The sequence below is a fragment of the Synechococcus sp. PROS-U-1 genome (assembly GCF_014279755.1).
In the GTDB taxonomy this organism is placed as follows: Bacteria; Cyanobacteriota; Cyanobacteriia; order PCC-6307; family Cyanobiaceae; genus Parasynechococcus.
In genome coordinates, this window is record NZ_CP047951.1 from 443,770 (window position 1) to 549,392 (window position 105,623).

127 protein-coding genes, 7 tRNA genes and 3 rRNA genes (2 of these 137 only partly in view) are annotated in these 105,623 nt (G+C 57.1%); 42 read left to right on the top strand and 95 right to left on the bottom strand.

What is annotated here, in order from left to right; genetic code table 11:
- The 19 genes from secY to rplC all read right to left on the bottom strand — a co-directional run.
- On the bottom strand, positions 1–441 hold the 5' end (the start) of the coding sequence (gene secY, locus SynPROSU1_RS02180) for a preprotein translocase subunit SecY (RefSeq protein WP_186571341.1). It extends 879 nt beyond the left edge of the window; 441 of the gene's 1,320 nt are visible here — the first part of the coding sequence; its start codon is at positions 439–441; its stop codon lies beyond the left edge, outside the window.
- Positions 442–545: 104 nt separating this feature from the next.
- Entirely contained in the window at positions 546–1,001 is a 456-nt protein-coding gene (gene rplO / locus SynPROSU1_RS02185; RefSeq protein ID WP_186571342.1) for a 50S ribosomal protein L15, read from the bottom strand.
- A gap of 6 nt (positions 1,002–1,007) precedes the next feature.
- On the bottom strand, positions 1,008–1,652 hold the full coding sequence (gene rpsE / locus SynPROSU1_RS02190; protein WP_011363379.1) for a 30S ribosomal protein S5: 645 nt from the start codon (positions 1,650–1,652) through the stop codon (positions 1,008–1,010).
- 14 nt (positions 1,653–1,666) lie between these two features.
- Positions 1,667–2,035: a 50S ribosomal protein L18 gene (gene rplR / locus SynPROSU1_RS02195; RefSeq protein WP_115022787.1), complete on the bottom strand. Its 369-nt coding sequence runs from the start codon at positions 2,033–2,035 to the stop codon at positions 1,667–1,669.
- Positions 2,036–2,068: 33 nt separating this feature from the next.
- The gene (gene rplF, locus SynPROSU1_RS02200; protein ID WP_166017533.1) at positions 2,069–2,608 is read right to left on the bottom strand and encodes a 50S ribosomal protein L6; all 540 of its coding nucleotides are present in this window, start codon (positions 2,606–2,608) and stop codon (positions 2,069–2,071) included.
- A 14-nt stretch (positions 2,609–2,622) separates the two neighbouring features.
- Positions 2,623–3,024: a 30S ribosomal protein S8 gene (rpsH, locus tag SynPROSU1_RS02205; RefSeq protein WP_186571343.1), complete on the bottom strand. Its 402-nt coding sequence runs from the start codon at positions 3,022–3,024 to the stop codon at positions 2,623–2,625.
- 19 nt (positions 3,025–3,043) lie between these two features.
- Positions 3,044–3,583, bottom strand: coding sequence for a 50S ribosomal protein L5 (gene rplE / locus SynPROSU1_RS02210; protein ID WP_186571344.1), 540 nt, complete (start codon positions 3,581–3,583; stop codon positions 3,044–3,046).
- A 40-nt stretch (positions 3,584–3,623) separates the two neighbouring features.
- Entirely contained in the window at positions 3,624–3,980 is a 357-nt protein-coding gene (gene rplX, locus SynPROSU1_RS02215) for a 50S ribosomal protein L24 (protein ID WP_186571345.1), read from the bottom strand.
- 2 nt (positions 3,981–3,982) lie between these two features.
- Positions 3,983–4,348 (bottom strand): 50S ribosomal protein L14, encoded by a 366-nt coding sequence (rplN, locus tag SynPROSU1_RS02220; RefSeq protein ID WP_006851211.1) that lies wholly within the window; start codon positions 4,346–4,348, stop codon positions 3,983–3,985.
- Complete coding sequence (gene rpsQ / locus SynPROSU1_RS02225; protein ID WP_186571346.1) at positions 4,345–4,641, bottom strand: 30S ribosomal protein S17; 297 nt, start codon at positions 4,639–4,641, stop codon at positions 4,345–4,347. The genes rplN and rpsQ overlap by 4 nt, the downstream gene beginning before the upstream one ends.
- A gap of 17 nt (positions 4,642–4,658) precedes the next feature.
- A complete protein-coding gene (gene rpmC / locus SynPROSU1_RS02230) occupies positions 4,659–4,868 on the bottom strand; it encodes a 50S ribosomal protein L29 (protein ID WP_038551201.1) in 210 nt (69 codons plus the stop codon).
- Between the two features lie 2 nt (positions 4,869–4,870).
- On the bottom strand, positions 4,871–5,347 hold the full coding sequence (gene rplP / locus SynPROSU1_RS02235) for a 50S ribosomal protein L16 (protein ID WP_115022799.1): 477 nt from the start codon (positions 5,345–5,347) through the stop codon (positions 4,871–4,873).
- Positions 5,348–5,363: 16 nt separating this feature from the next.
- Positions 5,364–6,092, bottom strand: a complete 729-nt coding sequence (rpsC, locus tag SynPROSU1_RS02240; RefSeq protein ID WP_186571347.1) for a 30S ribosomal protein S3 — start codon at positions 6,090–6,092, stop codon at positions 5,364–5,366.
- A gap of 20 nt (positions 6,093–6,112) precedes the next feature.
- On the bottom strand, positions 6,113–6,478 hold the full coding sequence (gene rplV / locus SynPROSU1_RS02245; protein WP_186571348.1) for a 50S ribosomal protein L22: 366 nt from the start codon (positions 6,476–6,478) through the stop codon (positions 6,113–6,115).
- Positions 6,479–6,481: 3 nt separating this feature from the next.
- The gene (rpsS, locus tag SynPROSU1_RS02250) at positions 6,482–6,757 is read right to left on the bottom strand and encodes a 30S ribosomal protein S19 (protein ID WP_006849645.1); all 276 of its coding nucleotides are present in this window, start codon (positions 6,755–6,757) and stop codon (positions 6,482–6,484) included.
- A gap of 35 nt (positions 6,758–6,792) precedes the next feature.
- A complete protein-coding gene (gene rplB, locus SynPROSU1_RS02255; protein WP_186571349.1) occupies positions 6,793–7,656 on the bottom strand; it encodes a 50S ribosomal protein L2 in 864 nt (287 codons plus the stop codon).
- A gap of 15 nt (positions 7,657–7,671) precedes the next feature.
- Positions 7,672–7,974 carry a 50S ribosomal protein L23 gene (locus tag SynPROSU1_RS02260; RefSeq protein WP_006850625.1) on the bottom strand — a complete coding sequence of 101 codons (303 nt, stop codon included), beginning with the start codon at positions 7,972–7,974 and terminating at the stop codon, positions 7,672–7,674.
- Positions 7,967–8,602, bottom strand: coding sequence for a 50S ribosomal protein L4 (gene rplD, locus SynPROSU1_RS02265; protein WP_186571350.1), 636 nt, complete (start codon positions 8,600–8,602; stop codon positions 7,967–7,969). The genes SynPROSU1_RS02260 and rplD overlap by 8 nt, the downstream gene beginning before the upstream one ends.
- Entirely contained in the window at positions 8,602–9,258 is a 657-nt protein-coding gene (gene rplC, locus SynPROSU1_RS02270) for a 50S ribosomal protein L3 (RefSeq protein ID WP_186541806.1), read from the bottom strand. Before rplC ends, rplD begins: the two co-directional genes overlap by 1 nt.
- A gap of 381 nt (positions 9,259–9,639) precedes the next feature.
- Between rplC and SynPROSU1_RS02275 the strand changes: the two genes are divergently transcribed.
- The 6 genes from SynPROSU1_RS02275 (at position 9,640) to recA (ending at position 14,883) form a co-directional block, all read left to right on the top strand.
- The gene (locus SynPROSU1_RS02275) at positions 9,640–10,101 is read left to right on the top strand and encodes an NAD(P)H-quinone oxidoreductase subunit N (RefSeq protein ID WP_006850745.1); all 462 of its coding nucleotides are present in this window, start codon (positions 9,640–9,642) and stop codon (positions 10,099–10,101) included.
- A complete protein-coding gene (locus tag SynPROSU1_RS02280; RefSeq protein ID WP_186571351.1) occupies positions 10,068–11,099 on the top strand; it encodes an LdpA C-terminal domain-containing domain in 1,032 nt (343 codons plus the stop codon). Before SynPROSU1_RS02275 ends, SynPROSU1_RS02280 begins: the two co-directional genes overlap by 34 nt.
- Before the next feature lie 22 nt (positions 11,100–11,121).
- Positions 11,122–12,741 (top strand): AAA family ATPase, encoded by a 1,620-nt coding sequence (locus SynPROSU1_RS02285; protein ID WP_186571352.1) that lies wholly within the window; start codon positions 11,122–11,124, stop codon positions 12,739–12,741.
- A gap of 103 nt (positions 12,742–12,844) precedes the next feature.
- Positions 12,845–12,916, top strand: a tRNA-Gln gene (locus SynPROSU1_RS02290).
- A gap of 9 nt (positions 12,917–12,925) precedes the next feature.
- Positions 12,926–13,675 carry an HAD family hydrolase gene (locus tag SynPROSU1_RS02295; protein WP_186571353.1) on the top strand — a complete coding sequence of 250 codons (750 nt, stop codon included), beginning with the start codon at positions 12,926–12,928 and terminating at the stop codon, positions 13,673–13,675.
- Positions 13,676–13,761: 86 nt separating this feature from the next.
- On the top strand, positions 13,762–14,883 hold the full coding sequence (gene recA / locus SynPROSU1_RS02300; protein ID WP_186571354.1) for a recombinase RecA: 1,122 nt from the start codon (positions 13,762–13,764) through the stop codon (positions 14,881–14,883).
- 2 nt (positions 14,884–14,885) lie between these two features.
- Here the strand turns inward: recA and SynPROSU1_RS02305 are convergent, their stop codons facing one another.
- From SynPROSU1_RS02305 to SynPROSU1_RS02315, 3 genes are all read right to left on the bottom strand, one after another.
- Positions 14,886–15,230 carry a DUF1815 family protein gene (locus SynPROSU1_RS02305; protein ID WP_186571355.1) on the bottom strand — a complete coding sequence of 115 codons (345 nt, stop codon included), beginning with the start codon at positions 15,228–15,230 and terminating at the stop codon, positions 14,886–14,888.
- Between the two features lie 70 nt (positions 15,231–15,300).
- Positions 15,301–15,552 (bottom strand): DUF2839 domain-containing protein, encoded by a 252-nt coding sequence (locus tag SynPROSU1_RS02310; RefSeq protein ID WP_186571356.1) that lies wholly within the window; start codon positions 15,550–15,552, stop codon positions 15,301–15,303.
- Positions 15,553–15,587: 35 nt separating this feature from the next.
- Positions 15,588–17,033, bottom strand: coding sequence for a helicase (locus SynPROSU1_RS02315; protein ID WP_186572183.1), 1,446 nt, complete (start codon positions 17,031–17,033; stop codon positions 15,588–15,590).
- 83 nt (positions 17,034–17,116) lie between these two features.
- Here SynPROSU1_RS02315 and SynPROSU1_RS02320 point away from each other — a divergent pair, with 83 nt between their 5' ends.
- Positions 17,117–17,998: a prephenate/arogenate dehydrogenase gene (locus SynPROSU1_RS02320; RefSeq protein WP_186572182.1), complete on the top strand. Its 882-nt coding sequence runs from the start codon at positions 17,117–17,119 to the stop codon at positions 17,996–17,998.
- Here the strand turns inward: SynPROSU1_RS02320 and crtD are convergent.
- Positions 17,982–19,484: a C-3',4' desaturase CrtD gene (gene crtD / locus SynPROSU1_RS02325; protein ID WP_186571357.1), complete on the bottom strand. Its 1,503-nt coding sequence runs from the start codon at positions 19,482–19,484 to the stop codon at positions 17,982–17,984. The two genes, SynPROSU1_RS02320 and crtD, sit on opposite strands and share 17 nt — an antisense overlap.
- A 50-nt stretch (positions 19,485–19,534) precedes the next feature.
- On the opposite strand from crtD, the gene SynPROSU1_RS02330 reads away from it, so the two are divergent.
- Positions 19,535–20,422: a fructosamine kinase family protein gene (locus SynPROSU1_RS02330; protein WP_186571358.1), complete on the top strand. Its 888-nt coding sequence runs from the start codon at positions 19,535–19,537 to the stop codon at positions 20,420–20,422.
- Between the two features lie 3 nt (positions 20,423–20,425).
- Here SynPROSU1_RS02330 and SynPROSU1_RS02335 read toward each other — a convergent pair whose 3' ends face one another.
- Positions 20,426–20,812, bottom strand: a complete 387-nt coding sequence (locus tag SynPROSU1_RS02335; RefSeq protein ID WP_186571359.1) for a CAAD domain-containing protein — start codon at positions 20,810–20,812, stop codon at positions 20,426–20,428.
- A gap of 10 nt (positions 20,813–20,822) precedes the next feature.
- Here SynPROSU1_RS02335 and SynPROSU1_RS02340 point away from each other — a divergent pair, with 10 nt between their 5' ends.
- Positions 20,823–21,350, top strand: coding sequence for a M67 family metallopeptidase (locus SynPROSU1_RS02340; RefSeq protein ID WP_186571360.1), 528 nt, complete (start codon positions 20,823–20,825; stop codon positions 21,348–21,350).
- Complete coding sequence (gene moeB / locus SynPROSU1_RS02345; RefSeq protein WP_186571361.1) at positions 21,322–22,458, top strand: molybdopterin-synthase adenylyltransferase MoeB; 1,137 nt, start codon at positions 21,322–21,324, stop codon at positions 22,456–22,458. Before SynPROSU1_RS02340 ends, moeB begins: the two co-directional genes overlap by 29 nt.
- A gap of 15 nt (positions 22,459–22,473) precedes the next feature.
- Here moeB and SynPROSU1_RS02350 read toward each other — a convergent pair whose 3' ends face one another.
- A complete protein-coding gene (locus SynPROSU1_RS02350) occupies positions 22,474–23,622 on the bottom strand; it encodes a cob(I)yrinic acid a,c-diamide adenosyltransferase (protein WP_186571362.1) in 1,149 nt (382 codons plus the stop codon).
- Between the two features lie 53 nt (positions 23,623–23,675).
- Between SynPROSU1_RS02350 and larE the strand changes: the two genes are divergently transcribed.
- Positions 23,676–24,503 carry an ATP-dependent sacrificial sulfur transferase LarE gene (gene larE, locus SynPROSU1_RS02355; protein WP_186571363.1) on the top strand — a complete coding sequence of 276 codons (828 nt, stop codon included), beginning with the start codon at positions 23,676–23,678 and terminating at the stop codon, positions 24,501–24,503.
- A gap of 16 nt (positions 24,504–24,519) precedes the next feature.
- On the opposite strand, the gene speD is transcribed toward larE, so the two are convergent.
- Together speD and recF are read right to left on the bottom strand one after the other, a co-directional pair.
- Complete coding sequence (gene speD / locus SynPROSU1_RS02360) at positions 24,520–24,987, bottom strand: adenosylmethionine decarboxylase (protein WP_186571364.1); 468 nt, start codon at positions 24,985–24,987, stop codon at positions 24,520–24,522.
- 22 nt (positions 24,988–25,009) lie between these two features.
- Positions 25,010–26,134 carry a DNA replication/repair protein RecF gene (gene recF, locus SynPROSU1_RS02365; RefSeq protein ID WP_186572184.1) on the bottom strand — a complete coding sequence of 375 codons (1,125 nt, stop codon included), beginning with the start codon at positions 26,132–26,134 and terminating at the stop codon, positions 25,010–25,012.
- A gap of 82 nt (positions 26,135–26,216) precedes the next feature.
- Between recF and SynPROSU1_RS02370 the strand changes: the two genes are divergently transcribed.
- Positions 26,217–26,290 (top strand) — tRNA-Arg (locus SynPROSU1_RS02370).
- Positions 26,291–26,307: 17 nt separating this feature from the next.
- Here the strand turns inward: SynPROSU1_RS02370 and SynPROSU1_RS02375 are convergent.
- From SynPROSU1_RS02375 to SynPROSU1_RS02410, 8 genes are all read right to left on the bottom strand, one after another.
- Complete coding sequence (locus tag SynPROSU1_RS02375; protein WP_186571365.1) at positions 26,308–26,763, bottom strand: N-acetyltransferase; 456 nt, start codon at positions 26,761–26,763, stop codon at positions 26,308–26,310.
- 6 nt (positions 26,764–26,769) lie between these two features.
- The gene (gene ppc, locus SynPROSU1_RS02380; RefSeq protein ID WP_186571366.1) at positions 26,770–29,763 is read right to left on the bottom strand and encodes a phosphoenolpyruvate carboxylase; all 2,994 of its coding nucleotides are present in this window, start codon (positions 29,761–29,763) and stop codon (positions 26,770–26,772) included.
- Between the two features lie 32 nt (positions 29,764–29,795).
- Positions 29,796–30,959: a glutamate--cysteine ligase gene (gshA, locus tag SynPROSU1_RS02385; protein ID WP_370586239.1), complete on the bottom strand. Its 1,164-nt coding sequence runs from the start codon at positions 30,957–30,959 to the stop codon at positions 29,796–29,798.
- Positions 30,938–32,455, bottom strand: coding sequence for an anthranilate synthase component I family protein (locus tag SynPROSU1_RS02390; protein ID WP_186571367.1), 1,518 nt, complete (start codon positions 32,453–32,455; stop codon positions 30,938–30,940). Before SynPROSU1_RS02390 ends, gshA begins: the two co-directional genes overlap by 22 nt.
- A 60-nt stretch (positions 32,456–32,515) precedes the next feature.
- The gene (locus tag SynPROSU1_RS02395) at positions 32,516–32,947 is read right to left on the bottom strand and encodes a photosystem I reaction center subunit II PsaD (RefSeq protein WP_186571368.1); all 432 of its coding nucleotides are present in this window, start codon (positions 32,945–32,947) and stop codon (positions 32,516–32,518) included.
- Positions 32,948–33,049: 102 nt separating this feature from the next.
- Positions 33,050–34,399 carry a sensor histidine kinase KdpD gene (locus SynPROSU1_RS02400; protein WP_186571369.1) on the bottom strand — a complete coding sequence of 450 codons (1,350 nt, stop codon included), beginning with the start codon at positions 34,397–34,399 and terminating at the stop codon, positions 33,050–33,052.
- On the bottom strand, positions 34,396–35,634 hold the full coding sequence (gene rodA, locus SynPROSU1_RS02405) for a rod shape-determining protein RodA (protein WP_186571370.1): 1,239 nt from the start codon (positions 35,632–35,634) through the stop codon (positions 34,396–34,398). Before rodA ends, SynPROSU1_RS02400 begins: the two co-directional genes overlap by 4 nt.
- A 2-nt stretch (positions 35,635–35,636) precedes the next feature.
- A complete protein-coding gene (locus tag SynPROSU1_RS02410) occupies positions 35,637–36,713 on the bottom strand; it encodes an Mrp/NBP35 family ATP-binding protein (RefSeq protein WP_186571371.1) in 1,077 nt (358 codons plus the stop codon).
- Between the two features lie 115 nt (positions 36,714–36,828).
- On the opposite strand from SynPROSU1_RS02410, the gene hemF reads away from it, so the two are divergent.
- The gene (hemF, locus tag SynPROSU1_RS02415; RefSeq protein ID WP_186571372.1) at positions 36,829–37,917 is read left to right on the top strand and encodes an oxygen-dependent coproporphyrinogen oxidase; all 1,089 of its coding nucleotides are present in this window, start codon (positions 36,829–36,831) and stop codon (positions 37,915–37,917) included.
- Here hemF and SynPROSU1_RS02420 read toward each other — a convergent pair.
- The 3 genes from SynPROSU1_RS02420 to SynPROSU1_RS02430 are packed head-to-tail and all read right to left on the bottom strand — an operon-like array spanning position 37,914 to position 39,757.
- A complete protein-coding gene (locus SynPROSU1_RS02420) occupies positions 37,914–38,765 on the bottom strand; it encodes an N-acetylmuramoyl-L-alanine amidase (RefSeq protein ID WP_186571373.1) in 852 nt (283 codons plus the stop codon). The two genes, hemF and SynPROSU1_RS02420, sit on opposite strands and share 4 nt — an antisense overlap.
- A 3-nt stretch (positions 38,766–38,768) precedes the next feature.
- Positions 38,769–39,323, bottom strand: coding sequence for a cofactor assembly of complex C subunit B (locus SynPROSU1_RS02425; protein ID WP_166017557.1), 555 nt, complete (start codon positions 39,321–39,323; stop codon positions 38,769–38,771).
- Positions 39,324–39,373: 50 nt separating this feature from the next.
- Positions 39,374–39,757, bottom strand: a complete 384-nt coding sequence (locus SynPROSU1_RS02430; protein WP_186571374.1) for a helix-turn-helix transcriptional regulator — start codon at positions 39,755–39,757, stop codon at positions 39,374–39,376.
- 115 nt (positions 39,758–39,872) lie between these two features.
- Here SynPROSU1_RS02430 and SynPROSU1_RS02435 point away from each other — a divergent pair, with 115 nt between their 5' ends.
- Complete coding sequence (locus tag SynPROSU1_RS02435; RefSeq protein WP_186571375.1) at positions 39,873–40,517, top strand: ribonuclease D; 645 nt, start codon at positions 39,873–39,875, stop codon at positions 40,515–40,517.
- A 3-nt stretch (positions 40,518–40,520) separates the two neighbouring features.
- Here the strand turns inward: SynPROSU1_RS02435 and SynPROSU1_RS02440 are convergent, their stop codons facing one another.
- Complete coding sequence (locus SynPROSU1_RS02440; RefSeq protein ID WP_186572186.1) at positions 40,521–40,778, bottom strand: hypothetical protein; 258 nt, start codon at positions 40,776–40,778, stop codon at positions 40,521–40,523.
- A 19-nt stretch (positions 40,779–40,797) separates the two neighbouring features.
- Complete coding sequence (locus SynPROSU1_RS02445) at positions 40,798–42,018, bottom strand: lipid-A-disaccharide synthase-related protein (RefSeq protein ID WP_186572187.1); 1,221 nt, start codon at positions 42,016–42,018, stop codon at positions 40,798–40,800.
- 54 nt (positions 42,019–42,072) lie between these two features.
- On the opposite strand from SynPROSU1_RS02445, the gene SynPROSU1_RS02450 reads away from it, so the two are divergent.
- Positions 42,073–42,143: transfer RNA gene (locus SynPROSU1_RS02450), tRNA-Cys, on the top strand.
- Positions 42,144–42,154: 11 nt separating this feature from the next.
- On the opposite strand, the gene SynPROSU1_RS02455 is transcribed toward SynPROSU1_RS02450, so the two are convergent.
- Together SynPROSU1_RS02455 and SynPROSU1_RS02460 are read right to left on the bottom strand one after the other, a co-directional pair.
- On the bottom strand, positions 42,155–42,628 hold the full coding sequence (locus SynPROSU1_RS02455) for a hypothetical protein (protein WP_255444749.1): 474 nt from the start codon (positions 42,626–42,628) through the stop codon (positions 42,155–42,157).
- Positions 42,628–42,786 (bottom strand): hypothetical protein, encoded by a 159-nt coding sequence (locus tag SynPROSU1_RS02460; RefSeq protein WP_186571376.1) that lies wholly within the window; start codon positions 42,784–42,786, stop codon positions 42,628–42,630. The genes SynPROSU1_RS02455 and SynPROSU1_RS02460 overlap by 1 nt, the downstream gene beginning before the upstream one ends.
- On the opposite strand from SynPROSU1_RS02460, the gene SynPROSU1_RS02465 reads away from it, so the two are divergent.
- On the top strand, positions 42,785–43,801 hold the full coding sequence (locus SynPROSU1_RS02465; RefSeq protein WP_186571377.1) for an aldo/keto reductase: 1,017 nt from the start codon (positions 42,785–42,787) through the stop codon (positions 43,799–43,801). The genes SynPROSU1_RS02460 and SynPROSU1_RS02465 overlap by 2 nt on opposite strands.
- Positions 43,802–43,810: 9 nt before the next feature.
- Here SynPROSU1_RS02465 and SynPROSU1_RS02470 read toward each other — a convergent pair whose 3' ends face one another.
- From SynPROSU1_RS02470 to SynPROSU1_RS13820, 3 genes are all read right to left on the bottom strand, one after another.
- Positions 43,811–44,443 (bottom strand): histidine phosphotransferase, encoded by a 633-nt coding sequence (locus SynPROSU1_RS02470; RefSeq protein ID WP_186571378.1) that lies wholly within the window; start codon positions 44,441–44,443, stop codon positions 43,811–43,813.
- Positions 44,444–44,561: 118 nt separating this feature from the next.
- Complete coding sequence (gene purM / locus SynPROSU1_RS02475; RefSeq protein ID WP_186571379.1) at positions 44,562–45,599, bottom strand: phosphoribosylformylglycinamidine cyclo-ligase; 1,038 nt, start codon at positions 45,597–45,599, stop codon at positions 44,562–44,564.
- Between the two features lie 144 nt (positions 45,600–45,743).
- Positions 45,744–45,920 (bottom strand): hypothetical protein, encoded by a 177-nt coding sequence (locus tag SynPROSU1_RS13820; protein ID WP_222929897.1) that lies wholly within the window; start codon positions 45,918–45,920, stop codon positions 45,744–45,746.
- Between SynPROSU1_RS13820 and SynPROSU1_RS02480 the strand changes: the two genes are divergently transcribed.
- Positions 45,919–46,458, top strand: a complete 540-nt coding sequence (locus SynPROSU1_RS02480; RefSeq protein ID WP_186571380.1) for a septal ring lytic transglycosylase RlpA family protein — start codon at positions 45,919–45,921, stop codon at positions 46,456–46,458. The two genes, SynPROSU1_RS13820 and SynPROSU1_RS02480, sit on opposite strands and share 2 nt — an antisense overlap.
- On the top strand, positions 46,455–47,972 hold the full coding sequence (locus SynPROSU1_RS02485) for a bifunctional pantoate--beta-alanine ligase/(d)CMP kinase (RefSeq protein WP_186572189.1): 1,518 nt from the start codon (positions 46,455–46,457) through the stop codon (positions 47,970–47,972). The genes SynPROSU1_RS02480 and SynPROSU1_RS02485 overlap by 4 nt, the downstream gene beginning before the upstream one ends.
- On the opposite strand, the gene SynPROSU1_RS02490 is transcribed toward SynPROSU1_RS02485, so the two are convergent.
- From SynPROSU1_RS02490 to SynPROSU1_RS02535, 10 genes are all read right to left on the bottom strand, one after another.
- Positions 47,956–48,435: a low molecular weight protein-tyrosine-phosphatase gene (locus SynPROSU1_RS02490; RefSeq protein ID WP_186571381.1), complete on the bottom strand. Its 480-nt coding sequence runs from the start codon at positions 48,433–48,435 to the stop codon at positions 47,956–47,958. The two genes, SynPROSU1_RS02485 and SynPROSU1_RS02490, sit on opposite strands and share 17 nt — an antisense overlap.
- Positions 48,432–49,064 (bottom strand): HEAT repeat domain-containing protein, encoded by a 633-nt coding sequence (locus SynPROSU1_RS02495; RefSeq protein ID WP_115022891.1) that lies wholly within the window; start codon positions 49,062–49,064, stop codon positions 48,432–48,434. Before SynPROSU1_RS02495 ends, SynPROSU1_RS02490 begins: the two co-directional genes overlap by 4 nt.
- Positions 49,064–49,837 carry a HEAT repeat domain-containing protein gene (locus SynPROSU1_RS02500; RefSeq protein WP_186572190.1) on the bottom strand — a complete coding sequence of 258 codons (774 nt, stop codon included), beginning with the start codon at positions 49,835–49,837 and terminating at the stop codon, positions 49,064–49,066. Before SynPROSU1_RS02500 ends, SynPROSU1_RS02495 begins: the two co-directional genes overlap by 1 nt.
- A complete protein-coding gene (locus tag SynPROSU1_RS02505; protein WP_115022893.1) occupies positions 49,837–50,430 on the bottom strand; it encodes a chromophore lyase CpcT/CpeT in 594 nt (197 codons plus the stop codon). The genes SynPROSU1_RS02500 and SynPROSU1_RS02505 overlap by 1 nt, the downstream gene beginning before the upstream one ends.
- Before the next feature lie 74 nt (positions 50,431–50,504).
- Positions 50,505–50,993, bottom strand: coding sequence for a phycocyanin subunit alpha (gene cpcA / locus SynPROSU1_RS02510; RefSeq protein WP_115022894.1), 489 nt, complete (start codon positions 50,991–50,993; stop codon positions 50,505–50,507).
- 42 nt (positions 50,994–51,035) lie between these two features.
- Positions 51,036–51,554 carry a phycocyanin subunit beta gene (locus SynPROSU1_RS02515; RefSeq protein ID WP_115022897.1) on the bottom strand — a complete coding sequence of 173 codons (519 nt, stop codon included), beginning with the start codon at positions 51,552–51,554 and terminating at the stop codon, positions 51,036–51,038.
- Positions 51,555–51,730: 176 nt separating this feature from the next.
- Entirely contained in the window at positions 51,731–52,504 is a 774-nt protein-coding gene (locus SynPROSU1_RS02520; protein ID WP_186571382.1) for a phycoerythrobilin:ferredoxin oxidoreductase, read from the bottom strand.
- Entirely contained in the window at positions 52,501–53,208 is a 708-nt protein-coding gene (locus tag SynPROSU1_RS02525) for a 15,16-dihydrobiliverdin:ferredoxin oxidoreductase (protein WP_186571383.1), read from the bottom strand. The genes SynPROSU1_RS02520 and SynPROSU1_RS02525 overlap by 4 nt, the downstream gene beginning before the upstream one ends.
- Positions 53,209–53,213: 5 nt before the next feature.
- Entirely contained in the window at positions 53,214–53,825 is a 612-nt protein-coding gene (locus SynPROSU1_RS02530; RefSeq protein WP_186571384.1) for a phycobiliprotein lyase, read from the bottom strand.
- Positions 53,826–53,885: 60 nt separating this feature from the next.
- Complete coding sequence (locus SynPROSU1_RS02535; protein WP_115093401.1) at positions 53,886–54,119, bottom strand: hypothetical protein; 234 nt, start codon at positions 54,117–54,119, stop codon at positions 53,886–53,888.
- Between the two features lie 310 nt (positions 54,120–54,429).
- Here SynPROSU1_RS02535 and cpeB point away from each other — a divergent pair, with 310 nt between their 5' ends.
- The 5 genes from cpeB (at position 54,430) to SynPROSU1_RS02560 (ending at position 58,641) form a co-directional block, all read left to right on the top strand.
- Complete coding sequence (cpeB, locus tag SynPROSU1_RS02540; RefSeq protein WP_166017569.1) at positions 54,430–54,984, top strand: class 1 C-phycoerythrin subunit beta; 555 nt, start codon at positions 54,430–54,432, stop codon at positions 54,982–54,984.
- A gap of 61 nt (positions 54,985–55,045) precedes the next feature.
- Complete coding sequence (gene cpeA / locus SynPROSU1_RS02545; RefSeq protein ID WP_115022908.1) at positions 55,046–55,540, top strand: class 1 C-phycoerythrin subunit alpha; 495 nt, start codon at positions 55,046–55,048, stop codon at positions 55,538–55,540.
- 134 nt (positions 55,541–55,674) lie between these two features.
- Positions 55,675–56,109, top strand: a complete 435-nt coding sequence (locus tag SynPROSU1_RS02550; protein ID WP_186571385.1) for a DUF2656 family protein — start codon at positions 55,675–55,677, stop codon at positions 56,107–56,109.
- 496 nt (positions 56,110–56,605) lie between these two features.
- Entirely contained in the window at positions 56,606–57,925 is a 1,320-nt protein-coding gene (locus SynPROSU1_RS02555) for a HEAT repeat domain-containing protein (protein ID WP_186571386.1), read from the top strand.
- Positions 57,926–58,002: 77 nt separating this feature from the next.
- Positions 58,003–58,641 (top strand): HEAT repeat domain-containing protein, encoded by a 639-nt coding sequence (locus tag SynPROSU1_RS02560; protein WP_186571387.1) that lies wholly within the window; start codon positions 58,003–58,005, stop codon positions 58,639–58,641.
- Positions 58,642–58,652: 11 nt separating this feature from the next.
- On the opposite strand, the gene SynPROSU1_RS02565 is transcribed toward SynPROSU1_RS02560, so the two are convergent.
- On the bottom strand, positions 58,653–58,997 hold the full coding sequence (locus SynPROSU1_RS02565; protein ID WP_115093405.1) for a Nif11-like leader peptide family natural product precursor: 345 nt from the start codon (positions 58,995–58,997) through the stop codon (positions 58,653–58,655).
- A gap of 360 nt (positions 58,998–59,357) precedes the next feature.
- Here SynPROSU1_RS02565 and SynPROSU1_RS02570 point away from each other — a divergent pair, with 360 nt between their 5' ends.
- On the top strand, positions 59,358–60,551 hold the full coding sequence (locus SynPROSU1_RS02570; protein ID WP_186571388.1) for a HEAT repeat domain-containing protein: 1,194 nt from the start codon (positions 59,358–59,360) through the stop codon (positions 60,549–60,551).
- Between the two features lie 32 nt (positions 60,552–60,583).
- Here the strand turns inward: SynPROSU1_RS02570 and SynPROSU1_RS02575 are convergent, their stop codons facing one another.
- From SynPROSU1_RS02575 to SynPROSU1_RS02605, 7 genes are all read right to left on the bottom strand, one after another.
- Positions 60,584–61,549 carry a helix-turn-helix transcriptional regulator gene (locus tag SynPROSU1_RS02575; protein WP_186571389.1) on the bottom strand — a complete coding sequence of 322 codons (966 nt, stop codon included), beginning with the start codon at positions 61,547–61,549 and terminating at the stop codon, positions 60,584–60,586.
- Between the two features lie 3 nt (positions 61,550–61,552).
- Positions 61,553–62,536: a helix-turn-helix domain-containing protein gene (locus tag SynPROSU1_RS02580; RefSeq protein WP_255444752.1), complete on the bottom strand. Its 984-nt coding sequence runs from the start codon at positions 62,534–62,536 to the stop codon at positions 61,553–61,555.
- Positions 62,537–62,775: 239 nt separating this feature from the next.
- The gene (locus SynPROSU1_RS02585) at positions 62,776–63,696 is read right to left on the bottom strand and encodes a HEAT repeat domain-containing protein (RefSeq protein WP_186571391.1); all 921 of its coding nucleotides are present in this window, start codon (positions 63,694–63,696) and stop codon (positions 62,776–62,778) included.
- A 156-nt stretch (positions 63,697–63,852) separates the two neighbouring features.
- The gene (locus SynPROSU1_RS02590; protein ID WP_186571392.1) at positions 63,853–64,722 is read right to left on the bottom strand and encodes a phycobilisome rod-core linker polypeptide; all 870 of its coding nucleotides are present in this window, start codon (positions 64,720–64,722) and stop codon (positions 63,853–63,855) included.
- A gap of 350 nt (positions 64,723–65,072) precedes the next feature.
- Positions 65,073–65,570, bottom strand: coding sequence for a class 2 C-phycoerythrin subunit alpha (gene mpeA / locus SynPROSU1_RS02595; protein ID WP_115022927.1), 498 nt, complete (start codon positions 65,568–65,570; stop codon positions 65,073–65,075).
- 46 nt (positions 65,571–65,616) lie between these two features.
- Positions 65,617–66,153, bottom strand: coding sequence for a bleomycin hydrolase (locus SynPROSU1_RS02600; protein ID WP_006850273.1), 537 nt, complete (start codon positions 66,151–66,153; stop codon positions 65,617–65,619).
- A gap of 177 nt (positions 66,154–66,330) precedes the next feature.
- Positions 66,331–67,527, bottom strand: coding sequence for a HEAT repeat domain-containing protein (locus SynPROSU1_RS02605; protein ID WP_186571393.1), 1,197 nt, complete (start codon positions 67,525–67,527; stop codon positions 66,331–66,333).
- 242 nt (positions 67,528–67,769) lie between these two features.
- On the opposite strand from SynPROSU1_RS02605, the gene SynPROSU1_RS02610 reads away from it, so the two are divergent.
- The 3 genes from SynPROSU1_RS02610 to SynPROSU1_RS02620 all read left to right on the top strand — a co-directional run bounded on the left by SynPROSU1_RS02610 (position 67,770) and on the right by SynPROSU1_RS02620 (position 68,669).
- Positions 67,770–68,090, top strand: coding sequence for a hypothetical protein (locus SynPROSU1_RS02610; protein ID WP_186571394.1), 321 nt, complete (start codon positions 67,770–67,772; stop codon positions 68,088–68,090).
- Between the two features lie 2 nt (positions 68,091–68,092).
- The gene (locus tag SynPROSU1_RS02615) at positions 68,093–68,374 is read left to right on the top strand and encodes a Nif11-like leader peptide family natural product precursor (RefSeq protein ID WP_186571395.1); all 282 of its coding nucleotides are present in this window, start codon (positions 68,093–68,095) and stop codon (positions 68,372–68,374) included.
- 61 nt (positions 68,375–68,435) lie between these two features.
- On the top strand, positions 68,436–68,669 hold the full coding sequence (locus SynPROSU1_RS02620) for a Nif11-like leader peptide family natural product precursor (RefSeq protein WP_186571396.1): 234 nt from the start codon (positions 68,436–68,438) through the stop codon (positions 68,667–68,669).
- An 8-nt stretch (positions 68,670–68,677) separates the two neighbouring features.
- Here the strand turns inward: SynPROSU1_RS02620 and SynPROSU1_RS02625 are convergent, their stop codons facing one another.
- From SynPROSU1_RS02625 to SynPROSU1_RS02675, 11 genes are all read right to left on the bottom strand, one after another.
- Positions 68,678–68,983, bottom strand: a complete 306-nt coding sequence (locus SynPROSU1_RS02625; protein WP_166017581.1) for a CpeR family transcriptional regulator — start codon at positions 68,981–68,983, stop codon at positions 68,678–68,680.
- Position 68,984: 1 nt separating this feature from the next.
- Positions 68,985–69,599: a chromophore lyase CpcT/CpeT gene (locus SynPROSU1_RS02630; RefSeq protein WP_186571397.1), complete on the bottom strand. Its 615-nt coding sequence runs from the start codon at positions 69,597–69,599 to the stop codon at positions 68,985–68,987.
- Between the two features lie 9 nt (positions 69,600–69,608).
- Positions 69,609–70,151 (bottom strand): phycobiliprotein lyase, encoded by a 543-nt coding sequence (locus SynPROSU1_RS02635; RefSeq protein WP_186571398.1) that lies wholly within the window; start codon positions 70,149–70,151, stop codon positions 69,609–69,611.
- Between the two features lie 282 nt (positions 70,152–70,433).
- The gene (locus SynPROSU1_RS02640; protein ID WP_186571399.1) at positions 70,434–71,177 is read right to left on the bottom strand and encodes a phycobilisome rod-core linker polypeptide; all 744 of its coding nucleotides are present in this window, start codon (positions 71,175–71,177) and stop codon (positions 70,434–70,436) included.
- Positions 71,178–71,251: 74 nt separating this feature from the next.
- Entirely contained in the window at positions 71,252–72,898 is a 1,647-nt protein-coding gene (locus SynPROSU1_RS02645; RefSeq protein WP_186571400.1) for a phycobilisome rod-core linker polypeptide, read from the bottom strand.
- A 55-nt stretch (positions 72,899–72,953) separates the two neighbouring features.
- Entirely contained in the window at positions 72,954–73,838 is an 885-nt protein-coding gene (locus SynPROSU1_RS02650) for a phycobilisome linker polypeptide (RefSeq protein WP_166017584.1), read from the bottom strand.
- Positions 73,839–74,010: 172 nt separating this feature from the next.
- Entirely contained in the window at positions 74,011–74,724 is a 714-nt protein-coding gene (locus SynPROSU1_RS02655; RefSeq protein WP_166017585.1) for a pentapeptide repeat-containing protein, read from the bottom strand.
- Position 74,725: 1 nt separating this feature from the next.
- Positions 74,726–75,484, bottom strand: a complete 759-nt coding sequence (locus SynPROSU1_RS02660; RefSeq protein WP_186571401.1) for a phycobilisome rod-core linker polypeptide — start codon at positions 75,482–75,484, stop codon at positions 74,726–74,728.
- A 72-nt stretch (positions 75,485–75,556) separates the two neighbouring features.
- On the bottom strand, positions 75,557–76,132 hold the full coding sequence (locus tag SynPROSU1_RS02665; protein ID WP_186571402.1) for a phycobilisome polypeptide: 576 nt from the start codon (positions 76,130–76,132) through the stop codon (positions 75,557–75,559).
- Complete coding sequence (locus tag SynPROSU1_RS02670; RefSeq protein ID WP_186571403.1) at positions 76,129–76,554, bottom strand: hypothetical protein; 426 nt, start codon at positions 76,552–76,554, stop codon at positions 76,129–76,131. Before SynPROSU1_RS02670 ends, SynPROSU1_RS02665 begins: the two co-directional genes overlap by 4 nt.
- 109 nt (positions 76,555–76,663) lie before the next feature.
- Positions 76,664–77,320, bottom strand: a complete 657-nt coding sequence (locus SynPROSU1_RS02675; RefSeq protein WP_115022950.1) for a TVP38/TMEM64 family protein — start codon at positions 77,318–77,320, stop codon at positions 76,664–76,666.
- A 41-nt stretch (positions 77,321–77,361) separates the two neighbouring features.
- On the opposite strand from SynPROSU1_RS02675, the gene SynPROSU1_RS02680 reads away from it, so the two are divergent.
- Entirely contained in the window at positions 77,362–77,871 is a 510-nt protein-coding gene (locus tag SynPROSU1_RS02680) for a hypothetical protein (protein WP_186571404.1), read from the top strand.
- On the opposite strand, the gene SynPROSU1_RS02685 is transcribed toward SynPROSU1_RS02680, so the two are convergent.
- The 11 genes from SynPROSU1_RS02685 to psbB all read right to left on the bottom strand — a co-directional run bounded on the left by SynPROSU1_RS02685 (position 77,872) and on the right by psbB (position 86,348).
- Complete coding sequence (locus tag SynPROSU1_RS02685; protein ID WP_186571405.1) at positions 77,872–78,111, bottom strand: hypothetical protein; 240 nt, start codon at positions 78,109–78,111, stop codon at positions 77,872–77,874.
- Between the two features lie 22 nt (positions 78,112–78,133).
- Positions 78,134–78,206 (bottom strand) — tRNA-Phe (locus tag SynPROSU1_RS02690).
- A 30-nt stretch (positions 78,207–78,236) separates the two neighbouring features.
- Positions 78,237–78,881, bottom strand: a complete 645-nt coding sequence (locus tag SynPROSU1_RS02695) for a ComF family protein (RefSeq protein WP_255444753.1) — start codon at positions 78,879–78,881, stop codon at positions 78,237–78,239.
- Positions 78,882–78,935: 54 nt separating this feature from the next.
- On the bottom strand, positions 78,936–79,211 hold the full coding sequence (locus SynPROSU1_RS02700; protein WP_115022958.1) for a DUF2470 domain-containing protein: 276 nt from the start codon (positions 79,209–79,211) through the stop codon (positions 78,936–78,938).
- A 180-nt stretch (positions 79,212–79,391) separates the two neighbouring features.
- Positions 79,392–80,630, bottom strand: a complete 1,239-nt coding sequence (locus SynPROSU1_RS02705) for an FGGY-family carbohydrate kinase (RefSeq protein WP_186571406.1) — start codon at positions 80,628–80,630, stop codon at positions 79,392–79,394.
- Positions 80,631–80,633: 3 nt separating this feature from the next.
- On the bottom strand, positions 80,634–81,884 hold the full coding sequence (metK, locus tag SynPROSU1_RS02710) for a methionine adenosyltransferase (RefSeq protein ID WP_186571407.1): 1,251 nt from the start codon (positions 81,882–81,884) through the stop codon (positions 80,634–80,636).
- Positions 81,885–81,907: 23 nt separating this feature from the next.
- On the bottom strand, positions 81,908–82,681 hold the full coding sequence (locus SynPROSU1_RS02715) for an HAD family hydrolase (protein ID WP_186571408.1): 774 nt from the start codon (positions 82,679–82,681) through the stop codon (positions 81,908–81,910).
- A 6-nt stretch (positions 82,682–82,687) separates the two neighbouring features.
- Positions 82,688–83,779, bottom strand: a complete 1,092-nt coding sequence (locus SynPROSU1_RS02720; RefSeq protein WP_186571409.1) for a 30S ribosomal protein S1 — start codon at positions 83,777–83,779, stop codon at positions 82,688–82,690.
- Between the two features lie 196 nt (positions 83,780–83,975).
- Complete coding sequence (gene nrdR / locus SynPROSU1_RS02725) at positions 83,976–84,458, bottom strand: transcriptional regulator NrdR (protein ID WP_186571410.1); 483 nt, start codon at positions 84,456–84,458, stop codon at positions 83,976–83,978.
- Between the two features lie 213 nt (positions 84,459–84,671).
- Positions 84,672–84,767: a photosystem II reaction center protein T gene (locus SynPROSU1_RS02730; RefSeq protein WP_011128841.1), complete on the bottom strand. Its 96-nt coding sequence runs from the start codon at positions 84,765–84,767 to the stop codon at positions 84,672–84,674.
- A gap of 21 nt (positions 84,768–84,788) precedes the next feature.
- Positions 84,789–86,348: a photosystem II chlorophyll-binding protein CP47 gene (gene psbB, locus SynPROSU1_RS02735; RefSeq protein ID WP_186571411.1), complete on the bottom strand. Its 1,560-nt coding sequence runs from the start codon at positions 86,346–86,348 to the stop codon at positions 84,789–84,791.
- A gap of 182 nt (positions 86,349–86,530) precedes the next feature.
- On the opposite strand from psbB, the gene SynPROSU1_RS02740 reads away from it, so the two are divergent.
- Both SynPROSU1_RS02740 and psbM read left to right on the top strand, forming a co-directional pair.
- Positions 86,531–87,007 carry a 2Fe-2S iron-sulfur cluster-binding protein gene (locus SynPROSU1_RS02740; RefSeq protein WP_186571412.1) on the top strand — a complete coding sequence of 159 codons (477 nt, stop codon included), beginning with the start codon at positions 86,531–86,533 and terminating at the stop codon, positions 87,005–87,007.
- Between the two features lie 59 nt (positions 87,008–87,066).
- Positions 87,067–87,171 (top strand): photosystem II reaction center protein PsbM, encoded by a 105-nt coding sequence (psbM, locus tag SynPROSU1_RS02745; RefSeq protein ID WP_025362091.1) that lies wholly within the window; start codon positions 87,067–87,069, stop codon positions 87,169–87,171.
- A gap of 2 nt (positions 87,172–87,173) precedes the next feature.
- Here the strand turns inward: psbM and SynPROSU1_RS02750 are convergent, their stop codons facing one another.
- The gene (locus tag SynPROSU1_RS02750) at positions 87,174–88,022 is read right to left on the bottom strand and encodes a universal stress protein (protein ID WP_186571413.1); all 849 of its coding nucleotides are present in this window, start codon (positions 88,020–88,022) and stop codon (positions 87,174–87,176) included.
- 83 nt (positions 88,023–88,105) lie between these two features.
- On the opposite strand from SynPROSU1_RS02750, the gene SynPROSU1_RS02755 reads away from it, so the two are divergent.
- Genes SynPROSU1_RS02755 through SynPROSU1_RS02775 form a run of 5 tightly spaced genes read left to right on the top strand, consistent with a single transcriptional unit; the run spans position 88,106 to position 91,303 of the window.
- On the top strand, positions 88,106–88,510 hold the full coding sequence (locus tag SynPROSU1_RS02755) for a thioesterase family protein (RefSeq protein WP_186571414.1): 405 nt from the start codon (positions 88,106–88,108) through the stop codon (positions 88,508–88,510).
- Between the two features lie 56 nt (positions 88,511–88,566).
- Positions 88,567–89,637 (top strand): DNA-processing protein DprA, encoded by a 1,071-nt coding sequence (locus tag SynPROSU1_RS02760; RefSeq protein ID WP_255444754.1) that lies wholly within the window; start codon positions 88,567–88,569, stop codon positions 89,635–89,637.
- Positions 89,634–90,524, top strand: a complete 891-nt coding sequence (gene prmC, locus SynPROSU1_RS02765) for a peptide chain release factor N(5)-glutamine methyltransferase (protein ID WP_255444755.1) — start codon at positions 89,634–89,636, stop codon at positions 90,522–90,524. The genes SynPROSU1_RS02760 and prmC overlap by 4 nt, the downstream gene beginning before the upstream one ends.
- Before the next feature lie 9 nt (positions 90,525–90,533).
- Positions 90,534–91,133: a Sua5/YciO/YrdC/YwlC family protein gene (locus SynPROSU1_RS02770; protein WP_186571415.1), complete on the top strand. Its 600-nt coding sequence runs from the start codon at positions 90,534–90,536 to the stop codon at positions 91,131–91,133.
- Entirely contained in the window at positions 91,130–91,303 is a 174-nt protein-coding gene (locus tag SynPROSU1_RS02775; RefSeq protein ID WP_186571416.1) for a hypothetical protein, read from the top strand. Before SynPROSU1_RS02770 ends, SynPROSU1_RS02775 begins: the two co-directional genes overlap by 4 nt.
- 9 nt (positions 91,304–91,312) lie before the next feature.
- Here the strand turns inward: SynPROSU1_RS02775 and SynPROSU1_RS02780 are convergent.
- The 7 genes from SynPROSU1_RS02780 to ctpZ all read right to left on the bottom strand — a co-directional run bounded on the left by SynPROSU1_RS02780 (position 91,313) and on the right by ctpZ (position 96,012).
- A tRNA-Thr gene (locus SynPROSU1_RS02780) sits at positions 91,313–91,384 on the bottom strand.
- Positions 91,375–91,632: a response regulator transcription factor gene (locus SynPROSU1_RS02785; RefSeq protein ID WP_186571417.1), complete on the bottom strand. Its 258-nt coding sequence runs from the start codon at positions 91,630–91,632 to the stop codon at positions 91,375–91,377. The genes SynPROSU1_RS02780 and SynPROSU1_RS02785 overlap by 10 nt, the downstream gene beginning before the upstream one ends.
- Before the next feature lie 18 nt (positions 91,633–91,650).
- The gene (gene minE / locus SynPROSU1_RS02790) at positions 91,651–91,938 is read right to left on the bottom strand and encodes a cell division topological specificity factor MinE (protein WP_115022992.1); all 288 of its coding nucleotides are present in this window, start codon (positions 91,936–91,938) and stop codon (positions 91,651–91,653) included.
- A gap of 4 nt (positions 91,939–91,942) precedes the next feature.
- Positions 91,943–92,755: a septum site-determining protein MinD gene (gene minD / locus SynPROSU1_RS02795; protein WP_186571418.1), complete on the bottom strand. Its 813-nt coding sequence runs from the start codon at positions 92,753–92,755 to the stop codon at positions 91,943–91,945.
- Positions 92,756–92,811: 56 nt separating this feature from the next.
- Positions 92,812–93,450 (bottom strand): septum site-determining protein MinC, encoded by a 639-nt coding sequence (gene minC / locus SynPROSU1_RS02800; RefSeq protein ID WP_186571419.1) that lies wholly within the window; start codon positions 93,448–93,450, stop codon positions 92,812–92,814.
- A gap of 7 nt (positions 93,451–93,457) precedes the next feature.
- Positions 93,458–94,723, bottom strand: a complete 1,266-nt coding sequence (locus SynPROSU1_RS02805) for an HD domain-containing protein (RefSeq protein WP_186571420.1) — start codon at positions 94,721–94,723, stop codon at positions 93,458–93,460.
- Entirely contained in the window at positions 94,720–96,012 is a 1,293-nt protein-coding gene (ctpZ, locus tag SynPROSU1_RS02810; RefSeq protein ID WP_186571421.1) for a carboxyl-terminal processing protease CtpZ, read from the bottom strand. Before ctpZ ends, SynPROSU1_RS02805 begins: the two co-directional genes overlap by 4 nt.
- Before the next feature lie 67 nt (positions 96,013–96,079).
- On the opposite strand from ctpZ, the gene petB reads away from it, so the two are divergent.
- Positions 96,080–96,736: a cytochrome b6 gene (petB, locus tag SynPROSU1_RS02815; protein WP_011363493.1), complete on the top strand. Its 657-nt coding sequence runs from the start codon at positions 96,080–96,082 to the stop codon at positions 96,734–96,736.
- 39 nt (positions 96,737–96,775) lie between these two features.
- Positions 96,776–97,258, top strand: a complete 483-nt coding sequence (gene petD, locus SynPROSU1_RS02820; RefSeq protein WP_186571422.1) for a cytochrome b6-f complex subunit IV — start codon at positions 96,776–96,778, stop codon at positions 97,256–97,258.
- Between the two features lie 74 nt (positions 97,259–97,332).
- On the opposite strand, the gene SynPROSU1_RS02825 is transcribed toward petD, so the two are convergent.
- Positions 97,333–98,790, bottom strand: a complete 1,458-nt coding sequence (locus SynPROSU1_RS02825; protein WP_186572194.1) for a glycoside hydrolase 100 family protein — start codon at positions 98,788–98,790, stop codon at positions 97,333–97,335.
- A gap of 683 nt (positions 98,791–99,473) precedes the next feature.
- Here SynPROSU1_RS02825 and SynPROSU1_RS02830 point away from each other — a divergent pair.
- From SynPROSU1_RS02830 to rrf, 5 genes are all read left to right on the top strand, one after another.
- A 16S ribosomal RNA gene (locus SynPROSU1_RS02830) occupies positions 99,474–100,959 on the top strand.
- Positions 100,960–101,143: 184 nt separating this feature from the next.
- Positions 101,144–101,217, top strand: a tRNA-Ile gene (locus SynPROSU1_RS02835).
- Between the two features lie 9 nt (positions 101,218–101,226).
- Positions 101,227–101,299, top strand: a tRNA-Ala gene (locus SynPROSU1_RS02840).
- A gap of 451 nt (positions 101,300–101,750) precedes the next feature.
- Positions 101,751–104,618, top strand: a 23S ribosomal RNA gene (locus tag SynPROSU1_RS02845).
- A 111-nt stretch (positions 104,619–104,729) separates the two neighbouring features.
- Positions 104,730–104,846, top strand: a 5S ribosomal RNA gene (gene rrf, locus SynPROSU1_RS02850).
- Together the 16S, 23S and 5S rRNA genes with 2 tRNA genes alongside form the textbook arrangement of a ribosomal RNA operon.
- A 100-nt stretch (positions 104,847–104,946) precedes the next feature.
- Here rrf and mtnC read toward each other — a convergent pair.
- Positions 104,947–105,623: the 3' portion of an acireductone synthase gene (mtnC, locus tag SynPROSU1_RS02855; RefSeq protein ID WP_186571423.1), read on the bottom strand. 73 nt of this gene lie beyond the right edge of the window; the window shows 677 of its 750 coding nt (coding positions 74–750); its start codon lies off the right edge, out of view; its stop codon occupies positions 104,947–104,949.

The window sequence follows — 105,623 nt, forward strand, 5'->3', positions numbered from 1 at the left end:
GTACTGGCGCAGGATCATCGCGAAGACCACGCTCTGGACCAGACCCCAGCCCAGCGCCACATAGCGGGTGATCTGGGCGATCTTTCTTCGGCCCGCCTCGCCTTCATTCTTCTGCAGATCCTCCAACTGAGGCAAAGCTGCGGTTAGCAGTTGGAGGATGATCGAAGCATTGATGAATGGCAGGATCCCAAGGGCAAAGATGCCCAAGGTGGAAATGCCACCACCAGTGAAGATGTCCAGGAAGCCGATCAGTTGTCCGCCCTGATCGATGAACTGTTTGAACGCTTCTCGATCGATGCCCGGCATCGGGATGTAGATCCCAAGACGCACCAACAGCAGCAGCCCGAGCGTGGTGAGCACGCGACTACGTAGCCCAGGGTTGGTGATCAGCTGGCTGATCACTTCGGAGGCGTTGGGGTTGCGACCCCGACTGACGAGCATGTCTGGAGGAAAGTGAAGTTGGGCGAAAAGCCAAGAAGCCGCCCGTGGATCGAAATCCAGCGGACGGCTCAGACCCTAGGGCTGACTTGGGGACGAGCCCCCGTTTAGTCGAGGGTTTCGCAGGTGCCGCCTGCAGCTTCGATCTTGGTGCGGGCGGAGGCGGTGAACGCCGTGGCTTGCACGGTCAGCTTTTTGGCTGTCAGTTCGCCATTACCGAGCATCTTCAGCGGATGCTTGGGGCTGGTCACAATGCCGTCCTTGACCAGGGAATCCAGGTTGACGGTGCTGCCCTCCTGCACGTTGTTCAATGCCGAGACATTGAGCACAGTGAAGTGCTTGGGATTCACCAGGGGGAAGTGCTTCAGCTTCGGCACCCGGCGGTACAGAGGCATCTGGCCACCTTCGAAGCCTGGGCGAGTGGGGCGGCCAGAGCGGGACTTTTGACCGCGCATACCGAAGCCGCAGCTGGCACCCTGACCTGCAGCGATGCCGCGACCTTTGCGCAGTTTGCGGCGCCGAGCGCCCTTGTTGGATTTGAGGGAATCGAGTCGGAGAGTCATCGCGAATCAGGAGTAGATCTGCTCGAGGGAGATTCCCCGTTCCTTGGCCGTCTCCTTGTGGGTGCGGAGAAGCGACAGGGCCACCATGGCAGCCCGGGCATTGTTCAGGGGTGTCTTGCTGCCCAGGCGCTTGGCCAAGACATTTTTGATGCCGGCGAGTTCGAGCACCGTGCGGATGGATCCGCCGGCGATCACACCAGTACCAGGGGCAGCAGGGCGAATGAGCACGCTTGCTGCACCATCACGACCATTGGAGAGCGTCGGGATGGAGTTGTGACGGGTCAATGGCACTTTGACGAGGTGCTTTTTGCCGTCGGCAACACCCTTGCGGACGGCGCCGATCACATCACCAGCTTTGCCGACACCAACGCCGACTTGGCCTTTCTCGTTGCCGACGACGACGATGGCGCGGAAGCTCATCTTCTTGCCGCCTTTTACGGTTTTGGAGACGCGGCGGATTTGCACCACACGCTCCTGCCATTCGGAGTCGCGCTCTTGGCCGCGGCGACCGCCGCGACGGTCTCCACGACGACCATCACGGTCGCCACGACCACGGCGTTGCTCCTGTTGCTGCTGCCCTTCGGCTGCTGCTGGAACGTCGGCCGCACCCGGTACGGCGTTGGGATTGGATTGGGGGGAGGAATCTGTCATGGGTTAAGCAGGAATCAGAACTGAAGGCCCGCTTCCCGGGCGGCGTCGGCAAGGGCTTTAATCCGGCCGTGGTACAGATTGCCGCCACGGTCGAACACCACCTGCTGGATGCCTTTGGCAATGGCTCGCTTGGCCACCAGTTCGCCAACGGCGACTGAGGCGTCGCAGCTTCCAGCAGGAGCCTTGAGACCGGTACGCAGCTCTTTGTCAACGGTGGACGCAGAGCAGAGAGTGCTCTGGGCCGCGTCGTCGATGACTTGGGCGTAGATGTGATTGTTCGAACGGAACACGGCCAGCCGTGGACGGTCTGGGGTGCCAGTGATGTGGCGGCGCAGTCGCCGGTGGCGTTTCTGCGTCTGTTGTTTGCGGGAAAGTTTGGACATGGTGGATGAAAGGAAGGAACGTCAGGACAAGGCTTATTTCTTGCCGGACTTGCCCGCCTTGCGCAGGATGTGCTCGCCCTCGTACTTGATGCCCTTGCCCTTGTAGGGCTCGGGGGGACGGACGGCGCGGACCTTTGCGGCTTCGTTGCCCACCAGCTCCTTGTCGATGCCGGAGACGATCACCCTCGTGTTGTTTTCCACCTTGAAGGTGATGCCTTCAGGGGCCTCCAGCTCCACGGGGTGGCTGTAGCCAGCACTTACAACGAGAGTTTTGCCTTTGACCTGGGCACGGGAGCCCACGCCGACGATCTCCAAAGCTTTGCTGTAGCCGTTGCTGACCCCTTCGATCATGTTGGCGACAAGGGTTCGGCTCAGGCCGTGGCGCTCTCGGGAGATGCGCTTGGTGCTCGTGGGGGAGACCACGATGGAGTTGTTGTCCTGACTGACGCTGACGCCTTCAGGAAGGGTGCGTTCTAGTTCGCCTTTGGGGCCTTTCACCTTGACGGTCAGTCCGTCGAGGGAAACTGTGACCTTCTCAGGGACGGGAACGGGGTTTTTGCCGATTCGTGACATGGTTCAGCTCCGGATCAGTAGACGTAACAGAGCACTTCGCCACCGACGCCCTCACGGCGGGCGTCGCGGTCGCTCATCACACCCTTGGAGGTGGAGATGATCGCCACGCCCAGTCCTCCGAGGACTTTGGGCAGGCCGCGAGTGTTTTTGTAGATGCGGAGACCGGGCTTGCTGACCCGCTGCATGGAGCGGATGGTGGGCAGCCTGTGCTTGCCGCTGTACTTGAGGGCGAGCACCAGTTCGGTGCGAACGCCTTCACCCTGCTCGCTGATCTCGGAGATGAAGCCCTCCCGCTGCAGCACTTTGGCGATGCTGCGGGTCATCCGCGAAGCGGGGATCTTGGTGGTTTCGTGACGTTTCTCACTCGCATTGCGAATGCGGGTGAGCATGTCGGAAATGGGGTCGTGGTTGGCCATAAGTGTCGACGGGGAGGGCTCAGTTGCTCTGGAACGGCATTCCCATCTCGCGGAGGAGGGCCCGGCCCTCTTCGTCCGAACGGGCGGTGGTCACGATGGTGATGTCCATGCCCCGGATTGCATCGATCTTGTCGAAGGAGATCTCAGGGAAAATGATCTGTTCGCGCACCCCAAGGGTGTAGTTGCCGCGCCCATCGAAACTCTTGGGGCTGACCCCGCGGAAGTCGCGGATGCGAGGCAGCGCCAGGTTGATCAGGCGCTCGAGGAAGGCGTACATCCGATCACCACGGAGGGTGACGGCACAGCCGATCGGCATGCCCTGCCGAATCTTGAAGCCGGCGATGGCCTTCTTTGCACGGGTCACAAGGACCTTCTGGCCAGTGATCTGCGCCAGCTCATTCACCGAAGCCTCGAGAGACTTGGCGTTGGCGGCGGCTTCGCCGAGACCCCGGTTCACGGTGACTTTCACCACCTTGGGGACTTCATGGATGTTCTTGAGGGAGAGATCCTTTTTCAGCTTGGGCTGAATGGTCTCCCTGTAGCGCTTCTTGAGTGACATAAGGGGTTGGGGTGCTTCTGGACGTGGTCAGAAGTCGGGATCAGTCGAGGACTTCACCGGTTTTCTTCAGCCGGCGTTTTTTGGTGCCGTCTTTCTCGACGACGATTTCAACGCGGCTTGCCACCTTTTTGTTGGTGGAGTACAGCATCACGTTGGAGGCATGCAGGGATGCTTCCTCCGTGACAATGCGGCCGGTCTCGCCCTCCTGGGTGGGCTTTTCGTGGCGGGTGCGCATGTTCACGCCCTCCACGACGACACGGTTCTCGTTGGGCAAGGTGCGCAGAACAGCACCTGTCTTGCCTTTGTCCTTGCCGGCAATCACCTGAACGGTGTCGCCTTTGCGGATGCGCATCTTCATGCGCTCGGTGGCCTTGGCCTTAGTGGTTGCAGTCGCCATGGTCAGATCACCTCCGGAGCGAGGGACACGATTTTGGTGAAGCTGCGCTCGCGCAGCTCACGGGCAACCGGTCCGAAGACGCGGGTGCCTTTCGGGTTCTTGTCGTCGTTGATAATCACGGCGGCGTTGTCGTCAAACCGGATCGAGTTGCCGGTTTCACGGCGCATGGTGGCTTTGGTGCGCACCACGACAGCTTTGACGACGTCGGATTTTTTGACGCCCATGTTGGGGGCGGCATCCTTGACCGCAGCAACAATCACGTCGCCCACGTGGGCATAGCGACGGTTGGTACCGAGGACGCGAATGCACTGGATGCGCTTCGCGCCACTGTTGTCGGCAACGGTGAGATAAGACTCCTGCTGGATCACTGCTTCGCCTCCTGAGCTTCAGCCTTGGTGGCTTCCTCTGCTGCAGCCTTGGGGCTGTGGCTGAGAACCTCCGCGATGGACCACCGCTTCTGGCGGCTCATCGGACGGGTTTCAGTGATGCGAACGCGGTCTCCGACGCGACAGGTGTTGTCTTCGTCGTGAGCCTTGTAACGAGTGGTACGGCTGACCGTCTTTTGATAGATGGGGTGAGGGAAGCGGCTTTCCACCGCGACCACCACCGTTTTCTCCATCTTGTCGCTGACGACGGTGCCGACCCTTTCCTTGACTGCCATGGTTACGGAGGGGGGGATCAGGAGGCGGTGGAGCGCTGGCGCTCCGACTGCACCGTCAGCAGCTGGGCCAGCTTGATGCGGACCTCTTTGAAACGGTGCGTGTTGGCGAGCTGGCGCGTGGCCTGCTGGAAACGGAGTTGGAACAGTTCGCGGCGAAGGCCATCGATCTGCTCGGTGATGTCCGAATCGGACAGGCTGCGCACATCGGCGGCGTTGGGACGGGCCATGGTCAGGACTCCACGGTGACGGCTTCAGAAGCTGCCGGGGCCTTGGCACCAGCTGGCTTCTCCTGCTCATCCAGCTGGATGAACTTGGTCTTCACGGGAAGCTTGTATTGCGCGAGGCGCATGGCTTCCTTGGCGATTTCGGGGGTGATTTCATCACCGCCCATCTCAAACAGGATCCGGCCAGGCTTGATCACCGCCACCCAGAATTCTGGGTTGCCCTTACCGGAACCCATCCGGGTTTCGGCAGCGCGCATGGTGACTGGCTTGTCGGGGAAGATCCGGATCCAGATTTTTCCGCCACGCTTGACGTAGCGGGTCATGGCACGACGGCTGGCCTCGATCTGGCGCGAGGTGATCCAGCCACATTCCTGTGCCTGCAGAGCGAACTGTCCGAAGGCAATGGTGTTGCCCCGGGTGGCGACGCCGCGCATGCGGCCTCGCTGTTGCTTACGGAATTTGACGCGTTTTGGACTCAGCATGGTTCAGGCCTCCTGTTCAACCCTCGTTGGAGCGGTCTTCGAACTGTTGGGGCCGACGGCTGGCCCGGCGCCGGGGGGCAGCACCCACCGGCATTGGCTGAGCCTGTTCGCTCAGCACCTCGCCCTTGAACACCCACACCTTGATGCCAAGCACGCCGTAGGTCGTGCTAGCCACTTTGGTGGCGTAGTCGATGTCGGCACGCAGGGTGTGCAGGGGCACTCGACCCTCACGGGTCCACTCCGTCCGAGCAATCTCAGCACCGTTCAGGCGACCGGAGACCTGGATCTTGAGACCCAGGACACCGGCACGCTGGGCGCGCTGCACAGCCATGCGGATGGTGCGGCGGAATGCCACACGCTTTTCCAGCTGCTGGGCGATGTACTCGGCCAGAAGAAAGGCATCGCCGTCGACGCGTTCGACCTCGACAACATTGATCCGCACCTGACGACTGGAGTCGCCGACAGTCTTCTGAATGCCGGAGCGAAGTTCTTCGATACCGCTGCCTTGACGGCCGACCAGCACACCGGGGCGTGCGGTCTTGAGTTCAACTTCCAATTGATCGGCCTTGCGGGCAATCAGCACATCGCTGATGCCTGCCGAGCCGTATTTCTTGTGGATGAACTTGCGAATCCGGTCATCCTCTTGAAGGAGGGCCGGATAACTCTTGCTGGAGGCGTACCAGCGTGACCGGTGTTCCTGGGTGATCCCCAGGCGCAGACCGGTTGGGTTGATTTTGTGTCCCATTGGGTCGGAGTCCTCGGGGGTCAGGAATCGGTCTGAGCCGCCACAGCAATGCTGATGTGGCAGGTCTGTTTCTTGATCTGGAAGGCCCGGCCTTGGGCGCGGGGGCGATAGCGCTTCATGGAGGGGCCCATGTCAGCGCTCGCGCTCGCGATCACCAGAGATGAGGGATCGAGACCGAGATTGTGCTCAGCGTTGGCCACCGCAGACCGGAGCACCTTGGTGATGGGTCCGGTGGAGCGGTAAGGCATGAACTCGAGCATGATCAGTGCGTCGCGGTAGGTGCGGCCACGGATCTGGTCAAGCACACGGCGCACCTTCGAAGCGGAGCCTCGGATGAAGCGTCCGTGAGCCTGGGCAGTGGGTGCCGTTGGGGTTGACGATGTCATGGATTAGCGGCCTCCTTTCTTGTCTCTGATGTGGCCCTTGAAGGTGCGGGTGGGAGCGAACTCCCCCAGCTTGTGACCGACCATTTGCTCGGTGATAAACACCGGCACATGGGTGCGGCCGTTGTGTACCGCGATCGTGTGGCCGATCATCATCGGCAGGATCGTGGAGGCCCGTGACCAGGTCTTGATCACAGACTTGTCGTCGTTGTCGTTCTGCTTTTCAACCTTGCGAAGCAGGCTGTCGGCAATGAACGGACCTTTTTTGAGTGAACGTCCCATAACGGTTTAAGCAAGCGGCAGAGAGATGGTTTGCATCAGGAATCGCGTCCGCCACGGCTCCGCTTGGAGGTCTTGCGACGCTTCCGGAGCACGTATTGGTTGCTGGGTTTGTTCCGCTTGCGGGTCTTGAGACCGAGGGCGGGTTTGCCCCAAGGGGTCACCGGGCCGGAGCGGCCGATCGGTGCACGACCCTCACCACCACCGTGGGGGTGATCGCAGGGGTTCATCACACTGCCTCGAACTTGAGGACGACGACCCAGCCAGCGGCGACGACCGGCCTTACCCAGGCTGGTGTTGCGCATCTCGGAGTTGCCGACTTCGCCGAGGGTGGCGTAGCACTCGCGTCGAACCAGGCGGACCTCGGTGGAGGGCAGCTTCAGGGCGACGTATTCACCTTCTTTGGCCATCACCTGGGCACTGGCACCGGCGGTACGGACCATCTGGCCGCCACGACCGGCGTAGAGCTCAACACAGTGAACAGCCGAACCGAGAGGCACCGAGGACAACGGCATGGCGTTGCCGTTTTCGATCGGGGCATCAGGGCCGGAGACCACGGTCTGGCCCACCTGAACTCCTGCGGGAGCCAGGATGTAGCGCTTCTCGCCATCGGCGTAGAAGAGCAGTGCCAGACGCGCGTTGCGGTGCGGGTCGTAGTGAATTGCGGCCACCTTGGCGGTGACACCGTGCTTGTTGCGACGGAAATCCACCACGCGGTAGAGGCGCTTGTGGCCGCCACCACGGTGGCGGCAGGTGATCACACCGCGGTTGTTGCGGCCCTTGCGGCGGTGTTTAGCCACCACCAGGGTCCGCTCCGGCTTGCGGCTGGTGATCTCACTGAAATCAGTGACCACCCGGGTGCGGGTACCGGGGGTGTAGGGGCGGAAATTACGGATTGCCATGACGATTCAGACCCCTCAGGACTCAGGGAAGAGTTGGATCGAGTTGCCCTCCGCCAGGCGCACCACGGCTTTCTTCACTTGGGCACGTTTGCCGGCGAAGCGCCCCATGCGACGGGAACGTCGCGGGGGGTTCATGGTGCTGATGCCGGTGACCTTTACATCGAAGAGCTGCTCAATAGCGGCCTTGATGTCGGGCTTCGCGGCGCGGTGGTCTACCTCGAAGGTGTACTGGTTGATCTCGAGGGCACGGGTGGCCTTCTCGGTGATCAGGGGACGACGGATCACATCCGCCAGGCGTCCTTGGAAACGTTCAGTCATCGCCGTAGACCTCCTGGATGGTTGCGAGAGCTTCCTCGCCCAGCACCAGAGCATTGGCGTGGAGCAGGTCGAAGACGTTCAGCTGATCTGCGGAGATCAACTTGACTTTCTCCAGGTTGCGCACGGAACGGCGAACAACATCGGAGGGGTTCGTCAGAACGATGAGCACCTTGGAGCCGGTAGCAACACCGAGGCGTCCCAGAGCATCCGTGATCTCACGGGTCTTGGGGGCCTCAAGTGCAGCACCGAAATCCTTCACGACGGTGACATCGTCAATACGGGCCATCAGCGCAGTGCGCAGGGCCAGACGACGCTCCTTGCGGTTCATCGCAAGGTTGTAGGTGCGGGGCTTGGGTCCAAAGATGATGCCGCCGCCGGGTTTCAGGGGAGTCCGGATGGATCCCTGACGGGCCCGACCAGTTCCTTTCTGCTTGTAGGGCTTGCGACCACCACCGCGCACTTCTGAACGGGTGAGGGTGCTGGCAGTTCCTTGGCGTGCATGGGCCTGCTGACGCAGAACAGCCCGATGCATGAGATCAACGGCGGTGGTCTCTTTGGCCACCTTCAGGTCCAGGGTTGCCTTGCCGGCTTCCTTGCCCTGCCAATCACGAACGACACAACTGGCCATCACTTACCTCCTTTGGCGGGCTTGGCGCCCACGCGCAAGGCCGGGCGGATGTTGAGCAGCGCACCAGGCTTGCCGGGCACGGATCCCTTCACCACCAGCAGGTTGTGCTCGCTGTCCACCTTGAGGATGGTCAGACCGCGGGTGGTGATTTTCTTGCCGCCGTAGCGACCGGCCATCCGCTTGCCGGGATAGATGCGGCCCGGGGTCGTACCGGCACCGGTCGAACCGGGCTCGCGGTGGTTCTTCGAACCGTGGGTCATCGGACCCCGGCTGAAACCGTGGCGCTTCTGGTAACCAGCGAAGCCGCGGCCGACGGTGTCACCGCTGACGTCCACCTTCTGGCCGGCTTCGAAATCGCCGACGGTGATGGCTCCACCAAGTTCGAGCCCTTCAACGCTTTCGACGCGGTATTCGCGCAGATGACGCAGAAGGCCCTCACCGGATTTGTTCAGGTGACCCTGGGCGGGCTTGTTGATCAGCTTCTCGCGGGTTTCGCCAAAGCCGATCTGCACTGCGGAATAACCGTCAGTGTCGTCGTTTTTGAGTTGGGTGATGCGGCAGGGGCCTGCTTCGATCAAGGTGACCGGAACAGCTCTGCCCTGCTCGTCGAAGAACTGGGACATACCCAGCTTCTTCCCGAGGATGCCGATGGACATGGATGGGGAGGAAGCGCCAGCGTGGACAACCACCAGGCGGAGAACCGCATGGGGTCAGGTGCTGATCGATTGGACGCAGACGTGGTTCGAAAAGGGACTCCCGAAGGAGTGGATTCGAATGGGCTAGCGAACGATGCAGCGAGGCTGGGACTTGCATCTGCACGATGTGCTGTTGCAGTTTCCCGACGGAGATCTCCGAAGAAAGCTTCCGTACTGGCCTGGGGATTCGACGCAATCGCCGAATCTGTTCTGCCGACTGGAGGCCCGGCTAGCGGACGGGCACAGAAACACAGAACAAACAACGAACTTACAACACCGACCTCTCCACTCCCCCGATCCCTCTGCCTGCTGCCAGAATCCCCTCCAATCCCTGTAGCTGCCATGCCTCTGCTTCTCACCGGTCAGGCATTTCGCCGTGATCTCGAAGCCAATGGCTGCCTGGCGGTACAGGCTCCGCTCGAAGGCGGTGCAGAAACCCGCCTATTAAGACGTCTGCGCGGTGCCGGCTACAGCACCCGTATGACATCAGCGCGGGGGCTCGGTGATCCGGAGGTGTTCCTCACCCAGAAGCACGGCATCCGTCCTCCCCATCTCGGCCATCAAAGCGTTGGTCGTGGCGCTGCTGTGGGAGAAGTGCAGGAGGTGGCTCCCCAGCTGGGTGATCTGTTTGAGGGGGATGCTCCTGTGGCTCTCTGGCTCCTGGAAGGCCAGGTGCTGTCGCGTTCAGAACTACTTTCGCTCTGCGATCTGTGCAAGCGCGAACCCCGTTTACGCATCATCGTGGAGATGGGTGGTGCTCGCAGCCTGAAGTGGGAACCGATGACCACATATCTGAAGGCCTGACCCCTGACGAAGCCCTCGATCAGGGCCGCTGGGTCAAGCTGATCTGTGGAGCAAGCAACCAGGACTTGCCCGCAATCGCTGATCTGGCAGCTGTTTTTGCGGCTGTTGGTGTTCATTGCGTGGATGTGGCTGCCGATCCAGCGGTCGCGCGCGCAGCCCGTCGGGGCCTGGACTGGGCTGAGGCTCACACGGGCCACCGTCCTTGGCTGATGGTCAGCCTCAGTGACGGAATGGATGCTCACTTCCGCAAGGCCTGGTTCGATCCACACCGCTGTCCCACGGACTGTCCGCGTCCCTGCGAAAGGATTTGTCCGGCTGCAGCGATTCCGCCTGGTACGGGGGTCGACCAGCAGCGTTGCTACGGCTGTGGTCGTTGTGTACCGGCCTGCCCCCATGGCTTGATCGAGGAGCGCGACCACCGACTGGCACCTGAGCAGGTGATCTCCCTGCTGAGATCCATTCAGCCCGATGCTGTGGAGATTCACACAGCATCGGGGCATGACGAGGGCTTCTCGACGCTGATCCAAAGCCTTCAGCAGCACAAGGTTCCCTTGCGGCGCTTGGCCGTGAGCTCCGGTCTGGAGGGCCATGGCTTGAAGGCCGATCAGTTGGCTGGTTTGCTTTGGCGTCGCTATTCCTGCCTGCGGCAAGCCGGTTATCGACCCCTCTGGCAGTTGGATGGGCGTCCGATGAGCGGCGATGTGGGTGCTGGCACCGCGCGGGCTGCGGTTCGGCTTTGGCGTGCCATGCGTGGTTTGGCACCGCCGGGTCCGCTGCAGCTTGCCGGTGGAACCAACGCCGCAACGCTGGATTTCTTGCATCCGACGGAGCGGCCGGCTGGCATCGCCTTTGGTGGTGTGGCCCGTCGCTTGTTGATGCCTGTGCTGGATGAGGCGCAAACCCGTGGATCTGCCCTGTGGCAATGGCCCGAGGGTTGGGATCGCGCCCTCTCTCTCGCGCGTCCTTTGGTCTCGCCATGGCTGCAGCGCTCTTGCTAGAAGGCTGAAACGCGCAGATCCCATGGGCACGCAACGGGTCACCGACGATCTGGATCGCCTTCTCGAGCTTCTGCCGGATGGCGTGCAGAAGCAGTTGCAGCCTGAGGAGGCCCGCCAGCAGTTGCTCGAGGTGGTGCTCGATCTCGGTCGGGTTCCGGAAGCGCGCTATCCAGGCCGTGCCCTGGCGCTGGGTTCCACGCCCTTGTCTCGGGAGGATCTGGCGGCCGTGGTGGCCAGAATTGGTCAGTTCGGTGGCGATAACCGGGCGGGAATCGAACGAACGCTTCACCGGATCAGCGCGATCCGCAACCGTCAGGGCGAGGTGGTCGGTCTGACCTGCCGGGTGGGTCGAGCCGTGTTCGGCACCGTTGCCATGGTGCGGGACCTCCTGGATGGAGGGCAGTCCCTGCTGTTGATGGGGCGCCCGGGTGTGGGCAAGACAACGGCGTTGCGCGAGATCGCTCGGGTTCTTGCGGATGAGCTGGAGCGGCGCGTTGTTGTGATCGACACGAGCAATGAGATCGCCGGTGATGGCGACATCCCGCACCCCGCAATCGGTCGGGCTCGCCGCATGCAGGTCGCCAGGCCTGAGCTGCAGCACCAAACCATGATCGAGGCGGTGGAAAACCACATGCCCGAAGTCATCGTGATCGATGAGATCGGCACGGAGCTGGAGGCGCAGGCCGCGCGCACCATTGCTGAACGTGGCGTGGTGCTTGTCGCCACAGCCCACGGCAATGCTCTGGCAAACCTGATCAAGAACCCCACCCTCAGCGATCTGGTGGGAGGGATTCAGGCGGTCACCCTTGGGGATGAGGAGGCCCGGCGGCGGCGCAGTCAGAAGACGGTGCTGGAGCGCGCGGCGGATCCAACCTTTCCGGTTGCAATTGAAATGCACAGTCGACACCGCTGGGCCGTGCACACAGATGTTGCTGCCACGGTGGACCAGTTGCTCAGGGGCCTGCAGCCCCGAGTTCAGGAGCGCGAGCTGACGCCTGAGGGGGGCGTTCAGCTTGTCGATCCCCCGCAGTCGTCGGGTTTGCTAACCCCTCCCTCTCCTCGACCGGCAGCTGAACGGCTTGCGTCAGTTCCTGTCCCTCAGGCCAGTGCTGCCGAGGTGCTTTCTCCACCGGAGGCCACCGCCGAGCTTCTGCAGGTTCTCTGTTGTGGCATTACCCCCCGACTTGTTGACGAAACCATTCGTTCTCACGGTTGGACTGCGCGGGTGGTGGATGATTTGAGTGAGGCGGATGTTGTTTTGAGCATTCGGCTGGGACTCAGCCGTCAACCATCGCTGCGACGTCAGGCCCAGGATCTCGGCATTCCCATCCTGGTGATCAAATCCGACACCTTGCCCCAGGTGACCCGTGCCATGGCTCGCCTCTTGAGTCGTCGTGCAAGTGAAACGGCTACGGATGCCATTTCCCCTGATCGGTCGTCAAAGGACGATGAATTTGCCGCTCTTGAGGAATGCCGGCTTGCGGTGGAACAAGTGGTGATGCCGCAAGGCAGGCCCGTGGAGTTGTTGCCGCGAACGGAACGCGTGCTGCGCATGCAGGCGGATCTTGTCAGTCGTTACCAACTGCGTAGTGATGTCTTTGGACAAGCCGAGCAGTCGCGTTTGCGGGTTTTTCCTCGCTGATCGCCCTTCGCTTGATTCGCCCGGTGGATTGACGAAGGGTTGGCTGCTATGAGTAACTGTTAGTGCTCCGGTGAGCCGCAGGTTGCGGTCTTTTCCGGTTCAGTGGGCCGTCGCCAAGCGGTAAGGCAGCGGGTTTTGGTCTCGCCATTCCTAGGTTCGAATCCTAGCGGCCCAGTTTTTGTCCATGAACCATCGCCCACTGCTGGTCTTCGATTTCGACGGGGTCATCGTCGATGGAATGGCCGAGTACTGGTGGAGTGCATGGCAGGCCTGCCGTCGTCTTGATGCTGCTCCAGAGGACCTCTCTCCTGATGAGGTGCCTGATGCTTTCCGCCTGCTGCGTCCATGGGTGCATCACGGTTGGGAGATGGTGTTGCTGGCGGCTGAGCTGCCTGTTTTGGACCCTCAGGTTTGGCTGCAGTCCTACGGCGAAGCGCAGGCGTCAGCACTCCATCGGCGCGGATGGCAACCGGAGCAGCTTCAGGCCGCACTCGATGCCTCTAGAGATGGAGCGGTTCGGCAGAACCGTTCTGCTTGGTTGGCGCTGCATCGGCCCTTCCCAGGCTTGGTGGAGCGGCTGCGGCAGTTTGAGGCTGAAGGGGTCGACTGGGCTGTCCTCACGACCAAAACCCAGGTCTTCACCGCTGAGCTGCTGAACAGCCTTGGCCTGCATCCCTGGCGTCTGGATGGTCGCGAGGCTGGCGCGAAGCCACAGGTTCTGCTCCAGCTCCAGAAGCAACGAACCTTGTGTGGTTTCGTTGAAGACCGTCGGGCGACGCTTGAAGCTGTGCGGTCAACACCAGGCTTGGAGCGGCTGCCCTGCTTCCTGGTGAGCTGGGGCTATCTTCGCCCCCAGGATCAGAGCAATCTCCCTCCTGGGATTGCGTTGCTCCATCCGGATCGTTTCCGGGCCCCCCTGGCGCAATGGCCCTGATTCGTTAGGGTACGCTTGTACTACCTGAGACGATTCGGCGCTTCTGTGGCATTGGATCTCTCGTTCCTTAGTTTCAGGTCTCTTCCATGCCTGCAGATATGAAATCCAGTGCTTCCGACCCCCGCTCCTCTGGCGAGAAAGACAAGGCGCTGAATCTGGTCCTTGGTCAGATCGAGCGCAACTTCGGCAAGGGGTCGATCATGCGGCTCGGCGATGCCTCTCGCATGAGGGTGGAGACGATCTCCACCGGTGCTCTGACCCTTGATCTAGCCCTGGGTGGTGGTTACCCGAAGGGTCGGGTGGTGGAGATTTACGGCCCGGAAAGTTCTGGTAAGACCACCCTCACTCTGCACGCGATTGCTGAAGTGCAGAAGCGTGGTGGTGTGGCGGCTTTCGTGGATGCGGAGCATGCTCTGGACCCCGTCTATGCCGCGTCGTTGGGTGTTGATGTGGAGAACCTTCTGGTCTCTCAGCCCGACACCGGCGAGATGGCTCTCGAGATCGTCGACCAACTGGTGCGATCAGGGGCGGTGGATCTTGTCGTGATCGACTCGGTGGCCGCTCTCACTCCCCGCGCCGAGATCGAGGGAGAAATGGGAGACCTGGCGGTTGGCAGTCAGGCGCGTCTGATGAGTCAGGCCATGCGCAAGATCACCGGCAACATCGGCAAGTCGGGTTGCACCGTCATTTTCCTCAACCAGCTGCGTCTCAAAATTGGTGTGACCTACGGGAATCCGGAGACGACCACTGGAGGCAATGCGCTCAAGTTCTATGCCTCGGTTCGCCTCGACATCCGTCGGATTCAGACGCTCAAGAAGGGGACGGAGGAATTCGGGATCAGGGCCAAAGTGAAAGTGGCGAAAAACAAGGTGGCGCCACCCTTCCGCATTGCTGAATTCGATATCCTTTTCGGCCGTGGCATCAGCACCCTGGGCTGTCTGCTCGATCTCGCCGAAGAGACAGGAGTGGTTGTGCGCAAGGGCGCTTGGTACAGCTACGAGGGAGACAACATCGGGCAGGGTCGCGACAACACCATCACCTGGATGGAGGAGAACCCGGAATCGACGGCCACGATTGAGACGCTCGTGCGTCAAAAGCTGACGGAAGGTTCGGAAGTGAAGTCGAATTCCATGCGGCCCCTGGCGGCTGCTGCGAAGGCGACTGTCGATAAGTCGACTCCGGGTAAGGCCCCGGAAGCGGCTGCTTGAGCTCAGCCGGCTTGGGCCAGGGACTGCTCGCCGCAGACCTGGCCCTGCTGCGCTAATTCAGCCATTCGCTGAAGTTCCTGGATGGCTTCTGCTCCCTCCAGTTTCACCAGTTCTCGGCCATTGCGGGATTCCACCCAGTTGATGCCGAAATCGGAGACAAGAAAGCGCACGATGTGGCCATCTCCGATGTCAGCCACAAAAGAAGCGCCATGGCCATCGCCGCCGTCGCCGCAGGAGTAACAGGTGGCTGTGACACCGGCACTTTGAAGGCTGCTGGCGAGGGCCTGAAGGCTCATCACCAAGTCTTCGACGACAGACCTGTAGTGCTCGGCTAAACGCGGAAACATGACTGAGTCTCCAGTGAGATCAATCCTAAAAGTTTTCTTTCGTTTCCGCGTGTTTGGTCCGGCTGGTTGATCAGGGGGTATCCGAGAGAGTCCACCAACCTGCGGCGGGTCCGATGAACCGCACCGTGATCCACAGAACCACCATGGCTCCGATGCCAATCCAGGCGCCGCGTGTGGTCACCGCCATGAACTGCTGTGTCTGATTGCGCGTCAGAGGAAGCCAGGACACCACTCGCGGCGATGTGTCAAGTGCTTTTGTGTTGGCCTTCTTGGGCTGACGAGGGGGCATGCCCTGTGCAGCTCGGCGGCGTGCTTCTCCCATGCACTTCTGAATGTTGAACGGAGGGTAGGCGTTGTTCAGTTCGGCAGCAGTCGCTGCAGTGGAATCCAGGGCTCAAGCCGATGCAGCACCTGATCACCCCAACTGCGCCCCCGGAGACGACCATCAAGGATGGCCAGGCGTCCACCGCTGCGTCGCAGTGGTGCAATGGCTGCTGGGATCAAGCTCAACGCTTCCGGTAGAAGCAGGGTGCGAAACCAGTCCTCGCCCTGTTGTTTCAAGCGTTCCACCCGCGCGGAAGTCAGTGGATTGTCCAGGCTTGCGAGCGGAAGCATCCCGACAATTAGCTGAGCCGGGGAGGGGAGATGCTCCTGGTGCTCAAGCCACCAGTCCCAGCTGCACGTCACCACACCATTGCTTTCGGGCGCGGTCGACTCATGGACCACACGGCGTCCGAATTCGGCTGCCAGGGAGCTGGTGAGCTGGCGACGCAGTTGGTCGTCATTGATCAGGAGGATGGTCAGCCCCGGCTGACCAAGGATGAGTCGTCTGCTCTCCTCCAAGAGATGTTGGGCATAGATCCGTGTGTTTGGGAGAGGCTGGCGACGGGGTGCATAGAGGGGCAGGGGTTCATTGAGCTCCTGTTCCCTCAGCGTTGCTCGAACGTCGGGGACCACTCCGGCCTGCTCAAACTCCAGATTGAGCCGCGCGTTGTCTCCATTGTTGCTGAACATCAGGCAGGGGTGTTCAAGCAGGACATCCCGCAGCAGCTGGAGTGGTTCCAGGGGTGCCAGCTGCCAACGCCACTGGAGCAATCGATGATCGAGGTCAGCCCACTCGGCCCAGTCCGCCAGGTTGATCGTCCGGAGCTTGTTCCAGGGCTCAGGGCTCGTTGGTATCAGCTGGAGGAGGTCACGCAGGGCTTGACTTGCTGAGCCTTCTAGCCGCACCGCGCCGCCTGGTCGCGTGGCGCCAGCGAACAGCTGGCGGGTCATCCGGTCATGCAGCTCAACCAATCCTGCTTCAGCCTGTGGACAGGCCTGGCGGAGCTCGTCCCAGTTCTGATGGTTGATCTCAAACGTCAATGCATTGCGCATCCGACGGCTCAACTGATCCATCTCCGGAATCAGCAGTTGTCGCGTGCCCAGGTGTCCGTCGCGATGGGCCTGAATGAGCTCTGCAACATCCATCAGCCAGAGCTGTGGTCCCTCAGGAGGGGTCGGCCCCTGCCAGCACGGAAGCCGGAGCCCCTGGTTCCGTAAGCGGGGCAGTTCCAACTGGAGCAGCCGCCGACGCTGTTGGGCCGTCAACACAACCGCCCCTGCTTCGGGAGCCAGACAAAGCGGCACAAGAAGTCCCAGCCACCATCGTTCGCTGCTGCTGGGGGGGAGCTGGACGAGCGTCGTGTCGCGACGCCTCAAGCTTCTCGCCACCAGCCGGCTCAGGGTCAGGTGGTGGGGCCAGTCCGATTCCTCCTGGCGGAGCAGGGTTTTGATCTGATGGTGGGCCTGGGCTTCCAACATCGCCAAACCCTAAGCAGAGCCCCCCCACCGATTGGTTCATGGCAATCCATCCATCAACATGGCTTCACGACCCTGCAGGAGTGATGGCGGTGCAACCGGGACGGGTGGGGATCGTTGGTCTTGGATTGATTGGGGGATCCCTCGGTCTGGATCTCCAGGCTCGTGGTTGGACGGTGCAGGGCCTCGTGCACCGTCAGGCCACCGCTGATCGCGCCATGGCCCGTGGACTGGTGGGGGCGGTGTCGACGGATCCGCGCTGTCTCGCGGATTGTGATGTGGTGATCCTGGCGTTGCCGATCCCCTTGCTGCTGAACCCACCTGAGGCGCTAGTGGCCGCTCTACCTCAATCAGCGGTGGTGACCGATGTTGGTTCGGTCAAACAGCCCGTGCTGGAGGCTTGGCGCCAGCGGCATCCTCGCTTTGTTGCCAGTCATCCCATGGCTGGTACAGCTCAGGCGGGCGTTGATGCCGGTGTGGTGGATCTGTTCCGAGGCCGCCCCTGGATCGCAACTCCGGATGCAGCAACAGACCCCATTGCGCTCGACCAGGTTCGTGATCTCGCCATCAGCGTCGGAGGACATTGGCTGACATCCACCGCCTCTCAACACGACCAGGCCGTTGCTCTGATTTCCCACATGCCGGTGCTGGTCAGTGCCGCACTGCTGCGGGCGGTGGGCGATGAAAGGGATCCAGAGATCCGGCAGCTGGCGATGCTGCTGGCTTCCAGCGGCTTTGCTGACACCACTCGCGTGGGTGGAGGGAATCCGCAGCTGGGCGTGGCGATGGCCTCCACCAATCGAGATGCGGTGTTGCGCGGATTGGCCGCGTATCGCTGGAGTCTGGAGCAGCTCGAAGATGCCGTTCTCAAGCAAAACTGGTCTCAGCTGGAGTTGGAACTGATCCGAACGCAGACCATGCGTCCTGATTTTTTGAAAGCGCCCGGTGAGGTCAGCTCCGAAAGCTAAGGGGTTGTCCCCGTTCAGCCCGGAGCTGACGGCAGGCATTGAGGGCCGACAAGCTGACCCCTGCAGTGCCTTCTCCCGGGTGGAGGCTGTCACCGCAGAGCCACAGACCGGGCATGGGCGTTCGTCCAGCCAGGCCGAAGGGGCCGAAACGGCGTGGATGCTGTCCGAGTCCCCCCACCATTCCATTGGGACGACCTGTCCAGCCGGCGAAGCCTCGTGGTGTCGCCAGTTCAGCGTGCAACCAGGCATCCTCCGGAAGCTTGAGCCAGCTGTTCAGTTCTGCTTGGATCAGGCTCATCATCTCGTTCTTTCGCCGCTGGTACTCAGGCTCTGGCAAGCGGCACCAGTCGGCCGTTGGTGTGAACACGCTGGCGATCAAGGTGGCCTGTCCCCGGGGTGCCCGCCCATCGCCGTCGCGGCTGATGGACACGAACAAGGATCCCGGGGACGCACTGCTGCGCTGGAGATGGCCTGGGCAGGGATCCGGCAGTGCATCACGCCGCACCGCTCCGTAGAGCACCAGCGCACCACTTGGTTCATGCAGGTTTTCTAGTCGCCTTCGATATCCCTTGGGCAGCTGATCAGATTCGATCAGCTCCTGCAGGCACTGCGGGGGAAGGCTGCAGACCACATCGCGACTGTTGAGTTGTTTGTGCTCGTCTCCCGCCGTGGTGACATGCACTTGCCAACCGGATGAGCAGGGCTGCAGTTTGGTAACCCGATGCTTCAGAAGCACGTTTCCGCCGTCGCGCTTAATGGCGGCCACCAGCTGGTCGCTCAGCACCTGCATCGAACCCTCCAGATGCCAGAGTCCCAGCGGCGCTTGCGCCATCTGCAGGACTGTGGCGCCATAGAGCGCGGCCGTGCGATCAGCCGGTTCCTGGGAGTACAGCTTCAGCTGGAGGTCAAGAAAGTGCCGCAGCCGTTGATCTTGACCGCACCCACAAAGTTGCAACAGATCGGCGATGGTGAGACCTGTGAACAGCCCCGATACCAGCGTCGCGGGACGCAGTGCCCGCAGCATGGTGCCGAGATCCCAGAGGGAGCGAGGCGTCACTACGGGATCCTGGTTGGCGAACTGCCAGTTGCTGGAATGCAACTGATGACAGAGGCTCCAGAAACGTTTGCTACCAGGGAACTGACGCTCACGCTCAGCGGCCCACGCTTCCGGGTCATGCCAGAGCGAAATGGGAGGGGAGCCATCGCTCAGGTCCACCACACACCCTGGATCCAGAATCTCCGCTGAGGGGAGAGGCATGCCCAGATGCTTCAGCAGTCGCGCATGACTGCCCCCTGGTTCCAGACCGGCGACCTGGGTCGCACCCACATCGAAGACCCATCGACCGCGCCGGAATGTTCCGGCACATCCCCCCGTTTGGCGGTGCGCTTCCAACAGCGTGACCTTGACGCCATCGTGTGCCAGCAGTGCCGCTGCGGTTAAGCCTGCGATGCCACCGCCCACCACGATCACGCTGGAATCGCTCACGACGCACTGGAGAATCGGATCATGCTGGCAAGACGGGCGGCTTGGTGAAGATGAACAGCGAACTGCGCCGCGAACTCACAGCAGTGGATGGCCCCTTGGCGGGGGCTGTCATCTCTGAAGTTTCCCCCGTTGGTGGCGGCTGCATTCATCAGGCCTGGAAACTGCGCCTCAGTGATGGCCAGCTGTTGTTCGCCAAAAGCGGCGGCTTAAGCGCACTGCCCCTCTTTGAGGTGGAGGTTGAGGCTCTTGAGGCCTTGCATGCCCATGCAGACAACACGTTTTTGGTGGTGCCGCAGCCCATGGCTCTGGCAGCACTGCCCCACGGTGCGGTTCTGTTGCTGCCTTGGTTGGATTGTCGTGGCAATGACCAAGCAGCCCTCGGCAGGGGCTTGGCACTGCTGCACCAGTCGTCGATGGCATCCAGCCCCGCTCGTTTTGGCTGGCACCGTGACGGCTTCATCGGCGCTGGTCCCCAGCCCGGTGGTTGGCGTGACGGTTGGGGATCAGCATTTGTAGAGCTGAGACTGCGTCCCCAACTCGAGACCCTGCAAGGGTTGAGTCAAGATTCAACCGGCCTTGACCAGTTGTTACTGCGCCTTGCAGAGCACCTGAATGAGTATCAACCGCGTCCTGCGTTGGTGCATGGCGATCTATGGGGTGGGAATGCCGCCAGCCTTATTGATGGACGGGGAAGCATTTTTGATCCCGCCAGTTGGTGGGCTGATCGGGAAGTCGATCTGGCCATGACCCAACTGTTCGGTGGCTTCGGGGAAGAGTTCCGATCTGCCTATCGGAAAGTTCTTCCTGAGGTTCCAGGCGCTGACGGTCGGGTGGAGATCTACAACCTGTACCACCTGCTCAACCACGCCAATTTGTTTGGGGGCGGTTACATCAACCAATGTCGAGCCAGTCTTAGAGATCTGGCTCGACGGCTTTGAGGATCAGCCCAGGTACTCCTGTCGGAGTGTTTGAACACGCTGAACGAGGGCGTTGCGCTTGTCGCTGGTGGTCAGGTTCTGCCAGCTCCATTGGCCGACCACAACCACGCCGAGCAGTTCAAGTAGCCCCGGAACGATCGGTAGGAGATTGATCGTGTCCAGGATGCCCTTGATCAGAATCTGGGCAATGATGACGGCGGCAAAGATGCCAACGATCTTGCCGATGCGTCCCATCTGACTCCAGTCGACCTGGTCAAGGGTGTCGTTCACCTTGCCCAGAACGTCGCTATAGCGCTCAGCAAAGGAGGTCGTGTCTTCCTGAGCAGGAGCGTCGATGGGTGTCGTCACAGTTGTGTCGGCATCCTTGACTTCAGTGGGGGCGTCACTCATGGAAACGACCATGTCATTCGCTATTTCAGCTGAGGGTATCGGTGAGACGCGATATACGCCATCCGTGCTGCAAATTGATTACCGATGCCACACGGATCTGTGCTCCACGCTCCTGGCACCTCACCCCGAGGAGGGTTGTGCATTGCTGCTTGGCGAACGGGTCTCGCCAGGGCTCTTGAGACTTCAAACGGCCTGGCCCTGTTGCAATGTCTGGGGGCGAGGAGGATCAGAGCCGCAGCCCGTCATCGGCCGCCGCCGCAGATTTCTGGTGGACCCCAGAGAACAGCTTGCAGCGCAGCGTTGGGCTCGTGCACGTCATCAACGTTGTCTTGGCGTGGCCCACTCCCATCCGGCTTCCCCCGCAGTGCCATCGCATCACGATCGGCTTTGGGGAGAGACTGAAGGTCTGATGCTGATTCTTTCGGCTTCTGTTGGGTTGCGGGCCTGGTGGCTGCATGGCGACCGCACCGTGGATGAAATTCCCATCCAGCTTTGGGACACTCACAACCATGCAGGACCAATCGATGCTGAGTGCTGATGAGCGGGGTCGCTATGCCCGCCATCTGATCCTTCCCGAGGTTGGCTCGGCAGGCCAGCTCCGGCTGAAATCTTCGTCTGTGCTGTGTGTTGGCAGCGGGGGGTTGGGATCTCCTCTGCTGCTTTATCTGGCTGCGGCAGGCGTTGGCCACATCGGAATCGTGGATGGTGATGTGGTGGAGCTCTCCAATCTTCAGCGTCAGGTGATCCACAGCACAAGTGGGGTTGGTCGTTCCAAGGCTCGTTCGGCAGCAACTCGAATCCATGAGCTCAACCCCCACTGCCAGGTCGATGTGCACGAACACATGCTTGATGTGGACAACGCCTTGGATCTCATCGGTGATTACGACCTGGTGTGTGACGGCACCGATAACTTCCCCAGCCGGTATCTGATCAACGACGCCTGTGTGTTGCTCGGCAAGCCCCTCGTCTATGGCTCCGTGCAGCGCTTTGACGGCCAGGTCAGCGTGTTCAACCGCACGATGACCAGCCCCAACTACCGCGATCTGCTCCCGACACCTCCTCCTCCGGACGCAGTTCCGTCTTGCTCGGAGGCTGGCGTGATGGGTGTGATGCCGGGGCTGATCGGTCTGCTTCAGGCCACGGAAGCGATCAAGTTGATCACCGGCATTGGCGAGTGCCTTGATGGTCGGCTGCTGGTGGTGGATGCCCTGGCCATGCGATTTCGCGAACTCACCCTCCGCGTTGATCCAGACCGACCGAAGGTTGAGAGCCTGATTGACTACCGCCAGTTCTGCCGTCCGGCGTCATCGAAGATGGAAGCCATCACTGTCACGGAGCTGAAGGCCCTGCTCGACTCCGCTCCAGACGAGATTGCGCTTGTTGATGTGCGCAATCCCGCTGAAGTCGAGGTGGCTTCGATTGAAGGAAGCCATTTGGTTCCGTTGGCCTCGCTGGAGAGTGGAGAGGCGATCGATCGCGTTCGTGGTTTGGCGGAGGGACGGCGCCTTTTGGTGCACTGCAAGCTTGGGGGGCGCTCTGCGCGTGCCGTTGAGCTGTTGGGTCAGCAGGGCATCGCGGCCACGAATGTGACCGGTGGAATTGATGCCTGGTCGCAGCAGGTGGATCCTGCAATTCCCCGCTACTGAACCCCCGGTCCTGGTTTAGTAATCCACCCCTCTCTTCAGGTCGACGCCCTGTTCGGCGTAGTGCTTGTGGCACACCATCTCTGAATGGATGCTGGCCAGATCGAAATAGGCCGGAGGGTTTTTGCAGCGACCGGTGATGATCACTTCGGTTTCCGCCGGTTTGCGCAGCAGGGTCTGCAGGATCGGTTCGACGGGCAGCAGCTCCAGGTCCACCGTGGGGTTCAACTCATCGAGGATCACGGTCTTGTAGAGGCCGCTGGAGATGGCGGCCCGTGCGATCTCCCAGGCCCGTTCGGCCTCCACGTAGTCAATCGGCTCCTGCTGGCCCCGCCAGACGATGGCATCGCGGCCGGAGCGGAGGTGGTCCACCAGGTGGGGATAACTCTCGCGAAGCGCGGCGATCGCCGCGTCTTCGGTGTAGCCGCTGCCGCCTTTCAGCCACTGCAGGATCAGAACACGATGGCTCTTGTCCTGGCTGATCCCTCGACCGATGGCCTGGAGACCCTTCCCGAGTGCACTGGTCGATTTGCCTTTGCCTTCCCCGGTATAAATCTCGATGCCGCTGCTCGCATTGAGAGGCACCACCCGGTTGTCGTTCATGCCCGGACGACGATGGGCCCGCATCTCGGAGTGGAGGTCGGCTTCACGCACCAATGGGGCAGGTGCGGCCCGACCGGTGACGATGATTTCCATCCCCTCCGGACGGTTGCTGAGGGTGCGGACCACATCCTCAAGATCCAGCAGGCCGAGGTCCAGCACTGGATTGAGTTCGTCCAGCACCACCACTGAGTAGAGGGCACTGGCGATCGCGCCTTTGGCGATCACCCACCCGCGCTGTGCTTCCTCTCGGTCAAAGCGGGTGGCTTCCTCCGCCGTGAAGTGGTCTGCCCTTCCGGTGCGAAGGTGGTCGATCAGATGTGGAAAGCCCTGCTGCAAAGCCTCGATGGCTGCATCCTCGTCGTAGGCACGGCCTGGGCCCTTGAGGAAGCGCAGCAGCAGCACACGGGTCTGCCTCTGCTCGCAGATGCCCAGTCCGATGGTGCGAAGCACAACCCCAAGGGCGGCTTGGCTTTTGCCCTTGCCCTCGCCGTCATAGATGTGCAGCTGGCCATGGCTGCGCTCGCGACTGTCGGCGGCGGTGACGATGCCGATGCTTTGAGGCATGGGGGCGGCTCTTACCGTTGGAGCCTACAGAGATCAACTGGTTTTCCCCGCTGATGTTTCGGTTGCAGGAGCCTTTGGCCGATCGTGAGCAGCAGCAGCTGGCTGAATTGCGGCAATGGATGGATGCGCAGTCCGCACTGTGTGTGGCCTATTCCGGTGGGGTCGACAGCACTCTGGTGGCTGCAATCGCCTATGAATCCAAGGGCAGTGCAGCCCTGGCGGTGACTGGCGTATCTCCGGCTCTAGCTCCCCATCTGTTGCGGGAGGCGCGTGACCAGGCCGCCTGGATCGGCATTCCGCATCGGGAGTGTCCAACGGGAGAGTTGAGCGACCCCGATTACAGCAGTAACCCCGTCGATCGATGCTTTGCCTGCAAGCGCGAATTGCATCACCATCTCCAGCCCATTGCCGCGGCGGCGGGCGATGCGTTGGTGATTGATGGGGTCAATCTCGATGACCTGGGTGATCATCGCCCCGGCATCGAGGCGGCCCGACAGGCTGGGGTTCGTTCCCCTCTGGCTGAATTGTCGATCGACAAAGCAGCGATCCGTCTGCTGTCGCGGGCCCTTGGTTTCCCCTGGTGGGACAAACCAGCTCAGCCCTGCTTGGCCTCTCGCTTCCCCTACGGCGAAAGCATCAGCGCCGAGCGGTTGCAGCGGGTGGGCCAGGCGGAAGCCTGGTTGATCGCCAGGGGCTTCAGCACAGTTCGTGTGCGATCCCATGGTCTTGCGGCGCGCATTGAGGTGCCCAGTGAACAGATCCGTGATGTGCTCACGCTTGCGGAAACCGATGCGCTGGTGGAGGCCTTTCGCAAGCTTGGATTCACCTCCGTCAACCTGGATCTTGAAGGTCTCGTCAGCGGCAAGTTGAACCGCCGCTGAACTCTTGCCGGCCTGTTCAGGTGGGGAGCTGGGTCGGTGTTTCCACTGGTTCTCTCACCCCACTGGCAATAGCTGCAGGCGTTTCCCGTAGAAAGCTTTTCAGCGCGTGGCGTTTCGCTTGAAGTTCACTGCAGAGAATCGCGCAGGCCTGTTCCGGCATGGTGTGGTCACCACAGGTGAAAACATCAACGGCTGCGTAGCCGGATTCCGGCCAGGTGTGGATGGAAATGTGGGATTCCGCCAGCAAGGCCAGGCCCGTGACGCCCTGGGGATGAAATTGATGGGTGATCAGGTTCAGCAGCGTTGCACCAGCGCCTTTGGCTGCTGAGGTGATCGTTGTGCGGATGAATGCTTCGTCGTCGAGCCGGCTCGGATCGCAGTCGTAGAGCTCGAGAATGCAGTGTTTGCCGACCATGTCGGTGGCATGAATCTCAGTTGCCCCCCATCCCGGGTTGGGATGCAGTTCAGAGAGGGTCTGCTCCATCAGGCAGTGAGAGAAAAACAAGTCAGCCACCATATCCGATCTGTAGGTCGGGTCTCAGTTCTCTTGCTCCGAGAATTTGGGCCTGCTGCTGCCACCCGCCGCCAAATCCTTCGAGGTGGGTGGCGCTCACCAGGCATTGATGCGATTCGCCTACCGCTTCGAGCAGGAGCTGCTGCCGGGTTGGATCCAATTCGGCGAGCACATCATCGAGAAGCAGCAGTGGTGGCTCTCCGCACAGCTGGGTCACCAGCTCCAGTTCCGCAAGCTTCAGGCCCAGCACCAACGACCGCTGCTGGCCCGCTGAACCAAACCGTCGTGCCGGGCTGCCCCCCAGCAGCAGTGCGATCTCATCCCGGTGCGGGCCTACGCGGCAGCTGCCGAGCCGTTCTTCCTCCTCCCGTTGCTCGCGCAGTTGCTCTTCGATCGCGAGTCGCCATGGTTCTTCGGCATCTTCTCCGTCGAGTCGACTGCCCGGTTTGTATTGCAATTCCAGAGTTTCGGTTCCCCCGCTCAGGTGGGTCTGCCAACGCATAGCGATCGGTTCCAGCCGTTGCAGGGCCCGTTGGCGCCGACGGTGAATTCTGGTGCTCACCAGCGCCATCTGGACGTCAAAAGCGTCGAGGAGGGCATGGCGTTCTGCTCTGGATTGCTGTCTCTGGCGCCAGAGCTGGCTGCGCTGTCGCAACAACCGGTTCAGTCGTGCCATCAGATCGGCATACACCGGTTCGAGCTGCAGCACGACACGGTCAAGCCACTGGCGGCGCAGCGCGGGCTCGCCGCGCACCAAATCAAGATCCAGGGCACTGAATCCGATGCAACGCAGCGGACCGATCAGGTCCAGCTGGCGATCCAGCAGCTTTCCGTTCCGCCTGGCTTGACGCCCTCCCTGGCGGCGTAGTTCCAGTTCGAGGCGATCACCATCTCCCACCTCGGCCCGGATCAGCGCCTGGGGTGCCTCCCACTGGATCAGATCCCGATCATTGCTGCAGCGATGGGATCGGAGACTCCCCAGCAATTCAACCGCCTCCAGCAGGTTGGACTTGCCAATGCCATTGGGTCCGATCACCAGCAAGCGCGGCTGCGTCAGGTCCAACTGCAGAACGGTGTGGTTCCGGAAGCCCTGCAGTTGGAGCCTGTGGAGCCGGATGGGTGCTGGGGCGACCAGTGAGTAAGGTACTTGTATCGGGGCGGTTGCCGCTCGATATCACTGCGGCTTAACGCTGATCAGTGGGCATGTAGCTCAGTTGGATAGAGCATCAGATTCCGGTTCTGAGGGTCGGGGGTTCGAGTCCCTCCATGCTCGTGTTTGATCTCAATGTCTCAGCTCAGGCGGAGCCCCATGGCTCGGATGCCATTGGGATCAATCAGAAAACCTTGCTCTTTGAGGGCCTGCAGTGCCTCCGCGGGTGCCGAAATGGAAAGGCTGCAGCCCGGTAGATCCCTCCGCAGGATTTGCAGAGCACGATGCACCAGAACAGCGAAGAGGGCTGCTTGGTTCGGCCCCGGTTTCGCTGCCAAATTCCAAAGATTGGCGTTGAGGGCTAGGTCACTGGTGGCGCGCACAAACCCGATCAGTTCCCCATTCGCCTCATCCAGGATGCTGATCTGCCACAAACTTCGCTGAAGGGCGAGCTCCCAGCGTTCTTCCGGGTGGGTTGACTCCCCGCAGGACATCAGCAGGGTGTTGAGCTGCTTGGACGTTGGAGGAATCGATGTCTCCAGTCGTGTGCCCTGGGGCAAGGGTGGAATCGAGGGTTGTTGAAGAAACGACAGCACAGTGGGTCAACCGGTGTTTCGCATTCCGGCTGCGATGCCGTTGAGGGTGAGTAGCGCACCCCGAAGCAGTTCACTACGGCTATAGGTGCGTGTGTCTTCGGGTGCACCCGGTGTTTCGCTCATGGGCGGTTGCCGGTTCTGATCACGCAGTCGCTTCAGCAGCGCAACCTGGAGAAAGCCCAAGGGGACGATGGTGCGATTGCGTAGGTCAACGGACAACTGGAGACCTTGATCAGCTCCAAGCAGTCGGTTTTGTCCTGTGATTTCCAGAACCAGCTTGCGGGTGAGTTCGTATTCCTTGGCGATCACCTGGAAGATCGCTTCAAAGGCCTCCCGCTGTTCGGGGTGCCCCAGGCTGTTCATGTAGTGATGAGCCAGGTCGAGATCCACCTTGGAGAGAGTCATTTCTACTTTTGAAATGAGCATCCGGAAGAATGGCCAGCGTTGATGGAGGCGGCGCAGCAGATCGAGTTGTTCGGAGTCGCTGCCCACTTCTTCGGAAAGAGCTGTGCCGAAGCCAAACCAGCTCGGTAGAAGAAATCGGCTCTGGGTCCAACCGAAGACCCAGGGAATCGCCCGCAGACTGGACAGGTCCTTGGCGCCTGTTTTGCGTCGGGCCGGTCTGCTGGAGATCTGCAGTTTGCTGATTTCCTCGATCGGAGTGACTTGCTGGAAGAACGCCACCAGATCGGGATTGTCGTGAACCAACGCTCGGTAATGCTCCCTTGAACGGGTGGCGAGGCGACTCATCAGCTGATTCCAGCTTGGCGTCGCATCCAGCTGGTTGGTGACCAGGCTGTTCTGAACCACGGCCGTGGTGACGGTTTCCAGGTTGTACAGCGCCAACTCGGGCAGGCTGTACTTGGAGTTCAGTACTTCACCCTGTTCGGTGATTTTGATCCGGCCCTGCAGCGTGCCGCTGGGTTGGGCCAGGATCGCCTGGTAAGCCGGCCCTCCGCCTCGACTGACCGACCCACCGCGGCCGTGGAAGAGGCGAAGCGCCACATCCTGGCGGCTGGCGAGTTCCTGAAGTGCGATCTGAGCCTGGTGAATCTCCCAGTTGCTGGAGAGAAAGCCGGAATCCTTGTTGCTGTCTGAGTAGCCCAGCATGAGCTCCTGCAGCGGCTGTTTCTGTTGGCCTGCAACCGGTAGGAGTTCGCGGTAGAGCGGCGTTTTAAACAACCCCTCCATCACCGCAGGGGCCCGTTGGAGATCCTCCACGGTTTCGAACAGTGGCACCACCAGTAGGGAGGCCCGTTTGTTCGGCGGGTCCACCAGGCCCGCCTCTTTCGCCAGCAGCAGAACCTCCAAGAGATCCGATGCCGTGTGGCTCATCGAAATCACATAGGAGTTGCAGATCCGCTGGCCGAATTCTTCCTGGAGGCGCTGCAGCATTCGGAACACCGCCAACGTCTCTGCTGTCGGCTCCGACCAACTGGCGGCTGGCGGAATCAGGGGCCTGCGGGTCTGCAGTTCCTGGAGGAGCCATTCCATCCGCTGCGTTTCGTCCATGTCCCCGTAGGGCTGGGGCAGTTCCAGGTTGCGGGTGAGTTCATCGATCGCATCGCTGTGGCGGGTGCTCTCCTGACGGATATCAAGGCTGGCCAGAGAGAACCCAAAGATGTGCACCTGGTGCAGCAGCGTGTCGAGCTGTTCGCAGCTCAATTCGGTGCTGACGAGGCTGTTGCGGACCAACTCCAGGTCACTGCGGAACTGATCCACCGAGGTGTAGTGGAGAACATCGGCTCCGCCGAGTCCGTCCTGGGGATCGGCCAGGGCTTCACAGGGCATCTGCCAGCCCGCCTCCGACAGCTGATTGTTGCGGGCGAGCGTCCGCTCAAGCTTTTCGAGCACGTAGCAGAGCTTCAGCCGGTAGGGCTCCAGTCGGTATCGAGCTGCTCTGCGCTCGTAGATCTCTGGGAACCGGAGCCGATCCATCTCCAGCGACTCCAGCAGTGATGGTGCCACCTGGCTCCACTGCATGGAAATGCTCAGCTGCTGCCGGAGCGACTGGACGGAGTGGATGTACAGCTCCAGCATCAGCTGACGCTGGTAACAGGCTGTTCGCCAGGTGATGTCGGGTGTCACCGAGGGATTGCCGTCCCGATCGGAACCCACCCAGGAGCCAAACGTGCAGAAGGATGCCTGTGGAACCTGGACATCGGGATAGTGCCGATGCAAAGCAGTGATCAGCCTCTTACGCAGTTTCGGCATCGCGTCAAACAACACCTGCTGGAAGTAGTGCAGGGTCGAATCCACCTCATCGATCACGGTGGGTTTGAACTGGTGGAGTTCATCGGTCCGCCACCACAGTCGGATTTCCTCTTCCAGTTGGTCGCGACAGTCCTCGCGCAGCTGATGTGCGAGAGGGGTGTCTGATTGAAGTTGCTGGAGCAAATTGGCCACACGTCGCTGCTTGTGACGCACTGTGTGCCGAACGATCTCCGTGGGATGGGCGGTGAACACCAGACGGATATCCAGCTCCCGCAGCAGGTGCTCCACCTGTGCGGGGGGGACGTTCATCCGACGCAGCCGCTCGAAGACTTCTCCAAAGGTGGCTGGATCAGTCTGATTGGCGAGAGGGGGCGCAAAGGGATCAAAGGCGTCCCGTTGAGCCGATTCAGCACTGAGATTGGGCCGCAGGCTATCGAGATAGCTGTCTTCCTCGATCCGTTGCTCAAGGATGTTGATGAGCTGGAAATAGAGCGAAAAGGCGCGCGCCGCCGAGATGGCTTCTGAAAGATCCATGGCTCGGATCAGCTCGACGATCGCCTCGCTTGTGCTGTCGCCATCTCGTCCTTCTAAGGAGACAGGGTCACTGAGTTGTTTGAGTCGCAGCAGACGTTCGCTCTGCTCGGGCGGGCACTCACTGCGCAGCACCGTCTTCCAGAGGTCTTCAATCAGATCCAGACGGTGCTGAAGAAGCTGCCCGGCCCCGGATGCACCACCGTTCAAGCGTGTTGTCTCGTTGTCGGAGACATGGGTGGTGGACTCGGGCATGAAGTCTCCACGCTGCGACGGACTCAACATGATCATCCCAAACAGGGCTCCCCGTTGCTGATCTGTTGTTCTTCCTCCTGCATCCGCTGGATTCCCTCCTGAAGCAAGTCATCGATGGATTGGCCCTGGGCATGAGCTGCTTCCCAGCGCATGGCTTGATTGCCGTGGGTCAGCAGTGCATCCAACGGCTTCAGATAAGCGCTGAGCTGGAGGGATTCGGCGAGGGGAGCGAGCTCATCAAGCAGCTCCTGAAGCCAGTCCCTGCATGTGATTGCATGGCCATCCCGCCAATGCCTGAGTTCAGCGTTCAGGCTCGATTGAGCGACGGCTGCATCATTGCTATCAGCCAGCTGGGCCAGGTCATTTGCGGATAGTGCGCTGCTGCAAAGGGGATCGAGGCGATCCATGCTCTCTCTGAGGGCCAGCAACCGCAGCTCTAACAGGCAGGTGATCGCCAGCAGCTCATGGGGATTGGTGATGAGATCGCAGATGCGTAATTCCAGCCGGTTGAGGTCGTACGGGCGTCGCGGACCATTGGGACGAACGGATGTCCATAGATGACGTTCGTTGCGCATGGCCCCCGTGGCCAATTGCTCCTCCACCCACTGGATGTAGTGGTCGTGATCCTGAAATAAGGGAACCGTTTGCGGCGTCAGGGGGAATTGATGCCATCTCTGGGAGTGGTGGCTCGTGCTGCGCCCATCCAGGAAGGGGGAACTGGCGCTCATGGCGAGCAGGAGAGCCGCTTCGCAGCGCACGAGCCGTACTGCGGCAAACAACCAGTTCAGATCTGTGATGCCGAGGTTGATGTGAATGCTTGCCGTCACGACCCTGGTGCCGTAAAGCCGCTCGATGAGAGCGTGATAGGCATTGCCGGGATCCGAGCGTTCGAACCGGCTGCTGTCTCCCAAACTCAGGGTGCTGCCTGGCAGAAGCGTGAGCTGCCGGTCGTGCAGCCACCGCCGTAACGTCCGCCGGGGAGCGAGCAGTGCCTCGGGGAGTGCGGCGTAATCCCTGATCGGGTCGGTGACGTATTCGAGATTGCGACAGTCCGGTTCTGTCACGAAGCCAGGCAGTTCCCTGGCCACGTCGGGGGCAACGCCGACGTTGGCTCCGTTGGGCTGACCGGTGAACAGTTCGACCTCGAAGCCTTTCAGTAGAAGGTGTTGTGCTGTCATCCCCGCGGATTCAGGCATGCCAGTGCTGTCAGCATTCCCCGTGCTTTGTTCAGGGTTTCCTCGAATTCAGCCGTCGGTTGCGAATCGGCAACGATGCCAGCCCCGGCCTGCACTTTGACTTTGCATCCTCCACCATCTCGTGGTTGCACCACCATGGTTCGGATCGTGATGGCCGTGTTCAGGGCCCCGGCCAGATCGACGGATCCATAGACCCCGGAATAGGGACCGCGCGCATCGGGCTCAAGCGCATGGATGAGTTGCATGGCACGGATCTTCGGTGCGCCGCTCACGGTGCCGGCTGGGAAGGCCGCCATCAGCAAATCCCACACATCGTGCGTCGGGGCCAGGCGCCCTTCAACTTGGCTGACGATGTGCATGACGTGGGAGTAGCGCTCGATCACCATGAGGTCTTGCACTGCCACGCTTCCGGGTTGGCAGACCCTGCCGAGGTCATTGCGTCCCAGATCAACCAGCATGACGTGCTCAGCACGTTCTTTGGGGTCGGCGAGCAGATCAGCTTCCAGCTCTCGATCCTCTAGCGGCGTGGCTCCCCGTGGCCGGGTTCCCGCGATGGGCCGCAGGCTGGCATGGATGCCATCGGCGGCTGGCTCGGCTTGAACCATCACCTCTGGGCTTGAGCCGATCAGTTGCCAGTCTCCAAAGTCGAAGAACGCCATGTAGGGGGATGGATTCACCATCCGCAAACTGCGATACAGCTCCAGGGGCGACTGAGGAACGTCGGTTTCAAGGCGCTGACTGATCACCAGTTGAAAGACATCGCCTGCCGCGATGTGTTCTTTGGCAGTGTCGACAGCGGCTTCGAACTCATCGCGGCTGCGATTGGAGCGCACAGAAGGAAGTTCTTTGCTTCTGGCGTCCCAGGTCAGTGGTTTGACAGCCGGGAGAGGTGCATCCATCCGCTGGCGCAGGGCATCGATCCGTCCGATGGCGGTCTGCCAGGCCTGCTCTTCATCCGCTCCATCGGATAAATCACCAAAGGCGACGGCGGTGATCTGTCGTTTCACCTGATCAAAGATCAGGATCGCGTCCATCAACATCCAGATCCCATCCGGGGGATCCGCAGCAGCTCGAGGGTGAACAGCGACGGTGGGCTCGATCCACTGGATCAGTTCGTAGCCCCAAACCCCATACAGCTGTCCAAGCGGAGGGAGGCCCGGCAGGTTGACGCAGGAGTAAGGAGCGAGGCAGTCGCGAAGGGATTCGAATGGATTGCCGTTAAAGGTCTCTTCACGACCGTCGCGCCAAGTGCGCGTTAGGCAATCATTGCGGGTTGACGCTGTCCACAGAGGATCGCAGGCGATCACACTCCAGCGCCCAAGGGTTTCACCACCTTCGACGGACTCCAGTAACACGCCTGGAGGCCTTCCATCTCCCACCTTGATCCAGGTGGTGAGGGGTGTTTCAAGATCTGCGGGCCAACTCTGAGCCAGAGGAATCAGGTTGGCCCCACTGCAAACCGCCTGATGAAAGGCGTCGCGATCGGGACTGAACATGACCTGATCATCGCAGCCGAGAGCCGGAGCTCACAGGCTGCGGAGTTCGTCCTTGATGGATCAGGCGTCGAAAGTGTTGCGACCGCTGAACTTGATGTTGGCAGGGTTGACGTTTTCGCCGATGCGACGGGGGTTGTGCCCGACCATCGGACGACCTTCGTTCACCTTTTCGGGGAAAACACCATCCTTCGGATGCAGGAACTCGGTGTCACCACCGGGATAGATCCGGTAGATCTTGTAGTCCTCGATCCGGGGCTTGAATTTTGTGCGCAGTTGGGTGCCGAGGGCGAGGCACTGTTCTTTGCGGGCGAAATACATCAGGTTTTCGCCTGAGTTCATCAGGGCAGCTCCACCGGTGGGGAGCTCGAAAGCCTGTTCTGTCTTGCTGGTCCAGGTGATCGCGTATTTCTCTTCAGTCTCTGCTGAGTTCAGAAGGCCGCCAGTGCTGGCGATGTGCTGAGGAAGTTGACCATTCAACGCCGTTGCTGCCATGGCTGAAGGAATCCACAAGAGCCGTTACGACTGGAAAGTAGCACCGTCATCGGGTGGACTTTTGCTCTCCGAAAGCAAGCTTCACACCCGTCAACAAACAAATCAGTCGCCTGGGGTGTGCACAGGGAAGAAAACGGTGATGTCGCGATCGCGTCTGGGCTGATAGCGGCCCCCCAGGCTGGCCATCATCTGGCGGGTTGCATCCTGACTCAACTGCAAACTCCCGGTGCTCGGATCCCAGCTCAGGACCGTCCCCACTTCCTCTTGCTGGGGGGCTGGGCCGGGCTCCGTGGCTCCGGTTCTGTCGGGGTGCTCGACCTGGAGTTGAAGCTTCACCCGCGCTCCCGCTGCTTGGAGATGAAGTGTCAGCTGACTGCCGGAGGGTAATCCCCTGGTGCTGCGGTCGATCAGGCCTCCCAACATCGGTTCCAGCCGTCGGGAATCGCTGAGGATGGCGGGTAGGTCAACGGCGAGATCCAGTTCCAGCGCGATCCCACGACGATCCAGTTGCTCCATCCAGCTGGGGGCAAGGGCGGTGAGCATGGCCTGTAGATCCGTGCGGGCCAAATTGGCTTCGTTGGGTTCTCGTTGAAGCTCAGCTGCATGGAAGATCAGGCCAAATCGGTCGATCTGTTCGCTGCATTCGACATCGATCTGTCGCAAGCGATTCACGACGACCTCCGGCAAATCCTTTCGCCGCAGCAGAGACCGGATCAGTGTTCTGATCGTTGCCAGAGGGGTTCTCACCTCATGGGTGATGGCTTCCAGCAAATTCAGATCTCCATGGCTGGGGGCTTCTGGTGGGCGTTCGGCCTGAATGGGTTGCAGCATCAGCCCCGGGGCTGTCCCGGTGAGTCGTTCTGTGAGGTGGGGCCAGAACTGTTCTGACCAGGCCCCATCGCTTTGTAGCGAGCCGATGGATTCGAGTGCAGTGCGCAGCCGATCGGCCTGCGCCGGTGACTGGTGCTCCAGCCGTCGCCCCAGCTGCAGCAGAACATCGCTGAGTGTTGCTGGGTCACAACGCATCAACAACTGGCGCTTCTGGGCGGGGCCGTGCAGTGCTAGGGCGACCTGGACCTCGGGCGTGATCACCAGCAGCAGAGGATCATCCCCGTCGTCGCGGCGCAGGGACAAGCGTTGGAATCCCCGCAGCGTGCCTGGCTCATCGATGCTGGATCGCTCAGGCAGTGCCGTTGGATGTGTACTGAGTTGATCCAGTTGATCTGGAGCCCAGACCCATCCCTGCAGATGTTTCAGTAACTCCGGTTCGTAGAGAGCCGGCAGGGGCGCAGCCAGCCAGATTCCGCGTTCAATGCTGCGCTCCAGAAGGTCCTGTTGCAGGGTCTCCAGAGCCGCCCACCAAAGCCGTCGGACACCGATCTCGTCGCAGCGACCCTGAGGCACGTCCTGCGCCAGTAGTTGCCGCAGGTCGGTGAAGGATGGCCCGGTCAACGGAGTTGTGCCAAGGAGCGACGGCTCTGCCGAACCACGGACAGGCAGAGGCCGAGCGCGATGAAATTAACCACCATTGCTGAGCGCCCATAACTGAGGAAGGGCAAGGGGATCCCCGTGACGGGGCCAAGGCCGATGGTCATAAAGATGTTGACCACCACCTGGAACATCAGCATCGTGCCGATCCCGATGACCACGAGGGATTCGAAGTCGGTGCGGGCATTGCGCGCGATTTGAAGCAACCGCGCCATCAAGGCAGCAAAGCCAAGAACCACCAGGAGACATCCAACAAACCCCGTCTCCTCGCCTAGAGCGCTGAAGATGAAATCGGTGTGCTGTTCGGGAATGAACCGCAGTTTGGTCAGTTGCCCTTGAAGCAGGCCTGTCCCCAAGACGCCGCCTGAACCGATGCCCACGGTGCTCTGAAGGAGGTGATAACCCCCACCGAGGGGATCCTTGCTGGGGTCAAGGAACAGCACCAAACGATCCCGTTGGTAGTCCTTCAGGCCATGCATCCAAAGCCATGGCGTCACGGCAGCCATGGCGCTGTGGATGGCCAAGGTTGCTGTTGCCGCCAGGCGCTTCCAGGGCAGGGAGCGGTAGGCGACAACGACCATCAGTGGGAGCCAGATTCCCATGGCCCAGGGGAGAAGCCCTGAGAGAAGGGCAGTCACCAGCGGTGACAGCAAAAGAATTACCCACTCAATCGGCATTCCCGACCAATAGAGCATCGTGAGCATCAGAGCGCCGAACACAAGGGATGTGCCCAGATCAGGCTGCATGAACACAAGGAGCCAAGGCACGGCGATTACCCCCAGTGGGCGCATGAGATCGATCGGTCGTTCTACGGGATGCCGCGATAAAACTGCTGCTACAAGCAGGATCGCGGCGATCTTGGCAAATTCCGACGGCTGAACATGAACCCCGCCGATGCTGATCCAGCGTTGGGCCCCCAGCGCCGTGGTTCCAATGACCCGTACCGCCACCAGACTGATTACGGTTAGGGCATAGACGGGAACCAGCAGCGGTCGTAGCCGCTGTAGTGGCAAGCGTTCTAGTCCCAGCGCCAGCAGCACCCCAAAGGCCGCGGTGATCCAGTGGTGATACCAGTCGGCGTAGTCCGCCTGGCGTTGTGTGCTGGCGATCAGCACGCCGGCGATGGCGATCATCCCGATCGGAACACCCCAGAGCACCCACTCCCGGTGCGATCTGCGGCGGTCACGTCGGCTGAACATCGTCAGGCGGGCTGGCTGACGGCCTTCAGCACTGCATCTGCGAGCCCGTTGAACTCTGCAGCGCTGGCTGATTCGCTGCGATTGATCACGATCGGCCGTCCTGTGTCTCCACCTTCCTGCACAGGCATTTCCATCGGAATTTGGGCCAGAAGAGGAACGTCATAGTCGGAGGCGAGTTGGGCTCCGCCGCCACTGCCGAAGAGGGCATAACGGCAGTCGGGACGATCCGGAGGAATGAAAGCGCTCATGTTCTCCACCACGCCGAGGACGGGAATGCCCATCTGCCGGAACATGGCCAGCCCCCTTCGCGCATCTTGCAGCGATACCTGCTGCGGTGTGGTCACGATCACAACTCCTGCCATCGGAACTGCCTGGGCCAGGGACAACTGCGCATCACCGGTGCCCGGCGGCAGGTCGACGACAAGAACGTCGCGCTCGCCCCACTCGGCCTGGTAAAGAAACTGACGAATAATGCCGTTCAGCATCGGGCCACGCCAGATCACGGGCTGGTGATCATCGATCAGCAGACCCATGGACACCATGGCGATTCCGCAAGTTTCGATCGGGACAATCCGCTGCTGATCTCCGCTTCCCTGCACCTCAGGCGTTTGATCAGCCACACCCAGCATGGTGGGTGCGTTGGGTCCGTAGATATCGGCGTCCAGGAGCCCAACCCGCAGGCCGGTTTGGGCGAGTGCGCAGGCCAGATTGACGGCCACGGTGCTCTTGCCGACGCCTCCCTTGCCGCTGCTCACAGCAATCACCTGGCGAACTCCTGGGATCGACTGCCGTTCAGCCGGCTGTCCGTGGCCTGCTTGGCCAATCCCCCCCTGGCTTGGTGGTTGGCCGATCTCGATCTGGACGTCGTCGATGCCGTCGATGCTCAGCAGAGTTTCTCGTGCTTCGGTCACGATTCGGTCTCTCTGACCTTGGGCGAAGCCGGGAAGGCTGAGGCGAAATACGGCCCGCGGCGGGCTGATGCGGATTTGTTCGATCCAGCCGAGCTCAAGTGCCGATTTGCCACTGCCGGCATCTTTGACTTGCTGGAGGGCGTGGGTGGCCTGCTCGACCGGGTTCATCAGTTTCATGAGGGCAAGCCGGATCCTAGGGGCGTCGCCCGTGACAGTCCCTCACGGATGCTTGTCCAGGCCTGGGGTGACTTGGTTAGGTTTCGATGTCTTCAGTCTCTGACACATGGTCCGCTCCCTGATTCGCCGCGTCCTCGGACGCCAGGACGTGGGTGTCAGCAACTCCACCCTCGAGCTTCCTCCCAGCGACTCCAGAGATCGGGCTCGGGCAATGGTGATGGGGCTTCAAGACGAGATCTGCGCTGGTCTGGAAGCTCTCGATGGTGAAGGCCGCTTTGCAGAGGAAAGTTGGGTGCGGCCTGAAGGGGGTGGTGGCCGCTCCCGGGTGATGCGTGAGGGCCGCGTCTTTGAACAAGGCGGCGTGAATTTCTCAGAGGTTCAAGGGGAAGAACTGCCCCCATCCATCCTCAAGCAGCGTCCGGAGGCGAAGGGTCATCCCTGGTTCGCCACGGGAACGTCGATGGTGCTGCATCCGCGCAACCCCTACATCCCAACGGTTCACCTCAATTACCGCTACTTCGAAGCTGGCCCGGTGTGGTGGTTTGGAGGGGGCGCCGACCTGACCCCCTATTACCCCTTCCTTGAAGATGCACGCCATTTTCATCGCACCCATCAGGCGGCCTGTGATTCGGTTCATCCGGATCTGCACGAGGTCTTCAAGCCCTGGTGCGATGAGTACTTCTTTTTGAAGCACCGTGATGAGACCCGCGGCGTCGGCGGCATTTTTTACGACTATCAAGACGCCAACGGCACGCTTTACAAGGGACAGGACCCGGCGGGCCCAGCCGCCCAGGTGTCTGCACGTTTGGGGGCCAGGCCATTGAGCTGGGAGCAGCTTTTCTCGCTCGGCCAGGCCAACGGCAGAGCCTTCCTTCCCTCCTATGCACCCATCGTTGAGAAGCGTCACCCGATGGCTTATGGCGACCGCGAGAGAGAGTTCCAGCTCTATCGCCGTGGCAGGTACGTGGAATTCAACCTGGTCTGGGATCGCGGCACGATTTTCGGATTGCAGACCAATGGGCGTACGGAGTCGATCCTGATGTCTCTGCCCCCGCTCGTGCGCTGGGAGTATGGCTACACCGCAGAGGCCGGATCAAGGGAGGCCCTGCTGACCGAGCTGTTCACCAAGCCTCAGGATTGGCTTGGGGATTCCACCCTCGAAGACCGTTGCCGCCCCCATGGAGCGATCAACTAACTGACGCCCTGAACGAGTGCGTTAACCACGCGCTCGGCCAGGCAGTTCACGGTTTGCTCCCTTGTGCTCGGATCTCTGAGCTTCGTTTCGAGGGGGGGTTCAAGCATGGCGATTTCAAGAATCCCGATGCCACGCCTTGGACCTCCAAGGCCTCCTCGAAAATTCCGTGGGAATCGTCCAAAGGCCTTGGCCAAGCTTTCATCGACGACATTGAGTGCACGCACGTTCGTGAGCACGGGAATCAGGCCTGAGCCGAAGCCATGGGGCCGGTAGGCATCGAAATGGATCTCCAGCACGTATTCCCCGCGTTCCGAAAACACTTTGGCTTTCGACCAGTTGGTGGAAGGGTCGTTGTCGTTCGCGATGGTGATTGAGGGAGGGGTGTAAGACCGGATGTTCAAGCCACGGGCTTTGCCTTGGCTGACAACAGCGGCCTGAACCTCGCGGTTCCAGAACAGCTCATCCCGAATGCCCGGCTGCATCGGCGGACGGTTTTGCTGATCCACGGCATAACCCGGTGTTCCGGGACTGGCGGTGCCCTGGGAGTCGGCGTGTCCTGCCATGACGACGATCGGCAAGTTGGTTTGAACAGGGCTGCTACCGACCCAGCTCCCGGATTCCTTCGTGCGCGGGCCCAGCAGCGGGTCTGGCGTGGCGGGCGCGGGACAGGGTTTTGGCTCTGGCGGTGCCGGCGCTAGTTGCTCTGGTGGTTGCTCTTTCGACCCTGGTGCGCTCAGCCAATTGCGCTGTTCAGCAGCCTTGGTCATGGCGAGCGTCACCAGGGATAGCCCTGTGATGGCAAGACCTGTGGCAAAGCGACGCCGTTGAATCCAGGCCGGCAGACGCATGGTTCAGATGGGGGAGGAGAGCAGGGATCCATCACTGGCGAGTTCAAGGGTCTCGGCCAGTTCCAGTTCGATCGCGATCAATTCGTCGCGATGGGCCCGCAAGCGAATGGCGCTGCCTTCTCCCTCTGGAGGAGGTAGCAACTGCAGTTCTAAGGCTTCTGTGCGTGAGGCTCGCCGTGTGTAAAGAGCTCCGGCCATAGGTCCGAAACCAATCAACAGCAACGGCCACCAGTGCAGTTGTGGTGACAGCTGACGCAGAACCAAGGCGAAGCAAGCGGAGCCGATGGCAGCCAGTAGAGACAGCAGGACGGCCAGGGGTTGGCTGGATGCCACCTTCCCCTTAAAGCGGAGCACCTGCCGCTCTGCATCTCCGCCATCTCGGCTCCAACCGCGAGCCTCCAGCCAAGCGCTGAGCCCGTCGAGAACGGTCAAGGGCGGTTGGGGAGACATCACATCCACAACAGTGGTTCGGTCTTTGCTTGCTGCCCGCAGGAAGAACACCAGACCAATCGCCAGCAGAACGGTCAGCAGGAGAGTGGATTGGAATCCTGCAGGCATGGGGTCCCGATCGTGATGAACCTTTTTAAGCCTTTCGCAGGCTGAATCGCTTAGTTCAACGCGAATCGGTGTGCGTCCAGCCAGCTGCGCCAGGGGGTCATGAGTCGCTCGGCTTCATTGCGGGCATCCGATTGAAGATGCAGCATGCGCCTTGGTCGTCCACGACTAGGGCAGCGTTGGGTGTAGCTGCTAATTGAGCCCTGTTGCTCGAGAAAATCCAGAGCCTGCTGCAGCACGGTTTCAGAGAGCCGCAGTTGTGGCTCTTCCTGGATCAATTTCTGCAGGAGCGCGGAGGGATAGTTGTCGTCTTTGAGCAGGCACTCAAGGATCCAGCAGACAGCCAGTTCCAGGTCGAGAAATTGTGGCGGTGGCTGGTGGAAGTACTGCTCGATGTCTGCCAGGCAGGTGCGCGATGGCTTTCTGCGGGAGAACACAGGCGAGGGATAACTCCCCCAATCAAATGCGATCTCATTTCGAGATTCAAGAGGAGAGTCTTGAGACTTGCTGTAGAGGCGGTTGGCCACACTGGCCCTATCCATCCTTGAAGCCATGGCTGAGCAGTCCTCGTCCCCTGCGGAATTCGCCGTCTTTGATCGCGATCTCGATGCAGCTTGGACGGAGCGCTATTTGCAGTGCCCGCGGCTTGCGGTCGATACCGAAGCGATGGGACTGATCCATGGCCGTGACCGGCTTTGTCTGGTTCAAATTGCGGACGCAGAAGACCGTGTCGCCTGCGTCCGCATTGGCTTGGGCCAGACCGAGGCGCCCAATCTGAAGCGCCTGTTTGAGGCCTCCACGGTGGAGAAGGTGTTTCACTTTGCCCGGTTTGATGTGGCAGCTCTCGCCGCTGGCCTGGGCATTGCGGTGGATCCTGTGTTCTGCACCAAGGTCGGCAGTCGCCTCGGCCGGACTTACACCCCTCGCCATGGCCTCAAGGATCTGGTGATGGAATTGGTCGGAGTTGAGCTCGACAAGGGTGCCCAGAGCAGCGATTGGGGCCGTGTGGAGGAACTCACGGATGCTCAGCTGGCTTATGCCGCCAACGACGTTCGCTATCTCTTGCCTGCTCGGGAGCGCCTGGAACAAATGCTCCGACGGGAAGGACGCTGGGATCTGGCTCAGCGCTGCTTTCAATGCGTTCCAGTGGTTGCTGAGCTGGATCGGCAGCGTTTTCACCAGATTTTTGAGCACTGAGGTTCAGTCTTCAAGCATGAAATTGCCGTCTCCCTCGCTCTGCTCCAGCAACGTGTCCAGCTGACGGGCGTGATCACCCTTGTCGTTGTCGAGGGCGGCCAGCATGGATTCAGCCATCGCCCGTCGCCCCGCCACATCGCGATGACCTTCACGGGCCGCGGCTTGCTCAACTTGGCGACGGGCACTGGCAAGGCTGATGCTCAGTCGACTCGCCAGCTGAGCGCAAAGTTTGACGAGGGTGGGGTCCTGAATCGCGGCCATCGCATCCAACCGGGGATCTTCAGTATCCGTTGAAGCGATCCAAGATGAGGCGTGCAAGCTGATCGCTTCCTCCTGCAGGTCCCATCCGCTGTACACCGATGCGTCCCAACCTTGTTCGTTTTTCAGGGTCATCCAGCAGTTGTTCCAGCCGTGCGGTGAGCTCGGCTTCGCCAGAACATGGACGGACAGCTCCCCCCAGGAGACGACTTTGGCGGCGGGCGAAGCCCTGCTTGAACTGCGGCCCTGAACCAGGTAGGGAGAGGGCTGGGATGCCCAGACCCACCAGTTGTTCTGTGGCTGTTCCGGCAGTTGCGATTCCGGCTTCTGCCCAGCCGGCCCATTGGTCAAAACAACCACGCCCGATCAGCACGAGGCAGGCTCCTTTCACCCAGCACGCTTCGGCACGGAGTTGATCCGAAGGAGGAAGGCTCCTTCGAAACCCCAGTTGTTCAAGACTGTTGCTCAGCGCTGATGCATCGGGTTGGGCACCTACCGCGACGAGCAGTGCCATCGGAACAAGGCCGGGCAGGCTCATGGCGCTGCGAACCAACCGCTGGAGGTTGCGCTGGGCTTCCGGCATGCGACTGCCGCACAGCAGGAGCACCCGTCGGCAGCGTTCTAGGGCCGACGGCAACGGATGAATCCGTAGGCCATCCATCATCGGATTGCCCGGCGCCAGAGCATCAACTCCTTTGCGGCGCAGGCCACGGGCCGTGAGGCAATCACGCATGGCTACAACTCGACAGCGCCGCGAGCGCATCAAGCTCCATTCCCAGGGATCCCACTCACTGCCTTTGAGCAGGTGGTAGCAGTCGCTTCTTGCCCGTCCGGGCCCGCTGCGCCAGGTGTAGTCGCTCTTGGGAGTGCCAATGAAACCAAAAGGGGAACCACTGCTCCAGGCCATCAGCAGCGGCAGCAGATCGCCAACGGCAACGATGGGTTGGTGGTTATGACCCAGGCGGCGCACCAGACGCCACTGGGTCCAGCTCAAGGTTGGAAGACCAGCGCTGAGGTCCGACACCAGTCCCCGCAGGCTTTGGTTGCTGAATCCACCGCTTGGTAGAGCCGCTTTTGGCCCCATGCGCGTTAACCATCCCTGCTGAACCGCAGCATCAAAAACACGGCCCGTTCCCACCAGAGGAAGCACGGATAGGGAAAGTCGGGGAGCACGTCGATGGACGGCCTGGATGATCCGCAGGGTGATCAGGTCTTCTCCGTGGCCGTTGCAGAGAAACAGCAGAGAGCCAGGGGCATGGCTGATACGATCCCCTGATGGGAGCGGCTGTTCCCCAGCGGCGGCATGGCCAAGTGGTAAGGCAGAGGATTGCAAATCCTTTATCCCCAGTTCGAATCTGGGTGCCGCCTTTGAATCCTCGTCACAGTTGAGCCTCCGCGCTCACGTCGTGAATGTTGCGAGAGTGACTCTCGCAGCTGATTGTTCTGGCATCAATCCAACAGCGTCCGGTTGCGGTGCGTGCATTCGGCAGTCCCATGGGGAGTCCTTGGGCATCGAAGCGGACCCAAGCGGTGCTGATCAGGCTCGCGTTCCAGCTGCGCCGATTCAAGCGGCAGCCTGAGCTGTTGCAGTTGAGGGGACTTCCCGGATCTCCATCAAGGCTGACGAAGTTCAACTGATAACTAACGCCGGAATTCTCATCGTCTCCGATGAAGCGAAGCCGCACTCCGCTGCTTCCGCTCGCGCTGATTTGGAGGCGGTTGCACTCCAAGGGGCGACCGTCGACAACGATGCGGCAGTTCGAAGGTGTGTGCTCCAAGCGCCCAAAGACCAGAGTTGGATTGGCCATTGCCGGAACGGCCATGAGCAGTGTTGCCATCCAAAGGCGGTTCATCAGTAATCGCTGTCGGCGACGCACATGCCCAGGCAGCGAATGCCGTTGCTGGCGGTTCTTCGACAGTGGTTGCAGAGGATGCGTTCCTCGTCTGGATTCGCGCCCTCTACGGCCTGATTCGACGATGTCGCCGGTTCCTGTGCAGGGGATGCGGTCATGACGCAGCGGGACGGGATGAAGGCGATCATGGCTGGCAGCAGCATCGCCCCGTTGAACGGCATCGGTTTCGGCACCTGGGCCTGGGGCAACAAGGCGGTTTGGGGGTACGACGCCCAACGGGACGACGTTCGCCTTCACGCCACGTTTCGACAGGCTCTCAGTTCTGGGCTCAACTTGATCGATACAGCGGATTCCTATGGAACGGGGAGGCTGAATGGACGCAGTGAAGAGCTCCTCGGCGACTTCCTTGCTGAGCTGCCAGCCCTGCGGCGATCCCAGTTGACGGTCGCGACAAAGTTGGCACCGTTCCCCTGGAGATGGGGCCGTCGAGGATTCGATGCCGCCTTCGAGGCCAGCCGAAAGCGTCTCAAAGGGCAGCTCCAGCGGGTGCAGTTGCACTGGAGTACAGCGCGCTATGCGCCGTGGCAGGAGATGGGCCTTCTCCATGGCTTGGCGGAGCTCGTGCTGTCTGGTCGGGTCGACGAGCTGGGGCTATCCAACCTGGGCCCACAGCGATTGGCTTTGCTCCACAGCCGTCTGCTGGAACGTGGTGTCCCCCTGCGCAGTGTTCAGGTGCAGTGTTCGCTTCTGGCTCCTGAGGATGATCAGCTGCTCGAGTTGATTGCCGTCAGCAGGGACCGGGATGTGGAAGTGTTGGCCTATAGCCCTCTGGCCTTTGGAGTCCTTGGGTGTCCGCCCGGGGCTGAGGACATGCTCCCTGCCACCTGGTTGAGACGCCGCCTGTTCCGGCGACTTCTTCCCGCGAGTCGTGAGCTTCGCGGTGTGATGCATTCGATCGCGATCGAGCACGAGGCGTCGATGGTGCAAGTCGCCTTGAATTGGTGCAGAGCTCTTGGCACAACACCGATTCCGGGTCTTCGAACACCCGATCAAGCTAGGGATGTCGCCGCTGCGCTGGAGTGGTCCCTGTCGATGCAGGAGCGCCAGCGACTGGATGCTGCCCGTCGTATTTGCTGTGAGCGGATGCCCGCCAATCCCTTCCAGAGTCGCTGAGCGACGCGTTCAGGCCTCCGAGACGGATTCAGGCGCTGGGCTTACCACGACCGGGAGGCTGTCACCGTCGTTGCGAATCGGAATGACCTTGTCCTGGGCGGGCTCAAGGGGGGTGGGGGCAGGGGCGGCATCCTGTTGTTTTGCGCAGGCTGTGAGTGCTTCTTGCAGCAGGGAATCAAAGGTGGCCCCGGGCAATCGATGCCGGGCGACCTCCAGAAAGGTGCGAGGCAGGGATTCGCTTGCAGCGCTCCTCAGCGCAGGATTGTTCTGACGGTGTTCTTGCTCGTCCTGAATGGCGCGGATGAAGCGACGGGTGACTTCTCGTTTGGTAGATGCCTTGATCAAGGTGTCGCGTTCCTGAGGACCGTGACTGAGCTCCTGCTCCATGTCTTGAATCCGCCGTTCGAGGCTCTCAAGAACCTCCTCGGCTTCTTTACTGATGTGGGCTAATTGCCCATCCGAGAGATAGGGCATGTCGGCCACGAAGACCTTGCCGTGATCACGGAGCGTGAGAAACGTTGGCCTTGGCCCCTGCCTGTAGCCCTGCTGTCTGTCCTGGCCTTGAGTGAAAGGACGCCTTGGTGGAACGGGGCCTGCAGACGATCGACGGCGCGTGATGCGCTGGGGCTTATCAAAAGGCATTGAAAAAAGATGTATTGACGTCGCTATCGGAAAAGAATCCGATGTGCTTAGAAGCAGCCTATTCGATTCACCCTGAGGCATGCAGCATCTGCATTGAACCCGTCTGAAACTGACGCAATCAGGCGGGCACCCCCTCGAGGCCCGGGGAGCTGCCCAGTGCATTTGACCGCACATCGCCAATCACCCAGGCTTGATGTTGCTTGACGCGGCAGTGATCGATGACATCGCCTTCGCTCCCCGCTGGCACCACCAGGCAGAACCCGATTCCGACGTTGAACGTGTGCCAAAGGTCTCGTTCGGGGATGTCTCCGGCTTCCTGAAGCCAGCGGAACAGGGGCGGCCTCGTCCAGTTGGTGGCGTCGATGCGAGCGGAACAGCCTTCTGGGAGGCACCTCGGCAGGTTTTCCGGCAGTCCCCCCCCTGTGATGTGGGCCATGCCGTGGAGGTCGCATCCGCTCTGCAAAAGATGTTGTACGAGCTCGGCATACAGCGTTGTAGGCGCCAGCAGATCGCTGATCAGAGGGCGTTTGTTGTCTCCATACAGGGTGTTCGCATCAGCCTTGGCTCGTTCCAGCACCTTGCGCACCAGGCTGAAGCCGTTGCTATGCACTCCGCTGCTGGCGACACCGATCACGCTGTCGCCAGGCTGGATGCGATGACCGTCAATGAGGTCGTCCTCTTCGACGACGGCCACGCAAAAGCCGGCGAGGTCGTAGCGCCCCTTGGGATAGAACCCCGGCATCTCGGCGGTTTCTCCGCCGAGCAAGGCACAGCCGCTTTGCCTGCATCCATCGGCGATTCCCTCCACGACCTCAGCCATCGCCGACGGCGCTAGTGCGCCAGTGGCCATGTAATCCAGAAAAAAGAGAGGCGCTGCTCCTGAGGTGATCACATCGTTGACGCACATCGCCACCAGGTCGATGCCAACGCCGTGATGGCTGCCATGCTCCTGGGCCAGTTCCAGTTTGGTTCCGACGCCATCGGTGCCCGACACCAGCAGGGGATTTCGCAGGCCGCTGGGGAGGCGCATCAGCCCCCCAAAACCCCCAAGGCCTCCGATGACCTCCGGTCGGTGGGTGGCTTCCACAGACGCCTTGATGCGCTGCACGAACGCACGTCCGGCTTCAACGTCAACTCCAGCGCTCTTGTAATCCATGGAATGAATCCGTTGCAATAATCCTGCAATGCCGGGGCGCCTGTGCGGCTTGAGCTGCCGGCACAGCTTTTGATTCGATCTGCTTATCGGCTCTTTGTTTCCGGCTTATGAGTAGGGGCTTGCTTTCGGGCGTTGATCTGCCAGTCAGTGCGGGGATTGCCGGTGCAGTCGGGCTTGGGTTGTTGTGACGGTCATGGCGATGGGCCCCCATTTTCTTTCGGGAGCAGTTTTTTTAAGTTCGCGGGCAATTGTTTGATTAGGCCAGTCAACGCTTGGGAACTGCGACATCAGTTCCGTTTCGTTGGTCACGCCGCTCTGCATGCGAGTCCTTCTGACGGTGGCCACGCTCTCCGGAGCGATTTCAGGGAGTGCTGCACTCTTGCCCGTGGTGGCAAGCGATTTTCTGGCTGTTGATGGTGCAGAACCATTGGATCCCCTCGATCTGGTCGTCGAGCCCCAGGTGTCTGAGTTGCAGGCCACGCTCTCTCCTGCAGAGGTCAAGCAAGTCGATGCACCCCCTGCAGCGGAGCTCCCCAAGCCCAAGCTGAGGGTCGTCCCTGACGTCGTCAAAGTCATCACCGGAGAAGCCAGTTGGTATGGCCCCGGTTTTTATGGCAACCGAACAGCGAATGGCGAGGTTTATCAGCCCGGCACGATGACGGCTGCCCATCGCACGCTCCCCTTCGGCACCAAGGTTCGTGTGACCAATCTTTGGAACGGGCGAAGCGCTGTTATTCGCATCAATGATCGTGGGCCCTTCGTTTATCACCGTGTGATCGACCTCGGCCACGGCGCCGCCTCTGATCTTGGGCTGACCGCCTCTGGAATCGCCCAGGTCAAGCTTGAGGTGCTGCGCTGAGCCTTGTTGTTCTCTCCACGCAAGCCGAGCTGGAGATCTTCCGGACTGGCCTCCGTGGACAGCTTCAATTCGTGCCCACCATGGGTGGTTTGCATGAAGGCCACGGCCAGCTGATTCGCCGAGCTGCCCAACAAGGTCCTGTTCTTGTGAGTGTGTTCGTCAACCCACTCCAATTCGGTCCCGCCGAAGATTTTGACCGCTACCCCCGCGCGCTCGATGCGGATCGGGTTTTAGCCCAAAGCAGTGGCGCCAACGCCCTCTGGGCTCCGACTGTCGACACGGTCTACCCCGGTGGACTTAATTCAGTTGTGTCCCGGTCAGCGCCGGCCGCCCTCCAGTCCCATCTCTGCGGCGCATCCCGTCCAGGTCACTTTGATGGTGTGGTCACAGTCGTGGCCCGTCTCCTGCAGCTGGTGAAGCCCTCATGTCTTTGGCTGGGTGAAAAGGATTGGCAGCAGCTCGTGATCCTGCGCCGGCTGGTCGCTGATCTGGATTTGAACCTGGCGGTGCAGGGGGTTCCCACGCTTCGTGAAGCGGATGGCCTGGCATTGAGTTCCCGCAACCAGTACCTCTCTGCTGCGGATCGTGAGCGTGCTGCTGCTCTGCCAGCAGCTTTGCGCCGTGCTGATCAGAACAATCCCAAGGATTCAGTCCGCAGGAGCCTGAGTGATGCAGGGCTTGAGGTGGAGTATGTAGAGAGGGTCGATCCCCTCAGTCTTCAGACCTGTGGGTCTGAAACCGCCATCTCGCTGCTGGCCGCGGCGGTGCGCTGCGGGACGACCCGTTTGATAGATCATGTCTTCCTGATGACTCGCCAGCCTCTCGTTGCCATTGATGGCCCGGCCGGTGCCGGGAAAAGCACCGTTACCCGTGCTTTTGCTGAGCGGTTGGGGCTGGTCTACCTCGATACCGGCGCGATGTACCGGTCGGTGACCTGGTTGGTGCAACAAAACGGTGTGGATCCCCAGGATGCGACGTCCATTGAGGCTCTCTTGCATGCCTTGGATCTTCAGCTGCGGTCGCTGCCCGGTGGCGGCCAGCAGGTGTTGGTGAACGGGCAGGACGTGAGCGACGCGATTCGCTCCCCTGAAGTCACAGCATCGGTCTCGGCTGTGGCGGCTCACCGCTGCGTGAGGCAAGCACTGACGGCACAGCAGAAGGCGATGGGTGCCAAGGGTGGCTTGGTGGCGGAAGGTCGCGACATCGGCACGGCTGTTTTCCCGGATGCTGATCTAAAGGTGTTTCTGACGGCCACGGTGGGCGAGCGCGCCCGGCGTCGAGCTCTTGATCTTGAGCAGCGGGGTTTCCCGGTGCCAGAGCGATCTGAGCTCGAGGCACAGATCGCCGAACGGGACCATCTCGATAGCACCCGCGAGGAAGCCCCCTTGGTGCAGGCAGAGGATGCTGTGGAGCTCGTCACCGATGGCATGAGCATTGCGGCTGTGATCGACGCCCTGGTGAAGGAGTTCCGGTCTCGAGTGGCCGAAGAAGCCTGGCCTACGCCGGCGGGCTGAGCTCGTCGAGCAGGTTGGAACAGGCATCCTCGAGCAGGTCGAGCACATGCTCGAAGCCCGCTTCGCCTCCGTAATAGGGATCTGGAACCTCTGTTTCAGAGAAGCTGCGGGCGTAGCTGAGCATCGGTTTGATGGTGGCTGTTGCCCTTTGGCCAGCTTCCCTGGCCAGTCCTTGCACGGCGGTGAGATTGTCGTCGTCCATGGTCAGCACCAGATCGAAACTCGAGAAATCGTCGAGGCTGATCTGTCGTGCGCGGCTGGGCAGCTGAATGCCACGGCGATTGGCCGCTCCCTGCATGCGTCGGTCCGCCGGATTGCCCACATGCCATCCGCCTGTTCCTGCGGAATCCACCACGAACTGATCGCTGAGACCACGTTCCTGCAGCAGATGCAGAAACACGCCTTCGGCTGCTGGAGAGCGGCAGATATTGCCAAGGCAGACGAACAACAGTTTTTGGGTCATCCGGCGTTGATGCGTTGGAGGGCTCGTTGGGCCCGCAGCTGCACCACCCTGACACCCTCAGCATCGGAAGCGAGCTGCTTCAGCGAGGCATGGCCCTGTTCTGCCAGTTGCTGCGACACAGTCGTGCCGCGCAAACGCTGCTCGAGTCCATAGGCAGCTGCGTAACGCACGACCCACTCGTCGTCTCGTCCCGCTTTGAGCAGTCCCTGGAAGCAACGTTCAAGCTGATCTTCCCCCGCGTCTTTGGGCAGCTCCAAGTCCGCCAGGCCGCGGGTTGCTGAGCGCCGCACGCTTGGTGCAATGTCGGCCTGGAGAGCATGTTCGAGAAGATCAAGACCCCGTGGATCCCTAAGCGCTGCAAGCACTTTCACCACCCATGCTCGTGCTCCGTAATTGCGGGAATCCAGGCTTACCAGAAGGGTGGGAACGATGTCTCGTCCCAGCTGAATCAGCCCCTGCGTCGCGACGGCTGCTACCGCAGGATTGTTGAATCCAAGTACCTTCACGAGCGGCTTGGCGGCCTCAAGGTCGTTCAGTGCACAGAGGGCTTGCGTTGCTCGGACCAGTTCAGGGGTGCTGGTGGCGCGGTCGAGCATCTGAATGGCCTGGGCTAGTCCTGTCGTGGTCATCAGAGCAGGCCATCCATCGCATCGAGGACCTCGTCTGGGTCGTCGTTGTGTTCCGCCAGTTCACGGAGTGCGACCAGCTTGAGGCTGGGCTCTACTGCAGCCGAGCGGATTGAGGGGATAGCGCCGATCCAGCCGGTGGCTCCGAGGTCGAGCAGCGCTCCACGGCGAACCAATGGTTCGGGATGGTTCAGCAGCTTTTTGAGTTCAACTCCCCAGTGATCAAGCGCTGTGAGCTGCAGCAGAGCTCGGCAGGCTGCTGAACGGATCAACGGCCGAGGATGTTTCGTGAACGGCTGAACCACTGCGAGGTTGCTGCTGCTGGCATCACCAATGTCACCAAGGGCCTCCAGCAGGGCTTCACAGGGTTCGTTGAGTAAGGGGGAAGAGGTCTGCTCTTGTCCGGCCCCCTCCAATCCACTGGCCAGCAAAGCGCGGATGCCCTCAACAGCCCCACGGCTGCCCATCGCTCCAAGAGTGCGAACGACCTCTTCGCGCACGGCGTAGTCGTTCGATCTCAGCAGCAGCAGCAGGCGTTCTTCTGCCCTCGCATCCCTAAGCAGAGCAAGAGCACGGATCGCGTTGAGAGCTATACCGCGTCGTTCGGGATCGATCGGCGTGTCATTCAGTGCCTCAAGGGCTTTCAGCAGCAGAGGGATGGCATCTGGATGCTGGCTGCGCATCTTTCCCAGCCACCAGGCGGCGTAGTACTGCGCTGAAGGATCCTCCGTTTGGCGAAGGTTCTGGATCACCTGCGCTTCACTTAGCGGTTCCATCACACCCAGGCCGACGCCATGTCGGCTGTCCAACTTTGGGTTTTCTTGAACTGGAACGGTCCAGCGATCGAGCCCCAGCAGCGCTCATTTGTGGTTGGGTCATGACCGCGGTCCAGGGTCGATAGTGCTTCCCCCTCCAGGTGAAAGCTGCTCACCAGCACGGTGTCTTTGCCATCCCGCCGCACGATGCATTGGCAGCCGGGCTCCATGGCCCCGTGGTAGCCGTCTTGTTGTTCGACCACCTGGTAGTGGCATTGATCCAGGCTGATGAGATCACTGTCCTGAATGGCAAGCCGCAGTTGCGGGTCAAACGTTGCCCCAGCGAAGCGTTCCGGATCGCGGAAGATGTGATTCCAAAGCTTGATGGCACCGGAGGGCTGTGCTTCAGCGCGGATCATTCGCAACCGATAGGGATGCTTGGGGTCGACTGCGTAGGTCTGCTCGAGCAGGATCGATCCTGGACGCAGCTGTGCCAGGGGGCGATACCTCAGGAAGATGTGGGCATAGAGAGGCGGGTTGTCGAAGGCTTGTTGCTGGTTGCTGTACTCGCCGCAGAGCAGGTTGAGAAAACGCCGAACATTGGGGGTGATCACAGCGCTCTGATAAGGCCAGAAAAGAACAATAAAAAAAGCCCCCCGAAGGGGGCTTTGCAGACAACATCACCTGATCAGATCAGGGCGTTGATGGCGTAGTCGATGTAGCTGTTGGCTTCGGTAGCAGCATCGCCGCTAAGGCCGTGGTTGGACTTGATGTGCTTCAGAGCTTCCACGTACCAGGAAGGGGAGAGCTCAAAAGTACGGTTGATTTCGGCCAGGCCGGCAATCAGGTAGTCGTCCATGGGGCCAGTACCACCAGCGACCAGGCAGTAAGTGATCATGCGCAGGTAGTAGCCCACGTCACGGGAACACTTGGCCTTGCCTTCAGGGGTTGCTGAGTAATTGGGCCCCGCCATCTGAGTGGTGTAGGGGAACTTGGTGTACACAGCTTGTGCTGCGCCGTTCACCAAGGAATCGGCCTTGCTCGTAAGGGCTTTGGCTGCTTCGAGACTGGCTTTGGCGCGATTGAAACGGCCGGAGGCAGCCTGAACTTCGGTGTTGCTCAGGAAACGACCCTGGGAATCAGCTGCTGCAACAGCTTCGGTAAGAGGGGTTTTCATTGGTTGATAGGAGAAGTGAAAGACGTCGGATTAACGCGTCGATCAGGCGACGGATGCTGCGGCCTTATCGAAGTAGGTGCCGATCTCGCTACTCAACGAGGCGCAGTCGCCAGTGGAAATACCTGTTTTGTCGTTAACGATGGAAAGGGCTGCCTCCTTCATCAGGTTGACGCCTGCTGCAACCGAGGCACCAGGAGTACCAAGGGCCAGATAGGTCTCACGCAGGCCATTCAGGCAGCGGTCTTCCATCACGGAAGCGTCGCCGGTGAAAGCGGAGTAGGTGACGTAACGCAGGATGATCTCCATGTCACGCAGGCAAGCTGCCATGCGACGGGAGGTGTAAGCGTTACCGCCTGGTGAAATCAAAGAGGGCTGCTGAGCAAACAGCTGGCGTGCAGCCGAAGCAACAATGCTGGAAGCGTTGCTGGAAATGCGGTTAACGGCATCCAGACGCTTGTTGCTGTCGGAAACCATGGAAGCGAGGGCGTCGATCTCGCTGGTGCTGATGAATTGTCCCCGGGCATCGGCCTGGGCGACAACCTTGGTGAAGGCGTCGAACATGGTTGTTGTTCCTGTGAACTACGTCTGGAAGGGGAATCTCAGACATGAAAGGGATAGCTGAAGGCTATTGCCTCCATCCCGTCGCCTGCGATTCTGACCAACAGCTCCGGAGCCTCCCGAAAGCTGTTCATAATGCTTAACTCCCTTGCTACAACAAGGAAGTGGTGAGGCTTTTCTCAAAGATCGAAAAGAACCTCGTGGATGTATGCCTCTGTCCACTCACTGCCGTGAAAGCGGGTCAACATTCCTCGGGCCGGGTCTTTCTCGGCGCGATAGTCGGTGTAACGACGTTGACCTGCGAAGAGAACCTCAGAGCGCTGGTCAGAGACAGGTTCAGCCGTGGCCGCAAGCCGCAGATAAAGAGACAAGTACTCATTGAAGGCAGGTCGCACCACGGTTTCGATCAAGTGCTCCCCTTCTTCCCCGAGAGGAAGACGGGTCCAGAGAAAGCCAGGAGAAAAGAAGGGCTGGGCTTCTTCGGGAATCGGCCCACCGTCGGGTAATTTTTCCCGCCACCGCTCAAAAATAGGCATCAACTGATCCCAAACCGGTCGCGTGTGTTGCTCATCGCTTTTGTCGGCGGGCTGAAGGTCGAGTGCAAGAAGATGACCGCCAGGCAGGGTGACGAGATCACCTCCAAAAAAGGGCAAGTCGTACTTGGAGGATGGATTGATGACAAAATTAAGTACTGATGCTGCGTCCCCCCCGTTGACACAAGCGGCACGAACTTGCCGAAATTTTTCAGTGCGGCAAGCCCATGTGGCTGTGGTCACGGTGACTGGCTTCGCCCGTGAGCCAATTTGTCCCTGCTTGAATAAAAAATCTTGTTCAATTGGGTAGGGCTGCGGCTCAAATGTCTGGAGTGCCGCAACCGCATCATCAAGAAATGGCTGCCATGCCCAGCCCGGTATTGCGAGCGGATCAGAGCTGTTAGCGCGCTGGAGCGTCATGGTTGAGCAGATTCAGGGAAAAGAAATTCGTGCAGGAAACGATCAGACCAATCACTGCCAAAATGACTGCTGAAAAGGCCGTGCGCAGGATCTCTCTCGGCGCTGTAGATATCGTAGTTTTTTTGAAGCTGCTCTACTTTTTCGGGATTGATGAACGATGAGTTTTTAACTGCTTCGTCGTGCAAGTTCCAATAAGCTTTTAGGAAAGCGCTAAAGGCAGGAGGCAGTGATGTTGTGGCCTGTTCCGAGCCGCCACGGCAGAAAAGCAACCAGGAGGAAAAATACTGATTTGGGTCGAAAGACCGCATTGTCTCTTCTCCGTTGAGATCAGGGAATTGAGCATTGAGAGACTTCAGACCATCGAAGTACCGTTCTAAGTAATCCTTGTCTTGAACGAGGGGCTGGAAATCTAGAACTGCCACTAACTTCTGCTTGGCTCCGAACCAGAGAAGATCAACTCCCATCAGAGGATGGTCGTAGGCGTAATCCGGATAGGCAACTGAATTCAGCACCTGGAGGCTGTCGCCAGCATCCAATCTTGTAACGCGCCAACGACGAAATCCAGGAACGTCCCAAAGCCAGCTTTGGATCGTGCTGGAGCGCTTGGATGATTGATTGTGCTCCAGACCAGGGGGAACCTCAATTGGCACTGCGCCCCGGGCTTTGATCCCTGAATGCAATTCATCAAGAAATGGATCAAACATGATGTTCAGCCTTTGCTTGTAGAGGTCGCCATGGCCAGGTTCTGTGAACGCTCGGAAATGCCGGCGATTTCAGCATCGGTAGGGCATCGAAACTCAGTGCAATATGTGGTCATTGCAACGCCGTCTAAACACTGGACAGAACTTACTCTCATCCTGATCTGATCTGTCACAAACCAACACCGTTCAATGCCAACATTGGTGTCGTATCGCGTCGTGATTGTTACTACTCCGTCGTCCGCAAAGGTGTATGTGCTCAGTACGGATTGTTTCTCGACATAGCCTACATCTCTCAGAAGAAAACCCTTGCGGGAATCATCGTGGGAGGGGACGTCGATCACGACTGCCGCATAGTCATCGTTGCGGACGCCCTTCTTGATGTTGCTTTCCCACCAAAACCGAGCTCCACCAGAACTGTCTTCGGTCTTAATGTTCAAAGAATCGCAGATTTTGGATACGACTGGGTCATCTGAGTTGAAAGGTTCAATGATTAGATTCGAGTCTGCCGCTTCATCATCTTGGTGGTCGAGATGATGAACAGCGCGCCTGTTCAACCAAGTTCCGCGGCTGGCTTGAAAAAAATCCGCCATCGTCATCGGCGGGGAAAGTGTTTTGACCATTGGCTTGAACCTGTTGAATAGATGAATTCAAGTCGACAAATGAATTATTGCCTAAGCGGATCAAGATTGTGCTTGCTGCGCATTCTTCTGGGCGACGAGTTGTGACATGACTTCGTCGAGCCGTTGTAGCTCTGGATGCGCCGCTACCGTGGCGTCGATTTTTTTCTGTGAAAGGCGCAGTTTTTTGCCTAGACCAATTACATCTTGAAAAAGTCTTTCTCGGTAGGCAGCTAATTCCTCAATAGACTCTTGCAATTCTTTGAGGCTGGGTAAATCGGACGCTGCGTTGTCCATGCATTTCACATGTTGACCCTGGCGATACTAAGCCTCCAACTCGCCTGCTTAAGGCTTTTGTGAACCTTCGCTCAGCATTGCTCAAACAAAGGAAAGAGTGCTGTTGAAGGTGCCCTGTTCAGCTGGAGGAACTCCTTGCTATTCCCGCAAGGTGACAAACTTTTGCGTAAAGGGGTCTGTTTGCAAAGCCAGCTGACAACTGAGTTTAGCCTTGGTCAGCGCTTCCACCACCCTTGGGCTACCAGGTCTTTAAGGCCTGCTCACCCATCGGTCCCCGAAGCACTGCATCCCCCAAACTGTCTGGCCCCCAATGCTCGACGCATTCTCCCGCACAGTCGTCAGCGCTGACGCCAAAACTGCACCTGTTGGTGGTAGCGACCTCGCTAGCCTCCGCTCCTATGTGCAAGAAGGCAACAAGCGTCTGGACGCTGTCAATGCCATTACCTCCAACGCTTATTGCATCGTCTCCGATGCGGTAACCGGAATGATCTGCGAAAACACAGGTCTCATCCAGGCCGGAGGCAACTGCTACCCCACGCGTCGCATGGCTGCTTGCCTTCGCGATGGTGAGATCGTGCTTCGCTACATCAGCTATGCCTTGCTGGCTGGTGACGCTTCCGTGCTGGACGACCGTTGCCTTAACGGTCTCAAGGAAACCTACATCGCTTTAGGTGTTCCTACTCAGTCTGCCGCCCGCGCAGTTGCGATCATGAAATCCGCTGCTACGGCTCTGATTGGTCAGACCAATACCCCTGCAAGCGGTGGTGCTAAGTACCGCAAGATGGAAACCACTCAGGGCGACTGCTCTGCACTGGTGTCTGAAGCAGGTTCCTACTTCGATCGTGTGATTGGCGCTATCAGCTGATCTGCGGACGAACAAGTCTTCTCTTTTTACCTTCTCAGCACCTTTTACCTAAGGATCTCAAATGAAATCCGTCGTCACCACTGTTGTGACCGCTGCTGATGCAGCCGGTCGCTTCCCTTCTCAGAACGACCTTGAGGCTGTTCAGGGCAATATTCAGCGAGCTGCTGCTCGTCTGGAGGCTGCTGAAAAGCTGGCCGCCGGTCTGGACAACGTCACCCGCGAAGCTGGTGATGCTTGCTTCAACAAGTACGCCTACCTGCGGCAACCCGGTGAAGCCGGTGATAGCCAGGTGAAGGTCGACAAGTGTTACCGCGATCTCGGCCACTACCTGCGCTTGATCAACTACTGCCTCATCGTTGGTGGTACCGGCCCTCTCGATGAGTGGGGCATTGCTGGAGCACGTGAGGTGTATCGCACCTTGGGTCTTCCCACCAATGCATACATTGAAGCTCTCACCTACACCCGTAACCGCGGTTGTGCACCTCGTGATATGAGCCCCCAGGCACTGAACGAGTTCAAGAGCTACCTTGATTACGCGATCAACGCTCTTTCTTGATCCGCTCAAGGTTCTAGCTGGAGGGGGGGGCACTTTGCTCCCCCCTTTTTTGTGTCCGTCAGATGGAAGACCTTGAATCACCCATCACAGACAAGCTTCAATTCCATTAGATTTTTCAAAGAAACTGTTTTTTGATGACAACGTTTGTTCTATCTCACAACTTACAAATTCAATCAGACCACGTGCCTGCATTGAATTTTGAGGAGCTTGCACAAGCACTTAAATCTCTTTCAGAAAATATTTCATCAACTGCAGTTCTCGATCATCCTCATTGGAAACTCTCAATATCATCTGATTTGTCGCCGCAAGAACTGGCTGCTGACCTAGTTCAGACTTGGTCTCAATACCGTCGACAACTTGGGCATGAGATGAACCACGTTGTCTTGGCACTCGGTGGAAGGAAGGATTCCCAAGCTTCTCCTGGAGCTCCACTCCAGGAGGGATATTGGGGTGTTGACTTAGTTGAAACAACCGATGAAGTTGCTTTTCTTCAGGTGATCAATTGGGATGGTCTTAAATCTGGGCGTCCAGAAGATTCCATTTTTCAGATTTCCTCAGCATCCCTATAAGCAGTCCTTAAGACTGCTTTCGGCGATTTTTGCGACGACCAGAGCTTTTTTTGGTCTCTTTACTTTCTTCTATCTTGTCTGAAGTTTTCTTGCTAGAAGAAGACTCTGACGTCGATGTCAATTTCTCAACTAGTTGCCGTACCTTTGAAGTCGATTCTTTCGTTTTAGGTGTTGCTATCAACGGACGATGTTCGGCTTTGCTCCACCCGACACATGTGATCGATGTTTTGCAACTTCTAAAAGCTTGCATCCATTGCGCCATGAATCGGGTATCAACACCAACTGTGTGTGGCGTTGAGGGCCTACAGCCGTCCATCACTCCTGTCGAAACCTGAATCAATCGTCCTGGGAACGGTCCCATAATTTTTTATAGTGGATAAAAAGAATTTTGCCCCTTGTATCGTCTGTTGGCAAGCTTGCTAATACTTTCTTATCTTGACGTGAAGCATTCAATCATCTACAGCATGTAGAATCATTGAGAAGTTGGTCATTTCTGATGCCCGGTGTTTTTGATAATATTCATGCTGGCCTTGATCAAAGCGAGGCCGTTAATATCTTGTCTAAAAAAGTTGATGATTTAGAGAGTGAAAGTGATTATTATATGGCCGTTTCCCACCTGATCAATTTTCCTGACCCAATAACAAGCCAAGCCTTATTAATTTTTCTCGATAGGCCGTCTACAGTTACACCTATAGGTCTTGCACAACGAAAAGCTGTAGAAGTTCTTGCGCGATTAGGGGTGACAGAGGCCAAACCTAAAATTGCGAATTTTTTAGATAGCTCTGATATTTATATGGTTGAGAATGCTGCTTGGGCTTTGGCTCGTCTGAATTGTCAAGACCCTGAAGTGCATCAACGCATGATTCATTTGGTGGATGACACTTGTCAAAATCAAAGAGTCTTAATTCAAAGTTTATCGAAGCTTTCTGTTAAATCAGCAATTTCAACGATTTCGGCTCTTACAGCTCATGAAAAGCCTTCGGTGCGCGGTGCTGCCATCGCTGCCATGATTCAGCTATCTGGAGATCATTCAGATCTGGCTGATCTTTCAGATCATTTGTACAGTCCCAATCAAATGGATCGACAGTCAGCTGTACAAGATGTGATCGACGCGAATGCTGTTGAGCTTTTATCTGATTTAGTCCAGGCACCAATTTCCCCTGCATTTCGGATGCGAGCTGTTCGAGCTTTATTTGATAACCCTGTAAAAAAACTCTCAAACGATCACGCAATAACAGCAGTTGATCAACTTTTTATTGATGATCCTCGATCGATAACTGTTCTTCATCATTACGCTGAATCTATGCCTACACAGCTTTTGGTAGAGGGCTTGTTTCACCCAGATTTCAGTCGTTGTTATCTTGCGATGCAGGCGCTCTTGAATTGTGATGCTGAAGAAACTTGGATTGCTGTTGACAATTGCTGGCGAGAAAAAGCCCATAATGACTACGGTGCGCACTATTTTTTGATGCGTTTGTTTGGACTGAAGGCAGGTTGGAGTGATGAAGCCCTTGTTCGAATATATAAAATCCTCTCGGATGCGATTATAGATAAGCGCCCACAATTTAGAAAATCACCACCAGCGGCTTTGTTATCATTCGCTAAATTATTTCCTGATCAATACGATTGTATTCTCGACAATTGTTTTTCTCTAGAAAATAAGCCTGGTTGGGATATGTGTTATGCAGGCCTCCTCTTAATCCAAGCTGATCAGACAGATCGTCTGCAAATTCGATATCAACGTCAGCTACAACAGCTTGTCGAATCTGATGTCGACAGTTTGCTGCGTCTGAAAGCACAGGCAGTTATTGGTTAGTTGAGAACCAAATTCCAATTTCTTATGACCCGAGACATCCAATGCTAATATGGAAAACTCAATGATTAGTCTATTAAGTGAGCGACGATTCGATTATTCCTTCAATTGAGGCATTATTTGAGGATCTAATGCATCCTAATCCTAGGATTCAGGAAGAAGCCTGTTTGATTCTCTCTGAGCACTATCAGAAAGAGGCGATGCCAAAATTATTAGAACTTTTCTGTCATCATGATCCCAAAGTATATAGAGCGGCTGTTAAAGGAATTGGTTTCTTTGGGAGTTCTGCATTCGATCCTTTGATCGAACTTTATGCAACAACTGAGAATCAAACTGCAAGGCGTTGTTGTCCGAAGGCATTCGTACAATTGTTCAAGAACTTTCCTGACCAGCCTTTTCCTGATTCAGTGATGGAGATGCTGGAACAAGGGATTGATGATACAGATATGGTGGTCGTACAAGGTGCTTTGATGTGTCTCGGTCAGATTGGTAAGCAACAATTTAAGTCTCAAGAGGCAATAAGACTTCTGGCAAGGTCTCTCAGCAGTGAAAATGTGGCTTTGATCTTTAGTGCATCTCAGGCTCTTGCCGATATCCCGAATCCTATGGCTGAAGATGCTTTACATAAACTTCAAGAAAACAATGATGATCCATTGATTCAGGAAGCAGCTCAGTCTGCATTGGCACGACTTCAGAACCTATTAAATTCTAGAAATTAATATCTTTTCCTTTATCCAGTTACTGTTTTTACTCCTTCATAATAGCCTCCAGCACGAAAATCGAAACGTTCTACTTTATCCTCTTTGGCACATGTTGTCTGTGAATAATGTAGGAGTGTGCTAAATCCTTCCGGCACCATTTTTGGGCATAATCTTCCCACATCATTAGCAAATGGGCAGAAATAGACACCTGCCCATCGATTCAGGAAACGACCCTTTATTTCATCCGAAAAGATAAATCCATGTTCATCTGCGAGCTTGAGGATTTCCTCGGGCTCAGCTTCCTGGAAAAGAGCTCTGAATGGCAAATCTTCTTCTAGAACTTCAAGAAAGCGTATGAATTCAGCACGCGACATAGAGAATCTAGTTGCTTATCCATATTTTACCAGCATGTATCCGCTTCTTATCAGGGTTGTTTTGCCTATGGAGAGTCTAGAGGGCTTTTCATGCTCCTTGGATGTCAGGCCCCGTCTGCTTTGTCAGGCTTCTGTGTAAAAAGTAAAGTATTAACCAAGCATGATTTTGAGATTGGCTTGTTTCTGCTTGGTGCCTATGCAATGGATGAAATTCTCATCGTGCTCTGATCACTTGCTTCGCTTTATTCTTCTTAAGCTAGATAGCCATTAATTATCAATCTTGCCGGTGCACGGGTCAATTCTTACCAATTTATCGTTATAGATAAATTCCGCTGTTAGAAATAAATATCCGCGTTTTGCATGGTGCCTAACTCGCAGAGATTTGATACTTTATTTTCGTGGATGGATGAACACCAGGCCATTGATTTGCTTTCACAAAATATTAGTACTCTCGATAATCCTGGCATTAAGTATATTGCAGCGACAAGGCTGGGAGCTTGTTCTTCGCGAGACTCTCTTGACGCGTTAGTTTTAGCTGCCACTGGGGACAGAGAAAATATTTTTGACTCTATTACACGCCGCAAATCTATTGAAGCACTAGGACGTCGACGTGATCTCACTACATTACCTACCATTTATGACGCTATGTCTAGTAGCGATGAGCAGACAATTGTTAATGCGGTTGATACGTTGATTAATTTTGGCGTTCCACTTGATTCTCAGTTTAAATCATCTCTTTTAAAGATCATTCAAGATGGCTCTGATGTACTGAAGCGTGTTGCAATTCAGTGCTTTAGTCGTTTGGAGATGCATGATAGTAATGGGATAATCTCTAAGCAACAGAGCAATCCAAATATATTGGTTAATGGCGCATCTATCGCTTATTCAATAAGAGTTGAAGGTGATAAGAGCAAGTTGCAGATTCTTGCAGATCACCTCGAAAATACCAATGTTATTTATCGGAGATCGTCGGTTATTGATATTGGTGATGCTGGTGAGCCGTCTCTTTTGTCGAATATTGCAAAAGTAGCCGTTTCAATGCCCTTAAGAGCTAAAAGTGCGTTCAAGATAACTCCGAAGATTAAAACTGAATCCCAAAGAAGCCTGATCAATCAAATGTTGCAGGATGATTCTCGTCATCTAAGTTTCACGCAAAGTGTTGATGTACCTGTTGATTTAAAAGAAGTCTGCGACTTACTAAGGCATAGAGACGAAGAACGCCAGTATTCGGGTGCAAAAACCTTGTTTACTTGGCCGGTTGCTGGTCTAACGGAGGCAATCAACTCTATTTGGGAGAATCATGGCTCCGACTATGGCGTTCACTATCAAGTCAACTGTTTGATCTCTCAACTTGGATTAACAGAATTATCTTTCATTACCAAGGAATCATTATCAGAGCCAGCTCCACAGTATGCAAAATCAAAAATTGCAGCCACTTGGGGATGTTTAAACTTAGGTTTATCCGAATGTCGTAGTGAGATTGAAAATCTATTTATGATGTCTAGTTGGGAACCTCTTCGATGGACATGTGCAGAGGTTTTACGCAAGTTGTAGAGGGTTGATCCTTTATTGTTTTGATTAGTTGTTTAGAAAGGTAACTTGTACCGCCTCGACTTTTCTATGGTTTGACTTGGAAGTTCGCCAAAGGCAGTGTAGTAACGTCGCGCATATCTTCCTTGATGTTTAAACCCATATTTAATCGCAATATCGCGAATTGAGTATAGTTTTAATTTCTGACGAGCTTCCTTGTTGAGCATCATTCTCCTCGACTCTTCCAGCCTAATATGTGTCATCAGCTCAATAATTCCCATGCCAAAGAATTCCTGACAGACGCGATATAATGATGCCTGGCTCGTGTTGATATGTTTGCACACTTCAAGCAACGATAGAGGAGATTCCATAGACTTTTGGCTATGGGCAAGGTTGATGATTTCTCTTAATTGGCCTATGTTCTTTTCTCCGTGACTATTTTGTTCACTCATTGGTTCTTCGAGGCATGCTATTACTAGGTCAAAGTATTTTTCTGGTGTCTGAATTCCTGACGATACCTCTTTTTTCGCTAATCTTTTGAGTTGGACTAGGGCATTATTATTGGAATAAACTCCCTGATCACTCGTGAGTCTTTCGAGTCCATCGTATGCTTTGCAGTTTTGAAGCAATTCAAGGAGTATTTTTTTATCAATCATGCAACCAGTACTAGAGCATTCACTGGAATATTTTCCCCATGCATTCCCTGGTATTGAGTTAATGGTTCCAAATCCAGCTAGACTATTTTTCGCCATTTTAAATCCATCACAATATCCAAAGGCATCTTGAATGTCTATTTTTGGAGTAATCCAATTGAAGTCGATGGTAACACCATTGCCCCATCCCTCGTACAGCAAGGTTTTGTTGGCAGATATTTCTGCAAGTGATACTTTATTGGCAGTTGCGGCTTGCATCGTATAGATACCATTGCCACCATCTAGCTGCGTTATTTTTGTCAGTTGACCAAGTTTTGCCAGCTCTTCAGAAATCTCTAGTGGATCACGAAATTCAAAAGTTGTTTTCATCTTTTATTCTCCCTTCCAAGAACTGAATGAATATATATTCCTGTTTGATCGATCTATTGTTTGACTGGGAGTTTCTCCATAATACAAAGAGTAGGAGTGCTCAAATTTTTTCCAGTTTTTGAAACCATAGTAAAGTGCTGTTCTTTTCTTTGTAAATTCTTTGAGTCCGGTTGAGGAATGGGGAGTTAAAAATGCCTTGCGGGTTTGCTCCAAACGTATTCTTCTGACAAGCTCAATTACATCCATGTTGAAAATTCTTCGACATGTTGTATTTAGAGAGTCTCTATTTGAATTGAGGTATTCGGTGATTTCTTCGAGTGTGATTGGCGGCATTCCTGCACGATCTTCGTGAATCAGTTTGACCATGTCTTCTATGAGGTCTGTTGACTCACACCGATGTGCATCAAATGTTGATTCATTATCTTCGTTGTCAAGAAATATGATTGCTAGATCGTAAAAGGAATTCGGTTTCTTTGATGGCTGGCCGTTGAAATGATCATGGAATAATTTTTTGAGTTGAGTGCTGGCATGATCATCCGAGTCAATTCCAATGCATTCTTCGAGCCTTGCATAGGCATTAAAAGCATTCAATTTATTTATTCTTTCCTGTAATTTATTCCATTTTAAACTCATGCAGCAAAGCTCTTCATTCGCTCCCACAATGTCCCAGATATTTCCTCCTGTTTTGTTGATCCGATTGAATCCAGCAATACTATTTCTCGTCAACTGGTGGCCGCTTATTGTTGTAAGTACCTCTTTATTAGTTGTCGCTAAACTATCTAGCCAGCAGAATGATACTGATTTTGTATTGGCTTCTTCCTCATAGAGCAGTGTTTGGTTGGATTTGAAAATTTCAAGATGGACATCTTGAATTGGTGAGCAAGTGGTCTGCGTTTCTAGAATTCCAGTGCTTAACTGAGTTACATTGCAGCCGAAGTTGGAGGTTGAATGATATTCTTCAAAATGTGCCTTGCAAAACTCTTCCATTTCGAGCGTATCGCAAAAAACATAATTTCGCGATCGTTTTCTTCGCAAGACCTTTCAGCTTATTTCATCTACTCTATGGTTTTGGGGCTCATGCGTACGAAGCTTGAAGTTTTTCTTGAAGATTAAATTTTCACTTGCTGCTATCCGCTTCTTATCAGATTTGCTTGAATTCCTTTTGTTTATGTTACGTGGAGTAGAAGTTGGGCTGCTTAGGGCATCCTTTTGATGCTTTGGCACTCTTATTCGTATTTGCTCCTGTGTTCTTGTAAATCTCTACTTAGTATGTTGATTGCAACATTGAATACTGCTTGTACTGACTTATCTGTTTCTGCTGACTTTGCCCTTTCTATGCTTTCGACTGAATTATATGCTTCTAATTTCATCAGTGCCATCGCAGTGTTCTTGCGCACCTGATTGTCTTCGTCAATCAGCTTTTTGCACAGCATATGTTCAACATCTTCTGCATCGCATGATTTTCCAATCAGTGTAACTGCTTCTGCTCTCACCTCCGAGGAGATGTCGTCTAGTGCTTTGAATACTCTGATTTGTGCCCGAGGATCATCACTCTTTTGTATTTGATCTCCTAAAGCTGAAATTGCAGCAACTCGAACTTCAGCAACGTCTGAATCTGCAGCCTCTAGCAATGTCTCGGGTGCTTTGGCACCGATAAAACTTAGCGCTAGGTTGATTAAGCCAACCTGAAATGGTGTGCAGTCTGGATTTTTCAGGATTCCTAGTAAGGAATCCATGGCGTCGGGGCCAATTGTTGCCATTGCTCCAGCAGAAGATCCGAGTACAACTGGATCACTGTCTTCTAAAAAGGCTTCAAGCAGATAAGGTAATGCTTCCTTGTTGCCAATTAAATTGAGCGTTTTTGCTGATGCTCTCCTGACGATGACATTCTGGTGACTTCGAAGTGCTTTACAGAGAATGGGTAGAGCTTTGTCTCCTACTGCTCCAAGACTTTTTGCAAAGGTGAGTCGCAGAACTCCTCTCGCATCTCCGAGACCGGCGACCATTCGCTCGAGTGACTCTGCATCTGATTGAGGGATTTCACCTTCACCTAACTGTGCGTTGAGCTCATCAGCAAGCTGCTGTGCTTCTTCTTCCGTGAGTTGGCTTTCGCTGATTGATGAGATATCGGTGAAATCCTGGAGCACGGGGGATGTCCAACTTCGTTGAGTCGCAATCTAAGCGACTCTGATCAGGCACCTACCGGTTTGTGGGGCTTTGCAGTGTCGCCGCCGGACACAAAAATGCCCCCTTCCTGGAAAGGGGGCAGAAGTGATGGCATTTCGGTGCCTAATTCATCTTCATCAATATGGCAATGGCTTAACGCCGAAGGGACGGAAGGGAGCAGCGCCGGTTCTCCTGGGAGGCTGATGTCCGCCGTACTTTTGTTGGGGCAGCGTTGGTGCGCCCTTAAAGATCGGCTTCATCATGCTGATCGCTGCCGCAGCCAGTTGCGTCGTGGTGCGACTCCGACGTCCTTGTGCGTTGTCACTAACGGCAACCTTTGTGCCGGCAAGCTCGCGCATCATGTTGAAGGAGCTGGTCATCATTCCTGCGTAGGAATCGCCTGCTCGCATGTAAGGAACGATGTCTGATCCAAACACTTCGGCATATTCTGCGCAATCTGTGAGGCTGTCGATCAGAGCATCAAATCCCTCTTCTGCTTGAAGTTTGATGCTGTTTTGAACTTCCTCTTGAGTGAGGGGTGCCCGTCCTAGCAGGTGTTTGAAGTTCAGTTCAATCCCACGTTGGGGGGCGACATTATGGAAATAATTTTCCTTGTAGAAAGGAGATTTTGCCAGGCCGTTAACAAAGTCGCGGACTGTAATTTCTCCGTTCATCAAGCGCACCTCAAGGGACGTGCAGCGCTCGTTTTCCGTTGGAGGCAGATTTCCATACACCTGCCTGTATGCAGCAACGATTGTGCGCTCTAGAGCTTCACTGCTGCTTGGGTGATACTCGTCGAATGTCACTGCAAAAGGACATTCACTGTGAAGCCTTGGGCCAATGCCAAGGCCCATCTGGGAACAGGTGTTGCGCTTGAATTCAGCGATGGCACCAGCAACAGTCCGATGAACTGTGTTTTTTCCAGCCTTGCTGGGCATGGAGTAAGACGCTGGTTTGGTGCGGCTTGCTGCAGCCATACCTGCTGGACTAGTTTGTGTGCTTAGCATGAGGGAAAATAGTGAATAGATTAAGAACAGTGACCTTTTCCAACGTGCTTAGAAGCTCACGAATTTGTCGTTACTTGCAAGCGAGCTGGAAACTTAAATTCAGTGATGTTTCATCAAGGATTGAATGAAGACCTTTCACTTGAGGTCACCTTGAGTAATCATTGCGTCGATGAATGTTCTCACTACTGCCTGATTGGCTATTAGTATCTTGGCTTTTGTGGCCTTTTTGTGTTATTTACTGAGTATATCTGACTTGTGAATGTCAGATTTTTGATCTTGAAAATAAAAAGGGGTGGGCTTTTGGCCCACCCCTCAGTCAGATCAAAAAATCACTCAGCTTGAACTGATGATCAGCCCAGGGAGTTGATCACGTAGTCGAGCAGCTGGTTGTAAGCGGTCAGAGCCTGAGCGCTCATGTCGCGAGGGGCGCAACCACGGGAACGGATGTGGGAGAAACCAGCCACGTAGGTACCAGCATCGATGCTGAGAGCCTTGTAGACCTCTTTCTGACCATTGATGGCCAGCTCATCCAGAGGGCCGGTGCCGCCGGTGACCAGGCAGTAGTTGATCAGACGCAGGTAGTGAACGAAGTCACGCTTGCACTTCTCTTTGCCTTCGGTGGCGCACTTACGGGGCTGACGGCCGGTGGCACCGTTGGGGTACTGGCTGTAAACAGCGTCGACAGCTTCCTGAGCGACCTGGTCGTAGTTGCTGGCGAGTTTCTCAGCAGCTTCCAGACGAGCAGAAGCACGCTGGATGGAGCCCTGGACGGACTCCATGTCGGAGGCGGTGGGGAAGCGGGAAGCGCTGTCGGCTGCGCCGACGACGGTGGTGATGACGGACTTCATGATTAAGAAGAAGGGTGTTCAGGTGTGCAGAAAATCAATCTCTGGCTCAGCTGATGGCGCTGATCACCATGTCGAAGTAGCTAGCAGCTTCACCAGACAGGCTGGCGCAGTCACCAGAAGTCAGAGCCATCTTCTTGGGCTGGCTGTTGGTGTTGGTGATCAGAGCACTGGCGGCTGCCTTCATGATGGCAACAGCGCGAGCAGCGGATCCGGTAGGAACGCCCAGAGCTGCATAGGTCTCGCGGAGACCGTTCAGGCAGCGGTCCTGCAGCACAGAAGCGTCACCGGCGAGCAGTGCGTAGGAGACGTAGCGGAGCACGATCTCGCCATCGCGCAGGCAAGCAGCCATCTTGCGGTTGGTGTAAACACCACCGTTAGGGGCTGTCAGGCCGGTGTTCTCGCAGCAGATGCCGGCGACGGCGTCTGACACGATGCAGCTGGCGTTGGAAGTGATGGCGTTCACAGCGTCAAGGCGCTTGTTGCCATCAGCAATGAAGGACTTCAGAGAGGCAAGTTCGCCGCCACCAATGAAGGAGCCGCTGGAATCGGCCGAGACAGCAGCCCGGGAGAATGCGTCGAGCATGGGGTTGTGGAATACGTTGTTTGGGGAGATGCATTCCGCATCACGAATGAACATACCCCTGCTTTCCAGACCGACTTCCTGAACACCGTCGTCAGGACACACAAGTTGACAAAGGAAAAATTAGTGAAGTTTTTCCGCCAACCATCCCTTTGACTATTCATCTCTTTGTGCCCCGCTTTATGACATCTGTTTAAGGACTTGTTGGCAGCTCCATTTCAGTGGTAGCCAGAAGGCATTGGCCGAAAGCTCCTCCAGCAGAGGCTTCTGGTCCACAAGGCCCAAGCGGAGGCATCCCCAGGCCGCCGCAATTCGGGATTTTGTGTATTGAGGAATCGTTTCAGCCAAGGCAAGCCTGATGAGTTCGCTTCGCTCTCCCAAACCCTGAAGGCTTACAACGGCTGTTAGGTAATAGTGCGTTACATAATCGCTCCATAGTTTTTCTTTGATGTCGTCAATCAAGATCAGTCTTTCTGGCAAGGCCATGGCCATCAAGCTTGAGGCTCCTCCGTACTGACGTGCTTCATCGCGATGCTGGAGGTTGTTTTCGATCTCCGTCGGTTCGACGGCGCAAATCCACTCTTGCCTAAGTTTCAGTTGTTGGGGGTTGTCTTGTAGGAGTTGTGTGATCAACTCGGTATACCTATCGGGAATTTGACATTTCTTGTCTGGGTCGACCAACTGAAATGCACTCCTAGCGCGCAACGACATCGAGACAGGTGCGGTTACGAGAGCCTCTAGTCTTGATACATCGCCAGCATCACCGAGATCGATAACGGCAGAACGCCTTCTCCCTGCGATTGGATCGACCAATTGAGGAATGAGTACATCCAGCCCTTTGGATTGCACGGTAACTTTTGATAAGTATGCTCTTGCTGCACCAGCCACCAGTGGATTGCAGTCTTCAGCAAGTGGTCTGATGCTGTCGATGACTCCGGAGACTCCCAATCGACAGAAGGCCTGAATGACAGCTCTTTTCTGAATATCTTCTCCTTCGAGTGCACCCAGTAATTTTTCTTGGTCTGTTTCAGTTAGTGGGGCTCCTATTTTTGTAATCGCCTCTACTGAATTGATGACTGCTGCTTCGTCACTACAGGTCAATGTGCGAAAAAGAGAGGGCAGAGCTTTTGTGCTTTTTCTTCTACCAAGGGCGTCGATTGCCTTGCGTCGAGTGATGCGATTATAGAGATGTTCCGGATCTAACTCTGAAGCTTTAATCAGCACTTCGAGGGATTCTTCAGTGCTGCTCGCGCCGAGTCTTGTCGCGGCCATGTATTTATCAACCGGCCTCTCAAGTGTGTCTGGATCAGCCAAGATGACAGCCATAGCCTGCTCCTCTGTCAAGCCTTCAACCAAGTTGTCGAATCTCTCGGCCATGTCTCAGGGGTCGTTAAAGAAAAACCTGGATTTCGTTGCCAGCTGCTAGTGGAGCTCCAAATTGAGCTTGATCATGTCTGAGCCTGCAGCGGCTTAGGAGTTCCATTGTCCTTTTGACAATAGCATCGATATATCCCGCTTAGAGGTAATTGATTCATGATTAATGTATATCGCCGTTCTTCTGGTTTCAGCTTTAACGCATCCTTCCCTTCTGTTATTGTAGTGAAGAGAAGTTTGACACCATGCCTGTTTCGCCTGAGCTTGAGCAAGCACTTCCAAGGTTCGTGCAAGCTGTTCAGAGTTCAATAGAGGTTCAAAATCAACTTAATTTGGTTGTTGATTTGGCTCAATTGACAGACATTGTTAAACAGGTAGAGCCTGCGCTCACTGGCTCAGCACTGATTCCTTATGAGCAGGCAACAAGTCCCCCTAAAATCACTATTGACTCTGGTGTATTGGAGAAAAATATTCCCTGGCGTTTGTTGCGATGCCCTGGAGGCCCTTTGGTTCTGCAGATGATTTGTGAAAAGGTCAATTTTGCACTTTGGATTGAAAGCTGCTGACGATGTCGAATTCTGTTATTGAGCAGTTTATTGATCTGGTTGTTTACGACCATGCCATGGCCACTGGATTGAAGGCCTGTGAGACTGATCAAGATATTGTTGATTATGCAGCCTCCCGTGATTATGTGTTTTCAATTTCGGCTTGGCTTCAGTATGTCGAATTAGATGCAGTTATTTTGTCCGAATCTGAAGCCTTATCCATTCAAACCATTACGAACGATCATTGGTCATGGGCTTTCCGTAGGGTTGCTGCATGGAGAGCTATGTTGATGGATGGTGCCTAGCTGTACTGCCTGTTTGCAGTCGTTCCGTCTAGACTCATTTCTATGATTTCAGAGGCTCAAGATGACCAATTCTGCCATTAGCGCAAATCAAGACAATGCTTTAGAAGCTTTTATTGCTTTGGTTCGCCAAAATCCTGACCTAAAAGCTCAAATTAAAGCCGCTCTTAATCAAGATCAAGTAATCGATATTGCTGCCGCTAATGGTTTTGAAATCGACTCTTCTGCAATTTTGAGAAAGTGGAGCAAACATACTGACTTTACTCAGGATACGTGGATGGGATGGTTTGAAGAGTAAGATATTCCTCAAGAATTGATTTCTGAATATCTTGTTGATTTGCTGCCTTTTTTGGCCCAATATGTGACAAGGTCTTCTCCCCCTGGTCTAGGTACACTTGCGGTGGCTTGTAGTATTTTGAATGATCGCCTTGGTCCCATGGGCCAATTCCCGATAGCTTTAACTGTTCTAATTCTTCCGCCAATTGCTTGTATGCAATTATCAAACTTTTCTAGTTGCGTTTGATCAACAGTTTCGAAGATAAAGTCCGTTCCAACGCATATTAGATGCTGAGAACGTATCCATGCTTTCATTTGTTTTTGTGTATCCTGCATCTCAGGCTTTGCTATTTAGCCACTCATCAGTGATTTCTTCGGAGAAACTTTTAATTCTCTTGAATTTTAGAAGGCCATGCTCGGATCCCCAGATCTGTTCATCTGTCTTGGGGTCAAATCCTCGATCACGGCTGATCCAATTTTCTTGATCCACTTCAACTTCGCTAACAAGATAAGTTAGTTTTCCGTCTCGTGGAACTAAGCAGTTTTTTCCCGGTTCAACTTTTCCGATGTAATGACCTGCTTTTTCTTGTTGGAAATGCATTGCACATCCACACCGTTTTTTTAAGGTTGCAGTGTTGATGTCTTTCATGAGTTCGGCATTACGACCTGCTCCAGCCAATCTTCTCGGGTTAGCAAATCCGTAGTTCTCTACTATGAATGATTCTTTGCTTGCAGTTAAACGATGAATTCCCTGTCTATAGGGATCCCAAGGTGCATAGTCGTAACATTGTTCAGAATAAAAGCCAGGCCCTTGGAAGACGTGCCACGGTAAGGGTCGAAAAAAGATATTGATTCGAGCAAAATCCTTTGGATTTTGTTGTGACTGCTCGATGTTGTCGTAAACACCAGCGAGAGTCTTCGCGAATTCGGCAATGGCTAAATCCATCTTCATCTTGTGTCTCTACGCCTTAATGCGTCTGACTTCGGATGCAAACGAAGTTTGTAGTATCCCTGATCCGGCAGATGTTCTCAAGACGGAGGATCTGCAGCGAACATTTTCTGAAACAAACCAGATTCTTTCTTCCGCAATTGATTGCTCGTATTGAGTTGTAAGGGTAAATGTACCATCATCCAAAAATTGATATTCAGATATTGCGGCCTCAGATTCTGCGTATCCAACGCTTCTGATTAATTTTCCTGAGTAATTGTCTTTTGTTAGAGGAACAATAATGCAAGATCCTGATGACACTTCTGACGGATCTTCGGGCTCCCAGTCGCTTTCTGCGCACCACTCCATCCTGAATGGTGATGTAACCAAGTGCTCATCTTGGTTCGCGATAATTGATGATTCAATTAGCTGTTTTACCGCGGTGTTCTCTTTATCGATCTCTTCTATTGTGACTTCGCTAAGAACTTCTTCAAACTGTTGAAAAGCTAGAGAGTGCCCTGATCGCATTGAGCGCCACTTGCCTGAACTTTGAGCAACAAATTGCTCAATCGTCATGCGAGGTTGTGTTGCTTTCTGGGTTGAGCTCATCCAGTGAAGGACGGTTTATCTGCATCATGTTAACCATTGAATCCACCATCATGGACATGGCCATGGGAGTCGACGCTACAGATTGCAGGAATGTTGTGTTCCTGCTTGGGTGTTCACTTGATGGTGGGCGGAGAATAGGCATGTTTAGAAAGGTTGTTGCTCCTGTAGTTGGCGGCCGGACGGCTACTGTGGCTGATGTTTGATTATCTTGCCATCATCACTGATGAGCCAACGATAATTCTACGAAAATCAAAAGGAGTTAACCTTCGCAATAGAAAGGATCTTGCCTCCCTGAGACAAGATTGTTTTGATGGTTGCCGACATGGACGTTTGGTTCACCACTGATTTCTGGACCACTCTGCGGTTGGCACCAACTTGACGGGGGGATGTCCAGTTGATGGTCAACGAGCCGGCATTACCAACACCTCTACGATCCTGTGCCTCAGGTGAACTTTCAGTGCAGAGGCTATTCAAGAGCTTTGAATCTGTTTCTGCGTTGTCGTATCCGGCATAACCGGCATCCAAAGCTCTTGCTCGTGTGAAGAAGAGCGTGCTTCCGCCAACGACGCTCTGTGTGGCCCGGTTGTAAGGAACTTGGTCGATGCCAAAGGCCCCAAGATACTCATCGCTATAGGTGTAACTAGCGATCTCTGCTTCATATCCTTCTTCTTGCAGGAGGCGGACATGACTCATCAATTCTGCTTGGTCACGGGGTGGACGGCCAAGGAGATGCTTGAAGTTCAGTTCAACAAAGCGGTATGGGCTGTTGGTTTCTAAAAAAAGCTTTTTGTATGTTTCTGACTGCGCGAGAGCCGTTACCAATCCTTGGACTGTCAAATCTCCATTCATGAACAATGCCTCGATCGAGGCGTTCACGTCGAGTTCCATCAGGTGTCGATTCCCAAAAACCTGGCGGTACGCTTGTCGAATCACATCCGAAGCATGTGTTGTGTCGACGTTGGCAGCCGAGGAAAGAGTTGTTGGCTCAGTCATGATGATGTGATTAGAAGGTGATTTGAGGGAGCTGCTTCATGCAGTAGCTCCCAGTAGAGGCAACTGATTTGCCCTTACATCACCTCAGTGATGGAAACGATCTTGCCTCCGCGGGCATGGATGTACTTCATCTGGCTGCTCATGTCTTTGCCGGACACCACGTAGCTGTTACCAGCCGTGCGTTGACGTGAGCGAGCTGCCTGCGAAGCAACAACAATGCGGAAACGCTTTTTGGTGGGATCTGGGGCACCAGACTGTGTACCGGTGCGGTTTGCCCGGCTGGTGGTTTTGCTCCAGCCGCTGGGAGCCAGGCCTGTGGCCACTGAACTCACCAATGCGGAGCTGCCCAGCACCGTATCGCTCGCCGCAAATCCTTCTGCCAGGCTTAGTTGACGGTTGAAGTCAACCTGAGAGCGGCCGCTTTCTGTAAGGATCCGAGCGAACGGAACTGTGTCTTCACCAAAGGTGTTCTGGTATTCCGCGCTGTCGACGTAGCTAGCGATTTCAGCCTCATAGCCTCCTTCGGCGAGAATCTTGGTGTGCTCGCTGATTTCGGCCTGGGACTGCGGAGCCCTTCCCAGGAAATGTTTGAAGTTCAGCTCGATGAATCGATATGGCGCACTGGTTTCGAAGAAACGGCGCTTGTATTCGGCTGATAGGCCAACGGCACGAACGAATTCACGTGTGCTTAGGAAGCCGTCGATGAATTTGCTCTCTGCGGAAATAACCCGTTCGAACTCCATCAGATGGGGGTTGCCCATCACTTGCTTGTAGGTGGAACGAATCAGCGCAGCGAGTTGATCGGGGCCGTCACCAGGGCAACGTTGGAAAGTCTCTTGCTCACGCTGGCCAAGACCAAAGGTGACATACACATCGCCGCGCATTGGTCCGGAGTCTTTGCCTGAGGTGATGCCAGGTGCTTTGCTGCTGAATTGGGTGGAGGTGTAGCTTCCGGCCGATGGACGCAGACCAACGGGCTGACTTGGCAGGCTGATGCGAGGAGCCACACCATTGGCAAGGCTGCGGGTCAGCGCTGGACCTGCGCCGCGGGCACTATCACTGCCTGCAAAGCTCTTTTGCAGAGCGGCCAGCATTGGGAAGGCTGCTGTCGACAGGTCAGCGGGTGAAGACCATGAACGGGCATAGGGGACAACATCGCTGCCGAAGACCTCGAGGTATTCCGCGGAGTCAATGATGCTGTCGACCAGGCCATCGTGACCGTGTGCTGCCAGCAGGGCGATTTTGGCTGAGATTTCGGCCTGTGTTTCAGGTGCTCGGCCTAACAGGTGCTTGCAATTCAGCTCGACACCCCTTTGCGGCGCAACGCTTCTGAAGAAACGGTCCTTGTAGAAGCTCGACTTGGCCAGTCCACGAACGAATTCACGCACGGTCAAACGACCGTCCCGAAGCTGAGCTTCCAATTCCGAGCACCGCTCGAAATCCATCACATGGGCGTTGCCAAAAACCTGTCGATAAGAAGCACTGATTACTGTCTCCAGTGACGCCACATCTTCTGGGCTGTAGCACTCGCTCGTGACGCGATGGGGGCAGTCAGCATGAGTGCGTGGACCAACCCCAATCGCCATCTGATCACACGACTGCTTCAGGAACTCACCAATGGTGAGAGCAGCGGTTTGGTCTACTCCCTTGCGCTGGAAGCGAACAGGATCACTCCACTTGGTGGTTGTGCCGAAGCCAAGAGAAGATTGTGTGTTGGCCATTGTTTTGCTGAGGGGAGAGGGGGCGTGGGCGTCGAGATGAGTGCGGTCGAGGCTTTTAGGTCACCGGCGTAATGCTGGCGATCTTGCCGCCTTCGTTATGGATGCGTTTGAACTGCTCGGAGAGCTTGTCGAACGGCACGTAGAAGACCCGGTTGCCGCGGGTGTAGCGGGAAATCCGCCTGACATTGTTGGCTTTGTAGGCCGTGACCTCGACCCGATACGTGAGGCCTTGATCGCTTGCGCCAGCTCCGAGACGCGTTGGTGCGTCCTGCAGGTTGGGGGACGGCCGGAAACTCCAGCCAGCGGTTTCTTTGGAGGACGGGGGAACCACCGCGATGGCTCGGTTCAGATAAGCCGCACCTCCCAGCTTGCTGCTGTTGCCTGCAAGATCACCCTTGAGGCTGCTGCTGCTGTTGCCGCGCAGCAACTGGAAGCTCCAGGTGAATTCCTGCAAGGTTGCACAACTTTCGGTCTTCCAGCCCCGCTGATACGGGACCGTCCATTCGCCGAAGGTGTTTTGGTATTCCTCGCTATTCAGAAAGCTGTCGATATCAGCTTCGTATCCCTGGCTGTCCAGGCGATCGGCGTGCTCACGCATTTCGGCGTAGTCAGCAGGTGCGCGGCCTAAAAGATGGCGGAAGGCCAGTTCGATGTAGCGGTAACGCGCGCAGTTATCGAAGAAGCGGCTGCGATACAGGTCGCTTTTGGCAATGCGGCCCACCAGCTCTCTGACGCTGATTTCACCAAGCTTGAACTGGGATTCTTCAACGATCTGCCGCTCGCTGTCCATCACGTAAGCGTTGCCAAGCACTTGCTTGTAAACGGCTCGGATGATCTGTTCTTTCCTGGCGTCCTCATCGCCTGGGATCAGCTCGAGGGGGGCTTCACTCTCCTCAGAGAAGCGTTCGACCCCTAGAAGCGAGGCTGGACCGAAAGGCATGAATTCACACGCAGTGGTTCGACCAATAGTCCTTCAGAAGTTTGCGCTCGAAGAGCATTCTTTATAAACCTCAATCAATTGTGTCCGACTGTTGCGTCACGGAATGATTTCTCGGCCGCGACGGCGATCTCGGCGGGTTTTGTAGGAAAAGTTTTGATTCGGAACGTTCGCCTTAGGCGTCTTTCCCCTTGATCAGGGATTCCAGGCTCGCCCTTGTCGTGGAGCGGGTGATCGGATTCCAGCAGTCGAGCTCTTCGACGGATCGGCTCAAAAGAGCGCCAATTTGATCCTCCAGCCCGGTGCATAGGGAAAAGTCGGCCCCACGAATCGACGTCACCGTTTCGAGAGCTGCCCCCTCAAGGTTGGCGCCGCGCAGATCGACCATGTCCATCTCGCAGGTTCCGAATCGGGTCCCCCGGCACATGGCTCCGCGAAATGTGGCTGATCGCAGGTCCGCGCCAGCTAAGGAGACTCCATCAAGCAGAGCTCCACTCAAGTCTGAGCCACTTAAATAGGCACCCATCAGCACGCTGCCTCTGAGGTCCATTCCCCGCAAATCTGTGCTGTTCAGAAAAGCCCCATTCAGCTTGGCCCCTGGGCCAACGGCTCCGCTCGTGTTGAGTGCGAAGTCTTCCGGTACCAAAGTTGTCTGGTCGTAACGGGCTAGGCGTAAGTCAGCTCCTTCGAGTTGGCACTTGCTGAGATTCGTGCCGCGTAGATCACATCGACAGAGTTTGGCGTCTCTCAGGTCGAGTGCTCCTAAGTCCTGACCACTCCAGTCGGCTCCTCGAGCATCGACTGGACTGTTAGCGGAGCTGGATGCTCCGCACTGTTCCGGTGCCGCCCATTCACGCAGATTAAGAGCCCCAGATTTGGGCATCGACATCTCAGTTGCGGAGCATGGCAACAGCAATCGTAAGGAGCACCCGCACGATCTCGAATCCACCGACGGCAAACAGACCGAGCCAGAGCTTCAGTGCGAAGGCAGGCGGTTCGTCGTTCACCCATGTGGCGGCGACGTTCAGTCGTTGTGCCTCGGCGCCTTGCTGGCTGGGCGCTCGATCTTGAAGCGCGTCGCGCCAGTCGGTTCCGTAGCGCGGGAATTGTTGGTAGATGGGGATTTCTCCGAGACCCCGTCCGGGCAAAACCCGGGACCTTTGCTGCGGAACAAGGTCATACCCGAAGCAGTTCATGTATTCGGGGCTGTCCAGCAGGGCGTCGACAAAGGATGTGAAACCCTTTTCGCCGATCACGATGGACCAGGCACGGCGTTCAGCGTCGCCATGGGTCGGGCGGCCGAGTACTCGGCCGACGACCTGGTCCACCATGCGGTAGTTCGAGCTGCACTGGTAGTAACCCTGCTGGAAGCGTTCTGACAGGAGCAGGCCACGGATGAAATCCCGAACCGTGATGTTTCCGCTGCGCAGCTGTGATTCAAGGAACGGTTCGCGATCACTGCGCATCGCATGGAAGAACACCTGCCGGTAGGCCTGCTCAATCAAACTGTCGATCTCGACTCTGGATGTGTCATCGCCTGCAGCACAGGAGGCATACATCTGAGGCTTGATGGTGCTGCTGTCACCGGCAAGATTGCTGACGCGACCGTTCTGTGTGTTGAGCGGATACCCAAGAAGCGGGATGGCCATGGCGTGCCCCGTGAGTAGAAATACTTGGGTGTGATCTTCCCTTGATAATTGGGTGTGAGGTGGCTGCGCTTATCAGCTCTTAACTGCAGATTTGTTGAGCTCCGCACTGAGGTGCTGGAAGCAGTCGTTGATCAACTGCCGGTCGCTTGGTCGCGAGATCTCTTTCAAGGCCTGCTGTCTCAGTTGGTCGAGGGCGATATTCATCCCCTCGATGGGGACATTCATCCGCCTGTAGAGCTCCCGCAGGGCCGCCATCCCGTTGGGATTTGTAAAGCGGCTTTGGTTGCATGCCACCGCATAGATGATGACGCGCAGAAAGTTCCAGCAGTCGCGCCAGCAGGCCTCTGCTCTGTCCTGCGGGTGGAGAGCCCCGCCCGGCTCCACGAGCTCTGGCTGGGTTTCAAGCAGGTGGCCCCTCGCCTGATTCACCAAGTCATTCGTCCTTTTCGACAGGTTGCCGGGAAGCGTGCAATCCACTCCTGACGACTGGCAGATGCTGGCCAGTTCATCGGGTGAGAGCAGTCTTTGCCCCTGGTCGGCACGCTCGAGGATGGCGCGCGTGGCCTCGGGCAGTGCCTTGATTTTTGTCAGGCCCTGAACTTGCGCTTCCTGCACCAGGGTCTTGAAATCGATGTTCTGGAGGTTCAATCGTTGACGGTGGCCACAGGTGTTGCGATGAGCCAGCCGTGGCGTTCCAAGTAAAAGGCCCACACCAAGTCTTGGCCAAGCCCAGGGCAACGGGTGATTGCAGCTTCGGTGAGTTCTGCCGGTATGCCCAATTGCGACAACAGCACAGCGACGGCGTCTGGATTGGATGCCGTCGCTGTGCGGATGGCTGATCCGACCACCCAGGTCAGGCGGGTGTCCTTGAGATCACCACTGCTTTCTTCGCATGCCAACAGAAGATTGGCCGGCGTGGTGTGCTGATCAAATGTCTCTCGCCAGAGCTCGATGTTTTCATCGCGAAGATTGATCCGAAAACAGCCATCTCCGACCGGTAGATCCAGCTCACCGCTGCTGCCAGCCTGGTCCTGAAGGACAGCAATTCTCGGATCTGCCAGTGCGCTCATCAAGAAACGCCGCTCAACATGAATTTAACCAGTGTCCTGGAATTTCCCCGTGCAGGTGATCGGTTCGTGGGAATCGACATGCACCGGCAGTGATCCCTGATGTTTCGCGTCAGGGGGTGTCGTCTGAGGGCACCGCTGAGGAGTTCTTTTTCAGCAGGCCCGTGACAGTGGCCAGGGCAAACATCGCCAGCAGCGCCAAGCCCAGGGTGAGGCTTGCGCCCTGAGCTACGCCCGCGCCGACGGCCACCAGGATCGAATCGCTGATCAGCACGCTGATCACCAGAGCAGGCGCAAAGATGCGCCAGTGGGTGCGGCTGATCCCGATGGCATAGCTGAGGAAATCAAACAGCCCGGTCATCAGCAGACCGGTCATCAAAAAGAAGTTGCCTTCCAGTTGGTTTTTGCTGAAACCATCGATCCGTTTCATTGCGCTGGCTCCCACCAGACGGCTGACCGGGCCACGTCCCCAGCGGCGGGCGATGAAAAACGCCGCGCTGCAGAACACCAGGTCAGAGAGGATGATCGTGAGGTAGCCGACTTTGAACCCCAGCAGAGAGCCGGCCAGTAAGGAATAAACGGAACTCGGCAGCGCCGGCAGAATGATGCTCACCCCCCGCAGCAGAAAAAGACCGAGTGGGGCCCAGATGCCCATGTCATTCACAGCGCTCTGCAGCGGTGCGATGCCGTAACGCTGCAGATAAACGACGGCAACAATGAAGACGGCGACCCAGGCGCTGACCTTCAGCCCTGTCTTCAGCCTTGACATCTCCTCAATCGCTCGAAAGCCCTGGAGAATGTAGGCCAGTCGTGGCTTCTCCCAGGGCCGTGGACACGAAGCTCAGCATCGATACCATCGGCGAAATCTCTCGACCCGAGGCCTGTCCGGTGACCACCTCCTCTCCGCGCACCGCGTTCGAGCAACAGCTGTGCACCCATCTGCTCAGTCTCAGTGAGATGGTGGAAACACTGGCTGATCGCCTGATGGAGCTGGAGACGAGGTTGGCCGACGTGGAGGGGCAGCAGGTGGCTGACGCGGAGATCGTCGCTGTCAGCGATGACGCCAGCGAACTGCTTTTGGCGAGTGAAGAGAAAGTGCGGATGCTTCGGGATCGTCTGACCCCAGGCGAGGTCGTGGCTCTCCATGCTGATTCCCACGCTGAGGATGCTTCAGCAGCCGACGATCACGAGGTCTCAGAAACCCCTGAGGTGGCGATGGAGGACGTCGATCGTGTCGAGGACGAAGTCCTCAGTGACGACGCCATCAGTGACGACACTGAATATGTGGATGATCCTCAGATTGATCTGCTGTCTGCCTGATTAGGCCAGCTCAAGCAGACGAATTCTGAAGGCCGCCACCTGTCGCGCCATGTCGGGTGAACTGATCAGAAACGGGTGATCTGCCATCGCCTTTAGCACCTCTTCCAAGTGCTGTTCTTGGCTGAGCTCGTCGCTGTTGCTGCCTCGCAGTTGTTTCCAGGTGCGATCGAACACCATCGCGAAGCTGTCCGCGTTGTCAAAAACACGGTCTGTGCCTGCATCTGGAGAGATGAATGACACGGCAGTTTTGGCATCGATGTGATGCCAGGACCCAGATTTGAACTGGGGACACGGCGATTTTCAGTCGCCTGCTCTACCAACTGAGCTATCCCGGCGCGTCGCCTAAGCGACCTGGGAATCTTAAATCACCGCCTGTGCTGTCTTGCGGGTGTGCGTCCCAGGCAGATCAATCCAGCCACCCCATGGCCGGCCTCTTCCAGCGCCTGGCGAGCCGCCAAAGCGGTTGCCCCTGTCGTGAGGATGTCATCCACGAGCCAGACCGAGGTGAGGGCTGTTGCTGGGTTGTGGGGACTGGCTCGGAACGCGCCGATCAGGTTCGTCTGGCGTTGGCTTCTGTTCAGATGGTGTTGGCTCAGCCCGACACGGGGTCGTTGCAGCAGGTCTGCTGTTGGTCGGTCCAATCCATTGGCAATGCGCTGAGGCAGGGGGTTGGTGCGCTGCCGTTTCCAGCTTGGAATCGGCACCAACACCGCTGTGGAAGGCAGGCTCAAGCTGTCAGACAACATCTGAACCAACACCGACAGTGCTTTCTGTTTGGTTGGCTGACGCACCTTCAGCAACAGCTGGCGCAGCCTGCCCTCGTAAGGCCCGAGAGCGCACCAATGCAAGGGCTCCAGGCCCTTGATGCCCTCAGGAGGAAGCTGCAGTGCGTCTCGGCAGTGTCTGCAGGGAGATGTCGGCGCCTGTGGCTCTTGCCAAGGTCCATCACAGATCGGGCAACGGGGCTCGATCAGCAGGGTCTGGGCGAAGGCCAGGAACGCTCGATGCACAGCGGAAAGCTCGGTGCATCGAGCGTTCCACTGCTGAATCAGATTGTTCCTGGCTTAGCCGTTCTCCTTGGGCATCGCCCGCAGCATGGCCACCAACGTGCGATGGGCGTCTTCGCTGTCGGTGAGGGTGTGATCGAAAGCGATGCTGATGCTCGCGCCATCCACCTCTAGTTCCATGGTCTCTGCTTTCACAGACACCATGCGTGCGGCGGCGGGATTGCTGACGCCGCCGTAGTGCTTGGCGTAGGCGAGCACCGCTTCCGCATGGTCGTCGTTCATGTGTTTGCAGATCCGTGTGCTGACGGCATCAGTGAGGGCGTCTGCAGGCATCGGTATGAAACAAGGGAATGCAATCTTTGCAGTGATTGGTTCAGGCGAAGCGCTCGATTAGCAGAAGGCCGAGGCGGATGCCGCTGAATCCCACATAACAGGCCAACACGATGAAGAGCCCCATCGCCAGAATTTCGCGGAGATTGGAGGGCATGGCTGGCTGGCTTGTTGCCGGAATTCTCACCCGACTAGGGCCTGTTGGGCCAGTCGCGCCACACCTGCAGCTGGGGGTGTTTGACAACTGGTTACAGGACAGCCAAGACGGCGTTCCCGAAGCCGTCTCCATTGGGGATTGCGCGCTCCGCCGCCGATGCTGATGATCCGTTGGGGCGCGGCGGCACCCAGAGCCTGGAGGCGTTGCCAACCCTGCGCTTCGATCTCGGCGAGGCCTTCGAGCAGTCCATGTAGGTAGAGGGCATCACTCACCGGGCGAGGTTCCAGCACCGGCAGCAGCTCAGGATCATCGACAGGGAAGCGTTCGCCCGGACCGGGCAGGGGCCGCAGGGAGAGGCCGCTATTGGTGTCAGGGTCGATTTGGCGGCTGAGCTCCGCGAGCTGGTCGTTGCTGTAGAAGCGCCGCAGCACGCCTGCCCCTGCATTGGAGGCGCCTCCACAGAGCCAGCGTCCACCGACGCGATGACTGGTGACGCCGGGTGCTTTCAGAGGAGCTTCTGTGAAGCATTTCATCACCAACGTGGTGCCCAGCACGGTGACCCCGTCTCCTGGTTGGGGATGGGCGGCCAACACAGCGGCGTTGGAATCTGTCGTCCCGGCCACGATGATCAGATCGTCGGCCAAGCCCAAGGCTTTGGCTTGCTCTGGTGCGATTGTGCCCAGGATGCTGCCGCTGCGACGGATGTCGGGCAGTGCCTGCCGCCATGGTTGCTTGGCAAAGCTGGCTGGCCAGCTGTTGGAGATCAGATCCCAACCCAGTCGGAGATTGTTGCCTTCTTCCCCCCAGCTCCAGTTGTTCAGAAGCCATCCGCTGATCCAGTCCGATTGATGACGCAAGAGGATCTTGCTGCCGAATCTGGATGTCAGCCGAAGTGCCCTCGCCAGGCTGCTGCTGCTGCTTTGCGCGAGGTTCCCCGTGCCCACCAGTCCTTGCAGAAGGGGATCCACCTCTGGACAGGCCAGTGAGTAAGGCAAGGCTTTCCCGAGGGGAAGGCCGTGGGAGTCGCAGGCCAGGAGGGTGCCTGATGTGCCATCAACTGCAAGCGCCTTGAGTTGCGATTGAAGCCTGTTGGGGATGGCCGTAAGCAGTTCTCGACAGGCCTCACGCCAAGACTCTGGGTCGCAAAACTCACCCCGATAGTTGCTGGCCTGGGTGTGGTGCAACACACCATCCATGCCCAGCACAGCAATGCGAACACCGCTGGTGCCCAGGTCGATGCCTAGCACCAGTGGTGGTTGTGTCATGACCTACGCAGTGACGCCCTGTGCAGCCTTCGTTTGGCGCAGTTCTTCGCTTTTGGCACTGACGTCTTCCCAGGGAGCCTGCAAGTCGTTGCGTCCGAAATGGCCGTAGGCCGCTGTGTCCTGGTAGAAGCGACCGCCGCGTTGTTGGGGGAGGTTGCGTAGGCCGAAGATCTCAATGATGGCGCCGGGGCGCAGATCGAAATGCTCCTGCACGAGGGCGGTGAGGGCATCGTTGTCCAGTTGGCTGGTGCCGAAGGACTCCACCAGAATCGACACAGGCTTGGCCACGCCGATGGCGTAGCTCAGCTGCACTTCGGCACGTTCAGCAAGTCCTGCGGCCACAAGGCACTTGGCCACGTAGCGGGCGGCATAGGCAGCTGAGCGGTCCACCTTGGTGGGGTCTTTGCCAGAGAAAGCACCACCGCCGTGGCGGGCGTAGCCGCCATAGGTGTCGACGATGATTTTGCGACCGGTGAGGCCGGCATCACCCTGCGGACCGCCTACCACGAACTTGCCGGTTGGGTTCACCAGATACTTGGTGGCCTCACGGGATGGCTTGAGCGCCAGGTCGGCGGTTGCCGGCTCCACGACATGCGTCCAGAGGTCTTTGGTAATGCGTTCCCGGATCCCCTGTTCATCGCTGATTCCATCCACATCAGCGGTGTGCTGAGTGGAGATCAGGATCGTGTCGATGGAGACGGGCTTGTCGTTTTCATAAACAACGCTCACCTGTGTCTTGCCATCAGGAAGCAGGTAATCCAGGGTCCCGTTGTGGCGCACTTCGGCAAGGCGGCGCGACAGCCGGTGGGCCAGGCTGATCGGCAACGGCATCAGCTCGGGCGTCTCGTTGCAGGCGTAGCCGAACATGATTCCCTGGTCCCCAGCGCCCACCAGATCAAGGGGATCACCAGCGTGGTCGTCGGCCTCGTTCACGCCCTGGGCGATGTCGGGGGACTGCTGGTCAAGAGCCACGAGCACCGCGCAGCTGTTGGCATCGAATCCACCGGCCCGTGCGCCGCTGTAACCGATCTCCTTGATCACATTGCGAACCAAGTGGATGAAATCCACTTGGGCTTTGGAGGTCACCTCACCCGTGATCATGCAGAGGCCGGTGTTCACAACCGTTTCGCAGGCCACGCGGCTAGCGGGATCCTGCGCCAGCAGCGCATCGAGAACGGCGTCGCTGACCTGGTCGCAAATTTTGTCGGGATGCCCTTCCGTAACGGACTCGGACGTAAAGACGTAACGGCTCATTCGACTCTCCAGATGGCGCGACTTTACGCGGCAGTGTTGATGGCGAGCTCGTCCCAGTGGTGGAGTAGATGCTGAGCAGAGCGCAGCTCTGGAGTGCGACTCCAGCCACCGGTGAATCCGATCACGCAGCCAATTCCAGCCTGAAGAGCCATTTGAAGGTCGGTTTCAGCATCCCCGATCAATGCACAACGCTGGGGTGGAAGGCCCAGGCAGTCGCACAGCTCCAGAACGGCTTGCGGATCGGGTTTTCGCGGATGGTCGTCAGCACTCCAGATGCCATCAATGCATGCACTGAGCTCATGGTGATCCAGGAAGTCATCAATGCCGGATCGGGTGTCATTGCTGATGACAGCAGTGGTCACATTCAGCTGATTCAGGGCCCGTAGCAGTCGTTCTGCACCGTTCAGCAAAGGGCTTGGGGTCGCGTCAACCAAACCGCCCTGGTCAACCTCGTCGAAGCAGGCGTGGGCCATGGCCAGAGCCTGGGGCCATGAGCAGCCAAGGAGGCAAAACACCGTTGCGGTTGAGGCGATGTTGTCCTGTCTGGAGGCAACAGCAAGGGTTCCGCCTGGATGGAGCATGTCGTTGCTCACACCGAACGCTCTGCGCAAGGTGTCTCTCAGCGCAAAGGCTTCGAGTGGTGGGGCCTGGTCTTGCCCGATTTCAATGGCTCTGTTGATGCGTTCCTCTGCCAATGCCAGTAGATGAGGCTCACTATGGGAAAGGGTGCCGTCCTTATCGAACAGCACCCCATCAATTGAGCTGATGGGTGTTCCCTTCAGCAGAAGTGTGGCCATTCAGGCTCAGATCATCATGGAGTTGATCGGGTCTTCACCTTCTTCAGCCTGCTCGAGCAGCATTTGCTTGTAGCGGGCAGCCATCTCCTCCGCCTTGTCAAACACTTTCTGAGGATCGGTCAGCATGTCGCCGGGTTCCGGCTCCAGGGCTTTGGTGGAGAGAGAGATTCGGCCGCGTTCGGCATCCAGGTCAATGATCATGACTTTCATCTGATCATTCACGTTCAACACCGAGTGGGGGGTTTCGATGTGCTCGTGGCTGATCTCGGAAATGTGCAGCAGACCGCTGACACCACCGATGTCGATGAAGGCGCCGTAGGGCTTGATCCCGCGGACGGTACCGACCACGACTTCGCCCACCTCCAGGCGATTCATCTTCCGCTCCACCAGGGCGCGGCGGTGGCTGAGCACCAGACGGTTGCGCTCTTCGTCGACTTCGAGGAATTTCAGAGGCAGGAAGTCGGCAACCAGTTCTTCCTTCGGCTTGCGGGTGCTGATGTGGGAGCCGGGGATGAAGCCCCGCAGGCCCTCAACGCGCACCAGGGCACCACCACGGTTGGTGGCGAACACCTCGGAGTAAATGGTGGCATCTTCCTTCTGAAGCTGACGAACCCGCTCCCATGCCCGCTGGTATTCGATCCGCCGGATCGATAGCGCCAGCTGACCATCCTCGTTCTCCTCACTCATGATGAAGAACTCACGGATCTCGCCGGGCTGAAGCACGTCGCTCAGACCCTCGACCCGGTTGATCGACACCTCTTGAAGGGGCATGAAGGTGGCCGTCTTGGCACCAATGTCGATCATTGCGCCCTTCGACTCCAGGGCGAAGACCGTGCCGTTGACGATGTCACCCGGCTTGAAGTTGTAGTCGTACTTGCTGAGGAGAGCCGCGAACTCATCAATGGTGAAGCCGGCGTCGTCCAGGTTGCGGCTGCTGGCACGGCTGCTGGGATCATCCGCTGTGGGGACGTCCTCAGGAATGCTGAGGTCCTCACCCTCAAACGCCTGTTCAATGGCGGAGTTTTCTGGGGAGGCTTCTGTGGGGTTCGCGTCCTGAACTTGATCCTGGATCTGTTCTTCTGTCGGAGTCGCAGACATGGGGGGGTGGCGGTCTACCTCAGGTGGGCAGTACGAGAAGTTCACGTCAAACGCCCGCCGACGTTTTACGGAGAATCCACGACTTTACAGACCAGACGGACTCAAAAAGCTCACTTGTTCACACCACCGACTCAACGCACTCTTTCAACGCACTCTTTCAGCGCACTCTTTCAACGCACTCTTTCAACGCACTCTTTCAACGCACTGTGGCCAGATGGTTCTGGCCTTGATCGGCGTTGAGCGTCTCCAACGTTGAGACGAAGTCGTCAATGCCTCGGAACTGGCGGTAAACGGATGCGAATCGGATGTAGGCCACTTCGCTGATCTGCTTGAGATCCCGCAGCACGAATTCACCGATTTCAGCGCTACTGACTTCCTTACCGGAGCGTTGCTGAAGCTTCAATTCCAGTTCTTCAACCAGGGATTCCAGGCGTGTTGTATCGAGGCCAGTTTTCTCGCAAGCTCGATTCAAGCCATGCAGCAACTTGCTGCGACTGAAGATTTCCCGGTTGCCGTTGCGTTTGATCACCGTGATCGGCACGGTTTCCACCCGCTCGTAGGTGGTGAAGCGAAATTCACAGTTCAGGCATTCGCGACGTCGTCTCACGCTGCGTCCGCCATCGGCTGCCCTTGATTCAAGAACGCGACTATCTGTGTTTTGGCAGGAGGGGCACTGCATCCCCGAAGGAGTTATTAACTTGCACCAACTGTAGACAGTGATTTGAGACTTGAGAAGGGCCTGTGGGACATCAGTCTCATTTGCGGATTCCACCGACGGCTGTCAGTGACTTGAGACTGCTGTGATTTGCTCTCGTTGGCGAGACCATCTTGCGACGACCGGCATGGGAAAGCATGAAAAAACCCCGCCGTGGCGGGGCTTTGAAGGTTTAAATCACTTACCGATTTTCGGCGGATCGCGGAATGCGATTGCAAAAAAGAGTGTGGCAATCGCGAGGGTAAGGATGAGGACGTAAGCGAAGCTTTCCATCGTGTTGTTCCTGTAGGGCGATCAGTTGAGGGGTGTTCCAGCGGGGGGAACGTATCCCTCGGGCAGGCGCCGGGTGGTTTTGTCACCAAGCTTGGCGAAGAGGCCAAACTCCACCTGATCACCGAGGTCGGGATCAATACCGGCGAACACATCGCGGTACAGGGTGCGAGCACCGTGCCAAATGTGCCCGAAGAAGAACAGCAGCGCGAACGTGGCATGGCCGAAGGTGAACCAGCCACGGGGTGAACTGCGGAAGGTGCCGTCGGAGTTGTAAGTCTCGCGGTCGAAGTCAAAGGCTTCACCCAGCTGTGCCTTACGGGCAAGACGCTTGACGTCGGCGGGGTCAGTGAAGGTCTGCCCATCCAGAGCTCCACCGAACACTTGGGCGGTTACGCCCTGTTGCTCGAAGGAGTACTTGGCTTCTGCACGACGGAAGGGGATGTCAGCACGGACATTGCCTTGAGCATCTTCAAGGACGACAGGGAAGTTCTCGAAGAAGTTGGGGAGTCGACGAACTTCAAGTTCTGAGCCGGACTTGTCCGTGAAAACGATGTGGCCGACCCATGAGGTGGCAAGACCGTCGCCATTCACCATCGGACCGACGCGGAACAGACCACCCTTGGCAGGGCTGTTGCCGACGTAATCGTAGAAGGCAAGTTTCTCGGGAATCGCTTCAAAAGCCTGTTCCCGTGTAGCGCCATCGTCCATAGCGGTTTGGACGCGGCGATTGATCTCTGTCTTGAAGTAACTCTGGTCCCACTGATAACGGGTGGGTCCGAAAAGCTCAACAGGAGTTGCGGCTGAGCCGTACCACATGGTTCCAGCCACGATGAAGGCGGCGAAGAACACAGCTGCGATTGCACTCGCCAAAACGGTCTCGATGTTGCCCATTCGGAGTGCCTTGTAGAGGCGCTCGGGCGGCCGAGTGGTGATGTGGAAGATGCCGGCAATGATGCCGACGATTCCAGCGGCGATGTGGTGAGCGACGATTCCCCCTGGATTAAAGGGGTTGAACCCTTCTGGGCCCCATGACGGTTGGACCGCCTCGAGGTGTCCGGTTAACCCATATGCATCAGAGATCCACATGCCCGGACCAAAAACTCCGGTGAGATGGAAAGCACCAAATCCGAAGCAGCCAAGTCCAGCCAGCAGCAGGTGGATGCCGAAAATCTTCGGCAGGTCAAGAGCCGGCTCGCCAGTGCGCGGGTCCTGCCAGATCTCCAGATCCCAGTAGGTCCAGTGCCAGATGGCGGCCAGCATCATCAGGCCGGAAAAAATGATGTGAGCGGCAGCGACGCCCTCGAAACTCCAGAAACCGGGATCGATACCCGTTTCGCCAGTGATGCTCCATCCACCCCAGCTGCCGGTCACGCCAAGGCGGGACATGAAAGGCATGACGAACATGCCCTGACGCCACATTGGGTTCAGGACAGCGTCGGAAGGGTCAAAAATGGCAAGCTCATAGAGAGCCATGGAGCCGGCCCAGCCGGCTACAAGGGCTGTATGCATGAGGTGCACAGCCAGAAGGCGGCCCGGGTCATTAATGACGACGGTGTGCACCCGATACCAGGGCAATCCCATGGGTCAGGTTCGGGGGACAAGACTGCTAATGCAGTCAGACATGGGCGATCGTAAGGGCTTCTGTCCGACAGACGGGAGAAAACGGATGTCCTCGCAACTGTCAGTGACATGAAAGTCGAGGAGCAGCCGTTCACAAAACGCAATGCTTCAGCGCATGATGGAGGCTGGTTGTTTGGTGACTCATGCCTGTTATTCGGTTTGTTCGTGAAGGGCGTGATGTGGAGTGTTACCCCGGGGAAAACCTGAGGGAGGTCGCCCGGCGCGAGGGGATCGAGCTCTATGGACTCAAGGGGCAGCTGGGCAATTGCGGTGGTTGTGGCCAGTGCATCACCTGCTTTGTTTCCGTCGTTGACGAGAACGGAGCCGATGCGCTGACGGCACGAACCGCGGTCGAAGAAAACAAGTTGCGTCGCCGTCCCCAGGACTGGCGCTTGGCCTGTCAAGCACTTGTAGAGAAATCCGTCATGGTGCTCACCCGTCCGCAGGTTCGGCTTGCTAACGCGGATTCGAGACTGGCTGCGGCCAGGCAGGCTCCTCTCCCCGCTGGCCCCACCGCATGGCCTGCGCCACCGGTCAGCGAGCTCGATGACGAGGATCAGGATGGGGCCGAGGACGATGGCACCGATGCCAGGGCTGCTACCGCCGGTGACGAGGCCTAGGGGAGACGCTCCCTAGGCCTCGTGTCGGTGATACCTTCGCCTGGATCCCTCCAACGGCCATGGAAACCAACGATCTCGGATTCGTCGCCAGCCTCCTGTTCATTCTGGTTCCGGCGATCTTCCTGATCGTGCTCTACATCGGCACGCAGAACAACGAGGCCTGAGCTCAGCCCTGTTCCGGTTCACGCACCAGTAGCACTGGTGCTGGTGCGTGAACCCGGATGTAGTCGCTGACCGATCCGCCCAGCAGCTTGTCCAGATCAACCAGTCCTCTGGCAACGAGAGGTCGCCGGTCCTGAGAGGCAATCACCACAAGGTCGGCATTGCATTCCGTTGCAGCCAGGCAAACGCTGCGACCGATGTCTTTCCCTTCGGTGTGGATGGCTTTCATGTCAACACCGAATCCCCTTGCACGCTGAACAGCAGCATCCAGAACGTCGTCCGCTTTGGTGCGGCCTCCCCGTGACGGTGCTGAATCCTGGCGAACGACATGAACACCGGTCAGGGTTCCGCCTGGGATTTCACGCACCAGCTCGCAGGCTGTGCGAAGGGCGTCGTCCCCGACGCCTGTTCCGTCGATCGTCACCATCACGCGGTTGACATGCTTCACATAAAGGTCGTCCCGGACCAGCAGCATCGGGCGAGTGGAGAGTTGGAAGACGTACTGACTGGTGCTGTTGGCCAAAATGGACTGAAGGCGTCCGAGGCCGCGGGATCCCATCACGATCAGGTCAGCCTGAACCTCATCGGCAACTTTGAGAACGGTCTGCTTTGTGTCGCCCTCTCGAATCAAGGTGCTCACGCTCGAGGGGCTGAGCCCCATGCGGGTGACTGCGCTGTTCAACAGGGTTTCCGCTTCGTCGCGATGGCCATCGGATTGCGACTTGCTCTGCTCTGAAATCACATGAAGCAGATTGATTTTCGCGGACTTCAGGCTTGGAATGTCCTGGAGCATGCGAATCATTTCCTCGACGTGACCCTTGCCCGAGTCGGCAATCAGAAGGTTCCTGAACACAGGGTGATGAAGCGTCCTCTGCGGAAGCCTATGGGGAGGATTCCTGCGTAGCGACAAGCTGATGGCACAGCGTTACGCGGATCATGTGGACCCTGAGCAAGTGTGTGCTCCCGCAGCACACCGATTACGCCGGTGTGATGTGGCATGGGGCCTATGTGCAGTGGCTGGAGGAAGCCAGGGTTGAGGCCCTGCAGGCTGCCGGTCTGGGTTATGCAGCAATGACCGAGATGGGCATTGACATGCCAGTGGTTTCTCTCCACCTGGAGTACCGCCACCCGCTCCGGCACGGTGATGAGGTGCGCGTTGAAAGCCGGTGTTGTGCTCAGCAGGGTGTGCGTTGGCCATGGGCCTCCCACTTCGTTCGCGGGGGAACGGTGGTTGCCGAGGCGACGGTGCAGCTGGTGATGTTGCGTCAGGGGCGCGTGCTCAGGCGCGTGCCATCTGAACTGCAGCAGGTGATGAATCAGCTTGTGAGCCACGACGTCTGAGCCAGGGCAAGGTCGCACAGCGATTGTGCTAGTACAAATGTACTTGCGGTGGTCTGATGCGGGGATGGTGGTGGCGATGGACCTGTTGTCCGGGCTTGGGGAGTTCCCGCATGGCGGATATCCGCGCGTTCTGCAGCGATCAAGCCGTTGGGCCAGATCAGCTGTGGGGGTGGTCGACAGCGCGTCTTGGTCGCGTTCTGGGCTGGCCGTCGCACTGTCTGCGTGCCGTTGATCGTTACAGACGTGAGCAGGGAGCTGAGCCCAACCTTGAGGTTCCTCCCTGTGCTGTTCTGCCGGGTGACCCTGCCTGGCCTTCTTGTTTAGACCGCGTGGACTCACCTCCTTCCGGGCTGTACGTCCATGGGGATCGATCGCTGCTCCGGCATCTGAGCGCCCGTGAAGCCATTGCCGTGGTGGGCACGCGTTCCGCCTCGGATCATGGCCTCGCGATGGCTGAAGAGCTTGGTCGGGCTCTCGCTGGTGCGGGTTGGCCTGTGCTCAGTGGACTTGCGGAAGGGATCGACGCTGCAGTGCATCGCAGTTGCCTGGCCAGGAACGGAGCTCCCATTGCTGTTTTAGGCACACCGTTGGACCGTGTTTACCCCGCCCACCAACGCTCGTTGCAGGAGCAAGTCGGCCATCAAGGGTTGTTGGTGAGCACCACTCGGTCGGGCTGTCGTGTTTATCCAGGGCACTTCGCGGCTCGCAATCGTTGGCTGGTGACGTTTGCAAAAGCGCTTGTGGTGGTGGAGTGTCCCCAACGCAGCGGAGCATTGATCTCGGCACGCTGGGCCAGCCAGATGCATCGTCCTGTGTGGGTCGTTCCTGGTGATGCCCGTCGATGGTCATGTCGGGGCAGCAATGCACTGCTCCAAGCTCGAGCAACAGCTTTGATTCATCCCGAGGATCTCCTGCGTTGTCTGGGGCCTGGCCCTTTGACGACGGGTGATTCACGCCTCAAGACGCAAAAGCTGATGGAGGCCATCGGGCCCGGGGCTTCTTTGGATGAGCTGGTGTCTCTTTTGCAGTGCTCCTCCGCTGAGCTGGCCCCCCAGCTTCTCGCCCTTGAGTGCCAGGGCGAACTGCTGTGTGAGTCTGGACTGCACTGGCGCAAGCGTCGGCCTTGACAGACTGCAGAACGCTGGCGGGCACTGATCTCCTGCAGTGGAGGCGCCAACAACTCGCTCGAGGTGGGGCTGCGGCAGATCTCGATTGGCTGATTGATCTTGCAGGTGGTGTTTCCTGGGCAAGCCTCCAACGGCTGCTGCTGGATCCGTCGCGCACCGTCGCGATGGTGCAGTCCCTCGATGTCCTCAGTGAATTTTGGCAGCGCCATCTTCACGACAACGTTCCTCTGCAGCATTTGGTCGGGCTTTGTCCATGGCGGGACCTGCTGCTCGAGTCGTCCCCTGCTGCGCTGATTCCTCGCCAGGAAACAGAACTGTTGGTGGATCTTGCCCTGACCCACTTTCAGGCGGCTCCTCCCAGTCGCTGGGCTGATCTCGGTACAGGCTCAGGAGCCATCGCTGTGAGTTTGGCCCTCGCCTGGCCAACGGCATCAGGGCATGGTGTTGATCTCAGCCCCGATGCCTTGAGCCTTGCGAAACGTAATTTCCAGCGTTGCGCTCCCAATCACAACTGCTCGCTTCACCTCGGGTCTTGGTGGAAACCCCTCAAAAGTTGGTGGGGAATCTTGGACGTTGTGATCAGCAATCCTCCGTACATTCCGTCCTCGGTGGTTCATGGCCTCGAGGCCGTTGTTCGTGACCACGAACCTCATTTGTCGCTGAGTGGGGGCGAGGATGGCCTGGATGCGATTCGAATTGTCGTGAACGGAGCGCCAACGGGGCTGGCGCCGGGGGGGGTGCTTCTGCTTGAGCACCACCACGATCAGAGCAGCCTGGTCATGCAGCTGATGCGCGATGCGGGTTTGGTTGAGGTCAGTGCGGCCACTGATCTTGAGGGAACGCGTCGCTTCGCTGTTGCTCGAAACCCGTTTGCAATGTCTTCATGAAGGAGATTCATGCCCCCTTCGATTCTTGAAGCTCCCGATTTGGTGTTGCGTCTTCGTGCTGGTGAGGCTGCCATCATTCCCACCGATACCTTGCCGGGGCTCGCGGTGATGCCCGATCAAGCGCAGACCCTTTGGCGCTTGAAACGTCGACCTGCCGATAAACCGTTGATTCTGATGGGGGCCACTGTTGATGATTTGCTTCAGGAGGTCGATGTCTCCTGTCATCGGGAGGTTGAAGTGTTGGCTGAGCACTATTGGCCTGGAGCGCTCACCCTTGTGCTGCCTGCCTCTGATGGTGGTGTGGCGTGTCATCTCAACCCAGGGGGTGGAAGCCTCGGCTGTCGCATCCCTGCCTGCGAGCAGACCCGTCAGTTGCTTCAGATCAGTGGGCCATTGGCCACCAGCAGTGCCAATCGTTCTGGAGAACCGGCGAGCACAACTTCAGCAGATGCGTCGCGGTATTTCCCTGATGTGGCTCAACTGGGCCCTCAGCCGTGGCCCCAACCTTCAGGTCTGGCCAGCACGGTGTTGGTTTGGGTCGAGGCTGGACGCTGGCGCATGGCGCGACGGGGTGCTGTGATTCCTGCAGGGCTTGAGGTGTTCGAGTGATCCCACTGGTCGGGCTCTGCCTGCTGGTGATGGCGGTGCTTCATTGGGTGCTGGAGCCCCTCGAAGCCCTCTTCACCTGGACGCTTCAACTGAACCTTCTCCCCTGGCTGCTGGGATTGATCCTCATTTGGCTTTTCGCGGGTGAGACAGACCGCAGGCCATTCCCCTGATCCAGATCAAGCCGGCTAACGGATTTGAACCGATGACCTTCGCTTTACAAAAGCGCTGCTCTACCGCTGAGCTAAGCCGGCATGGGACGCATCGTACCGGCGCATGCCTTGCGATTCAAAACAGGGCTTTCATTGCTGATCAGCCAAAGCGCTAGCTCGAGTCGATTGCGACAACCACTTTTGCGGAGTGCTCTGCTGATGTGGCACTCCACCGTGCGGTGACTGATCACCAAGCGCTGAGCGATGGCTCGGTTCTCGAGGCCTTCCAGCAACAACAGCACCACCCGCTGTTCGGCAGGAGTGAGGTGATTTAAAGGGCTGACAGTCAAGCTTGAACAGGTCGCTGTTCAGAGGGTTCCACCCTTGGATGGTTGGGTGATCGGGCGACGGATGGGCAGGTTGGCCACCAGGGCGGTGACGCGGTCTTCCGTCTCCAGACTCACATCGCCTTCCTCGAGGTCGATCTCGACGTAGCGGGCCACCACTTCGAGGATCTCGCGACGCATCTGCTCAAGCAGCTCCGGGTTGAGGTCACTGCGGTCGTGGGCGAGCACCAACTGGAGACGCTCCCTTGCTGTTTCAGCACTGGCGGGCTGACGGCCCAGGAGTTTGTCGATGAATTCTTTGAGTGTCATCGCCTCAGAAAATCCGGGTTTGCATCAGCTTGCGCATCCTGGCGCGTAGGCCGCGGCGGGCCTGGGATGGATCCATCAGAGGAATGTCTTCGCCCTGAAGCCGTTGAGCGATGTTGCCGTAGGCCTGAGCTGCCGGTGATGTCGAGTCGCTCAGGGTCAAGGGTTCACCGCGGTTGGTGCTCACAATCACCTGCTCGTCTTCAAAAACAAGACCCAGGAGCGGTAGCGCCAGGATGTCGGTGACATCATCCACCGAGAGCATTTCCTGGTTCGACATCATCTTGGGGCGGACTCTGTTGAGCACAAGCTGCACAGGCTGCACCCCCTGAGTGTTCAGCAGGCCAATGACCCGATCAGCATCCCGAACTGCTGCCACTTCCGGGGTTGTGATCACAACGGCTTCGCGGGCTGCGGCGGCTGCATTCTTGAACCCGTCTTCAATCCCTGCTGGACAGTCGATCAACACGTAATCGAACTGGCGTTCGAGCAGCGTGACAATGGCCTGCATGTCTTTGGGTGTCAGCCACTCGAGCATCCGAGGGTTGCCTGCTGGCAGTAGGGCCAGATTGGGCTCCTGCTTGTGTTTGACGAGGGCTTGCTCGAGTCGGCAGGTCTCGGCAAGCACCTCTTGAGCCGTGTAGACGATGCGGTTTTCCAGACCCAGGAGCAGATCGAGGTTCCTCAGTCCGAAGTCCGCGTCAAGAACAACGGTTTTGGCGCCTTGGCGTGCCAGGGCAATGCCGAGGTTCGCTGTGGTCGTTGTTTTTCCGACACCGCCCTTGCCAGAACAGATCAGGATGGTTCGGGTCGTCGACACCAGGGTTCTGCTTTGGTGCGGCCAGAATAATCTGGCTTCACGCGCTGACAACGGTGTCAGCGTTTTTTAAAGCTCTCGATGACGGCGGGTTCAATGGCGATCACGCCATCTTTGAGTTCGGCTTGCTCAGCCAGACCAGCCTGCGGCAGATCCTCAGGCCCTCGAGCCACCACGTCGGCAATCCTGAGTTGCACGGGGCGTAACTGCAGGGCGATGATTTTTGCTGTGGTGGCCCCTTCGCACCCGGCGTGGGCCACACCCCGCAGGCGCCCCCAGACCAGAACATCAGCGGCTGAACTGATCCGTGCGCCGGGATTCACATCGCCATACAGAAGGATGCTGCGGTCGCTCTGGAGATGATCGCCGGAGCGGAGTGTGCCGTGGTGGAACAAAAGGTCTGAAGGGTGCACCGGAACCGAATTTCGCTGCTCCTCCCTCCTGGAACGAGTGTGCTCCGGGCTTGCATCCAGACCAAGTGCTGAGGCACTCACAATGGTTTCTAGAGCTCGGCTTGTAATCCGTCCGAGCTGATGGCCTGCGTCGGCCACCACGGCGGATAAGTCCGTGAGGTCGCTGCAGCTCAGGCTCCAGTCCCCGCAATCGAGATCAACGATCGTTTCGCAGCACCCGTTCAGGAGATCAGGTAAACGATCTCTCCAGTGATCAAGGCGCTGGTCGGGAAGCTTCAGTGTCATCGCTGCTTCACCCTGCTGCTGATCGGGGCCATTCAACGTCCATTTCCTCTCTCAGCTCGGAACTGATTTCACGGGGGTGAATCAACCAGGACGTCGCCGCAGGTGTCGCCAAACTTGAGACGAGTGGTGATGCCTTTTCCAGAGCCTGTAGCTGCTGTCCATCCCAGAGGCGCAAACCGCCCCGATAGGGGTGGTAGCCACGGAGTTGTTGATGACGCAATCCGCAGCAAAGTTCTGGGTCATGGCCCTGACGATCGGCCAAACGCCTTGCTGTCGCGAGCAGTTGCAATTGATCAGCCCGGGGCAGATGCGCGACAGCCGTGGCTTTGAGCAGGCGTCGATCCAGAAAACGCCCGCTGAGTTCAGCAAGAGCCGCTGGGGCTTCAGATTGCCAGCGTTGAAGGTGATAACCGGTGCGTTGGTCGTCGTTGGCGAGGAAGTCTTCCAGGCTGAGCATCTCCGGTTGCCAGAGCCAGCTGGCCATGACTTCATCAGCCCATATCTGCTCAGGGCCAAGTTGGCGTGCTGTGAGGATCAGTTTTTCCAGCAGCCAGTTGCACACCACGTTCAGTCGGTGGTTGTAGACGCTTCTGTACATGAGATTCCTCACCACCAAATAGTGCTCAACCGCCATCAGCCCCTTGGGGTGAATGGCCATGTCCCCGTCTGGGGCCAGGGTCAGTGCTCCGAGGATGCGGTCGAGATCGAGCTGCCCGTAACGCGTTCCGCTGCTGTAGCTGTCGCGTAGGAGATAGTCCAGGCGGTCGCAATCCAGTTGGCTGCTAACCAGGTGTTTGATCAAGGGGTGTGGGCTGAGGCCATGCTCAAGAAGATCCGCCACCGCCTCTGCTGTGCCGGATCCATGGCTCTCCAGACAGTCACGAATCTGTGGGTGATGCCGGATCACCCGTGCTGACCATTGTTCGTGGCGCAGGCCGAACATCTCTTCGCCGGTGTGGCTCAGGGGGCCATGGCCGATGTCATGGAGGAGAGCTGCGCCGTACAGCAGCCCGCGGTGCTGCTCCAGATCCGGCGCTAACGCCAGCATCCGATCAAACGCACGCCGCGCCAGATGGAAGACGCCCAGCGAGTGAGTGAACCGACTGGACTCGGCGCTGTGGAAGGTGAGGTAAGCCGGTCCCAGTTGACGGATGCGACGGAGGCGCTGGAAAGGCGTCGTATCCACAAGGTCCATCACCATCCCCTCTGCAGGGGCGTTTCGGTCAAGACCGATGCCCCGATGCAGAGGGTCGTGATAGGTGCGCTGGCTCATGCTTCGGTGTCGTCTTCAGGTTGTTCCAGAGCGGGTTGTTCCAGCAGTGCCTCCATCCATTGCTGCGCTTCAGAAAGCCAGCGGTCGCCTTCACCGCCGGGGTTCAGCGGTTCGGGGTCGGACAGCACACGATCAGGGGCGATTCCCTCTCCCTGGATATTTCGTCCGTTGGGTGTCACGTAACCGGCGACAGTCACTGCAAGGCCGCTGCCGTCACTCAGGTTGGTCAGCGTTTGAATCAGCCCCTTCCCAAAGGTCTGGCCTCCGAGCAAGGTGGCTCGTTCGTTGTCTTGTAGAGCCCCCGCCAGGATTTCACTGGCGCTTGCTGTTCCACCATTCACAAGGGTGACCATCGGTCCGTCGTAGACCGTCTGGAGGCTCGCTTGGATGGTGTCATTGATGCCGTCGCGGTTGCGGGTTTCGACGATGGCGTCACCGGAAAGAAAGTCGTCTGCAACCGCCAATCCAGCACTCACCAAACCACCTGAGTTGTTGCGGAGATCGAGCACCAACCCTTCGATCTCCTTGTTCTGAAGTTCTGTGAGGGCTTCTTTGACCTGTTCTGGTACGCCATCGCTGAACTGGGTGATCCGCAGGTATCCAAGGGTGTGGCTGCCGCTTCGTAAGCGCCGTGTACGCACTGGTCTGAGATCCACGCTGCGGCGCTCGAGAGTCAGTTCGTTCGACTCGCCATTGCTGGCCTGCAGCGTCAATACCACCTGTGATCCCACGTCTCCCCGTAGAGCTGCCACCGTTCCCTCGAGGCCCAAATCCACCACGGCTTTGCCATCAACGGACAGCAGCTGAGTTCCACTGGTGATGTCTGCCTCTCCAGCTGGCGAGCCTTCCAGGGCTGAAATCACCACCACGCCATTGCCCCCTTCATCCGGTCCCAGTTGCAATCCCACACCGCTGAGATTTCCGCTGGTGCTGTTCTTCAGAGCCGCATAGTCCTTGGGACGGAGCAGCCGGGTGTAAGGGTCTCCTAGCTGACCGAGCATGGACTCGATTGCCGCGTAGGCATCGTCACTGCTCTCGATGGTGCGTTCCATGGCCTTCTGGCGTTGACGTCGCCAGCGGACCTCATCGAGTTGCTCGGGGTTCCAAAAGCCCTGGTTGACCAGGCGCCAGCTGTCCACCACCAACTGTTGTGTATCGCTGAGTGCAACGACCGTGCAGGCGCTGCCCAGCACCAAAAAACAGCAAAGAACTGCTGTGATCAGCTTGCGCAGTGGCCGAAACCCATTGCGCCGCAGCCAGTCTGAAAGATCGTTAACAGTTGGATACATCGCGGGGGGTTCGCCTCGATGGCAGAAGCGTGCTCAGTAGACTTTCGCAACTCGAGCCCGCTTGTGCATGGCGAACTCATCACCGGTTTACGACTGGTTCCAGGAACGTCTGGAGATCCAGGACATTGCTGACGACATCGGCTCCAAGTACGTGCCTCCCCACGTCAACATTTTCTATTGCTTGGGTGGCATCACATTGGTGTGCTTCCTGATCCAGTTCGCGACCGGTTTCGCGATGACCTTCTATTACAAGCCCACCGTCGCGGAGGCTTACAAGTCGGTCGAATACCTGATGACTGACGTCAGCTTTGGCTGGTTGATTCGCTCCGTGCACCGCTGGAGCGCCTCGATGATGGTGCTGATGCTCATCCTCCACGTCTTCCGCGTCTACCTCACCGGCGGTTTCAAGCGTCCCCGCGAGCTCACCTGGGTCACCGGCGTCACCATGGCCGTCATCACAGTGTCCTTCGGTGTGACCGGTTACTCCCTCCCCTGGGATCAGGTTGGTTACTGGGCTGTGAAGATCGTGTCTGGTGTTCCTGCAGCCATCCCGGTTGTTGGTGACTTCATGGTCGAACTGCTTCGTGGTGGTGAAAGTGTTGGCCAGGCCACCCTTACGCGCTTCTACAGCCTCCACACCTTCGTGATGCCTTGGCTGCTGGCTGTCTTCATGCTCATGCACTTCCTGATGATCCGGAAGCAGGGTATTTCCGGTCCCTTGTGATCTGCGTTCCTACTGTTCCCTCAACACCTGGACTAACCGATGCACATTCTCAAGAAGCCTGATCTCTCAGATCCCAAGATGCGGGCCAAACTCGCTAAGGGGATGGGTCACAACTATTACGGTGAACCCGCCTGGCCCAACGATCTCCTCTATATCTTTCCGGTGGTGATCCTTGGCACCATCGCTTGTGTGGTGGGTCTGGCTGTTCTGGATCCTGCGATGCTCGCCGACAAGGCTGATCCCTTCGCAACACCCCTGGAAATTCTGCCCGAGTGGTACCTCTATCCGGTCTTCCAGATTCTGCGGGTTGTACCCAACAAGCTTCTGGGTATCGCTCTCCAGACCCTGGTTCCCCTTGGTCTGATGCTTGTTCCCTTCATTGAGAGCTTCAACAAGTTCCAGAACCCATTCCGTCGTCCGGTGGCCATGACAGTGTTCCTGTTCGGAACGCTCACCACGATTTACCTGGGTATCGGTGCTGCACTTCCCATCGACAAGTCCCTGACCCTCGGACTCTTCTGAACGCTTGTCGACGTTTCTTTCTTACCCCGGCTCATCGAGCCGGGGTTTTTTTGTGCTGATGGATTGGCGGTTGGTCAGTGACCCATCGATTCATCCAAATTCAGCATCAGAACGTCGTCTGGGTTGACGTGGAGAAAGTGGTGCATCAGCAGAAAACCAACGATGGTCCAGGTCTGATAGGTGCGTGACTGCTGTCCAACCCAGGTTCCTGTGGGCCCGTCAAAGTATTCGGCCCACTGCTGACGGGGCAGTTGGTTGAGATGACTCCAGTAGCACTCGTCCAACAGCGTTTTCATTTGCCCCATGAGCAAGACATCTGCTTGGGGGTTCAAGCGTTCATGGAGAAGGATGGATGCTCCGAAAAACCAGAGCAAGCTCGGCCAATGGCCGCCGTTGTGATAACTCCAAGGCCAGTTTTTGGGGTCGGATCCCGTTTTGTTCTCCCACTCCACCCCTTCCATGGGTGGATGGCAGATGCGCATCGGCATCTGGGCCATGAGGTGATCCCGGTTGTGCAGCACCAGTCGGAACAAGGCCCGTTGCTGCGGCGCGGTGAGCAACCCGAACAGGGATGCCAAGGAATTTCCCAAGGAGTAGAAGCGAAAGTCCGGTCGTCCGGTCCGCATGTTCCCGATCATGTAACCGCCGCGGTTTTCGAGCCAGTCCTGCAACCAATCGGGAATCACCTGCGGTTGAACGTTGAACTCGTTGTGATGCTGGTTTTCTCCGTACTGCTCCGTCGGACGTCGACGCAGCACTTGCATGGTTTTGCTGGTCACCCAGTAGTGCTTTAGGAGGAACTGCCGCAGGTCATGGGTCCACTGTCGGCTCAGCCGCAGTCGCTCTCCCAGAAGAGCACTGTTCTCGTGCCGTTGGCAGAGTTCCATCAACCCCACGCAGCTGCGGAGTGCAGCAAAGAGCAACACCTCCACTTCCAAAGGAGCGCCCCATACATCCATGGGGCGGTCAATCATGAAGGCGCAGTCGGGAACGAACAGCACAGGTGTGCCTTCGAAACTGGGGTGAAGAACGAGATCGAGCAGCAGCTGTAAACCGCGCTGCACTTCAGGACTGCGACCGAAGTCGGTGTCTCCACTGCGTTTGACGTAGATCCAGCAAAGAATTGGCCACCAGAGGCTTGCATCCACAGAGGTGATGCGACCGATTGACCTCTGGCCGTAATCCGCAACGAGTTCCCCTTCCTCTTCAACAAAACTGGTGGGGAAGACACCGCGGGTTTGGACGCTGGTGCTCTGGAGGTGAAGGCTGACGCTTAGGAACTGCTTCACGATCGCGAAGCGCCCTTGCAGCATCAGGTAGATCATCACGGGAACGTTGTCCCGCAGAAAGATCTCGCCGTAGTTGAGGGCTTCGTCAGAGCGGCGATGTTCCATCGCCGCAACGCTGCCGGCGAGTTCCCCCTGCACGCCGATCAGCGTGGCTTCGAAGTGTTCACGTGCCTTTTGCAGCACCTGCTCTTCGTTCGAGTTGGGGCGGAAACGCTGGCTCTGTTCGGTGAAGCGCGTCGGCATCGCGATGACCTCCATTTGGAACGTAGTTCTTGCAATGGGTTTCGCCAGTGGAAGCAACCCTTCAGATCTGCAGGGCACGTGTTGGTTGCGAGAGCGAGAGGTGTGGTGTTATGGTTTTGTCTTGCGCGGGAGCCGAGAGGCGAGCGCGCAAGCCGAAGCGCTGAAGGCGAAAGCATTGATGTGTCTGAGGCGACTTACAAAACCAAGAGGGAGCGATCCCACGGTGTTGTAAGTTCTTCAAGCGGCCGCGAAGGCCGCGATGACCAGCCAAGTGAACTCCTGAGAGGGAGTGCAGCGAGGTTTGGTCGCACCTGGACAACCGAAAAGTTTAGGAACTGACGCTTTCATCGCGTTTGGTTTTGAGCTGAGCCGCAAGGTGAGGTGAGGAGCCGAATGAAAGAGCGATGAAGGTGTGAGGTCCCGTCAAAAAATTTCGTTGCGTCGAAGCAATTCGCTGCAACGAGAGGGTTTTCACGAACCTTCTTGTTGTCGGTGTGCGAATTGTGGAGCAACAACCGGATCTGAGATCCCGGAAAGTCATTGAAAGAGAAATCTAGAGATGCACTCTTAAGAACCCTTTTTGTGTCAGCGAAGAGGAGGCCTCAACTGTTGCCAGAATGATCTGAGCAATGGGTGACGCAAATCATTTTGAGGGAGCGAAAGCTCTTAAAAGGAAATGATCTACAACGGAGAGTTTGATCCTGGCTCAGGATGAACGCTGGCGGCGTGCTTAACACATGCAAGTCGAACGAACCTTCGGGTTAGTGGCGGACGGGTGAGTAACGCGTGAGAATCTGCCCTCAGGAGGGGGATAACGGTTGGAAACGGCCGCTAATACCCCATATGCCGCGAGGTGAAATGAATTTCGCCTGAGGATGAGCTCGCGTCTGATTAGCTAGTTGGTGTAGGTAATGGCTCACCAAGGCATCGATCAGTAGCTGGTCTGAGAGGATGATCAGCCACACTGGGACTGAGACACGGCCCAGACTCCTACGGGAGGCAGCAGTGGGGAATTTTCCGCAATGGGCGAAAGCCTGACGGAGCAACGCCGCGTGAGGGATGAAGGCCTCTGGGCTGTAAACCTCTTTTATCAAGGAAGAAGATCTGACGGTACTTGATGAATAAGCCACGGCTAATTCCGTGCCAGCAGCCGCGGTAATACGGGAGTGGCAAGCGTTATCCGGAATTATTGGGCGTAAAGCGTCCGCAGGCGGCCCTTCAAGTCTGCTGTTAAAAAGTGGAGCTTAACTCCATCATGGCAGTGGAAACTGTTGGGCTTGAGTGTGGTAGGGGCAGAGGGAATTCCCGGTGTAGCGGTGAAATGCGTAGATATCGGGAAGAACACCAGTGGCGAAGGCGCTCTGCTGGGCCATCACTGACGCTCATGGACGAAAGCCAGGGGAGCGAAAGGGATTAGATACCCCTGTAGTCCTGGCCGTAAACGATGAACACTAGGTGTCGGGGGAATCGACCCCCTCGGTGTCGTAGCCAACGCGTTAAGTGTTCCGCCTGGGGAGTACGCACGCAAGTGTGAAACTCAAAGGAATTGACGGGGGCCCGCACAAGCGGTGGAGTATGTGGTTTAATTCGATGCAACGCGAAGAACCTTACCAGGGTTTGACATCCTGCGAATCTCTTGGAAACGAGAGAGTGCCTTCGGGAGCGCAGTGACAGGTGGTGCATGGCTGTCGTCAGCTCGTGTCGTGAGATGTTGGGTTAAGTCCCGCAACGAGCGCAACCCACGTCTTTAGTTGCCAGCATTTAGTTGGGCACTCTAGAGAGACCGCCGGTGATAAACCGGAGGAAGGTGTGGATGACGTCAAGTCATCATGCCCCTTACATCCTGGGCTACACACGTACTACAATGCTACGGACAAAGGGCAGCAAGTTCGCGAGGACAAGCAAATCCCATAAACCGTGGCTCAGTTCAGATCGTAGGCTGCAACTCGCCTACGTGAAGGAGGAATCGCTAGTAATCGCAGGTCAGCATACTGCGGTGAATACGTTCCCGGGCCTTGTACACACCGCCCGTCACACCATGGAAGTTGGCCACGCCCGAAGCCGTTACTCCAACCCTTGTGGAGGAGGACGTCGAAGGTGGGGCTGATGACTGGGGTGAAGTCGTAACAAGGTATCCGTACCGGAAGGTGCGGATGGATCGCCTCCTAACAGGGAGACAACACAATGATTTTGATGCCTGAGTACTTTTATTCTTAGGCCGAAATCCTGTCACCTTAGGTCGATCGGTACCTCAGATTTGAAATCAAGATAATGCAGCAATGTGTTGTGCTTGATGGAGATTTTCAGTTCCTAAACTTTGTCTAGGTCACACCCCAAAAGGGATGAGACTCCTGGGCCATTAGCTCAGGTGGTTAGAGCGCACCCCTGATAAGGGTGAGGTCCCTGGTTCAAGTCCAGGATGGCCCATTCGGTGTTGGGGGTTTAGCTCAGTTGGTAGAGCGCCTGCTTTGCAAGCAGGATGTCAGGAGTTCGAGTCTCCTAACCTCCACTGACCGAACTTTATCCCCATCTCCAAGTTATGGAGTTGAGCTCGATTGGAGTGTGATTTAGATGTGTCCGCTGGATGACCCCAGCTTCCTGTCATTCCAAGTTTTTAAGTGGAAAGCTTTGAATTTGGTTGATAAGATGCTGGGCTCGGATCAAGTAATCAAGCAATTGATGATTTGATTTGAAGTTCTAGCAGAACCTTGACAACTGCATAGGTGAAGTCTGGAAAAACAAAGCATCTTACAGATGCATTGTTTTGAGTCTGATCTTCTGAAAGGAAGATTAGAACCAGAACAATGAAAATTCTTTTGAGCAAGAGCCGAGACTCTTGAATGTTCTTTGATTCGTGTCGAGCGAATCAGAGTTTGATCTTGTTTTAGGAGTCAACGAAAGTTGATGATTAAAACTTGAGAATCTGCTTTCAACGGCGGTAAGCGTTTAAGAGGTTAATTGGTCAAGCTACAAAGGGCTCACGGCGGATACCTTGGCACACAGAGGCGATGAAGGACGTGGTTACCTGCGATAAGTCTCGGGGAGCTGGAAGCACGCTTTGATCCGGGAATTTCCGAATGGGGCAACCCTTAATACGGCCAGCTGAATCCATAGGCTGGCACGAGCCAACCCAGCGAACTGAAACATCTTAGTAGCTGGAGGAAAGGAAAGTAAAAACGACTCCCTAAGTAGCGGCGAGCGAACGGGGAAGAGCCTAAACCGATGCTTTCGAGTATCGGGGTTGTGGGACAGCAACGTGTATCAGGAATGTTAGGAGAAGTGCTTGAATGGCACGCCACAGAGGGTGAAAGCCCCGTAACCGAAAACTGAACTGAGCTAGCTGTATCCCGAGTAGCACGGAGCACGTGAAATTCCGTGTGAATCCGCGAGGACCACCTCGTAAGGCTAAGTACTACTGTGTGACCGATAGCGAAACAGTACCGCGAGGGAAAGGTGAAAAGAACCCCGGGAGGGGAGTGAAATAGAACATGAAACCGTGAGCCTACAAGCAATGGGAGCCCTACTTATAGGGTGACCGTGTGCCTGTTGAAGAATGAGCCGGCGACTTATAGGCACTGGCGGGTTAAACCGGAAATGGTGGAGCCATAGCGAAAGCGAGTCTGAATAGGGCGTTTGTCAGTGTTTATAGACCCGAACCCGGGTGATCTAACCATGGCCAGGATGAAGCTTGGGTGATACCAAGTGGAGGTCCGAACCGACTGACGTTGAAAAGTCAGCGGATGAGCTGTGGTTAGGGGTGAAATGCCAATCGAACCCGGAGCTAGCTGGTTCTCCCCGAAATACGTTGAGGCGTAGCGTCTCGTGCTCCAGCAGGGGGGTAAAGCCACCATTTCGGTGCGGGCTGCGAGAGCGGTACCAAATCGAGATGAACTCTGAATACCCTGTGTGTAGCGAGGCAGTCAGACTGTGGGGGATAAGCTCCATGGTCGAGAGGGAAACAGCCCAGACCGCCAGCTAAGGTCCCCAAATCAACACTAAGTGATAAAGGAGGTGGGATTGCATAGACAACCAGGAGGTTTGCCTAGAAGCAGCCATCCTCAAAGGAGTGCGTAATAGCTCACTGGTCGAGCGATCCTGCGCCGAAAATGAACGGGGCTAAGTGTTGTACCGAAGCTGCGGATTTTTATGGTAGGGGAGCGTTCTATGTGGGGCGAAGCGTTAGCGTGAGCGGGCGTGGACTGCATAGAAGTGAGAATGTCGGCTTGAGTAGCGAAAACATGGGTGAGAATCCCATGCACCGAAACCCTAAGGGTTCCTCCGGCAGGCTCGTCCGCGGAGGGTTAGTCTGGACCTAAGGCGAGGCCGAAAGGCGTAGTCGATGGACAACAGGTCAACATTCCTGTACCGGTCATGTTTTGGGAAGAGGGACGGAGAAGGCTAGCCAAGCCAGACGTTGGTTACTGGTTCAAGCGTTCGAGGCGTTGAGGAGCGGTGAAAACGTTCCGAGCTGAGGCGTGAGTACGAGCTGCTACGGCAGCGAAGTTGGTGACGTCAAGCTTCCAAGAAAAGCTCTATACCCGTTAAGGCATGACTGCCAGTACCCGAAACCGACACAGGTGGGGTGGTAGAGAATACCGAGGTGCGCGAGGTAACTCTCTCTAAGGAACTCGGCAAAATGGCCCCGTAACTTCGGGAGAAGGGGTGCCACCGCAAGGTGGTCGCAGTGAAGAGGCCCTGGCGACTGTTTACCAAAAACACAGGTCTCCGCTAAGTCGCAAGACGATGTATGGGGGCTGACGCCTGCCCAGTGCCGGAAGGTTAAGGAAGCCGGTCAGCGTAAGCGAAGCTGGCGACTGAAGCCCCGGTGAACGGCGGCCGTAACTATAACGGTCCTAAGGTAGCGAAATTCCTTGTCGGGTAAGTTCCGACCCGCACGAAAGGCGTAACGATCAGGGCGCTGTCTCGGAGAGAGGCTCGGCGAAATAGAATTGTCTGTGAAGATGCGGACTACGTACACCTGGACAGAAAGACCCTATGAAGCTTTACTGTAGCTTGGTATTGTGCCCGGGCTCTGAATGCGCAGGATAGGTGGGAGACGTTGATCTCATGCTCGTGGGTATGAGTTAGTCACTGGTGAGATACCACTCTTTCAGAGCTAGGGTTCTAACGTTCACCCGTTATCCGGGGAGCGGACAGTATCAGGTGGGCAGTTTGACTGGGGCGGTCGCCTCCTAAAAGGTAACGGAGGCGCGCAAAGGTTTCCTCAGGCTGGTTGGAAATCAGCTGACGAGTGCAAAAGCAGAAGGAAGCTTGACTGTGAGACCTACAAGTCGAACAGGGACGAAAGTCGGCTTTAGTGATCCGACGGTTCTGAGTGGAAGGGCCGTCGCTCAACGGATAAAAGTTACTCTAGGGATAACAGGCTGATCTCCCCCAAGAGTTCACATCGACGGGGAGGTTTGGCACCTCGATGTCGGCTCATCGCAACCTGGGGCTGAAGTCGGTCCCAAGGGTTGGGCTGTTCGCCCATTAAAGCGGTACGCGAGCTGGGTTCAGAACGTCGTGAGACAGTTCGGTCCATATCCGGTGTACGCGCAGGAACATTGAGAGGATTTCTCCCTAGTACGAGAGGACCGGGAGGAACGCACCTCTGGTGTACCAGTTATCGTGCCAACGGTAAACGCTGGGTAGCCATGTGCGGAGTGGATAACCGCTGAAAGCATCTAAGTGGGAAGCCCACCTCAAGATGAGTGTTCCCATGGGGTAACCCAGTAAGGTCACGGGAAGAACACCCGTTGATAGGCTCTACGTGGAAGTCCAGTAATGGATGCAGCGGAGGAGTACTAATAGACCGAGGGCTTGACCAACATTTTGGTTCTTGCCTGAAGACTCATTTCTTTGTTGATTCAGACGTGTAGCGCAAGCTGCAGATCCTATGCAGTTCTCAGGGTTCATCCCTTGAGAATGTTTATAACTATCCTGGTGTCCATAGCGATGTGGTCCCACACCGATCCATCTCGAACTCGGTTGTGAAACGCATCAGCGGCGACGATATTTGGGGGGTAGCCCCCTGAGAAAATAGCTCGATGCCAGGTAAAACATTCTCTTATAGGTTGATGATTGGCTGGTTGTTGAAGCAATCACCATCACCACCCACGAAGAAGCCGCCTCCATGTGAGGTGGCTTTTTTGTTGTCTATTTGCTTGATGCTGAGAGATGCGCGCCTACATCGCGTAGTGTGTGAATGATGGCGTGATCTCTGGGGTTGCGATCGGGATTGTCGTCTCTGAGGCTGAACAGGGTATGCATCCCTGCCGTTCGAGCAGCATCGCATTCGTCCCCGTTGTCACTCACAAACCATATGTTTTCGGCGTTGCTATTTAGCTGGTTTGCGATCGTGATGTAACTTTCAGCAGACTTCTTGGGGCCGGTGTGGGTGTCAAACCATTGATTAAAGAGCGGCTCGAGATTGCCTTCTGATGTGTGTTTATACAGTAGTTGTTGTGCACGAATGCTCCCCGATGAATATACCGATAATGCAATTCTTTCCTGGTGCCATCGCATAAGGCATTCGGCTGTTTCCGGGAAAAGTTCGGCTTTCAGTTGTCCATTGTTGTATCCATATTCCCAGATTTGACCCTGTATGTCCTTCAGGGCCGTCGACTTTTTGTCGACGGTAATTAAGTGCTCAAGGTATTGAGTTAATCCGGTGACTTCGCTGATTTGTTGCTCTTTGACTTGCCTCTTGAGTTCTGCGCTTTCGACCGATTGATCCTTCGCCCACTCTTCCCTGGCGTCTTGGATGTATCGGTTTTGAGTGCTGTCATTCCCATGCTGATTGATGTAGTTGCTGAGTTCGCGCTTGGCGAAGG

Excerpts from the sequence above, each read along its gene's own strand:
- rodA (WP_186571370.1), bottom strand. The coding sequence starts at position 35,634 with ATGTTCAGCCGACGTGACCGCCGCAGATCGCACCGGGAGTGGGTGCTC.
- SynPROSU1_RS02605 (WP_186571393.1), bottom strand. The coding sequence starts at position 67,527 with ATGGCCGAGAGATTCGACAACTTGGTTGAAGGCTTGACAGAGGAGCAG.
- SynPROSU1_RS02310 (WP_186571356.1), bottom strand. The coding sequence starts at position 15,552 with ATGGGAGAAGCACGCCGCCGAGCTGCACAGGGCATGCCCCCTCGTCAG.
- rplR (WP_115022787.1), bottom strand. The coding sequence starts at position 2,035 with ATGTCCAAACTTTCCCGCAAACAACAGACGCAGAAACGCCACCGGCGA.
- SynPROSU1_RS02615 (WP_186571395.1), top strand. The coding sequence starts at position 68,093 with ATGTCGAATTCTGTTATTGAGCAGTTTATTGATCTGGTTGTTTACGAC.
- SynPROSU1_RS02730 (WP_011128841.1), bottom strand. The coding sequence starts at position 84,767 with ATGGAAAGCTTCGCTTACGTCCTCATCCTTACCCTCGCGATTGCCACA.
- rpsS (WP_006849645.1), bottom strand. The coding sequence starts at position 6,757 with ATGGGACGTTCACTCAAAAAAGGTCCGTTCATTGCCGACAGCCTGCTT.
- SynPROSU1_RS02340 (WP_186571360.1), top strand. The coding sequence starts at position 20,823 with ATGTCATTCGCTATTTCAGCTGAGGGTATCGGTGAGACGCGATATACG.
- SynPROSU1_RS02555 (WP_186571386.1), top strand. The coding sequence starts at position 56,606 with ATGCCCGGTGTTTTTGATAATATTCATGCTGGCCTTGATCAAAGCGAG.
- rpsH (WP_186571343.1), bottom strand. The coding sequence starts at position 3,024 with ATGGCCAACCACGACCCCATTTCCGACATGCTCACCCGCATTCGCAAT.
- SynPROSU1_RS02390 (WP_186571367.1), bottom strand. The coding sequence starts at position 32,455 with ATGTTCAGTCCCGATCGCGACGCCTTTCATCAGGCGGTTTGCAGTGGG.
- hemF (WP_186571372.1), top strand. The coding sequence starts at position 36,829 with ATGGTCCGCTCCCTGATTCGCCGCGTCCTCGGACGCCAGGACGTGGGT.
- SynPROSU1_RS02305 (WP_186571355.1), bottom strand. The coding sequence starts at position 15,230 with ATGTTTCCGCGTTTAGCCGAGCACTACAGGTCTGTCGTCGAAGACTTG.
- SynPROSU1_RS02465 (WP_186571377.1), top strand. The coding sequence starts at position 42,785 with ATGACGCAGCGGGACGGGATGAAGGCGATCATGGCTGGCAGCAGCATC.
- rplE (WP_186571344.1), bottom strand. The coding sequence starts at position 3,583 with ATGTCACTCAAGAAGCGCTACAGGGAGACCATTCAGCCCAAGCTGAAA.
- SynPROSU1_RS02620 (WP_186571396.1), top strand. The coding sequence starts at position 68,436 with ATGACCAATTCTGCCATTAGCGCAAATCAAGACAATGCTTTAGAAGCT.
- SynPROSU1_RS02650 (WP_166017584.1), bottom strand. The coding sequence starts at position 73,838 with ATGCCTTTCGGTCCAGCCTCGCTTCTAGGGGTCGAACGCTTCTCTGAG.
- SynPROSU1_RS02495 (WP_115022891.1), bottom strand. The coding sequence starts at position 49,064 with ATGACCACGACAGGACTAGCCCAGGCCATTCAGATGCTCGACCGCGCC.
- SynPROSU1_RS02805 (WP_186571420.1), bottom strand. The coding sequence starts at position 94,723 with ATGAGCCAGCGCACCTATCACGACCCTCTGCATCGGGGCATCGGTCTT.
- SynPROSU1_RS02515 (WP_115022897.1), bottom strand. The coding sequence starts at position 51,554 with ATGTTCGACGCCTTCACCAAGGTTGTCGCCCAGGCCGATGCCCGGGGA.
- SynPROSU1_RS02675 (WP_115022950.1), bottom strand. The coding sequence starts at position 77,320 with ATGTCAAGGCTGAAGACAGGGCTGAAGGTCAGCGCCTGGGTCGCCGTC.
- SynPROSU1_RS02645 (WP_186571400.1), bottom strand. The coding sequence starts at position 72,898 with ATGGCCAACACACAATCTTCTCTTGGCTTCGGCACAACCACCAAGTGG.
- SynPROSU1_RS02700 (WP_115022958.1), bottom strand. The coding sequence starts at position 79,211 with ATGCCTGCAGACGCCCTCACTGATGCCGTCAGCACACGGATCTGCAAA.
- SynPROSU1_RS02720 (WP_186571409.1), bottom strand. The coding sequence starts at position 83,779 with ATGTCTGCGACTCCGACAGAAGAACAGATCCAGGATCAAGTTCAGGAC.
- SynPROSU1_RS02490 (WP_186571381.1), bottom strand. The coding sequence starts at position 48,435 with ATGACCCAAAAACTGTTGTTCGTCTGCCTTGGCAATATCTGCCGCTCT.
- rplO (WP_186571342.1), bottom strand. The coding sequence starts at position 1,001 with ATGACTCTCCGACTCGATTCCCTCAAATCCAACAAGGGCGCTCGGCGC.
- SynPROSU1_RS02440 (WP_186572186.1), bottom strand. The coding sequence starts at position 40,778 with ATGGCCGCGATTCAGGACCCCACCCTCGTCAAACTTTGCGCTCAGCTG.
- SynPROSU1_RS02425 (WP_166017557.1), bottom strand. The coding sequence starts at position 39,323 with ATGCCTGCAGGATTCCAATCCACTCTCCTGCTGACCGTTCTGCTGGCG.
- SynPROSU1_RS02330 (WP_186571358.1), top strand. The coding sequence starts at position 19,535 with ATGAACAGCGAACTGCGCCGCGAACTCACAGCAGTGGATGGCCCCTTG.
- SynPROSU1_RS02320 (WP_186572182.1), top strand. The coding sequence starts at position 17,117 with ATGGCGGTGCAACCGGGACGGGTGGGGATCGTTGGTCTTGGATTGATT.
- SynPROSU1_RS02600 (WP_006850273.1), bottom strand. The coding sequence starts at position 66,153 with ATGCTCGACGCATTCTCCCGGGCTGCTGTCTCGGCCGATTCCAGCGGC.
- SynPROSU1_RS02705 (WP_186571406.1), bottom strand. The coding sequence starts at position 80,630 with ATGACACAACCACCACTGGTGCTAGGCATCGACCTGGGCACCAGCGGT.
- SynPROSU1_RS02350 (WP_186571362.1), bottom strand. The coding sequence starts at position 23,622 with ATGCCTCAAAGCATCGGCATCGTCACCGCCGCCGACAGTCGCGAGCGC.
- SynPROSU1_RS02760 (WP_255444754.1), top strand. The coding sequence starts at position 88,567 with ATGCGGGGATGGTGGTGGCGATGGACCTGTTGTCCGGGCTTGGGGAGT.
- SynPROSU1_RS02590 (WP_186571392.1), bottom strand. The coding sequence starts at position 64,722 with ATGCTAAGCACACAAACTAGTCCAGCAGGTATGGCTGCAGCAAGCCGC.
- cpeB (WP_166017569.1), top strand. The coding sequence starts at position 54,430 with ATGCTCGACGCATTCTCCCGCACAGTCGTCAGCGCTGACGCCAAAACT.
- minE (WP_115022992.1), bottom strand. The coding sequence starts at position 91,938 with ATGACACTCAAAGAATTCATCGACAAACTCCTGGGCCGTCAGCCCGCC.
- SynPROSU1_RS02770 (WP_186571415.1), top strand. The coding sequence starts at position 90,534 with ATGCCCCCTTCGATTCTTGAAGCTCCCGATTTGGTGTTGCGTCTTCGT.
- SynPROSU1_RS02460 (WP_186571376.1), bottom strand. The coding sequence starts at position 42,786 with ATGACCGCATCCCCTGCACAGGAACCGGCGACATCGTCGAATCAGGCC.
- metK (WP_186571407.1), bottom strand. The coding sequence starts at position 81,884 with ATGAGCCGTTACGTCTTTACGTCCGAGTCCGTTACGGAAGGGCATCCC.
- SynPROSU1_RS02480 (WP_186571380.1), top strand. The coding sequence starts at position 45,919 with ATGCGAGTCCTTCTGACGGTGGCCACGCTCTCCGGAGCGATTTCAGGG.
- rplC (WP_186541806.1), bottom strand. The coding sequence starts at position 9,258 with ATGTCCATCGGCATCCTCGGGAAGAAGCTGGGTATGTCCCAGTTCTTC.
- SynPROSU1_RS02670 (WP_186571403.1), bottom strand. The coding sequence starts at position 76,554 with ATGAGCGCACTGGCAGATCCGAGAATTGCTGTCCTTCAGGACCAGGCT.
- SynPROSU1_RS02260 (WP_006850625.1), bottom strand. The coding sequence starts at position 7,974 with ATGACTGAACGTTTCCAAGGACGCCTGGCGGATGTGATCCGTCGTCCC.
- SynPROSU1_RS02740 (WP_186571412.1), top strand. The coding sequence starts at position 86,531 with ATGCCTGTTATTCGGTTTGTTCGTGAAGGGCGTGATGTGGAGTGTTAC.
- SynPROSU1_RS02530 (WP_186571384.1), bottom strand. The coding sequence starts at position 53,825 with ATGGTCAAAACACTTTCCCCGCCGATGACGATGGCGGATTTTTTTCAA.
- petB (WP_011363493.1), top strand. The coding sequence starts at position 96,080 with ATGGCGAACTCATCACCGGTTTACGACTGGTTCCAGGAACGTCTGGAG.
- SynPROSU1_RS02520 (WP_186571382.1), bottom strand. The coding sequence starts at position 52,504 with ATGACGCTCCAGCGCGCTAACAGCTCTGATCCGCTCGCAATACCGGGC.
- nrdR (WP_186571410.1), bottom strand. The coding sequence starts at position 84,458 with ATGCAGTGCCCCTCCTGCCAAAACACAGATAGTCGCGTTCTTGAATCA.
- rpsC (WP_186571347.1), bottom strand. The coding sequence starts at position 6,092 with ATGGGACACAAAATCAACCCAACCGGTCTGCGCCTGGGGATCACCCAG.
- SynPROSU1_RS02610 (WP_186571394.1), top strand. The coding sequence starts at position 67,770 with ATGCCTGTTTCGCCTGAGCTTGAGCAAGCACTTCCAAGGTTCGTGCAA.
- rplF (WP_166017533.1), bottom strand. The coding sequence starts at position 2,608 with ATGTCACGAATCGGCAAAAACCCCGTTCCCGTCCCTGAGAAGGTCACA.
- rpsE (WP_011363379.1), bottom strand. The coding sequence starts at position 1,652 with ATGACAGATTCCTCCCCCCAATCCAATCCCAACGCCGTACCGGGTGCG.
- SynPROSU1_RS02635 (WP_186571398.1), bottom strand. The coding sequence starts at position 70,151 with ATGACGATTGAGCAATTTGTTGCTCAAAGTTCAGGCAAGTGGCGCTCA.
- SynPROSU1_RS02455 (WP_255444749.1), bottom strand. The coding sequence starts at position 42,628 with ATGAACCGCCTTTGGATGGCAACACTGCTCATGGCCGTTCCGGCAATG.
- rpsQ (WP_186571346.1), bottom strand. The coding sequence starts at position 4,641 with ATGGCAGTCAAGGAAAGGGTCGGCACCGTCGTCAGCGACAAGATGGAG.
- SynPROSU1_RS02335 (WP_186571359.1), bottom strand. The coding sequence starts at position 20,812 with ATGAGTGACGCCCCCACTGAAGTCAAGGATGCCGACACAACTGTGACG.
- purM (WP_186571379.1), bottom strand. The coding sequence starts at position 45,599 with ATGGATTACAAGAGCGCTGGAGTTGACGTTGAAGCCGGACGTGCGTTC.
- SynPROSU1_RS02535 (WP_115093401.1), bottom strand. The coding sequence starts at position 54,119 with ATGGACAACGCAGCGTCCGATTTACCCAGCCTCAAAGAATTGCAAGAG.
- SynPROSU1_RS02550 (WP_186571385.1), top strand. The coding sequence starts at position 55,675 with ATGACAACGTTTGTTCTATCTCACAACTTACAAATTCAATCAGACCAC.
- mpeA (WP_115022927.1), bottom strand. The coding sequence starts at position 65,570 with ATGAAGTCCGTCATCACCACCGTCGTCGGCGCAGCCGACAGCGCTTCC.
- cpeA (WP_115022908.1), top strand. The coding sequence starts at position 55,046 with ATGAAATCCGTCGTCACCACTGTTGTGACCGCTGCTGATGCAGCCGGT.
- ppc (WP_186571366.1), bottom strand. The coding sequence starts at position 29,763 with ATGCCCGAGTCCACCACCCATGTCTCCGACAACGAGACAACACGCTTG.
- SynPROSU1_RS02565 (WP_115093405.1), bottom strand. The coding sequence starts at position 58,997 with ATGTCGCGTGCTGAATTCATACGCTTTCTTGAAGTTCTAGAAGAAGAT.
- SynPROSU1_RS02570 (WP_186571388.1), top strand. The coding sequence starts at position 59,358 with ATGGTGCCTAACTCGCAGAGATTTGATACTTTATTTTCGTGGATGGAT.
- rplB (WP_186571349.1), bottom strand. The coding sequence starts at position 7,656 with ATGGCAATCCGTAATTTCCGCCCCTACACCCCCGGTACCCGCACCCGG.
- rplP (WP_115022799.1), bottom strand. The coding sequence starts at position 5,347 with ATGCTGAGTCCAAAACGCGTCAAATTCCGTAAGCAACAGCGAGGCCGC.
- SynPROSU1_RS02575 (WP_186571389.1), bottom strand. The coding sequence starts at position 61,549 with ATGAAAACAACTTTTGAATTTCGTGATCCACTAGAGATTTCTGAAGAG.
- SynPROSU1_RS02410 (WP_186571371.1), bottom strand. The coding sequence starts at position 36,713 with ATGAACCCGGTCGAGCAGGCCACCCACGCCCTCCAGCAAGTCAAAGAT.
- SynPROSU1_RS02660 (WP_186571401.1), bottom strand. The coding sequence starts at position 75,484 with ATGGCCATCCCGCTTCTTGGGTATCCGCTCAACACACAGAACGGTCGC.
- SynPROSU1_RS02435 (WP_186571375.1), top strand. The coding sequence starts at position 39,873 with ATGGCTGAGCAGTCCTCGTCCCCTGCGGAATTCGCCGTCTTTGATCGC.
- ctpZ (WP_186571421.1), bottom strand. The coding sequence starts at position 96,012 with ATGTATCCAACTGTTAACGATCTTTCAGACTGGCTGCGGCGCAATGGG.
- moeB (WP_186571361.1), top strand. The coding sequence starts at position 21,322 with ATGCAGGACCAATCGATGCTGAGTGCTGATGAGCGGGGTCGCTATGCC.
- cpcA (WP_115022894.1), bottom strand. The coding sequence starts at position 50,993 with ATGAAAACCCCTCTTACCGAAGCTGTTGCAGCAGCTGATTCCCAGGGT.
- SynPROSU1_RS02640 (WP_186571399.1), bottom strand. The coding sequence starts at position 71,177 with ATGACTGAGCCAACAACTCTTTCCTCGGCTGCCAACGTCGACACAACA.
- SynPROSU1_RS02315 (WP_186572183.1), bottom strand. The coding sequence starts at position 17,033 with ATGTTGGAAGCCCAGGCCCACCATCAGATCAAAACCCTGCTCCGCCAG.
- petD (WP_186571422.1), top strand. The coding sequence starts at position 96,776 with ATGCACATTCTCAAGAAGCCTGATCTCTCAGATCCCAAGATGCGGGCC.
- speD (WP_186571364.1), bottom strand. The coding sequence starts at position 24,987 with ATGGAGCAGACCCTCTCTGAACTGCATCCCAACCCGGGATGGGGGGCA.
- gshA (WP_370586239.1), bottom strand. The coding sequence starts at position 30,959 with ATGCCTGAATCCGCGGGGATGACAGCACAACACCTTCTACTGAAAGGC.
- rplD (WP_186571350.1), bottom strand. The coding sequence starts at position 8,602 with ATGGCCAGTTGTGTCGTTCGTGATTGGCAGGGCAAGGAAGCCGGCAAG.
- larE (WP_186571363.1), top strand. The coding sequence starts at position 23,676 with ATGTTTCGGTTGCAGGAGCCTTTGGCCGATCGTGAGCAGCAGCAGCTG.
- SynPROSU1_RS02285 (WP_186571352.1), top strand. The coding sequence starts at position 11,122 with ATGGGCACGCAACGGGTCACCGACGATCTGGATCGCCTTCTCGAGCTT.
- rpmC (WP_038551201.1), bottom strand. The coding sequence starts at position 4,868 with ATGGCCCGTCCCAACGCCGCCGATGTGCGCAGCCTGTCCGATTCGGAC.
- SynPROSU1_RS13820 (WP_222929897.1), bottom strand. The coding sequence starts at position 45,920 with ATGCAGAGCGGCGTGACCAACGAAACGGAACTGATGTCGCAGTTCCCA.
- SynPROSU1_RS02275 (WP_006850745.1), top strand. The coding sequence starts at position 9,640 with ATGCCTCTGCTTCTCACCGGTCAGGCATTTCGCCGTGATCTCGAAGCC.
- SynPROSU1_RS02525 (WP_186571383.1), bottom strand. The coding sequence starts at position 53,208 with ATGTTTGATCCATTTCTTGATGAATTGCATTCAGGGATCAAAGCCCGG.
- SynPROSU1_RS02825 (WP_186572194.1), bottom strand. The coding sequence starts at position 98,790 with ATGCCGACGCGCTTCACCGAACAGAGCCAGCGTTTCCGCCCCAACTCG.
- SynPROSU1_RS02295 (WP_186571353.1), top strand. The coding sequence starts at position 12,926 with ATGAACCATCGCCCACTGCTGGTCTTCGATTTCGACGGGGTCATCGTC.
- recA (WP_186571354.1), top strand. The coding sequence starts at position 13,762 with ATGCCTGCAGATATGAAATCCAGTGCTTCCGACCCCCGCTCCTCTGGC.
- SynPROSU1_RS02470 (WP_186571378.1), bottom strand. The coding sequence starts at position 44,443 with ATGCCTTTTGATAAGCCCCAGCGCATCACGCGCCGTCGATCGTCTGCA.
- SynPROSU1_RS02500 (WP_186572190.1), bottom strand. The coding sequence starts at position 49,837 with ATGGAACCGCTAAGTGAAGCGCAGGTGATCCAGAACCTTCGCCAAACG.
- rplV (WP_186571348.1), bottom strand. The coding sequence starts at position 6,478 with ATGACATCGTCAACCCCAACGGCACCCACTGCCCAGGCTCACGGACGC.
- rplX (WP_186571345.1), bottom strand. The coding sequence starts at position 3,980 with ATGGCGACTGCAACCACTAAGGCCAAGGCCACCGAGCGCATGAAGATG.
- psbM (WP_025362091.1), top strand. The coding sequence starts at position 87,067 with ATGGAAACCAACGATCTCGGATTCGTCGCCAGCCTCCTGTTCATTCTG.
- SynPROSU1_RS02625 (WP_166017581.1), bottom strand. The coding sequence starts at position 68,983 with ATGCAGGATACACAAAAACAAATGAAAGCATGGATACGTTCTCAGCAT.
- SynPROSU1_RS02755 (WP_186571414.1), top strand. The coding sequence starts at position 88,106 with ATGTGGACCCTGAGCAAGTGTGTGCTCCCGCAGCACACCGATTACGCC.
- SynPROSU1_RS02580 (WP_255444752.1), bottom strand. The coding sequence starts at position 62,536 with ATGGAAGAGTTTTGCAAGGCACATTTTGAAGAATATCATTCAACCTCC.
- SynPROSU1_RS02630 (WP_186571397.1), bottom strand. The coding sequence starts at position 69,599 with ATGAAGATGGATTTAGCCATTGCCGAATTCGCGAAGACTCTCGCTGGT.
- SynPROSU1_RS02655 (WP_166017585.1), bottom strand. The coding sequence starts at position 74,724 with ATGTCGATGCCCAAATCTGGGGCTCTTAATCTGCGTGAATGGGCGGCA.
- SynPROSU1_RS02715 (WP_186571408.1), bottom strand. The coding sequence starts at position 82,681 with ATGGCCACACTTCTGCTGAAGGGAACACCCATCAGCTCAATTGATGGG.
- psbB (WP_186571411.1), bottom strand. The coding sequence starts at position 86,348 with ATGGGATTGCCCTGGTATCGGGTGCACACCGTCGTCATTAATGACCCG.
- SynPROSU1_RS02420 (WP_186571373.1), bottom strand. The coding sequence starts at position 38,765 with ATGCGTCTGCCGGCCTGGATTCAACGGCGTCGCTTTGCCACAGGTCTT.
- minC (WP_186571419.1), bottom strand. The coding sequence starts at position 93,450 with ATGACACTGAAGCTTCCCGACCAGCGCCTTGATCACTGGAGAGATCGT.
- SynPROSU1_RS02395 (WP_186571368.1), bottom strand. The coding sequence starts at position 32,947 with ATGGCAGCAACGGCGTTGAATGGTCAACTTCCTCAGCACATCGCCAGC.